The organism is Halomonas sp. H10-59 (genome assembly GCF_040070555.1).
GTDB lineage: Bacteria > Pseudomonadota > Gammaproteobacteria > Pseudomonadales > Halomonadaceae > Halomonas > Halomonas litopenaei.
The window spans coordinates 1-112,615 of record NZ_CP098828.1; the positions used below are offsets into that span (position 1 = coordinate 1).

Here is a 112,615-nt window from a genome sequence, read left to right on the forward strand (position 1 = left end):
GTGTCGCTCGCTCTCTGGCAACAGTGTCTACAAACCCTTCAGGATGAACTGAGCTCGCAGCAGTTCAACACCTGGATTCGCCCTCTGCAGGCGGAAGAAGGGGAGTCCAATCAGCTCAGGCTGCTGGCACCCAACCGCTTCGTGCGCGATTGGGTCAGTGACAAGTACGCCAAGCGTATCAGTGAACTGATGCGGGAGTTGGCGCCGGCCAAGCCGCCCAAGGTGATGCTGACGGTGGGCAGTCGTCGTGCTGCGCCGGCCCCACCCCAGACTCGCGAACTCGGCGATCCTGTCTCCGCCGCTCCGGCCCGCTCGGCGGCCGTGCACACCAGCTCCCGCGGCGATGTGGGGGATGAGCGCGAGGTCGACCGCCTGCGCGACGAAGGCGGTGAGGCGCCGGTCACGCGTCCACCCGGTGGTGAGCGTCAGGTTCAGGTCGAGGGCAGTCTCAAGCACTCCAGTGGCCTGAATCCCAACTTCACCTTCGAGACGTTTGTCGAGGGCAAGTCCAACCAGCTTGCCAGGGCGGCATCCCGCCAGGTGTCGGAGAACCCTGGGGGAGCCTACAACCCGCTGTTTCTGTATGGTGGCGTCGGCCTCGGTAAGACCCACCTGATGCATGCGGTGGGCAATGCCCTGGCGGGGCGTCGCGAGAACGCTCGGGTGGTGTATCTTCACTCGGAGCGCTTCGTCGCCGATATGGTCAAGGCCCTTCAGCTCAACGCCATCAATGACTTCAAGCGCTTCTATCGCAGCGTCGACGCGCTGTTGATCGATGACATCCAGTTCTTCGCCGGCAAGGAGCGCTCCCAGGAGGAGTTCTTCCACACCTTCAATGCCTTGCTTGAGGGTGGCCAGCAGATGATCCTGACCTCGGATCGCTACCCGAAGGAAATCAGCGGCGTCGAGGAGCGCCTCAAGTCCCGTTTTGGCTGGGGGCTGACGGTGGCGATAGAGCCGCCTGAGCTCGAGACTCGGGTGGCGATCCTGATGAAGAAGGCCGACCAGGCCAAGGTGGATCTACCCCATGATGCGGCTTTCTTCATTGCCCAGAAGATTCGCTCCAACGTGCGTGAACTGGAAGGGGCGCTGAAGAAGGTCATCGCCGATTCCCACTTCATGGGCAAGTCGATCACCCAGGACTTCATCCGCGAATCGCTCAAGGATCTGCTCGCTCTGCAGGACAAGCAGGTAGGCGTGGACAACATCCAGCGTACCGTGGCGGAGTACTACAAGATCAAGCTGGCGGACCTGCTGTCCAAGCGGCGTTCACGCTCCGTGGCGCGCCCGCGACAGGTCGCCATGGCCCTGGCCAAGGAACTGACCAATCACAGTCTTCCGGAAATCGGCGACGCCTTCGGCGGCCGAGACCACACCACCGTGCTACATGCCTGTCGCAAGGTGCAGGCGCTGCAGGAAGAAAGCGCCGATATTCGTGAAGACTACAAGAATCTGTTGCGGCTTTTGACCAGTTAACGTCTCTACGTCATCAACCGCGTGACCGTCTCACTCTCCCGGACAAGAAGTGGAGCCGACATGAAATTTTCCATCTCCCGCGAAGCGCTGCTGCGCCCGCTGACGCTGGTGGCCGGTGTGGTCGAGCGCCGTCAGACGTTACCGGTGCTCTCCAACGTGCTGATCCAGGTCGAACAGGACGAGGTCGCCTTGACCGGCACCGACCTGGAAGTCGAACTGGTCGGCCGCACCGTGGCCAGCCAGGTGGATGAGCCTGGCGCCATCACGGTGCCCGCGCGCAAGCTGATGGACATCTGCAAGTCCTTGCCAGACCAGTCCGAGCTGGAGCTGTCCATCGAGGACGGGCGGGCCGTGCTGCGCAGTGGCCGTTCACGCTTTACCCTGTCCACGCTTCCGGTCGCCGAGTTTCCGAATATTGAAGATGGTCAGAGCAGTGTCGAACTGGCGTTGCCGCGGGGGACCCTCAAGCAGCTGATCGACGCCACCTCGTTCGCCATGGCGCAGCAGGACGTTCGCTACTATCTGAATGGCCTGCTGCTGGAGTTCGCCCCGAACCTGGTCCGCACCGTGGCTACCGACGGCCACCGCCTGGCGGTCAGCTCTCGCCCCGTGGAGATCAACATTGAGTCGGCCCAGAAGCTGATCGTTCCGCGCAAGGGTGTACTCGAACTGGTACGGCTGCTCGACGATTCCGAAGAGCCTGTCAGCCTGACCCTGGGCTCTACCCATATCCGTGCTCACACCGGGGACTTCACCTTCACCTCCAAGCTGGTGGATGGCAAGTTCCCGGACTACGAGCGGGTCGTGCCCAAGGGCGGCGACAAGGTCTTCATCGCTGAACGTTCGGAGTTGCGTCAGGTGCTGTCGCGTACCGCCATCCTCTCCAACGAGAAGTACCGTGGGGTACGGCTGAATCTGGAAGAGGGCAACCTGAGGGTGATGGCCAACAACCCGGAGCAGGAAGAGGCCGAGGAAAACATCGCCATCGAATACAGCGGGCCGGCCATGGAGATCGGCTTCAACGTCGGCTATCTGATCGACGTGCTCAACGCCGTGGGTGAGGATCGCGTGCAGATGACGCTGGGCGATCCCAACAGCAGTGCGCTGATGGAAGAACCCGGTGGCGGCGATGCCCTCTATGTCGTGATGCCGATGCGCCTGTGACGGTATTCGTTGCCAGCAAGGCCTTTCCATGGCGCTAGACCGCTTGATGTTTCAAGGCCTGCGAAACTTGCAGGCCTTTGATATTTCACCATCTTCCGGGATCAACTTGATCACTGGAAGCAACGGCAGCGGCAAGACCAGCCTGCTCGAAGGTATCCACCTGCTGGGCATGGGGCGGTCCTTTCGGGCGCGTCGGCTGTCCCAGGTACTCCACCACGATGCTGACGCCCTTGTCCTGCATGGCCGCCTTGCCGGTGATCCCCCTGTATCGATCGGTTTGCGCCGCCTGCGTCAGGAGCGCGAATTGACGCTGCGCATTGGCGGTGAACGACTCGACAGGGTGTCTCGTCTGGTGGAGACCCTGCCCCTGCAGTTGATCAACCCCGACGCCTTCCGCCTGCTGGAGGGATCTCCCGCCGGCAGGAGGGAGTTCCTGGATTGGGGAGTGTTTCACGTGAAACATGACTTCCTGCAGGCTTGGCAGCGTTTCCGTCGCGCCCTGAAACATCGGAATGCCCTGCTCAGGCATGGTAGAATGGAGCCTCAATCCCTGTCAGTGTGGGAGCATGAGCTGGCGCTTTCGGGCGAGCGCATGGACATCCTGCGCAGGGAATGGATCGATACCTTTATCCCGGTATTCGAGGAAACGCTGGAAGGGCTGATTTCACTGCCATCACTGACGCTACGCTATAGCCGTGGCTGGGATCGACAGCGAGATCTGGCCGAGGTGCTCGAGCAGGGACGCGACACCGATCGTCAGATGGGATTTACCCAGCAGGGGCCCCAGCGAGCGGATCTGGCGATTCGACTCGGCAAACGACCAGCGGTCGAAGTGCTTTCACGAGGACAACAGAAACTCGTCGTGAGCGCACTGAAGCTTGCCCAGGGACGGTTACTCGAGAAGATGACAGGCAGGACCTGTCTCTACTTGATCGACGATCTGCCCGCCGAACTGGACCAGAACCACCGAAGGATCTTTTGCCAGTGGCTGGAGCGGATGCGCTGCCAGGCCTTCATCACCAGCGTGGATCACGAGGTACTGGCCGACCTGTGGCAACCCGATACGCCGATGGCAATGTTTCACGTGAAACAAGACGCTGACGGCTTCGGCCAGCTGCAGGCCATAGACAGACAGACTTCACGACGGAGTGGTCAATGAGCGAACATGCTTACGACTCATCGAGCATCAAGGTACTGAAAGGCCTGGATGCCGTACGCAAGCGGCCCGGGATGTACATCGGCGATACCGATGATGGTACCGGCCTGCATCACATGGTGTTCGAGCTGGTGGACAACTCCATCGACGAAGCGCTGGCCGGCCACTGTAGCGAGATCAGGGTGATCATCCATCCGGATGAGTCGATCACCGTCAGTGACAATGGCCGTGGCATTCCGACCGATATTCATGAAGAGGAAGGCGTATCGGCGGCCGAAGTGATCATGACGGTGTTGCACGCGGGCGGTAAGTTCGATGACAACTCCTACAAGGTATCTGGCGGCCTGCACGGCGTCGGTGTCTCGGTGGTCAATGCGCTGTCTGAAGAGCTCAAGCTGACCATCTGGCGTGCCGGCAAGGTCCACGAGCAGATCTATCGTCACGGTGTCCCCGAGTCGCCGCTGGCTGTGGTGGGGCAGACCGAGCAGACCGGTTCGCGGGTGCACTTCCGTCCGTCTCCCGAGACCTTCGCCAATATCGAGTTTCACTACGATATTCTGGCCAAGCGTCTGCGTGAGCTGTCGTTTCTGAATTCTGGTGTGGCTATCCGCCTGCTGGACGAGCGTAGCGGCAAGGAAGAGCTGTTTCACTATGAAGGTGGCCTGAAGGCCTTCGTCGACCACCTCAACACCAACAAGACCGTTCTCAACCCCGTCTTCCACTTCAACGTGGAGCGGGAAGATGGCGTGGCGGTCGAGGTGGCGATGCAGTGGAACGATACCTTCGCCGAGAACATCTTCTGCTACACCAACAACATCCCTCAGCGGGATGGTGGTACCCACCTGGCCGGTTTCCGCGCTTCACTGACTCGTACGCTCAATCACTATATTGAAGCGGAAGGGTTGCTGAAGAAGACCAAGGTGAACACCTCCGGTGACGACGCCCGTGAGGGCCTGACCGCGATCATCTCGGTCAAGGTGCCGGACCCGAAGTTTTCCTCCCAGACCAAGGACAAACTGGTCTCTTCCGAGGTAAAAACTGCGGTAGAACAGGAGCTTGGGCGGTCTTTCTCGGAGTATCTGGTAGAGAAGCCCAACGAAGCCAAGGCCATCGTCAACAAGATGCTGGACGCTGCCAGGGCCCGCGAGGCGGCGCGCAAGGCGCGCGATATGACCCGCCGCAAGGGCGCCCTGGACATCGCAGGGCTGCCCGGCAAGCTGGCCGACTGTCAGGAAAAGGACCCCGGTCTGTCCGAACTCTACCTGGTCGAGGGTGACTCGGCCGGGGGTAGTGCCAAGCAGGGGCGTGATCGGCGTACCCAGGCTATCCTGCCGCTCAAGGGCAAGATACTCAACGTCGAGAAGGCACGCTTCGACAAGATGCTGTCGTCTGCGGAAGTCGGGACGCTCATCACTGCCCTGGGCTGTGGCATTGGCCGTGAGGAGTTCAATCCGGACAAGCTGCGCTATCACTCGATCATCATCATGACCGATGCGGACGTGGACGGTTCGCATATTCGTACCCTGCTGTTGACGTTCTTCTTCCGTCAGATGGCGGAGTTGATCGAGCGCGGGCATGTGTTTATCGCCCAGCCGCCGCTGTACAAGATCAAGCGTGGCAAGCAGGAGCTCTACCTCAAGGATGAGCAGGCGATGATCGACTACCTGACCACCACCGCCCTGGACGGAGCGCGGTTGTGCGTCAGTGAAGATGCGCCAGGAATCAGCGGGGCTCAGCTTGAGACTCTGGTGAACCAGTACCGTGATGTAATGAAGCGCATCGATCGTCTGTCGCGGGTCTATCCCAGCGAGGTGCTGCGCAAGATCGTCCATGCGGCACATCTTGACGGCGAAAACAGCCTTCGTGATCGCGGCACCATGCAGAACTGGATCGAGTTCCTGCAGAAGGAAATGGACGATCTGGTGGCCTACGAGGGCGGACCGCGTTACACCTTCTCGTTGCAGGAAGACAATGAACGCGGGTTCTTCCTGCCGGCGGTAACCTTGATTGCCCATGGCGTGACCACCGACTACGTCTGGGGCCTGGACTTCTTCACCAGCGCCGACTATCGCGCCATCGCTGGCCTCGGTGAGACGCTGGATGGGCTGCTGGAAGAGAGCGCCTATATCGCCCGTGGTGAGCGCAAGAAGCCGGTCAAGACCTTCTATGAGGCGCTGGATTGGCTGATGAACGAGGCACAGCGTGGTCTGTCGATCCAGCGCTACAAGGGCCTGGGCGAGATGAACCCGGAGCAGTTGTGGGAAACCACCATGGATCCCAATACGCGGCGTATGCTGCGGGTTTCCATCGAAGATGCCGTTGCCGCCGACATGATGTTCAACACCCTGATGGGGGATGAAGTCGAACCGCGTCGTGACTTTATCGAGCGCAACGCTCTGGTGGCCAATCTGGACATCTAGTGCAGCAGGAAGTCCCAGGCCCATGGCCTCGATGTTTCACGTGAAACATCACGCGACAAAACCCCGATCTTCAGGATCGGGGTTTTTTCTGTTCTAGTATCAGTAGTTTGCCAGCGGCCGGATGGTTGGATGGCTGGGTGGCTGGTTTCTTGAAAGGCCCGCTATGAGAGGGCGGGGTGCACCAGGCTTCTATTGCCATCCGGCGAGGGTGTATCGCGAATGAGCAGATACACATCTGACCGCACGCCATGGGCTGCGGTCGTCCGATTCTGCTGGCGAACGCGGTGAGTGGGTGGTGAGTGGGCGCGGTGTGTCGGCAATGGAAGTCAGTGGACGTAGCTGGATGTCAGTAGAGGAAAGACGAAGGCGCGGTGTCACCATGGCGATCGTATGGTGGGCAGGAGCTTGAGGACATCGCGGCGCGGCCTGCACGTTTCACGTGAAACATCTGGCGATATAAGGTCAGCTGCTCAAGCCAGGACTTACGCCTCTTTGATATCAAATGTCTGGTCGATATCAGCATTCGTGCCGAGTACGGGGAGTACCCGAGCTTCAGGCAGATACTCGGAGGAAGGTATCCGGCTTGCGCGATGACATTGAAGTGGTCAAAAAGGCGGCGTATCGATACTGCTGGCGTCATCTCAAAGAAGGGGGATGGAAGGAGGGAATCAGAAAGGGAGGAATGGAGGTGTTGTTGGAAGGAGCTGTTGGAAGGGGGGGGGAAGGGATGGTCGGAAGGGGGGGGCAGACGAGAGCGTACGGCAAGCCATAATCGAGCTGCGTCCGTGGCCTCGCTCCTCCGCAACGTTTCACGTGAAACATCACGGCATCAGATCTGAGATTCCAAGGCTGGGACCGTGTCTGGCTATCCGCATCTTGCGATCCGCGTCTTGCCATCTGTGTCTTGCTGCCTGGATCTTGTTACCCGCGTCTTGTTATCCACGTCATGTTATTTGGGGCCTGATGAGTCTCACGCTTCAGACTGGGTGCCTTGGTTGTCCGCACTATATGGAACGTGCGGGAGCGTGTCCGGAGGGGGCTCTGTGATACCGGAGGGGGTTCGATACATTGCACACGCAGTCATCAGGGAAGTACCGAAAATTGAGCACCACGACCTCCCGGGCGGGTAAGTCGCAAGAGCTTTCCCGTGCTCTAACCTGTTGTTTGGACGTTGATATACGAAGAATGCGAGCCGCCATGTTTCACGTGAAACATGGGGCTTGGCAGTCGCAGATAGATGAAGGGATAACCACGTCGGCGGCCAGGCTTGGAGGCTCGCCGAGGGGTGGCGAGGGGTGGCGAGGGGTGGCGAGGGGTGGCGAGGGGTGACGAGGGGGCGAGCCTGATGCAGGGTCGTTTCAGGTATCCAGGTTTCCTTGCAGCAGTTGATCGACAAAACCAGCGAGATCGTCATAGACCTCTGCCTCGCTGTCTGTCCGGCCAAGTTCTGGATGCTTGGCTAGTGTGCGCTCGCCCTTGCCGGTACGCACCAATGCAAGGCGGCAGCCCATGGCAGCGCCTGCCTCGAGATCCCGGTAGCTGTCGCCCACCATCCAGGCGCCTTCCAGGCTGTCGAGTGCAAGCGCATCCTGTATCTGGCGGAGCAGACCGGGCAAGGGTTTGCGGCAATCACAGCGGTCCTCGCTAATGTGAGGGCAGTAGGCGATATGCTCGATCCGACCGCCCTCGGCCTCCACCAGGCTCAGCATCCTGGTGTGCATGGACTCCAGCGTCGCCTCATCGTAGTAGCCGCGCGCGATGCCTGACTGGTTGGTGGCAACAGCGACGGTCCAGCCCTGTTGGGACAAGCGGGCGATGGCGGTGATGGCGCTGGGGTAGGGGACCCACTCGGCGAGCGACTTGATGTAGTTGTCGGAGTCCTGATTGATCACTCCGTCACGGTCGAGAATGACGAGTCGTGGGGCCATGGGTCTACCTAGTCTATGCGATGGGTAAGGGTGGTTGCTGTCACGCAATCGGCCCAGTGTAGGGGCATGTTTCACGTGAAACAATCAGGTGCTGACGAGGCCGTGTCTGTGGCCCAGGTCGCAGTTTTTACCAACCCTGCGCTGTTGCTGCCTGTCTCACCCTTTGCCAGTGGAAGCTCGTGCTATTCCCCCCATGTCGAGGGCGTAACAAGGGTCTCATGCAAGGGGCTCATGCAAGGGTCTCATGCAAGCCCATTCCAGCGACAACCATCCCAGGCTCCTCCGTATTCAGTAAGCCACGGATCGCTGCGATCCCAGCCCCCTTAGCTGTCGCTGGCAACACCCTAGGGCTTGTCTGAAAAGTGCCTGCGCTCGGTAATACGGCGTTAAAAATCGGCTGGTGCGCCAGCCCGGTCAAAATGCTCATTTACACCCCGTAAACTGCGCTTTCTCACCGATTTTTGCCTTGTCTAACCTTCGATCGTCGACTTTTCGGACAGCGCCTAGTCCAAAAGTGGTGGCGACGTAGTGTCGGTGTCCAAGCCTGTCGCGCCGGCTGTCGCCAGTGCTGTGGGTATCGAGTCCTTCAGGTGATCGAGCAATGCTCGTACCCGCATTGGCGGATCCCGTCCTGGAAGCAGCGCATGGATGCTGATGTCTGGCAGCGACCAGTCCTCGAGCACGGGGAGCAACCTGCCGGCTTCCAGCGAGGCCCCGACGATGGAACGGGAGGTATGAAGGATGCCGATACCTGCCTCTGCCGCGATCACCAGTGCGTGCCCATAGTTCGCTCTGTAGCTTCCGCTGACCGGCACGTTGTGAACCTCGCCGCCACGGCGAAGTGGCCAGCGCTGAATACCCTGGAAACGTGTGTAGTGAAGGCAGTTGTGGTGCAGCAGGTCCAGTGGATGACGTGGTATGCCGTGGCGTTGAAGATAGACCCTCGACGCCACCAGCATGCGCTGATCTGCGGCCAAGGGATGGGCGACCAAGCGAGAGTCCTCGAGCACCCCGACTCGCACTGCCAGATCGTGCCCGGATGAGGCGATATCGACAAAGCGATCGTCGAAGTCGGCGTCCACTTCAATGTCTGGATGGCGTTCGAGAAATTCGGGGAGGAAGGGCGCAATATGGATTCGGCCGAAATTGACCGGTAGTGATAGGCGGATCAGTCCTCGCGGCCGGTCACTGATGTCCTGCAAGGTATCCGCCGCCTTGTCGAGTAACCGTAGAGCAGGGACAGCGCGTTCCAGGTAGGTGCGGCCCGCCAGGGTCAGGGAAACCTCACGGGTGGACCGGTGCAACAGCTTCGTCCCGAGCCGAGACTCCAGCGCATCGAGGCGACGGCTGACCGCGCCGCTGGTGAGGTTGAGTTGCTCGCCGGCCGCACGCAGTGAGCCATATCTTGCCACTTCAACCAGGGCAAGCAGTCCAGCGACCAGTGTGTCGTGATGGGATGGCATGGTGCACTCTCGTCCAGAGGCAGGGGTTGGTCATTGCACGAGCCGCCATGGGGCCAGGGTCGATGCAGTCGGTTTCGCCCAAGTCTTCCTGCCGACCTCACGCAAACAGAGGCACGTGTGGCGCCACGACGGGCGAACTCCTGGTGTGGATGACCACCTTTCAGAGACCATGACCTTGCTTAGGCGCGGTAAGGTCCAGGCGTCGGCTGGGTGTCGGGGCCTTATTGTTGAGTCTAGCGCAAGACAGTACTCGGTGAGCTTCGCTACTGCGCTGGTCTCGGACGGGCCAGGATAGGGGAAGACCAACGAGGAGGTTGTTCCCATGTTACTGGACGCTCGTCTACGCCCATTGGTATCGCTACGTCACTTTCGTCAATTCCGCTCTGACAGGGTGGGGCCTGAAGGAATCCATGAATACCAGGTAGCACGCCGTGACCTGGCCAGTGAAGAAGTGCGTGTCAGGGTCGCTGCGGTGGGGCTGAACTACCGCGACAGGGCGCTGCAGGACGGCAGCTATCTGCCGCAGATGCCACGCCCCTTCGTGCCGCTGTCTGAAGGCTCTGGGGTGGTGCTGGAAACGGGAAGGGATGTCGTTGATCTCGAGGTGGGACAACCGGTGCTGGGCCACTACACCATCGATTGGATTTCTGGAGCTTTCAAGGAGTCCTATCACGCCTCAAAGCTGGGCGGTCCTGGTGATGGCTGGTTGTCGGAGGAGGTCATCGTTCCCCGTCGTGCGCTGGTTGCCGTGCCATCTGGCTGGCGGCTCGAGGAAGCCGCTGCATTGGCGATCTCCGGCGTCACGGCCTGGAAGTCGCTTGGCGACCTGGATGAGCTGCAGGGCCGTTACCTGCTGTTGGCGGGAACCGGCAACGTGTCGCTGCAGGCCCTGCAGATGGCGGCTGCGGCCGGTGCTCGGCCTATCGTGGTGACGTCGCGACCCGCTCTGGCAGCACGGCTCAGGGATTTAGGCGCGGTAGCGGTGATCGGCCGGGAGGGCGGGGCGGCCGACGTGGTGTCCCAGGTGATGGCCATCACCGAGTCGGTGGGCGTAGGGCGTGCCATCGATGTGGTGGGCGGGCAGTTTCTGGTCGATGCCATTCTGCCGTCAATGGCTACCAATGGACATATCGCCCTGGTGGGCTTTCTCGAGAGTGGCCGTGTCGAGGGTGATCTGGTGGGACCGGCGATTCGCAAGCTGCTGCATCTGGAAGGGATCAGCGTCGGCAGCCGTGGCGACCTGGAGGCCATGCTCGGTTATATGGATCGCCACGGACTCAGGCCCGCTATCGGACGTCGTCTGAGAGCCGACGACTTGCCTGAGTGGCTCGCCAACGGTGCCGTTGGCAGTGGCTTGCGTTCGGGCACCATAGCCGACCGTCACCCGAGCGTGGGCCTGCCGGCAACTGACTCGCAGGACAATGATCTCGAACTGGGCAAGACGGTAGTGATCATGGATCAGCGGCTGGCGGAAAGTATCGCCGAGTAAAGCGGCAGAGTCGGGGCGCCAAGAAAAGCAGCGGGCGTGAGGCTCAGGGCGGGCGTCGGGGTACAAGCTCCAGGCGGCGTACTGGAGGTACATCAAGCGGGGTGGGTTTCACGTGAAACACGAGAGCCTGCCCTTGCTTGTACTCCTGTATGTTCCACGTGAAACATTGTCGCCGCCGGCGCTTTCTATCTGGGCAATGTTCCACGTGAAACGTCGGTGGCGAGTGCCACACTCTGCATCGCCAGGTTTGACTCTCCATGCGACATCCCATTGGCTCACTCCTGCGTTCGTAGCGGCTGTGGTATCCCCTATGAAGGGTTCAGAGGGTTTGGGGCCGTGGGGTGGCGTGCCGGGCGGGCTCAGCCTGTCGATACAAAAAAAGGCCGGCCCCTTGCGGGACCGGCCTCGTTGCCACCAGGGGCTGGATTACTGCTGCAGTTCGGCGATATCCGCTACTTCGAGGAACAGCGCCTGGAGGCTTGCCAGCAGGGCCAGACGATTGGCACGAACGGCTTCGTCTTCGGCCATGACCATCACCTGGTCAAAGAAGGCATCGACCGGTGCCCGAAGGCTTGCCAGCACGTCCAGAGCGTCGCTGTAGCGGGCTTGCTGGAACAGCGGAGCGACCTGCTCCTGGCAAGCTGCCACGGCGTTCTTGAGGGCCTTCTCGGCGTCCTCGGAGAGCAGGCTCTCGTCGACCTCGGTGCGTCCATCGTGATCCTGCTTGGACAGGATGTTGCCGACACGCTTGTTGGCGGCGGCCAGGGCGGCGGCTTCATCACGCGTGGCGAATTGCGCCACGGCGCGCAGGCGACGGGCGAAGTCCAGCGGGCGGGTCACCGGGCGTGCACGTACCGCCAGGTAAACCTCGGCACCGATCCCTTCGTCCTGGGCCCAGGCACGGAAGCGATCGAGCATGTAGCCAAGGACGTCATCGACCAGGCCGTCTGCCTTGGGCAGCGCCTCATGCTGGGCCACGGCCAGCTCGAGCAGCTCGCGCAGGTCCAGATCCAGCTCACCCTTGACCAGGATATTGAGCACGCCGATGGAAGCGCGGCGCAGGGCGAAGGGGTCCTTGGTACCGCTGGGGCGCTGGCCGATGCCGAAGATCCCGGTGATGGTATCCAGGCGATCGGCGATGGCCAGCGCCTGACCGGTCAGGGTCTGGGGGATGGCGTCGCTGGCAAACCGCGGCAGGTACTGTTCTTCCAGCGCGCGTGCGACCTCGGCGTCTTCGCCATCGTGCTCGGCGTAGTAGCGCCCCATGATGCCCTGAAGCTCCGGGAACTCGAGCACCATTTCGGTGACCAGATCACACTTGGCCAGGGCCGCAGCACGGCGAGCGCGGGACTCGTCACCGCCGGTCCGGCTGGCGATGTGTGCGGCCACGTTGGCACTGCGTCTGGCCTTGTCGGCGAGGGTCCCGAGCTGCTTCTGGAACACCACGCTCGAGAGGCCCTCGATGCGCTCGGCGAGCGGGCGCTTGCGGTCGGTCTCGTAGAAGAAGGCGGCATCGGCCAGACGAGGGCGAATCACCTTCTCGTTGCCGGCGATGACCTTGTCCGGCTCGCGGCTGTCGATATTGGACACGGTAATGAAGGCGGGCTTGAGCTTGCCGTCCGCATCCAGCAGGTGGAAGTACTTCTGGTTGGCCTTCATCGACGAGATCAGGCATTCCGCCGGCACCTCGAGGAAACGCTCGTCGAAGCTGCCGGTCAGCGCCACTGGCCACTCGACCAGGCCGCTGACTTCTTCCAGCAGGTCCTCGTCGATGACGGCGGTGGCTTCGAGCAGTTCTGCCTCGGCCAGTACCTGTTCGCGAATGCGCTCGCGACGCTTGCTGCGATCGGCCAGCACCCAGGCATCCTCCAGGGCACCGAGGTAGTCGTCGGCATGTTTCAGGGCGATGGCCTCGGGGGCGTGGAAGCGGTGTCCGCGGGTCTCGCGGCCGGCCTCAAGGCCCAGCACCGTGGCGGGTACGATCTGGTCGCCGTAGAGCGCCACCAGCCAGTGAACCGGGCGGGAGAACTCGATGCGGGAAGCGCCCCAGCGCATGTTCTTGGGCACCGGCAGGGCCGCCACGGCCTTGTCGATGATGGCGGGCAGCAGGGCGACGGTGGCCTCGCCCTGTTGCTGCTCGCGGTAGCCGAGCCAGGTGCCCTTGTCGGTCTCCAGATGGATCAGGTCGTCGACGCTGACGCCGCAGGAGCGAGCAAAGCCTTGGGCTGCCTTGGTTGGCTCGCCATCCTTGAAGGCTGCCGCCAGGGCAGGGCCGCGTTTTTCGACGTCGCGGTCGGGCTGCTTGTCGGCCAGTGCCTCGACCCGCACCGCCAGCCGGCGGGGGGAGGCGTAGGCGGTGACGCCCTGGAAGTCGACGCCGGCATCGGCGAGGCCGCGACGCACGCCCTCGGCGAAGGCGTCGGAGAGAGTGTCGATGGCTCCCGGCGGAAGTTCTTCCACGCCGAGTTCAAGCAAGAGGGTGTGGGCGGCCATGCTTATGCGTCTCCCTGTGCGGCAAGGGGTTCGTCGTCGAGAAGTTCACGTCGCAGCGCTTCGGGGGCCAGCGGGAAACCGGCCGCCTTGCGTGAGGCGTAGTAGGCGTGGGCCACGTCGCGGGCCATGGTGCGCACGCGCAGGATATAGCGCTGGCGTTCGGTGACCGAGATGGCGTGGCGGGCGTCGAGCATATTGAAGGTGTGGGAGGCCTTGAGTACCTGCTCGTAGGCCGGCAGCGGCAGGTTGGCGGCGAGCAGCTTCTGGCACTCGCTTTCCTGGTGGTCGAAGTTGCCGAACAGGGCGTCCACGTCGGCATGCTCGAAGTTGTAGGTGGACTGCTCGCGCTCGTTCTGCAGGTAGACGTCACCGTAGGTAACGCGGGAGCCGTCGGGTGCGATGGTCCATACCAGGTCGTAGACGCTGTCCACGTCCTGAAGGTACATGGCGATACGCTCGAGGCCGTAGGTCAGCTCACCGGTGACCGGGTAACACTCGATACCGCCGGCCTGCTGGAAGTAGGTGAACTGGGTCACCTCCATGCCGTTGAGCCAGACCTCCCAGCCGAGTCCCCAGGCACCCAGGGTCGGTGACTCCCAGTTGTCCTCGACGAAGCGGATGTCGTGGACCAGCGGGTCGATGCCGAGACGCTCAAGCGACCCCAGATACAGTTCCTGGAGGTTGGCCGGGGAGGGCTTCATGACCACCTGGAACTGGTAGTAGTGCTGCAGGCGATTGGGGTTTTCGCCGTAGCGGCCATCGGTGGGACGGCGAGACGGCTGAACGTACGCCGAGTTCCAGGTTTCGGGTCCGATGGAGCGCAGGAAGGTGGCCGGGTGAAAGGTGCCCGCACCGACTTCCATGTCCAGCGGCTGCATGATCACGCAGCCCTGTTCGGCCCAGTACTGTTGCAGGGCGAGGATCAGGCCCTGGAAGGTTGCCACGTCTGGCGTCGACTGTGTCATTGGGAAGCACCGTTGGCCATGAATTCACGAGCCGTCAAGTATACAATCACAGGCAATTCGGTTATAGGCACAGCGCCAACAGAGGTTTTCCCATGATCGTAGTGACAGGCGGAGCCGGCTTCATCGGTTCAAATCTGGTCAAGGCCCTCAATGACCGGGGGCGCACCGACATCCTGGTGGTGGATGACCTGCGGGACGGCACCAAGTTCGTCAACCTGGCGGACCTGACCCTCGGGGACTACATGGACAAGGACGAGTTCCTGTCCCGGGTGAAGGCCCACATGCGCGGCGAGCTGAACCAGCTTCCGCCCATCGAGGCGATCTTCCACGAAGGTGCCTGCTCGGACACCACCGAGTGGGATGGACGCTTCATGCTGGAGAACAACTTCACCTACTCCAAGGAGCTCTTGCACTTCTGCGAGCAGGAGGGCATTCCCTTCCTCTACGCCTCGTCGGCGGCCACCTACGGCGGCAGCGAGGTGTTCGTGGAGTCCCCCGAGCACGAGAAGCCGCTCAACGTCTACGGCTACTCCAAGCTGCTGTTCGACCAGTACGTGCGCTCGCGCCAGGCCGAACTCAAGACTCAGGTGGTGGGCTTTCGCTACTTCAACGTCTACGGCCCCCGCGAGCAGCACAAGGGCAAGATGTCCAGCGTGGCCTTCCATCACCACACCCAGATCAGCGCCGGCGAGAACCTGCGCCTGTTCGGCGCCTGGGACGGCTACGACGCGGGCATGCAGAGCCGTGACTTTGTCTATGTCGGCGACGTGGTCGACGTCAATCTGTGGTTTCTGGACAACCCCGAGGTGTCGGGAATCTACAACCTCGGTACCGGCCGCGCCGAGCCGTTCAAGACCATCGGCGAGACGGTCATCGACTTCTACGGCAAGGGCCGCATCGACTACATCGACTTCCCGGAAGAGCTCAAGGGGCGCTACCAGAGCTACACCCGTGCCGATATCTCGCGGCTGCGCGAGGCCGGCTACGACAAGGAATTCCACACCGTGGCCGAGGGCGTGACCCGCTATCTGGAGTGGTTGAATGGCTGAAGCTGCGCCGGTCATGGCGCAGCCGCGGCTGGCGGGCCAGCGGCTGCTGGTGGTCGGTCCCAGCTGGGTCGGTGACATGGTCATGGCCCAGGGGTTGTTCAAGGCGCTGAAGCAGCAGGGCGCCGCCGCCCTGGCGGTGGTGGCACCTGCCTGGTCGAGGCCGATCCTCGAGCGCATGGATGAGGTCGACGAGGTCGTCGAGCTGGCCGTCGGACACGGCGTCTTCGGCTTTTCCGCCCGACGACGGCTGGCCAGGTCGCTCAAGGGACGCTTCGATCATGCCATCGTGCTGCCGCGTTCCTGGAAGTCGGCACTGGTGCCTTTTCTGGCGCGGATACCCAGGCGAACCGGCTTCACCGGGGAGCACCGTTTTGGCCTGTTGAGCGAGCGCCGTGAGCTGCAGCGCGACGTGCTCGACCAGACCGTCAAGCGCTTCGTCTCGCTGGGGCTGCCGGCGGACGCTGCCGCTGCCGGCGACTTCGAGATTCCCCAGCCACGGCTGCGTCAGGATGCGATCAACCTGGCGCGGTTGCATGATGAACATCGACTCGGCGTGCGTCCTGCCATTGGCCTGATGCCAGGGGCGGAATATGGCCCCGCCAAGCAGTGGCCGCTGGCCTACTTCCATGGCCTGGCCGGGGAGCTGATCGCTCAAGGGTTCGAGGTGAGGGTGCTGGGTGGGCCCAAGGATCACGCGGCGGGCGAGGAGATCGTGACCGGTCTCGACCATGCCCACAACCTGTGTGGCGCGACCCGCCTGGAGGATGCCGTCGACCTGCTTGGCGACTGTCGTCAGGTGGTGACCAATGACTCCGGGTTGATGCATGTGGCCGCCGCGGTAGGGACGCGTATCCAGGCGATCTATGGCTCCTCGTCGCCGGCCTATACGCCGCCGCTGACCGACAACGCCCGGATTCACTATCTGGCTTTGTCCTGCTCGCCCTGCTTCGAGCGACATTGCCCGCTCGGGCATACCAACTGCCTCAAGCAGATCACTGTGGACAGCGTGCTGGAGGCGATCCTGACAGACGAGGCCCCGAACCGGATCGACGCCAGCAACGAGTGATCCGGGGCAAGGTGTCGTCTGTGAAGCCTTGTCCAGCCGTCCTGGTCGTCATCCAGGCGCCCTGTCGCCGCTACTCTTCATATGGGCGCCCAGGCAGGTAGACGCCAAGGTCAAGGCTGCTGGGGCGCCTCGGGCGGGCTGTCGGGCTGTCCGTCGTTGCGATACGCCGGGGCCAGGCCTTGCCACAGGCGTTGCTGCAGCGCGGTTTCTTCACGCATGTACCCGTTGAGCGCTTCCAGGCCGTAGCGTTCGGCCAGGGTCGGATCGTTCGAGAACAGCGAGACGCCCAGTCCGGCGCGGTGCCAGTCGATGGTGAAGCCCATCGCCTCCAGCAGCGTCGGCAGGGTGTCCATGGTGGTGGCAGTGGTCGAGATGCGTTGGGGCGTCAGCGCATTGCCCATCATCATCAGGGTGTTGGTGCGAGGCGTCTGAATCAGCTGATCCCAGGCCGAGACACGCATGGTCAGATGGTCACTGGCAATCACCACCAGGGTGTCCTCCAGCAGACCCTGGTCGCCAAGGCGCTGGATCAGCCGGCGGGTCAGCCAGGCCGAGCATTTCACCGCGTACAGGATATCCACACCATCGTGTTCGCCCTGATTGGCCTGGCAGGCCCTGGCCGGATAGCCCGCCGGGGCGTGGGCGGTCAGATTGAGCACGGTCAGGTTCCAGGGACCGTCCTGACGATCCAGGCGCTTTGCTTCCTCTTCCGCCATGGCGTAAAGACTGTCGTCGTAGAGGCCCCAGCTATTGAGGTAGTCCGGGTCGTCGAGGCGGCCAGCGAGCTGCTCGCGCCCCAGCACGCGGTCGTAGGCGTGGTCTTCGTAGAACAGCCCCTTGCCGGCGAATTCAGTGCTGGCGCCGCCCATGAAGGTCTGGCGGTAGCCAAGCCCCGCGAGCAGATCTCCCAGGCAGGCGACTCCGGGTACCACGTGGTGCAGTGGCTCGAACTGGCTGTCGTGGAGCAGGCCGGCGGGCATCAGCGGCGTGCCGCACTGGCTGGCGATCATGCCGGCCATGGTCCAGCCGGTGTTGTCGAGCTGGCGAACGTTGTCGAACACCACCGCATCCGCTTCCAATGCGGCCAGGTCGGCGTAGGCGTCGCCGAAGCGGGCCTCGTCGGCGTAGGTACGCTCGAGGCTCTCCAGGTAGATCAACAGCAGGTTGGGGGGCTGCGGCGGCGCCTTGAGGATCACCGGCTCGACGTAGCGACGCTCCAGCCAGGTGCCGGGATCGGTGACCACCGCCGCGCCGCGCTGGCCCATGGAGTAGAACATCGGATTGGCGACCAGCAGCACGAAGGCCAGCCAGTGGTCCCAGCGTTGCCAGCGGTAGTCGGCTCGCACCAGCCAGGTGTAGGCCGCCAGAATCAGCAACATGGCTGCGGTGTACAGTATCGCCGCCACGCTGCGCTCGCTGCCGCCGTGCTTGGCAATGCCCGCCTGCAGGTGGAAATAGACCGCGCCCATGTCCACCTGGCCGAAGCTGTTGGCCAGGTAGACGTAGATGCCCCAGAAGGCCAGTGGCGCCAGCGCCCAGGGGATCACCTGCACCCGCAGTCGTGGTGGAGGTGGTGCGCCCCAGCGTTTCCATCCGGCCAGGGCACACCACACCAGTGCCGGCAGCGGCAGGCACCAGCCGGGCAGCCGGGTGACCATGACCAGGGCATGGCCCACGGACAGGCCGAGAATCAGATGGACGGCCCAGCGAAGCCAGGTCGAGGTGGCGGGGCGGTGCAGGGGCATGATCGAGGCGCCAGGTGTCGTTCCGTGAAACCGATACGAATCAGCGATCGGCTCGCTCGTTCTCGTACAGTTCGTTCAGCTTTGCATACTTCATGTACGCATGGAATGCCGTCGTGATGGCGACGGTCATGCCATCCTGGCCCTGCAGCAGCCCGCCCTTGAGCACCAGCTTGCGCAGCATGGCTGTCATCGCGTGCAGCGTGGGACGAGTCGACGAGGGGGTGACACCACGTTCCTTCATCGCCCAGGCGTCGCGGGTCGACAGTTGATCGATGCGCTGCATCCAGTGGGACAGGTCACGGTAGGTGAAGTGACGCAGATGGGCGTCCACGTCGACCACCTCCGGTGCCTGGACCGAGGAGTGCGCCTTCTTGGGCAGATAGCCCGAGGTGGTGCGGTTGTACAGCCGGGTCACCGGGTCCGGGTAGAACCCCGCCGCGCGAATCCAGTGGCGGCCGGCGAAGTTGCGACGCTTGAAGCGGTAGGCCTTGCGCGGGTCGTCCAGCGACAGCTCGCGAATCGCCGCCACGGCGTCGTCGTCCAGGCGCTCGTCGGCATCCAGCGCCAGGATCCAGTCATGGGACGCCTGGGGGACGGCGAAGGCCTTCTGCGGGCCATCGCCCAGATAGGGCTGATGGATCACTCTAGCGCCGGCGGCCTCGGCCAGGGCAACGGTGTCATCGCTGCTGCCGGAATCGACCACGATCACCTCGTCGCACACCGGAGCCAGCGAAGCGATGGCCTCCTCGACGTTGTCCTGCTCGTTGAGGGTAATGATTATGCCGGTAATCGGGGTCATGGGGCCTGCCTATACGAAGGGCTTGATGGGGTGCTGGTGCCAACAACCGATACGCTGTGGCGAGTGGGATGCGCCGATACGCTGTTGCTATGCCGTCGTCCGATGGTGGTTGACCTTCCTCAGGCGCGCTGCAGTGGCGGCGGCGGCGGCCTCCAGGTCGATGGCCGACATGTCCTGGTGAGCTGCATCCGTCGGTGGATGAAACGCCAGTCGCCGATCGGCGTCGTTGCAGGTCTGCCAGCGCAGCGGGGTGGCCGAGCGATGGGACGGGTAGAAGCCGACGGTGATCAGGTTGAGACAGCCTGCCACGTGCAGCGGGCCGGTGGAACCCGCGATAAAGGCGTCGGCCGCCGCCAGACTGCGAGCGAAGTCGGCGAGCCCTGCGCAGGCCGGCTGTCGGTAAGCACTGAGCCCAGCCTCGTCCAGCGTCTTGACCAGGGCCTCGGCCACGGCTTCTTCGCCGGGGCCGGCGGTAAGTATCCAGTGGGGCGGACGCTCACCCGACTCGGCCAGGCGCCGATCGATACCCTGTGCAAGCCCGGCGTAGGCCTCGGGAGTCAGGTTGACCGCCGAGCCGCCGCTGCCCGGGTGCAGGAACACCCAAGGGCGCGTGTCGTCGAGCCCCAGCGACTGGCCCAGCGCGCTACGCTGAGCGTCACGTTGTTGCGGGGCCAGGGGCCAGTAGGGGGGCGCGGGGTGCTGTTGCGACGGCTGTCCTGACGAGAGTCCCAGCGCCTGAATCATGGCCTCGGCCAGTTCCAGGTTGTAGATGTATTCAGGCTTGGCCGAACGGGATCTGCGCTGGGTGACGCGACGGTTGTAGAATAGCTGGGCCCACTTGGTGGCTGGCGCCATGCGCAGGGGGATCCGCGAGCGAAGGCCGAGCCAGCCGATGCGGGTGGTGGAGTAGAGCGTCAGCATCGCCGTGAAACCGCCCTGGCGCAGCGTCGCCAGCAGGGCACGCTGGGCATCCTTCGGCGCCTGTTCACCCGGGTCGATGACGACGTCGTCGATCCACGGACAGAGCCTTGCCATCGGCGCCGTATAGGCGGGTACCAGCACGCTGACATGAGGGGCGGGCTTGGCCTTCTTGAGGGCGGCGAGTGCTGGCCAGGCGAGCATGAAATCGCCAAGCTTGTCGTTGCGTACCACCAGCAGTCGAGGGGCACGAGCGTCGGCCGAGGCCGTCGTTGCTGTCATTTGGGCTCCCGAGCCCCGCTATCGGAAAGGAGACCACCTTGAGTCACAAGGTCATGCACATCTGCCTGTCGGACGGCTGGGGCGGACTGGAAATGTATCCTTCGAGGATTATACCGGAGCTTGCCGCTCAGGGGTGGCAGGTGCATGCCCTGGCACTGGGCGACTCGCGGGTGGCCAGGAGCCTCGATGATGCCGGGGTGCCGACGCTGACTGCCCGCTCCAGAGGCTCGGCGCTTTTCGGTGTGCGCCGGTGGCTTGAGTACCTGGCCCGTCACGACATCCGCCTGTTGCACTGCCACAAGTCCAGCGACCTGCGCCTGGCAGCCCTGCTGGCGACCTTGCGGCCGCGGCTAAAGGTGGTGTTCACCGACCATATGGGGGTCACCCGGCCGAAGAAGGACCTGTATCACCGCTGGGCCTACGGACGGGTGTCGCGGCTGTTGTCCATCAGCGAGGCGACCCGGCGACGTAACGTCAAGGCCTTCGCCCTGCCGGCCGAGCGTATCCAGCGTCTGTATCTGGGGATCGACCCGGCGCCGCTGGCGCCGCGTCTGGACGCCGGCGAGCGGCGCGCCCTGCGCACAAGCCTCGGGCTGCCGGCGTCGGCCACCACCATCGGGGTGGCGGGGCGACTGACGCCTGGCAAGGGGCAGCGGGTGTTCGTCGAGGCCCTGGCGAGACTGATCGCCGAGCATCCGGCGCTCGATGTCCATGGGGTCATCATCGGTGGACTCAGCGCCGAGGAGGGCAGTCGTGAGGAGTACGTGGCCGAGCTCGAGGCGCTGGTCGCCGAGCAGGGACTGTCGCAGCGCATCACCTTTACCGGCTTTCGGCGTGACCTGGCGCGGTTGTTCGAGGTGCTCGACGTGGTCTGTGTGCCGTCGCGCAACGAGGCCTTCGGCCTGACCGTGATCGAGGCCATGGCCGCCGGCAAGGCGGTGATCGGTTCGCGTAGTGGCGCCATCCCCGAGTTGATCGACGCTCACAGTGGCCGCCTGGCAGACCCCGAATCCGCCACCGAGTGGGCCGCCGCCATGCTGGAGTTGGCGCAAGATGGCGAGCTCAGGCGACGTCTGGGCGAAGAGGCGCGACGTCGGGTCAAGCAGCACTTCCTGCTGTCGCAGCATGTTGAGGGGCTGACTCAGGTCTATGACGACGTGCTCGCTGGCCGGCCGGCCGTCTGACGAGTGACACCGCTTGCTCAGAGATGTGAGTAAGCGGTCGCTATCGATGTGGGTGGTGCTGTAAAGGTGTTTTGAAGCCGAGAATCGATCACAGGCAGCTATCGATCAAGGCAGCTATCGATCACAGGCTAGGCGTCGCTATAGCCGCGGCGGATCTCTTCGAGCGCCTGCTGGGCCGACCTCTCGTCGACGCAGAAGCGGGCCAGCGAACGTCCCAGTCGCGCCAGATTGCCCTCGCGCCATTTGCCAGGGGCGCGCAGGCGACAGCGGTCCAGGTCGATCAGCCAGACCCGGTCGCTGTCGTCGACCAGCAGGTTGCGGGCGTTGAGGTCGACATGGTCGAGGCCATGATCGTGGAAGCGTCGGATGACCTGGCCCACTTCATGGAGCAGGCCCGGGGCCAGATCACCGCTGCCGAGATGCTCTGCCAACGCTCGGGTGGCCGGCAGGCGCTCGGTGATCAGCGCGGCCTCGTAGCTTGGGCCATGGCGAACGACGCCTCCCAGCACCGGCCGCGGCACCGGCAGGCCGGCCTGGTAAAGCCGTGCCGTCAGACGCACTTCGCGAAAGGCGCGACTGCGTTCGAGCCCGGTCCACAGGTAACGGGAGGTCGATAGCCGGGCGACGAGACCGCCGCGGCGGTAGGGCCTCAGCACCCACTGACGATCGCCCACCTCGAGAAACAGACTCTGGCCGCGACCCGGCGCCTGTCCGGTCACCAGGCCTGCCTCGCGCCAGTATTCTGGCGCCAGCAGAGCGGGTCCGATTTGTGGCCGTGGTACAGCGTCACATAAACTGGTGGCATCGTATAAAATGCCCACCTTTCCTGACTGATACGTTGCCAACCGCATGAAGCATCCTCTGCCCGCTCGACCTGCCCACATCGGCGTGCTGCGTCTCTCTGCCCTGGGAGACGTGTGCAATCTGGTGCCCACGGTTCGAGCCCTGCAGCGCCAATGGCCCGAGGCGCGGATCACCTGGATCGTCGGCAAGGGCGAATACAGTCTACTGACCGGCCTGTCAGGGGTCGAGTTCGTCGTCTACGACAAGTCCACCGGCCTCAAGGGCATGCGGGCGCTGTGGCGCGAGCTGGCCGATACCCGCTTCGACGTGCTGCTGCACATGCAGCAGGCACTCAGAGCCAGCGTGCTGTCGCTGGGACTCAAGGCCAAGGTGCGGGTGGGCTTCGACCCGGCACGGGCCAAGGACCGTCAGTACTGGTTCACGCATCGTCAGCTGGCCCCGCGTGAGCGAGCCCACGTGCTGGAGTCGTTCATGGACTTCGCGCGCCTGCTGGGGGTCGAGGATACGTCGCTGGAGTGGCGACTGCCGGTGCCGGACAGCGCCTACGCCGAGGCCAGGGAGCTCACCGGCGACAGCGCCTATCTGTTGATCAGTCCTTGTGCCAATCCGCGCCTGCGCAACTTTCGCAACTGGTCGGCGGAAGGCTACGCCGCCGTGGTGGAGCACGCCTGGACCCAGTTTGGCCTGAAGACGGTGATGACCGGGGGCGGCAGTACCCAGGAGCGCGAGATGGGCTCGCGCATTCAGTCGCTGTGTCACCCCGAGGCGGTGATCGACGCCATCGGCGCCACCTCGCTCAAGGGTCTGCTGGCGCTGATCGATCGCGCCCGGGTGGTGATCGCCCCGGATTCCGGCCCGGTGCACATGGCCAACGCCCTGGCTACCCCGGTGGTGGGCCTGTTTGCCACCACCAACCCCGATCGCGCCGCGCCCTACCTGTGGCGCGACTACGTGGTCAATCGCTACCCTGACGCCGTCCGGGAGTTCCTCCAGGCGGATCCCGACACCATCACCTGGGGCCAGCGGGTCCGCCATCCCGATGCGATGTCGCTGATTCGCGCCGACGACGTGATCGAGCGACTCGATACCCTGCTCGCCGACACCGCCTCGCAACACCGCTCCGACCTCGATAGGGAGTCACCCGATGAAGCTTGATCTGACCGCGCTTGAGCGCTCCCGCGTGCTGGTGGTGGGCGACGTCATGTTGGACCGCTACTGGCACGGCGGCACCTCCCGGATATCGCCGGAGGCCCCGGTGCCGGTGGTGCGCGTGGAAGAGTGCGAGGATCGTCCGGGCGGCGCCGCCAACGTGGCGTTGAACATCGCCTCCCTGGGCGCCCACGCGGCGTTGGCCGGACTGGTCGGTGACGACGACAATGCCGACCGTCTGACCGCGCGCCTGGAGGAGGTCGGGGTGAGCACTCACTTTCACCGTACTCCCGGCATGCCCACGATTACCAAGCTCAGGGTGATGAGCCGTAACCAGCAGTTGATCCGGCTGGACTTCGAGGATGGACTCGACAAGATCGACACCTCGGAGCTGGCGCCCAGGCTGATCGAGGCCACCGACAACTTCGACCTGATCATCCTGTCCGACTACGGCAAGGGCACCCTGGCCAACGTCGAGATGGTGATCCCGGAAATGCGCCGGGCCGGCAAGCGGGTGCTGGTGGACCCCAAGGGCAGCGATTTCCGGCGCTATCGTGGTGCCAGCGTGATCACCCCCAACCTGGCCGAATTCGAGGCGGTGGTCGGACCCTGCCCCAGCGACGACATCCTGGCCACCAAGGGCGAGGCGCTGCGCGAGGAGCTCGAGCTCGAGGCGCTGTTGATCACCCGCAGCGAGAAGGGCATGACGCTGATTCGCGAAGGCCATGACCCCTTGCACCTGCCGACTCGGGCCCGTGAGGTCTACGACGTCACCGGCGCCGGCGACACCGTGATCGCGGTGCTGGGTCTAGCCCTGGCCGCCGGCCACGGCTTCGCCGAGGCCATGACCCTGTCCAATCTGGCGGCGGGTCTGGTGGTGGCCAAGCCCGGCACCGCGACGCTGTCCATCGCCGAGCTCTACACCGCGCTGCACGGCGACAAGCTGGCCGAATTCGGCGTCATCGAGGAATCACCGCTGGTGCTGGCGGTGCGCGCCGCCCAGGCCCGTGGCGAGCGGGTGGTGATGACCAATGGCTGCTTCGACATTCTTCATGCCGGCCACGTGGCCTACCTGGAGCACGCCCGCCAGCTCGGTGACCGGCTGATCGTGGCGGTCAACGACGACGCCTCGATCCGTCGGCTCAAGGGCCCCAAGCGGCCGATCAATCCGCTCAATCGCCGCATGCAGGTGCTGGCCGGACTCGGCGCGGTGGACTGGGTGGTGCCCTTCGCCGAGGATACGCCGGCTCGCTTGATCGAATCGGTGCTGCCGGACGTGCTGGTCAAGGGCGGGGACTACCGGCCCGAGGATATCGCCGGCGGCGAAGCGGTGCGCGACGCAGGGGGCGAGGTCAAGGTGCTCGGCTTCGAGGATGGCGTCTCCACCACCGCCATGATCTCGACCATCCTCGATCGCGAGAGCTGAGGGTGAGCTGGCCACGGCTCGCCTATTCAGGTGCCATCGGACTGCTGTCGCCGCTGATCTGGCGACGGGTCTGGCGCGAACAGCTGCCGGATCGCGCTCGTGGCGAGCGGATGGGCTGTCTGCGGCCCTTCGCCGACGAGCGTCCGCGGCTATGGCTGCACTGCGCCTCGGTGGGCGAGGTGGTGGCGGCACGACCGTTGATCCGTGCCCTGCGCCTGCGCCATCCCGATCACCGACTGGTGGTCAGCACCATGACCGCCACCGGCGCCGAACGAGTGCTCTCGCTGGTGGACGACGTTCCCGAGGCGGAGGCGGCCGCTCCCCTGAGCCATGTCTTCGTGGCGCTCGACTTTCCCGGCGCCGCGCGCCGCTTTGTCCAGCGTCTGGCCCCTCGCCAGGCGATCTTCTTCGAGACCGAGCTGTGGCCGAACTTGCTGAGGGTCTGCGCCAGGCGGGGTATCCCGGTGGCGGTGGTCAATGGCCGCCTGTCGCCCCGTGCCTTTCGTGGCTATCGGCGCCTGCGCCCGCTGATGGCCGAGTCGCTGGCCTGTGTCGACTGGCTGGCGGCCAAGTCCGGTGAGGATGCCGAGCGTTTCGTCGAACTGGGCATGGCGTCCGACCACATCCAAGTCGTCGGATCGATGAAGTTCGACATGGCCCTTGATGATGCATCTCTGAAGGTGAGTGAGCGCTTGCACGCAGCCATCGGGCATCGCCCGATCTGGGTCGCCGGGTCCACCCACCCCGGCGAAGATGAGCTGCTGCTCGGGGTCCAGCGCCGCCTTCAGGCACGCTTTCCCGATATCCTGCTGGTGCTGGTGCCGCGCCATCCGCAGCGCTTCGAGGAGGTTGCCAGGCTGTGCCAGGAGGCCGGCTTCGAGACCGTCAGGCGCTCCCGGGGACGCGTCCCCAGCGCCAGGGCAGAGGTCTATCTTGGCGACAGCATGGGTGAGCTGCAGGCGCTCTACGGCACCGCGGATCTGGCCTTCGTCGGCGGTAGTCTGGTGCCCATCGGCGGCCACAATCTGCTCGAACCCGCGCTGATGGGCGTGCCGGTGGTGACCGGCCCGCATCTCGACAATTTCGAGGACGTGGCCCAGCTGCTGAGAGACGCCGGCGCGCTGGTCGAGATCGCCGACGCCGACGAGCTGGTCGAGCGTGTCGCCGCGCTGCTCGAGGATGCAGAACAGCGCAAGCGGCTGAGCGAGGCCGGGCAAGGTGTCATCGACACCCACCGGGGTGCGCTGGAGGCCACCCTCGCTGGCCTGGACCGGCTGCTTGGCCACAGCCAAGGCAGGTGACCGGGCTCAGGCGGGTAGATGCCGGCTGATGCCGTCGGCGCCGCCGATCAGCAGGATATCCGCCGGACGAGCGGCGAACAGGCCGTTGGTCACCACTCCGACGATCGCGTTGATGCGGGTCTCCAGGGCGACGGGGTCATCGATGTCGAGGCCGTAGCAGTCGATGATCTGATTGCCGTTGTCGGTGACCACGCCCTCGCGGTAGACCGGATCGGCGCCAAGCTTGACCAGTTCCCGGGCGACGTAGGAACGGGCCATGGGAATCACCTCGATGGGCAGCGGGAAGTCGCCCAGGCGCTCGACCCGCTTGGAGGCGTCGGCGATGCAGATGAAGGTCTTGCAGCAGGCCGCCACGATCTTCTCGCGGGTCAGCGCGGCACCCCCACCCTTGATCATCTGTAGGTGAGCGTTCACTTCGTCGGCGCCGTCGACATAGACCGGCATGGTGCCGACTTCATTGAGCTCGTAGACGTCGATGCCGTGCCCCTTCAATCGTTGGGCGCTGGCCTCGCTGCTGGCCACCGCTCCGCGGAAGTCCCCGCGCAGCTCTGCCAGGCGGTCGATGAAGCAGTTGGCGGTGGAGCCGGTACCGACACCGATCACGATGTCACGGCCGAGCATCGGGCGGACCTCGTCGATGGCGGCGGCAGCGACGGCGTCCTTGAGTTCGTCCTGGGTCATGGAATACCTGCGATGGGGAGCGTGAGAAGAGGAAAGCTGCGGCCATTATAGGGCATCGCGAAACACGGAAGAAACGCTGTGTGGCGTGTCACTGTGGTGCCTGGGCTCCGCCCGTTTCTGCCTTCATCGCGGTTGCGTCAGCTCGGCACCGAGGCAAGCAATGTCTGCCTGGGGTGGCTGGCGCTGGACGTTGGGCGTGAGGCGATGCTAACAATAGGGGTTTTGCCCGCCTCCCTCACGCTGGATACCAGAATGCTCGAAGCTACCGTCAAGAAGATTCTCCAGGCCCGGGTCTACGAAGCCGCCCGAGAAACGCCGATCTCACCTGCGCCCATGCTGTCGCGACGGTTCAACAATCAGATTCTGATCAAGCGTGAAGACCTTCAGCCGGTGCACTCCTTCAAGGTGCGCGGTGCCTACAATCGCATGGCCCACCTGACCGATGAGCAGAAAGCCAAGGGTGTGATCGCAGCCTCCGCCGGGAACCATGCCCAGGGCCTGGCACTGGCGGCCAAGCAGATGGGCGTCAAGGCAGTGATCGTGATGCCGCGCATCACCCCGGAGATCAAGGTGGCTGCGGTACGTGGCTGGGGCGCCAAGGTCATCCTCAAGGGCGACGCCTTCGCCGCCGCCGCAGAGCACGCCCAGGAGCTGGTCGAGGCCCACGGCTACACCTATATCCCGCCGTTTGACGATATCGATGTGGTCGCCGGACAGGGCACCGTGGCCATGGAGATCCTGCGTCAGCACAGCGGCCCCATCGATGCGGTGTTTATTCCGGTGGGCGGTGGTGGCCTGATCGCCGGCATGGCGGCCTACATCAAGTACCTGCGCCCGGAGATCAAGGTGATCGGGGTGGAAGCCGAGGACAGCGCCTGCCTGAAGGCCGCGCTGGAGGCCGGTGAGAGGGTCATCCTTGAACAGGTCGGCGTGTTCGCCGAGGGCGTGGCGGTAGCGCAGATCGGCGAGATTCCCTTTTCCCTGATGCGTGACCTGGTGGACCAGGTGATCACCGTCAACACCGACGAGATGTGTGCGGCGGTGAAGGATATCTTCGAGGATACCCGGGCGGTGTCCGAGACCTCCGGCGCGCTGTCGCTGGCCGGTCTCAAGAAGTATATCCAGGAGACCGGGGCCGAGGGCCAGACCCTGATATGCATCAACTCCGGCGCCAACACCAACTTCGATCGGCTCCAGCACATCGCCGAGCGCACCGAACTTGGCGAACAGCGCGAGGCGATCCTGGCGGTGACCATTCCCGAGCGTCCAGGCAGTTTCAAGAAGTTCTGCCGCACCATCGGCAAGCGCATGGTCACCGAATTCAACTATCGCTACGCCGATGCCGACCAGGCCCACATCTTCGTCGGCATACAGGTCAAGCCGGGCGGCGAGGATCGCCAGGCGCTGATCGGCAAGCTGATCGAGGCGGGCTACCCGGTCGAGGATCTGACCGACAACGAACTGGCCAAGCTGCATATCCGTCATCTGGGCGGCGGCAGGCCCCGTACCGAGTTCACCGAGGAAGTCTATCGCTTCGAATTTCCCGAGCGCCCAGGCGCGCTGATGAACTTCCTGACCCACCTCCCCCAGGACTGGAATATCTCGCTGTTTCACTACCGCAACCACGGTGCTGCCTATGGTCGGGTGCTGGTCGGCATGCAGATTCCCAACGGGGATCGTTCCCACGTCGAGGAACATTTTGACGCCATTGGCTATCGCTATTGGAAGGAAAGTGACAATCCCGCCTACCAACTGTTTATGGCATAGCCATGGCGGGATGACGTCTTGGAAGTCGAGGCAAAGCGGCGTATCCTGCGCGCGCAAGCGCTGACTTACTTGCTGGGCATGATGACGCCTGGCTGACGGGCTTCATCGTGGAAGCGTGATGATTGCCATACATGGGTGATCACCCTATAGTCTGAGTCAGTCGCTTTGACCACAACATCAAGACAATACGGCAAGCGGCCGTATGAAGGGAGTCAGGAATGAAACGCAAGCCCGATCTGATCATGTCACTGGTGCTGGTGTTCGGCCTGGGAGTCGTGGCAACCGGCTACGCCCAGGCGCTGGTGGGAGGTTGAGGCACCAGGCACCATGGTCACGACATCGGCATAGATCCAACTCCGGCCGCCCTCAGGGGCGGCCGGAGGCGTTTCAGGCAGGGCGGATCACTCTGCGATCACTGACGATGGCGTTCAGCGGCACGTCCCAGGAGGCCACCGGCAGGCGTTCGACGCGCTGGACGTCATGGGCCAGGCCGATCAGGCGTGGCCTGGGGCCGCCCTGTCCGCTGTCGGGATGGGCGAAGGCCAGGGTGCGATCGTAGAAGCCTCCACCCATGCCCAGGCGCTGGCCGGCGTCGTCGAAGCCCACCAGCGGTAGAAGGATGGCGTCCAGCGCCCAGGGCGGCAGACGGCGCGACGGATGGGCGCCGTGACGGCTGCAGGGTTCGCTGATGCCGAAGCGATTGGCGACCATGGGGGTGTGCTCGTCGTAGCGGACGAACCACAGGCGATTGTCGCTCAGGGGGCGCAGCACCGGAAGATAGGCCTGGGCGCGCCGCTGGCGTAGCCAGTCGAGCAGGGGGCGAGGATCGATCTCCCCGTCATTGGGCAGGTAGAGCGCCACGCGACGGGCACTCAGCAGTTCAGGAAGGCGACGCAGGCGAGCCAATAGTGACTGGCTGGCGGCCTGCTGCTGGCGCGGGCTCAGGGCCCGGCGGCGGCGTCGCAGTTCGCGCCGCAGCTCGGTACGTGACAAGTGTCCGAGCGTCATCTGTGCGTCAATGGAAGAGCGCAGATCGTTCATTCGAGGTTCCCCAGAGTGCCGCTGTCGTTCTGGCCCTTGAACCCATAGGTTCAAGGTGGGTGGCCGCAGCCGAGCCGTCAGGCTTTCCGTCGCACGGACTTGCACACGGGCCCGGCTAGCATTTGGCCCCCTGGGTACTGCGCATAGGCTCGAGGGACTGTAACGACTGGCGCACACCCCAGGGAACTCCTCCATGCTACCAGACCGGGGCCTGGCGCCAAAGTGAAGATGCCTTCGAGTGCTTGGGGAGGCAGTGTCGACCAGGCGCGCTGGTCGCGAGACACCAGCAAGGAGGTGAGGTGCTGGCACGGCTCTCGCAGATGAGGCGGGGTGCGGACCACCGGGGCGGTACGGGACGTGATGCGGGCTCAGGTACCGAAAGCCCTGATCAGCCTTGATCAGACGTCGGAATCGCGACTCGGCGCCTTGGCGAGCGCCTGTTCCAGGCGGGTGTTCAGTTCGCTCAGACTGGCTTCGCCTGCACGCTTCTCGTCACGCAGGCCCAGCAGTTCGTGGGCCAGGTTGAGTGCAGCCATGATGGCGATCTTCTCCCGATCCACCACCTTGCCCTGGGCGTGGATCCCCTGCATGGCCTGGTCCAGATAGCGGGCAGCACGCTCCAGTCCCTCCTGCTCCTCGGGGGCACAGGCGATGGTGTAGGGGCGTTCTAGCAGCGTAATGTCGGTGGTATGCCGCTTGGTGTCATTCATGGGCCTGGCTCCGGGGCGGGCCTTGGCTAACGCAGCGCCGAACGGGCAGGATGCGTTACCATCGGGGATCGATTGCGAGTCACTATAAGAGAGCCTTCAGCGGGGGGTCAACGCGACACCTCAAGACGGGAGCACCGACGGCGCTTGCCGATGCCATGGGCAAGCGGCTTCTGGTCACCCCGGGGGCGCCGCGGTATTGCCACCCTGAACCTCTTCTTCAGCGGATATCATCATGTCTTTGATCAACGAACGCCAGGACTTCTCCACCATCGCCGACACCTTTTTGCTGCATGGCAGCATGCAGTCGCCGGCCTTTCTCGACGGGCGCCTGTGCGCGGCACTCGGCCTGCACGACCTCACCGCCGAGGCCTGGCTCGAGGAGGTCTGCCTGACCCTCGGGGTCGACCAGCCCAGAGACGAGCCCAGCGCTGAACGCCTGCTCGGCTGGCGCCGCCAGACCCTGGACGCCCTGGCCAGCACTGAGCTGAACTTCGAACCGCTGCTGCCTGACGAGATGTTCTCGCTGGCCGAGCGTGCCCAGGGCCTCAAGGAGTGGACCCTCGGCTTTCTCGAAGTGGTGGAGGAAGCAGGCGACGCGCCCAGAAAGAAGTGGTCCGAGCCGCTCAGGGAGGCCATCGAGGATCTCGCGGGTTTGGCCGCCATCGAGACCGATATCGACGACAGCGCCGAGAACGAAAACGACCTCTTTGCCCTGACCGAACACGCCCGCATGGCGGCGATGCTGCTCTATACCGAACAGCACCCTGGCACCCCGCAGGTCGAGCAGGTCGACGAGACGCCTCCCACCACCCACTGACGCTTGCCAAAGTCCCGAACGATGCCTGCAAAGTTCGGGATTTTTCCCTCCTTTTCCCGTCGCCAGAGCCTGCTATGCTGGATGGTGTGATCGATCCGGCAGCGCACTTCTAGGCTCGGGTCGCCGGCGAATCGGCCGCTTACCTGTCCTTGGCGATCATGCCTTTCTCGGCGATCACACCTTTCTCATCGGTGCGTGGCTCTGGTGTGTTGGACTCTTCTCGCCGCCGCCGCTGGTCGACGACCGGGTAGTCGAGGATCGGGTAGTCGTGGACCGGATGATCGTCGGATTACCGCGCACATGGGTGCGCCAATTTTCCAGAAGAGTGTCGTGTCACAGGTCCTGTAAGGGAGGGATGGTGGTGGTTGAGGTATAAATCAGGGTGCTGTTTCGCCAGAGCAGTTGGTGGTTTTATAGCCAACTAGCACGCTAATAAATGTTTGATTACGTAAAGTTATTACAGGAATACAGTAATGCCGCAAGACACCCCCGAGAGCACTGTGGAACCAACGGCAAGCCGCCTTTCAGCGAACGCCCCTCAGGCGTCTTGCCAGGAAGGTGGCCATGCGGTCGAGCGGGTCGACGTGGCGATCATCGGCGGGGGGCTGGTGGGGGCGAGCCTGGGGGCGGCCCTGGCGGAATTGATCGAACATTCCGGCCTCAAGGTCGCGGTGGTCGAGGCCGCACCGATGGCACCGCTCGCACCGTCGCCGCAGGAAGCAGCGCCTTCGGCGGGAGAAGACGACGCCTGGCAGCCAAGCTTCGACGCCCGCGCCAGCGCCATTGCGGCGGGGTCCGCCGCGCACTTTTCGCGCCTCGGGGTGTGGTCGGCCATGGCCGCGAAGGCCAGCGCGATCTCGCTGATCCATGTCAGTGAGAAGGGGCGCCTTGGTGCGACGCGCCTGCGTGCCGACGAAATGGGCGTCGAGGCGCTCGGCTACGTGGTACCCAACGCCTGGATGGGGCGGGTGCTGCACCGCCGCCTGGCCGAACTGCCGCTCGACTGGCACTGTCCGGCTCGGGTGGAGCGTATCGAACCCGTGGCCGCAGGCCATCGTCTGTGGTTGTCCAGCGGCAGCGTGCTGGAGGCCGGCCTGACCGTGCTGGCCGACGGCGGTCGCTCTGGCCTCAAGGAGGCGCTGGGGATCGAGAGCGATGCGGCCCCCTACGATCAGGTGGCAATGATCGCCAATGTCGCGGTCGGGCGCCCCCACCAGGGCGTCGCCTACGAGCGCTTCACACGGCAAGGCCCGATGGCGCTGCTGCCGCTGCCGGGACAGGCCATGGAGCTGGTGTGGACCCATGAAAAGGGCAGCGAACAGCGCCGTCTGGCATTGTCGGACCGCGCCTTTCTCGAAGAGCTGCAGGCCGCCTTTGGCGATCGAGCCGGCGCCTTCGTCAAGGTCGGCCAGCGTCACGTTTACCCGCTGTCGCTGGTCACCGCGCGGGAGACGACACGGCCGGGACTGGCGGTGCTGGGCAACGCCGCCCATGCCCTGCACCCGGTGGCGGGCCAGGGCTTCAACCTCGCGCTGCGAGGGGTGATCGACCTGGTCGAGGCCATCGAGCAAGGGCTCGAGGCCGGCCAGGCGCCTGGCAGCGCGGCGACCCTGGCCGCCTTCGAGCGACGCCGCGAAGCGGACCAGCGCAATGTGGTGCGCTTCAGCGACGGCCTGATTCGGCTGTTCGGCATCGACCAGCCACTGCTGTCCCACGCCCGTGCCGCGGGATTGATTGGCCTGAACCTCGCAGGGCCGCTGAGGCGGGGCCTCGCCAGGCGGGCCATGGGCAGCGAACGATAATTGGGTAGGGCAACCCTGGCCCGCGTGTCATCTGGCCTACAGGACCTTCCCGTGGCGTCAGGCAGCCTTCAGGCACTGACCCTGAAAGCCTGGCGGTCGAGCATAGGATTGTCCTTGGCGGTACACTGGGTGCGCTGCGTTGCCGCGACCCTGAGGGCGAATCCGCAAAGGACCCCTGAGGGCGAATCCGCAAAGGCACGTGGTGCAAGCGAGTCAGTGATCGTCAGGAAGACTGGGAGAGCGAGACGCCGATGAAGGAGCAGGCAGAGGGTTCAGCCGCCAAGGCAGCGCCGACGGGAGTCGATGTGGTGATCGCCGGTATCGGCATGGTAGGTGCCGTACTGGCCGTGCTGCTGGCACGGGAAGGCTGGACAGTCGCCATGGTGGACCCGCGTCCGGGCCCGCTGGACTCGGATGACCTGCCGGGCAGTGTGCCGGCGCCCCGCGTCAGCGCCCTGACCCCGGTGTCTCGACGGTTGCTGGAAGGCCTCGGTGCCTGGCCGCGCATCGACGCCTGGCGCGCCACGCCCTACACCGCCATGCAGGTGTGGGACGCCGAGGGCTCCGGCGAGGTCGGCTTTCGCGCCGATCAGGCCGGGGTGCCGGTGCTTGGCCATATCGTCGAGAACGATGTGATTCTGGCGGCGCTGGAAGCCGAACTGTCGAGGCTGCCTCAGGTGCAGCGCCTGCATGGTCGCAAGGTGGTGGCGCTGGACGACGGCGCCGTTCGTCGGCGGGTGACCCTGGATGATGGCAGCGTGCTGGCCGCCCCGCTGGTGGTCGGCGCCGACGGTGCACGTTCACCGCTGCGCGAACTGGCCGGGATAGCGGTGCGTGAGCAGGACACCGGGCAGTGCGCGCTGGTGACCACGGTGAAGACCGAGCGGCGTCACGGCGGTGTAGCCCGTCAGGCCTTTCTGGCCACCGGCCCCCTGGCCTTCCTGCCGCTGACGGTGGCGGGAGACAGCCACTACTGCTCGATCGTCTGGTCCACCACCCCGCAGGAAGCCGAACGTCTTGCGGCACTCTCGCCGGCGGCGCTGGGCCAGGCTATGGCCGAGGCGCTGGATCATCGCCTGGGGGCGGTAGAGGTGCTGGATGAGGCCAGGAGTTTTCCGCTCAGCCAGCGCCACGCAGAGCGCTACCACCTGCCGGGGCTTGCGCTGATCGGCGACGCCGCACATAGCATTCACCCCCTGGCCGGGCAGGGGGTGAATCTGGGCTTTCTCGATGCGGCGGTGCTGGCCGAAGAGTTGCTGAACGGGCGCCGTCGTGGTGTAGCACCTGGCGCCCCGAGCCTGCTGGCACGCTATGAGCGACGTCGGCGTGGCGATAACGCCATGATGCTGGTGCTGATGGAAGGCTTTCGGCGTCTGTTCGGCAGCCGCCACCCGGGCCTGACGCTGGCGCGCAACCTGGGGCTTTCCGGCGTCGACCGGTTGTCTCCGATCAAGCGCCTGATCATGCAGCAGGCCACCGGCTCACGCGGACGCCTGCCGCTTAGCTGTCGCTAGGGAGCAGGCCGAGCGCGGGCCGGGGCCTCGTCGCCCGGCCTAGCGCGTGTCGCGCTGACTGATCACGTTCAGCGCCTTCAGCAGATTCAGTGCCTCGCCCAGCTGGTAGTCGCCGTCCAGCCGATCGCTGCGGCTGCTGCCGGCGCGATCTCCACCATCGCCAAGATGTCCTTCCAGGTCAGACTCGCGAATGCGCAGGTTGCTGGTATCGGCGACCTCGAGCCGGCCGCGCACGACCTCGACGTCGGGCTCGATGCCCTGGGCCTGGATCGAGCGACCGTTAGGGGTGTAGTAGAGCGCGGTGGTCAGCTTGAGCCCTTCACCATTGCCCAGCGGCATGATCTGCTGCACCGAGCCCTTGCCGAAGCTTTCGGTGCCCATCACCACGCCTCGGCGCTGGTCCTGCAGGGCGCCGGCGACGATCTCTGCAGCGGAGGCGCTGCCGCCGTTGATCAACACCACCAGCGGCACGTCCGGCGCCGCGGTGCGTTGGGTTGCCGAAAAGCGCATGTCGCTATCGGACAGGCGCCCCTCGGTGTAGACGATCAGGCCACGGTCGAGGAAGGCGTCGGCCACGTCCACCGCCGACTGCAGTACGCCGCCGGGGTTGTTGCGCAGGTCCAGCACGATGCCTGACAGGGCCCCCTGGTCGCGCAATTCGGTCAGGGCATCCTCTACCTGCTCGCCGGTGCGGGCCTGAAACTGACTGACGCGCAGATAGCCGTAGCCGGGCTCGAGGATGTCGCTCCTCACGCTGTCGGTACGGATGATTTCCCGGGCCAGGGTGACCTCACGTGGAGCACCATCGCCGGCGCCGACCACGGTCAGGCGAATCTCGGTGCCTGGCTCGCCACGCATCATGTCCACCGCTTCCTGCAGGGATAGCCGATCGGTGGGGGTCTCGTCGATGCGCAGGATGGCGTCCTGAGCCTGTAGTCCCGCGCGCTCGGCCGGGGTGTCGTCGATCGGCGAGATCACCGTCAGCTGGCCGTCGTCGAGCCCGACCTCGATGCCGATCCCGCCAAACTCGCCTTCGGTGGTCTCCCGCAGGTTGCGATAGGCCTCGGCGTCGAGGTAACTGGAGTGGGGGTCTAGCTCCGAGAGCATGCCGCGCATGGCGTTCTTGAGCAGGGTCGCATCATCGACCTCTTCCACGTAGCCGCGCTTGATCCGCTCGAACACCTCGGAGAAGGCCTGGATCTCGCTGATCGGCAGATCATCGTCGGTCGCCTGGGCGCTGGCCAGCGAAGGCCAGGCCAGGGACGCGGCGAGGCACCACGCAAGGCAAGTCCCGGTCAGTGTCTTGAGGCGCGAGGGACGGTGGGCGGCTCGGGGTTCGGTCATGCGGTCTCCGCTCGACGTAGGGGCAAGGTTCAAGCATAGCCTTAGGCCGGATGGTTGAAAATGGCGTGTGCTCAGCGCCGCGCGATCCAGCCACCAGGATCGATGGGGTCACCGCCACGGCGTACCTCGAAATACAGCCCCGGAGCGTCGCGGCCTCCGCTGACGCCGACGCGGCCCAGTGTCTGGCCACGCTCCACACGGCTGCCGACCTCCGTCTCGAAGCGTTGCAGGTGGGCGTAGAGGGTCATCACCTGGTCGCCGTGGTCGACGATCAGCAGATTGCCGAAGCCGCGCATCCAGTCGGCGAACACCACCCGGCCGGGGTGAACCGCTTCGACCGAAGTCCCGGATGGCGCCTGAATCAGGATGCCGTTGCGGTGGACGCCGCGGGATTCGCGAAAGCGCGACAGCATCATGCCCTGCACCGGCCACGGCAGGTCGCCTCGGGTGCGCTCGATGGCGGTGGACGGCGGCGGGCGCTCGAGCCGTGCCATGGTTTCCTGCACTTCGCGCAGCACCCGCTCGGCGTGGGCCCGGTCCTGGTCCAGCGAGGCCAGCTTCGATGCCTCGGTGTCGTAGCGTTGGTCGAGCTGTGCCACCAGCGCCTGACGCTCGCGGCTCTGCCTGGCCAGGGCCTGGCTACGGGCCGCCACATCGGCCTCCAGGGAAGCCAGCTCCTCGCTGCGGTGTTCGAGCTCGCGGCGGTTGTCCTCCAGACGCTGGTCCAGTTCAGCGAGCAGATCGAGGCGCTCGTTGCGGGCGTCGGCAAGATGGTTGAGATAGGCCTGCAGGCGGTCCAGTCGTGCTGGGTCGTCCTGATTCAGCAGCAGCTTCAACTGTGGTGTCAGGCCCATGCGATAGAGCGCATCGAGTTGACGACCCAGGGCTGCCCGCTGCTCCCGGCGTTCGGCTTCCATCAGTTCTCGACGATGCGCAAGCTCGGCCATCTCCTGGTCGAGCCGGCGGCGTTCGGCCTGCAGCGTATCCAGGCGCTGATGGGTCTCGGCCAGTGCCGTTTCGACCTCGCGCAGGGCCTCGCTGGCCTGGTCGCGGGCGCTATCGGTGCTGGCCAGGCGCTGACTGGCCTCTTGAATACGCTCGCCGATGGCGTCGAGCCTTTGCCTGGCCTGCTGCTCGCTGGGACTGGCCTGAGCGAGCGGCAGGCCGGCCTGTGTCACAGGAGTGAGCGGCAGGCCTCCCAGCCACAGGACCGCTGCGCCCAGGGCGACAGCCGCGCGGACAAACCCACAACGCCGCCCCGGGCGGGGCGGCGTCGTACGTGGTGGTGGGCAGCTGCCGGGCTGGCGCCTCGATGGCGCGACTGGGGCTGCGGTGCGCAGAGGTCTCACGACAGCTCGATCAGTACCTCGCCGGTCATCTCCTCCGGCACCGACTCGCCCATCATCGTCAGCAGGGTCGGCGCCAGGTCGCACAGGCGACCGCCATCCTTTAGCCGGGCCTCGCGGCTGCCCACGTACACCAGCGGTACCGGGAAGGTGGTATGCGCAGTCTGGGGGTTGCCGGTCTCGGGGTGCACCATCTGCTCGGCGTTGCCGTGATCTGCGGTGATCAGGCAGGCACCGCCGGCGCGCTCGATCGCTTCGACCACCCGACCCACGCACTTGTCCACCGCCTCGATGGCGGCCTTGGCGGCGTTGAAGTCACCGGTATGGCCGACCATGTCGCCGTTGGCGTAGTTGCAGATGATCAGGTCAAAGCTGCCGCCGTCGATGGCGTCGACCAGGGTGTCGGTGAGCTCGAAGGCGCTCATCTCGGGCTTCTCGTCGTAGGTCTTGACGTCCTGGGGTGAAGGAATCAGCTCGCGCTTCTCGCCCTCGAATTCCTTCTCGCGGCCGCCGGAGAAGAAGAAGGTGACGTGGGCGTACTTCTCGGTCTCGGCGATGCGCAGCTGGGTCTTGCCGCGCTTCTCCATGACCTCGCCCAGGGTGTTGTTCAGGTCCGCAGGCGGGAAGGCCGAGGGCGCGGGAATATCCGCGGCGTACTGGGTCAGCATGACCAGGCCGTCGGCGGCCAGCGTCGGCTGTACTTGACGGTTGAAGCCGTCGAAGTCCTCGAGCACGAAGGCACGGGTCAGCTCGCGGGCGCGGTCGGCGCGGAAATTCAGGAACAGCACGGCATCACCGTCTTCGGCAGCGACCGGCTTGCCGTTCGGGCGCACGCTGGTGGCGGCGACGAATTCGTCGGTCTCGCCACGCTCATAAGCGGCGTCGAGGCCGGCTTCGGCGCTCTCGGCCTGGTGCTCGCCATGGCCCTCGGTGATCAGGCGATAGGCCTTCTCGACGCGGTCCCAGCGGTTGTCGCGGTCCATGGCGAAGTAGCGGCCGATGATCGAGGCGACGAAGCCATTGTCCTGACCCACCAGCTCGGCGAGCTTGGCGTTGGCGCGCTCGATGGAGGCCCTGGCGCTCTTGGGCGCGGTGTCGCGGCCGTCGAGGAAACCGTGCAGGTAGATGCGCTTGGCGCCACGCCGCGCGGCCATCTCGGCCACCGCCAGCAGGTGATCCTCGTGGCTGTGGACGCCACCGGGGGACAGCAGGCCGAGCAGGTGGACCGCCTTGTCCGCCTTCACCGCCGCGTCGATGGGCGCGGTCAGCACGGCATTGTCGTCGATCTCGCCGTCTTCGATGGCCTTGGTGATGCGGGTGAAGTCCTGGTAGACGATGCGCCCGGCGCCGAGGTTCATGTGACCGACCTCGGAGTTGCCCATCTGACCGTCCGGCAGGCCCACGTGGCGGCCATCGGTGTGGATCAGGGTGTGCGGGCGTTGCTGCCACAGGCGGTCCATGTTGGGGGTGTCGGCGGCGGCGACGGCGTTGGACGCGGCGTCTTCATTGTGTCCATAGCCGTCGAGGATGATCAGCGCCACCGGGCGCGGTGCGGTCGCAGTATCCGTCATGAGGAATTGCCTCTAGCTCAAGATGACCTCGCCCGGCATCCTTTTGTTGGCGCTCGACGCCTGGCGTCGTCGCCGGATGTCCTGGGGTGTCGTGGGTAAACGCTGGTGCCTGGCGATTCGGGAAGCGCGCCCGACAATGACATCGGCGCGTCTTCGTGAGTCTCGTGGCTTGCGGTTTCAGGCTCGCGACACGATCCTCCTTGCGGCATCATATCGCACGCTGGCAGCGGTCGTCATTGACCCGACGAGGCAGTGCCCGGAGGCAGGCGGCATCGCCCCCGAGTCGTGTATACTGGCCGCCCTGCGGCGGGTAGCGGTGATCGAGCGCGGGCAACGTACCTGCGTCTCGCGTCGTCCGGTCTGTAGACTGGACTCGCAACACCGGCCTTGAGACACAGGTCTTGTGACATAGATCTTGTAACAAAGGCTCTGGACGCCGATTTCGCCACCCAGGCCACCACCATTTTTGCATCCGACGAGAGTTAGCCGACCCCATGATCGATCAGCTGTTCGAATTTGTGCAGAATCACCCGTTGCTGGTGGCTGCCTTCCTGGCCGTGCTGACGGCCTGGCTGCTGTATGAGCTGCGCAACGCCAACGCCGGTGGCGTCACCACCAGCGAAGCGACCCAGATGGTCAACCGCGAAGACGCGGTAATTCTGGACGTTCGCGACAAGAACGACTTCAAGGCGGGACACATCGCCGGCGCTCGCAACATTCCCCAGAGCAGCCTCGATTCCCGTATCAACGAGCTCGACAAGGTCAAGGCCTCGCCCATCGTGGTGGTGTGCAAGCACGGCCAGAGCTCAGGTGCCGTGGCGGCCAAGCTCAAGAAGGCTGGCTTCGAGCGCGTGTTCAAGCTCAAGGGTGGCATGACCCAGTGGCAGACCGATAACCTGCCCATCGTCAAGAAGTGACCGTCCGCACGATTTCTGATTACCCGATTCAAGGATCTTTCTCATGGCAGACGACAACAACCAGAACGCTGGCGCCCAGGCCGCCGGTCAGCAGGATCAGGAAAAGCCGCAGGTGCAGTTCTCGCTGCAGCGCATCTACGTCAAGGACATCTCCTTCGAGGCGCCGAACTCACCTGGCGTCTTCGGTCAGCCGTTCAAGCCCAAGGTCGGCCTCGACCTGGACACCCGCAGCACCAAGGTCGCCGACGGCCTTTTCGAGGTGGTGATCAAGGTCACCGCCCAGGTCACCCACAGCGAGAGCGGCACCACCTGCTTCCTGGCCGAGATCGAACAGGCCGGCCTGTTCCGCATCACCGGCATCGAAGGTGACCAGCTCGACCACACCCTGGGTGCCTTCTGCCCCAACGTGCTGTTCCCGTACGCCCGCGAGTGTGTCGACAGCCTGGTCAATCGTGGCGGCTTCCCGCCGCTGATGCTGGCACCGGTCAACTTCGAGGCGCTCTACGCCCAGAAGAAGCGCCGTGAGGCCGAGCAGGGCGATGCTCAGGGCACTGCCCAGGGCGAGCAGGCGCCGACCGCCCACTGATGAGCGACGCCGCCTTCCAGGGCCCCCGCATCCACGTCGCCGCCGCGCTTGTCGCCGGCGGCGACGTCGTTCTGCCCGAAGGAGCCGCGCGACATGTGGGGCGCGTGCTGCGGCTCAAGCCCGGTGATTCCCTGGTGCTGTTCGACGGTCAGGGTCGCGAAGCCCGTGCCGACATCTCCGAGTCCGATCGCAAGAAAGTAAGCGTTCACATACTCGAAGTGCGCGATGGAAACGGCGAATCGCCCTTGTCCGTCCATCTCGGGCAGGCGATCTCCAAGGGTGATCGCATGGACTACGCCATCCAGAAGGCGGTGGAGCTCGGCGTCGCCGCGATCACTCCGCTGTACACCGAGCACGGCGATGTGCGCCTCAAGGGCGAGCGTGAGGCAAAGAAGCTGGCCCACTGGCAGGCGGTGGCGGTGAGCGCCTGCGAGCAGTGCGGCCGCGCCACGGTGCCCGAGGTCAGGGCCCCGCAGTCGCTGAGCGAGTGGCTGGGCCAGCGTGACGAGGCGCTCAGGCTGGTGCTCCACCCGGGTACGCCAGGCGTGCTCGAGCGCGCCGAGCGCGTCGCCAGCGCCTGCGTGCTGATCGGCCCCGAGGGTGGCCTGTCCCCGCGCGAGGTCGAGGCGGCGACGGCACAAGGGTTTGCGGCGCTGACCCTGGGACCACGGGTCCTGCGTACCGAAACCGCCCCGGTGGTGGCGCTGACGCTTCTTCAATCACGCTTCGGGGATATGTAAGTGCTTACTTTAGGCGGCCAGCGTCGTCCCGGCTGACCCGATCCGGCGTCCTGATCCGCGTGTTGAAAAAGGCCCGGCTCCTGTTTCGAGGAGTCGGGCCTTTTTTGCGCTGGTGGTAGAGATCCGTTCAGCCATCTCGCCTCAGTCTTGTTCGTCCATGCTGGGTTCTCGCCTCTTTCGCTCCATTCGCCCCTTTCGCCCCTTGTCGCCCAGGCCCCCGCGCTGACTGCCTGGCAAGCGCGATGCGCATCAGGCGCTGAAAGGTGGGGCAATCCAGGTGGCGGGGTGCGGTGCAGGTCATGGCATGGCGCAGGCCATCGCGGATCGCGCTCAATTGCTTGATGCGCCGGTCCAGGGCGTCCGCCTTGGCACCCAGTCTTTCGCGGTCGATGTCGGGTTTGCCTTCCGGGCCAAGCATGTCGCCTATCTCGGCCAGCGAAAACCCGGCCGCCTGTCCCAGGGCGATCAGCGACAGGCGTGACAGCACGTCCGGCGCAAAGACCCTCCGCAGCCCACTACGTCCGATCGAGCGGATCAGCCCGATCTCTTCGTAATAGCGCAGTTTCGACGCGGCAACGCCACTTTGCCGGGAGACCTCGGAGATGTCGAGCATGGCGCTTGACCTCAAGTTTACTTGAGGTCGTAAGCTACTTCGGCTTTGCCTGAATCTGCAAGAGAGCGCGCAACCTTGCCGTCTCTTGGCCCTCAGGATGCGTTTCTCTTCGATCGGCTCGGCAGCGGGCTCTCTTTGCTGAAGGAGTAGTGCAGTGGCAGAACTTCTGGTTGATGCCCTTTGGCTTGGCGTGGGGGCGACCGCCTTCATGGATGTCGTCGCGCTGGCGCAGCGCCGGGTACTCGGCATTCCCTCTCTGGACTACGCCCTGGTGGGGCGCTGGTTGGGTCACCTGGCGGGAGGCACTGTCGTCCATCGCCCCATCTCGGGAAGCGCGCCGATACGCGCAGAGGCGGCGCTGGGGTGGACGTTTCACTATCTTACGGGCGTGGTGTTCGCCCTGGTGTTTCTGGTACTTGCCGGATCGGATTGGCAGCAACGACCGGCGTTCGTGTCCGCGCTGGTGTTCGGTGTGGTGACGGTGCTTGCCCCGTTTCTGGTGCTGCAACCGGGGTTGGGCGCAGGCATCGCCGCCCGCAGGACCCCTCAGCCAAACATCGCCAGGCTTCGCAGCCTGACGGCGCACGCAAGCTTTGGTATCGGCCTTTGGGTAGCCGGGCTTGGGGGCATGCTCGCCTTCTAGGGCTTGTCTGAAAAGTGCCTGCGCTCGGTAATACGGCGTTAAAAATCGGCTGGTGCGCCAGCCCGGTCAAAATGCTCATTTACACCCCGTAAACTGCGCTTTCTCACCGATTTTTGCCTTGTCTAACCTTCGCTCGTCGACTTTTCGGACAGCGCCTAGGGCGCGTACGACGAGCGCCTGAGCTCTGCAATACCGGCGTGTAAATTCGTGCTAGTGAGCGCTTACATGCTGGCTGGGCGTGGTTGTCCAGCCTTTCCCCCGCAGGACGCCAATAGGCTCTCGTGAATAGCCCGGCTCATGTGAGCCGGGCTTATGTGAGCCGGGCTATCCAGGATGCCGGGACGAGGGACAATGCCCTGGTTCATTCGTCCCTGGCGCAGCATTGCGGTCAGCCTTGATGGCTCAAACGTCCAGGGTTCCTTTCAATGACGAATCCTCGATGGCGCTGCGAAGCTCTGCGACCACTTCGCCGGGAAGCGGGATGCCCTGATCGAGAAACTCGGTGCGACGCCTGAGCCCCGATTGGCCTGGCAGCCGCACAGGACGTTCGGGGTCAACGGGCTTGGCTTGCAGACAGGCTTCGACCAGGTGGTCGGTTTCGTCGAGGAAGTCGCTGCTCCCTGCAAATAGTGCCGGATCGATCACCATGACGGTCACCGAGGCCCCCCACCCACTTGGATCGTCCTTGCGTCCGAAGCCACCAAGGGCCGAGGTCAGTGCCTCGACCATCAATCCCATGGCAAAGCCCTTGTGGCCAAACTCGCGCCCACCAAGCGGGAGAATGCTGCCCTGAGGATCCGTGAAGTAGTCTTCAGGGTTGTCGCTGACGACCCCCTGGTTGCTGAGAATGACCGGATGATCGAGCCTTGAGCCCTCGGCCCTGGCCTTGGCCACGCTGCCGTTGGTGACGGTGGACATGCTGACGTCCAGCATGATCGGCTGGATTCGGCTCGGGATTCCCATGGCGATCGGGTTGGGTGTGTAGACCGGATCGAGCCCCCCATACGGCGCCACCGACTTTACCGCCGGGTCAGACGTCATGATGATCGGCATCAGCCCCTGGTCGACGAAGGGCTTCAGATAGGAGGCCAGGCAGGCAATGTGGTGGGATCGCTTGATGCTGACGATACCGATCCCCGACGTCCTGGCCGCATCAGCACTTTGCTCAAGCGCCTTCTGGACCAGGTAAGGGCCGAGGATATAGTGTCCGTCGTAGGCCGCCGCCACAGGGCTGATCTGGCGGGATTCGAGCAGCGACGCATCACCACGTGCATGGCCGGACTTCAAGTCCTTGAGGTAGCCGTTGGCCAGTTTTACCCCATGGGTATGGTGTCCCAGCAGGTCCCCCTCGATGAGGATGCTGCTGGTCGTCCGACTGACTTCTTCGGATGCGCCGGCTTCTCTGAAAAGTGTCACCAGGACATCTTCCAACCACGGTGTCGTATAGCGTCTCATGATAATTCCTGTGCCTTGTTGGAGTTGGCGTGCTTGAACTTCTTGTAGGCCATGGTCAGCAACGGCGATAGCCACAGCAGAATGACGAGGGCGCCCAGCCCTGCACTGATCGGGCGTGAAAAGAAGGCCAGCAGGTCGCCATTGCTCTTGAGCATGGAGCTCATGAAGTTGTTTTCCAGGGTAGTGCCCAACACCAGCCCCAGGATGGCGGGCGCCATCGGGAAATCGCACCTCGCCAGGATCGATGCCACCGCGCCGATAATAAGCATGATCCAGACATCGGTAATTGAATTGTTGATCGAAAATGCGCCAACGATGCAGAAGCAAAGGATAATCGGCATAAGTACCTTCCTTGGCGTCAGGATAAATACTTTTGCCGACCGTATTGCGGCATATCCAATGGGCAGCATCACCAGGTTAGCCAGGAAAAAGACGACAAAAAGCGCATAGATCAACCCACTGCCATCCATGAAGATGGTGGGGCCGGGGTTCATGCCCTTCATGTACAGCACCCCGATGACGATGGCCGTGATGGAGTCTCCCGGGATGCCGAACACCAAAGCCGGCACCCAGGCGCCGCTGATGCCAGAGTTGTTGGCGGAGCTGGCATCGACAATGCCTTCAATATGGCCCGTCCCGTATGCCTCCTTTTGCTTTGAGCGACCTTTGCCCACTGCGTAGGAAATCCAGGCGGCTATGTCGGCACCGGCGCCAGGGAGTGCCCCGATCAGGGTACCGATCGATCCTCCGCGAAACATGTTGGGCCAGTAGGCCTTCAGGTGTCCTGGAACTTGGCTGAAGACGCTATCCTTGGAAAGCGACGGCATTGCTCTACCATCGCCACGTGAACCATAGAAGAGCATCAACTCGTTGAGCGCGAACATGCCGATCATGACCGGTATGAAGTTGATCCCGGCCATGAGGTCCGGGATGCCGAAGGTAAAACGAGGAGCACCGCTCATCATGTCCAGCCCGACAGTGGACAAGAGAAGGCCGATCATCAATGACAGGAAGGCCTTTACCCTGGAGCCGATAGCGATAAAGATCGAGCAGCTCAAACCCAGCAAGGCCAGCCAGAAATACTCAAATGAACTGAACTGAAGAGCGACCTCCGCCAGTGACGGAGAAACGAAGACAAGAATAATGGTGCCGAAGATTCCACCAAATACCGAGCAAACCAGGTTGACGCCAAGGGTTTCCCGGGCCCGTCCGGACCGCGCCAGAAGGTGGGAGTCACCTACATAGGCAGCGGAGGATGGTGTGCCAGGAATGTTCAGATAGGTCGCAGGAATGTCGCCGGAGAATATCGCCATGGCAGATGTGGTCACGATCGCCGCGATAGCCGGAACCGGATCCATGTAAAAGGTGATCGGGACCAGCAAGGCCACCGCCATGGTAGCCGTAAGACCTGGTACAGCACCGACGAAAACACCAAAGACGGAGGCGGCTAGAATGACGAGCAATGTCTCGACATTGAAGACTAGCTGTAACCCTAGAAGAATGGTATCCATGACTTATCCCCAGAATCTCATCAACCCTTCGGGAAGGGGAATCATTAGGTAGGTGGAGAAAATAAAATATATGGTTAGCGATGCGAGTATGGATACAGCCAGGGATAGAAGAAGTGAAGCCTTACGGGAAAGCATAAGAACGAAAATACCAATGGCGAGGCTAACCGCTGCGCCCAGGAATTCACTGGTGAGGATATAGAAGATAATCATCACGCAGGGAAGAAGTGACGCCAGGAGCGACCGGATAGGAAGCGGCCGGTTATTGCCCGGAGTGTTACTGGCATACTGGGTCTTTAAAATGGGGACCTGCTTTACCGTTAGGAACAAACCACCTATAAGAAACCCTCCCCCAATGAGGGAGGGAAACAGAGATGGCCCAAATTGCAGGCTAGCCATCGTCGGGTACTGTTGGGCTACATAGATGACGATGCAGCCCGACAGCATGAAGGCTAGCCCCAAGATGAAATCTCTCATCTAGCAATCCTTACTTGCCCAGACCGACGTTCTCGATGATCTCACCGTAGACCGCGTCCATCTCGACCATCAGCTGGCCGAACTCTTCCGCGTTACGCCACTCGGTGCCGAACCCCTGCTGGGACATGAAGTCCTGATAGGTATCGCTGTTGTAAGCTGCTTCCAGTGCGGTCTCCAGCGTAGCGACGACCTCGGGATCCATTCCCTTTGGCCCAGCAATGCCGCGCCATTCGCCGACAAGATAGTCGCTGCCGATCGCCTCCTGGATAGTCGGAACGTCAGGGAAGCTCTCGATGCGCTCCGGTCCCATCACGCCCAGGCTCTTGGCACGTCCCGCTTCGATCATCGAACGTGCTTCAGGAACAGAGCTCGGAACGATCTCCAGGCCGCCAGCGGCAAGTTCGGTCATGGCCGGTGCGGCGCCCTGACTGGGAATCCAGGTGACGCGGTCAGCTTCCATACCCTGATCCATCAGGAAACCGGCGAAGGCCAGGTGCCAGACGCCCCCCAGACCGGTACCGGATGCCTGGAAGGTTCCCTTGGGTTCTTCCCGGATGGCTGCTACCAGGTCTTCCAGAGACTCATAGGGAGCATCTGCGCGGACCTGAATCCCCGGGTAGTCGAAGTTGATCTGCCCGATCGGGGTGTAGTCTTCGTAAGTCAGGTTGGTCAGCCCCTGCCAGTGCATCATGTTGAGCTCGCCAGTCACCAGGCCCAGCGTGTAGCCATCGGGGCGAGCCGTGGCCATGGCGCTATGACCGACGACGCCGCTGCCGCCTGTGCGGTTGACGACGTTGACCGTCTGGCCAAGCTCTTCTTCGAGTGCGGTGGCAATGGTCCGCGCGGTGGCGTCTGTGCCTCCACCGGCCGCCCAGGGGACGATGATGGTGATGGGCTTTTCCGGATAGGCAGCAAAGGCAGAACTGGAGGCTGCGAGCAACAGCGTTGCGGTGACGGTCTTGACGGTTTTTGTGTTGATTATGGCTTTCATTGGCATGCCTGGATCGTCTAATTATGGATTGTAGGGAGTAACGAATCTAGCACGCTGTGTTCATTGCGTACAATGAACGTTTTTTAGACTTTAGTTTAGTTCCCGGCCGAAAAATGGCTCTTTTGTGAGCCACGGATTCACGCGGAAGAAAAGGCGATAAGCGCTCGGGTCGGCCAAGCAAAAGATTCCCGTGGCGAGGCCGCAGAGAGGCAGAAAAGACTATAAAACCATTCAATAACAGATGGTTGCTAGCCGTCTCAATTGGCGGTGGACCATTGCTCTACCCTGGCCGACAGACACAATGGTGGACTCTTGTTGGCCACCAGCGGCTCAGATCGCCAGAAAGATGACGGCTATAAGGGAGGGTAGGCAAGAGTCATCGCCGTCTAGAAATTGGCTTTGTTAATGCAAATCCGGGATAAAAAGACGCCCCGATGCATGGCGAACCTGGTTGGAGAAGCATGGTGGTAGCAAGTCTACAAGGAGGTCCCCCAGGTGCGCGAGAGCCAGGCGCCGGTTGGGGCAGGGCACCTGGCATTGGTAGACTCTGCTTGACGAAGACAATTCGTCGTCGTCCAAGCCCCGATAGCAATGACTTCTCTATCCGCCGGGGCTGCGAAGATATTCCGGGATATCGACTTCCGGGTTATCGCGAAACTGCTCCAAACGATGCTGTACCTTGGACTCTGACGCCGTGAGATGCCTGAACAGGGAATGGCGAGCCTGAGTCGGCTTCCGCGAAAGCATCAAACTGAAAACTTCGCGATGCTCGTCAAAGAAGGGATCGCTCTGAGGAAAGTCGATCTTGCTCCCGAGAAGGTGCTTGCTTATCAAGAGTATGGGGCGGGTACGTTGAAGCATGGTAACGATTTCATCGTTACCCCCCGCTATCATGGCATGTTGATGCAGGTCGTTTTCCAGTTCGTCGAGAAGCTCTCCCCGGATGTTCGGGTATTGGTTTTCTGCGCTATCGAGCCGGTCAATGTAGCGTTTGATATCGGCACTGGGCAGTTTTTCGGTGGCTTGGGCGATCATGAAGGGCTCAAGCTGTTGTCGAGCCTCGTATAGCTGATGCAGTCTGTCATCATCCAGTGGTACCACTGTCCAGCTACTGTACTTGTTGTTTTCAACAACACCCAGGGACTGAAGGTGAAGGAGAATCTTTTGAGTCGTGGTTCGGCTAACATCGAGAAACTTTGCCAGTTTTAGTTCGTTTAGCTCCATACGACCTAGCATGGAGCAGAGAACGATATCGCGTTCGATTTCTTCGGCAAACTTTCGCCAGGAGTCGGTCCGGCGGACCGCCATCTTTCCGCTGGATTGTGCGAAGTCCTTTTCGGTGAGTTGGCGTCTGATAACGTCAGAAGGCTGACTCCCCACCAGGTAGCCCCTGCCATCAAAGCGGCTGATCTTTCCTTCGTTGTGAAGCCGTTCCAGCGTCTGACGCACAGGGGAACGACTAATCTTGAAAAGCTCGGAAATATTGCTTTCCAGCAGAACAAGCCCCGTTTCGAGGCTACCGCTTTCCATGCTCTCGGTTAATATGTGGTAGAGCTGATCCTTTAGCGTACCCATCTCGACTCTCCAATACCGTGTCGCAACAATTCTTTTTAGCTTTTGTTGTGGTGGTTTTCCGGCCTTGCGCTTGAAGCTTGCCATGATGAGATGGCGATAGTGTCAATGGAGGGGTCTACCCTTCAAGAAACCGTATTCGCTTGGCTCAGATCATTGTTCGTCGGCTTGCCTACCGCTAGCGCCAAAGGGCCTGAAGCCGAGCGCTGTAAGACTGATCGCCTGGCATCGGGCCTCGCAGGGGCGGTCTTTTCGTCGTCGGACAGACTGTCCTCGACCCATTTGGCCTTGGCCCCCCGGGGCCCGCAATACCCTGGCCGGCTAGCCCAAAGGACTGCATCGGCGAGACGTGCATCCCCTGCCTGCTGCGTACCGCCGTCACGCGCAGGGGGCACTCGCGGCAAGCTTTCGTTGCGCTGGTGTCCGTGACCCATGGCCGCTGCAGTCAAGGCGGCGGCCTAGGTCACGGCGCCGACCATCCACGGGACGAATTCATTGTTGCCATACCCCAGGGTTTCGCTAGCGCTGGATTCGCCCGATGCGACCGCGATGATCCGCTCGAAGATCATCTCGCCGACCTCTTCGACACTCGCCATGCCGTCAGCGATAACGCCACAGTTGATATCCATGTCTTCGGACATGCGTTCATACATGGCGGTATTTGTCGCGAGTTTGATGGACGGTGCTGGCTTGTAGCCTGATACCGAACCTCGCCCCGTCGTGAAGCACACCATATTGGAACCGGATGCGATCTGCCCTGTCACCGATACCGGGTCGTAGCCGGGGCTGTCCATGAAATTGAACCCCGGCTGCGTGCGCGGCTGGGCATACTCAAGTACGTCGTTGAGACTGGTCGATCCGCCCTTGGCGACGGCACCCAGCGATTTTTCCAGGATCGTCGACAGACCTCCGGCCTTGTTTCCCGGAGACGGGTTGTTATTCAGCTCGGCGCCATTGATCTCTGTGTAGTGCTTCCACCAGGCGATGCGATCCAGGAGCTTGCTTGCCACGTCCTTGCTGATGGCTCGATCCAGGAGAAGATGCTCGGCGCCATAGATTTCGGGAGTTTCGCTGAGGATCACGCTCCCACCATGCTTGACGATGAGGTCCGCAGCGTGCCCGAGGGCTGGGTTCGCGGTGATGCCCGAGTAGCCGTCTGAACCGCCGCACTGAAGCGCTACGGTAAGGTTGCTGAGAGGACTGGGTTGGCGCTCGGCTCTTGGATGGCTACGGGCCATATCGAGGATCTTCTCGCGCGCCAGTTCGATGCTTGCCCTGGTGCCGCCAACATCCTGGATGTTGAAGTAGTAGAGACGAGATGTATCGGTCAATCCCGATTTTTCCACTAATTGCTTGACCTGATTGGTCTCGCAGCCGAGACCAATGATCAATACGAAGGCGAAGTTCGGGTGTCTTGCATAGCCTGCGATGACGCGCTCCAGAAAGGCGAAGCCTTCTGTTTCGGTATTCATGGCACAGCCGGAGCCATGGGTTACCGGAACGACTCCGTCATAGCCCAGGGCTTCGACCTCTCCGGATGCATTGATCTGTTCTGCGGCCATTTTTGCGACCGTTGCCGAGCAGTTCACCGTGGAGAGGATGCCAATATAGTTTCTTGTTCCTGTCTGGCCGTCCGAGCGTAGATAACCATTGAAATGCCGCTCGCTCTCGTCGGCGTTGGTCATCGCTGCCGGCGAAAATCCTTCCAGAGAAGTGGTCCGCTCGAGCATCGAAACGTTGTGCGTATGCACATGCTCGCCCTGAGCAATGTCACTGCTGGCGTTGCCGATGACCTGGCCATATTTGGTGATGCTGTCGCCAGCAGCGATTGCCTTCAAGGCAACCTTGTGGCCCGCGTCAATATTCTGCAAGGACAGGTTCGAATCGTCGTCAATCGGCATACCTTTCGGCAGGGCACGAGTGGCGACCCCGACATTGTCCTGGGGATGCAAACGAATGACAGCAGGCGTGTTGTTAATTAGCTGCATGGACGGCCTCTGGAAGAGAAATCACAAACTGGCGGAAAGCCTATCAGCTTTGGCAATCGTGGCGATTAGACTATAGTCTCACAAAATGGTCATTGCGCGCAATGAGCATTTGCTTTAGCTTTGGCCCCGCATGCTGCCCGGTCGCCCTCACCAGGGCCGATAAAAAACAGCGACAACAGGTGACTCGATGAAACAAGCAAAAGCATTATTGACCGCTGCAACCTTTACGCTTTCAACAGGCGCCATGGTGTTTGCCGCTGGTACCGCTCACGCAGCGACCACGCTGCGACTTGGCCACACTTTCAATCCTGGTGAAGCTAGCTATGAATTGCTGGGTGAGCTGGGCGAACGGGTAGAAGAAAGGACCGATGGCGAGCTCAAGATTCAGGTCTTCCCGAGTGAGCAGCTAGGTTCCGAGGTACAGCTGCTCCAGCAGTCCAAGAACGGCTCCATCGACATTGTCGTGCCAGGGTACTCCGGTGCCAGTACGCTTCTCCCCGCCATGGAGATTTCAAACGCGCCTTTCATCTTCCAGAGCTGGGATGAAGCAAGACATATCCTCGAGGGGGAGGCCTATCAGCCGATCTTTGACGAGCTGAAGGAGCAGCATAACCTGGTACCTCTGGCAAAGACCTGGTACTGGGGCTGGCGCAACCTCACCTTCAACGGTGATGAGGTGCATAGCGTCGAGGATATGAAGGGCCTCAAGGTGCGCGTGCCCGAGTCGCCGGCGTGGGTAGAAATGGTAAAAGCCTTCGACGCCTCACCCACCCCGATTCCGTTCAGCGAGGTCTACCTGGCGCTCCAGCAGGGGACTGTCGATGGACAGGAGAATCCGATTCCCACCATCTATTCCCGCAAGTTCTATGAAGTTCAGGATCAACTGGTCATGAGCAGGCATATGCTGCAGAGCCAGGTTGTCCTGATGAACTCGCAGAAGTTCGAGTCACTGTCAGAAAGCCATCAGGAAATTCTCCAAGAGGTCGTTCAAGAGCTTGCCCAGGAGAACTACGAGCTGCAGACCGAGCGTGAAGGTTCCATGCTCGAAGAGCTTCGTGCGGGTGGCAACATCAACGTCATCGAAGATATCGACCGTGCCTCCTTCGAGGAAGCCGCAGTGCAAGCCAGGGAAAACCTGGTCGATCGCTGGGGTGAAGAAGACTATCGTCGCGTCATGACCGCGATTGAAAACTATCGCAACTAACTACTGCTACCTCCCGCCTTGCCTCGCCGAGTTGACGCGCAGGGCAAGGCGGCGATTGGTCAATGGTGATACATGACTAGTTTTCTCGTAAAAGTGAACAGCGGTCTGCTTGCGACCGAGAAGGTGTCCATCGGCGTGATCCTCGGTGTGATGGCACTGCTTCTCACACTGGGGGTGGCATTTCGATACATTCTTGGTGCTCCCTTTGTATGGAGCGAAAGTGTGTCGAAACTATTGATTGTCTGGCTGACATTTGTCGGAACCAGTGTGGCTTTTGCTGAAAAGCAGCATATCACCGTAGATTCAGTGGTAGCTGCGATGCCGAGAAGCATAAGAAGTGTGGTACATACCCTGGTGCTCGTCCTTTCTATCGTGATTCTTGGCGCCATGGCGTTCCTCGGATACGAGTACTGTCAGACGGTTGCCAGCAGTACCTCTCCTATTCTGGGTATCTCGCTTGCCTGGTTCGCCTATGCGATGCCGATATTCTTTGTGTTCAGTGTTTTTCATTTAATGGTGAACGCTGTGGTCGAATGCTCTTTCAATGCATTCGAAACCGACATGGAAAATGTATAGGTGTGAAATGCTGATTATTATACTCGCTATACTTTTTTCCCTGATCCTCCTTGGTATGCCGATCGCCCTGGCGATGCTCGGCGCCTCTGTCGTATCCATTATTTCTCTGGATATTCCGCTGAATGTTCTGGCTCAGCGGGTTTCTTCCGGGGTCGAATCCTTTCCACTGTTGGCAATACCGCTGTTCATGCTCGCCGGCGGCATCATGAACAAGAGTGGCATCAGCGAACGGCTTTTTGACTTTACACGGTCGCTGGTAGGCCACTTGAGAGGCGGGCTCGCCCACGTCAACGTTCTTTCCAGCGTCTTGATGGCGGGCATTTCCGGGTCTTCTCTTGCCGACTGTGCAGCCACCACGCGGGTCATGGTCCCGCAGATGGAGCGAAACGGCTACGATCGGGGGTTCTCGGTTGCGCTGACCGCCTCTTCTGCCACGCTGTCGCCGATCATTCCGCCTTCGATCCTGATGGTGGTGTACGGCTGGCAGGCCAATATCTCCATCGGCGATCTTTTCATTGCGGGCATCTTGCCAGGCCTTCTGATCGCCCTGCTGCTGACCCTTCTTATCACCGGTATCAGCGTCGTCAAGCAATACCCGAAGGATGAAGGCTTCCAACGTTCTCGCGTGGCCAGCTACTTCAAGAAGTCGGTATGGGCGCTACTGATGCCCGTGCTGATCATCGTCGGCTTTCGGATGGGGATCTTTACGGTTACCGAAGTTGCCGCTGTCGCTGTCGCGTATTCCTTCTTCGTCGGAAAGTTTGTCTACAAGACATTAAGCTGGAAGGATATGGGCGGGCTTCTTGTTTCAACATCTCGTGAAGCTGCTTCCATCCTGATTATTATCGCTGCCTCGGCCCCCTTGGCCTGGTCGCTGAGCATTCTGCAAGCGCCGCAGGAGGTGGTTACATGGATTACAGGGCTGACTGACGATCCGTTGATGGTGCTGTTGCTGCTTAACCTTGCATTGCTGGTTATCGGCATGTTCATGGAAACCATCGCCGTGATCATCGTCCTCGTTCCGATCTTGATTCCGCTGCTGAACGCTCTGGATATCAGTCTCGTCCATTTCGGCGTCATCATGCTCTTCAATCTCTTGATCGGGCAGATCACTCCGCCTCTCGGGGTGCTGATGTTCGTGAGCTGTAATATCGCCAGGCTGAACACCTTGCAATTCCTGAGGTCCTCGCTTCCCTTCTTCCTGGTGCTGCTGCTTGCGCTGCTGGTTATTACTTATATTCCTGGCTTGTCCCTTGCGTTTATTAATTAACAAGGTAGATATTCATGCATATTGTACAAGTGGTAAACGATAGTAATGAGGTCGTTGCGGCTATCGTCAACGGCGATGAGCTTGAACTGCTGGCACAGCCTCTCTACACCATTGCGCTTCATGCGGCGAACCAGGAGCGTAAGCTGGACGCTGTGCTGTCCGAATTTCGCACGGATGCCACCCTGTCCTACGACAAGGCCATCAGCGAGGGCCGTCTTCGCGCACCGATCACCCACCCCGAGCCTGCCAACCTGCTGTTGACCGGGACCGGTCTGACCCATCTTGGCAGCGCGGCTCCGCGTAGCCAGATGCATGAAGGCGAGAACGTCGAGGCGAAGACGGCACAGCCCACCGATACTCAGCGTATGTTTGACCTGGGTGTCGCCGGAGGGAAGCCCGCAGCAGGCGAGGTCGGTGCGCAGCCTGAATGGTTCTACAAGGGCACGGGTCATACGCTACGCGCCCCTTTTGCCGAGATCACGATGCCGGACTTCGCCCTGGATGGTGGGGAAGAAGCCGAGCTTGCCGGGATTTACATCGTCAATGACCAAGGCCGAATCTTCAGAGTCGGCTTCTCCCTGGCAAACGAGTTTTCCGATCATGTAACGGAAAAACAGAACTACCTGTATCTGGCGCATTCAAAACTGCGCGATTGCAGCATCGGTCCCGAGATTTTCGTTGGCGAACTCCCCGAGGAGATCAAGGGAAAAGTGTCATTGCATCGGGGTGGCGAACAGCTTTGGCATCGCCCCTTCATGAGCGGTGAAAAGCACATGTGTCATTCGGTGAGTAACCTTGAATACCACCACTTCAAGTATGCAACCTTTTGTCAGCCGAACCAGTTGCATGTTCACTTCTTTGGCGCCGCGGTACTGAGCTTCGGTGATGATATTGCCCTTGAAGATGGTGATGAAATGCGTATCGAGTGTGATATCACCACGCGCCCGTTGAGCAATGTGCTGAAGCGCGTGTCAGCTTCAAAGCCGGTAATCGATTCGCTTTAAGGCAAATTTTCAAGGAGTTTTTATGTATTCATTGGAAGGAAAGCAGCTGATCGGCAGCCAGGCCATCGAGGCCAAGGGCGAGCCCATCCACGCCGTCAATCCGGCCACCGGCGAGACCCTCGAGCCTGGCTACAAGGCAGGTTCCAAGGCTGAGGTCGAGCGCGCCTGCGAACTGGCCTGGGCGGCCTTCGATAGCTACCGCGAAACCGGCCTCGAGGCCCGTGCGACCTTTCTCGAGACCATTGCCGAGGAGATCGAGGCGCTCGGTGATGCCCTGATCGAGCGGGCCATGCAGGAGTCCGGCCTGCCCCAGGCACGTCTGCAGGGCGAGCGCGGCCGTACCTGCGGCCAGCTGCGCCTGTTCGCCTCGGTGGTGCGCGCCGGCGAATGGCTCGACGTGCGGCACGATCCGGCCCTGCCGGACCGTGAACCGATGCCGCGGGTCGACCTGCGCCAGCGCCACATCGCGCTGGGTCCGGTGGCGGTGTTCGGCGCCTCCAACTTCCCGCTGGCGTTCTCGGTGGCCGGCGGCGACACTGCCTCAGCTCTGGCCGCCGGCTGCCCGGTGGTGGTCAAGGCCCACTCGGCCCACCCCGGCACCTCGGAGCTGGTCGGCCGTGCGCTGCAGAAGGCGGTGGCTCGCTGCGAACTGCCGGAAGGCGTGTTCTCGCTGCTGTTCGGCTCTGGTCGCGAGGTCGGCCAGGGCCTGGTCAGCGACGCGCGGATCAAGGCGGTGGGCTTCACCGGCTCGCGCAGCGGTGGCACCGCCCTGATGAAGACAGCCCAGGCGCGTCCCGAGCCGATCCCGGTGTACGCCGAGATGAGCTCGATCAATCCGGTGTTCCTGCTGCCCGAGGCGCTCAAGGCCCGTGGCAAGGAACTGGGCGAGGCCTTCGTCGGCTCGCTGACCATGGGGGCCGGTCAGTTCTGCACCAACCCGGGGCTGGTGATCGCGGTCAAGGGCGAGGCGCTCGACGGCTTCGTCGAGGCCGCCGCCGAAGCGGTCAAGGGTGCCGGCGCACAGACCATGCTGACGCCGGGCATCCACGACGCCTACACCCAGGGCGTCAACACCCTGGGCGGCAGCGACAAGGCCCGTGAAGTGGCGCGCGGCCCCCAGGGCGACGGACCCAACCAGTGCCAGGCCGGCCTGTTCGTGGCCAAGGCCAGCGACTTCCTCAATGATGAGGCGCTGCAGGCCGAAGTGTTCGGTTCGACCTCGCTGGTGGTCGAGTGTGCCGACCTGGACGAGGTCAAGGCACTGGCCGAGGGTCTCGAGGGGCAGCTGACCGCGACCCTGCAGATGGACGACGGCGACATCGACGCGGCCCGTGGCCTGCTGCCGATCCTCGAGCGGCGTGCCGGTCGGGTGATGGCCAACGGCTGGCCCACCGGGGTCGAGGTGTGCCACGCCATGGTCCACGGTGGCCCCTATCCGGCCACCTCGGACTCGCGCACCACCTCGGTCGGCAGCGCCGCCATTTACCGCTTCCTGCGCCCGGTGTGCTATCAGAACCTGCCGGACGCCCTGCTGCCGCAGGCGCTCAAGGACGGCAATCCGCTGAACGTCAGCCGCCTGGTGGATGGCAAGCGCGAGAGCTGAGCCTTTCCCATCAGTCGCTGTCGATGAAGAAAATCACCGTCATTGAGGTGAGCGCCGGGCACGCAGATCGAGTAGCTTGTAAGGGATAGCGTCTACCCCACTACCCTGAAATGGGTATTCCTGCCCGCTGATGAAGGAGAAGGATGATGGCGAGACGTCGTGCAGCCTCCCCGATGGCTCAATGGGGTACGCCCCTTGGCTACTGGATGATGGGGATGAAGATGACCCAGATGCTGGTCGAGGCCCAGATGGTGATCGGCATGCGACTGATGGGGATGAAAGGGTTCTGGTCGGTGGCTCCCGGCGAGGACCTGCGCATGGTCACCGAGAAGATGACGGCCTTTACCCAGGCCGCCATGGCCGCCCAGCGGGCGGCGATCAGTGGCCGCAGCCCCGACCAGGTGCTGACGGCGGCGATCAAACCCTTGGGGCGCAAGACATCCTCCAACACCCGGCGGTTGAGCAAGCGAGGGCCGAGCTGGCCGACCTGAGCGTCGTTTCACCGGCGTTCGTCCCAAAGGCAGGGTACAGGCCGTCTGTGGACCTGACCTTGTGGGTGTGAGCTTGCGGGTGTGGGCTTGCATGCGTCAGCTTGCAGGCGTCAGCAAGGCAAGTGCCGCGGGCTATATCATATGCCCGCGGCAGTCGCCATAATGGGGCTGCACATTCTTGTGGAACCCCTCCCCATGTCAGATTCCCGCCGTCGTGGTACACCACCGCGCTCCAGCAATGACAAGCCGTCTTCGCATCGCTCTTCGAACAGCGCCTCGAACGACGCTGCGAACAGCCGTTCTCGAAGTGCTGCCGGCAAGTCCTCGCGGTCGACCTCGTCGGGACGATCTCGTCAGGGCCACGGCTCACCCAAGGTCGCCATGGGCGAGGTGGCGGATCTGCGGGTGGTGCAGGTCACCGACTTCGGCGCCTTTCTCGACTGGGGCCACGAGCGTGACCTGCTGCTGCCACTCAGCGAACAGCGCCTGACGCCGGCCGTGGGCCGGCGCGTACTGGTCAAGGTCAGCGAGGACCGCAGTGGACGGCCGGTGGCTTCCCAGCGTCTCGAGCGCTACATCACCGATCACAGCGATGATCATCGCGCCGGCGATGAGGTCGCCCTGGTCATCGCCGACACCACCGACCTGGGGGTCAAGGCGGTGGTCGATCACCGCTGCTGGGGGCTGATCTATCACGATGAGATCAGCCGCCCGCTGCGCCGCGGCCAGCGCCTGACCGGCTACGTCAAGCGGGTGCGCGAGGATGGCCGGCTGGACTTGTCGCTGCTGCCGCCGGGCTCGGCCCGTCTGGACGTGGTCGGCGAACAGGTGCTCAAGGCACTGCGCGACGCTGGCGGCTACCTGCCGCTGTCGGACAAGAGTCAGGCCGCCGAGATCAAGGCGCGCCTGGGCGTCAGCAAGAATGCCTACAAGCAGGCCATCGGTCGGCTCTACAAGCGACGCCTGATCATCATCGAGGACAGCGGGGTGCGCCTGGCGCCCAGGGACGCTGGCACCACCACGACCGATGACAGCGCTTGAGGTAGTGCGCTGGACGGCGGAAAGGCGCCTTGCAGGTTTAAGAGGAGTGTCGACAGCGACTGACCTTGGTGGTGCCTGGGGTGTCGGGCATACTTGACGGCATCAACCGCTAGCGGACGACCCCCGAATGACCAATCGCCCCCTTCGTGTCGGCGTGGTGATGGACCCCATCGACCAGCTGACCTACAAGAAAGACACCAGTCTCGCCATGCTGTGGTCCGCTCAGGATCGCGGCTGGTCGCTTTCCTACATGGAACAGGAAGACCTGTTCCTCAAGGAAGGCCGTGCCTATGCCCACCAGCGCCCGCTGCAGGTCCACCGCGACCCGCAGCACTGGTTCGACCTGGGCGAGGTCGAGTCGCGGCCGCTGGCGGAGCTCGACGTCATCCTGATGCGCAAGGACCCGCCGGTGGATGGCCACTTCCTCAACGCCGTGCATCTGCTGGCCTTCGCCGAGCGCGAGGGCGTGCTGGTGGTCAACCCGACCCGGCCGCTGTTCGAGTGCAACGAAAAGCTGTTCGCCCAGCAGTTCCCGCAGTGCTGCACACCGACCCTGGTGTCCTGTCGCGACAGCGAGATCCGCGCCTTCCAGGCCGAGCACGGCGACGTCATCTTGAAGCCGCTGGACGGCATGGGTGGCAGCGGCATCTTCCACATCGGCCCCGAGGGGCGGAACCTGGGGGCGGTGATCGAGACCCTGACCGAACGCGGCCGGCGCCAGATCATGGCTCAGCGCTTTCTGCCGGAGATCAAGGACGGCGACACCCGTATCCTGCTGGTGGACGGCGAGCCGGTGCCCTTTGGTCTGGCGCGGATCCCGTCCGCCGGCGAGACCCGCGGCAACCTGGCCGCCGGCGGTCGCGGCGTCAGCCGCGAGCTGACCGATCGCGACTACTGGCTGGTCGAGCAGGTCAAGCCGGTGATCAAGGAGAAGGGCCTGATGTTCGTCGGGCTCGACGTGATCGGTGACTACATCACCGAGATCAATGTCACCAGCCCGACCTGCGTGCGCGAGATCGATGACCAGCGCGGCACAGACATCGCAGGCCTGCTGATGGACGCCATCGAGCGTCGCCTGGCGGCGCGCGGCTAGACCGTCGATCACGTCGAGTTTTCCCCACAGTCACTGAGCGCCATGCCCCCGGATGGTACACTGGGGGCATCCTGCCGGGCCGTCGGGGCGACGACTCGCCCTGAGGCCTGGCCACGCATCTGGACGGCGCGCAAGACCGCCTGGGAGTCACATGCAAAGCTTGAAGAACCATTTCTTGATGGCCATGCCCCATCTGGAAGACCCGAACTTCGCCGGGACGCTCAGCTACCTGTGCGACCACGACGAGAACGGCACCATGGGCGTGATCGTCAACAAGCCCACCGATCTGACCCTCGACGCCCTGTTCGAACAGCTCGAGATCAGCGTGGAAGAAGCGGCCAACGCCCAGGCCCCGGTGTACTACGGTGGCCCGGTGCACAAGGATCGCGGCTTTATCCTGCACTCGGGCTCCGCCGAACCCTGGGATTCGAGCATCCAGGTCACCGACGATATCGCCCTGACCACCTCCATGGACATGCTCCAGGCGCTGGCCAAGGGCGAGGGCCCCGAGCGCTTTCTGGTGTGCCTGGGCTGCGCCGGCTGGGAGTCCGGTCAGCTCGAGAACGAGCTGATGGACAACGCTTGGCTGACCGTGGAAGGCCGCGCCAACGTGCTGTTCGAGACGCCGCCGGAGCAGCGCCTGTCGGCCAGCGCCGGGATCCTCGGCATCGACTTGAACCTGATGACCCGCGAGGCCGGGCACGGCTGATGGCCAGTCGTAAGCGTGAGCCGGGCGAGCGCTTGATCCTGGCCTTCGACTTCGGCACCCGGCGCATCGGCGTATCGGTGGGCAACGAGCTGTTGCGCAGCGCCAGGGAGCTCGAGCCGCTGCCGGCCCGGGATGGCATTCCCGATTGGCAACGGGTGAGCGCGCTGGTCGAGGAGTGGCAGCCCGACCGTTTTGTGGTCGGCCTGCCGCTCAACATGGACGGCAGCGAGAGCGAGATGAGCACCCGCGCGCGCAAATTCGGCAAGCGGCTGTTTGGCCGCTACGGGGTCGAGTGCGAGATGTTCGACGAGCGCGGCACCACCCGGGAGGCCAAGGCCATCGCCCGGGAGCAGGGACACGGGGGAAATTACCGCAAGGAAAGCGTCGATGGCATCGCCGCGGTGCTGATCCTGGAAGGCTTCTTTGCCCGGGAGGAAGGGTTGCCGAGCCGCTGAGGTTGCCACTGTTGCACCGAACTTGTGAAGCACCAAAAAAAGCCCGAGGCCATGGCCTCGGGCTTTTTTCGGGGCAATCGACCCAGGCAGGTTCAACCCTCCAGGCTTAGCTCCGGTGTCGCCTGGCGGAAGCCGCGGGTCAGCCAGGCCAGCCACGCCAGGCCGCAGGCCAGCCAGATCCCGCCCAGCATCAGTGCGGAGCGGTCCAGGCTGGCCATCAGCCACAGGATGGCCAGCAGACCGATGGTCGGCGCGACGAGGAAGTACAGGCTGTCGGCCAGGCCGCGTCGGCCCTGCTTGATGTAGTAGTGGGCGATTACCGACAGGTTGACCAGGGCGAAGGCCAGGAAGGCCCCGAAGTTGATGAAGGAAGCCGCCGAGAGCACGTCCATGGTCAACGCCAGCAGCGCCACCACGCCGCTGAGTATCAGGCCACCGGTAGGCGTGCCGAAGCGTCCCAGGCGCCCAAGCAGGCGGGTCGACAGGACGCCGTCGCGGCCCATGGCGTAAAGCAGTCGCGAGCCGCTGGCCTGGGCCGCGATGCCGGAGGCAAACTGGCCGACGACCAGGCCGATCAGAAAGATCGAGACGAAGACGTCTCCGCCGATATTGCGGGCGATCTCGTAGGCGGCGGCGTCGGCATTGGCGAACTCGTAGCCCGGCGCGGCGAGCTGCACGAAGTAGGACACCAGGATGAAGATCAGGCCGCCCAGCAGGGTGATCAGCAGGATGGCGCGGGGCAGGGTCCGCTCGGCGTCGCGGGTCTCCTCGGTCAGGGTGGTCACCGCGTCAAAGCCGAGAAAGGAGTAACAGGCGACGGCGGCGCCCGCCATCAGCAGTAGCATCTGGGGGCTGTCGGCGCTGCCGAGGAAGGGCGTCAGGCTCCACAGCGGCTGGCTGGGGTCGCCTAGCACGTAGTGCACCGCCAGGGCGACGAAGGCGGCGATCACCAGCACCTGAACCAGCATCAGCACGCTGTTGACCAGGCTTGCTAGTTTGAGGCCGATGATGTTGATGAAGGTGGTGACCGCGATAAAGGCGATCAGCCACACCGGCACTGGCACGGACGGAAAGGCCGAGTGCAGATAGGCGGCACCGATCAGCCAGATCACCATGGGCAAAAACAGGTAGTCCAGCAGGATGGCCCAGCCGGCCATGAAACCCAGTCGATCGTTGATGGCGTGGCGCACATAGGCGTAGGCGGAGCCGGCCACCGGGTAGGCGCTGGCCATGCGGCCATAGCTGTGGGCGGTGAACAGCATGGCGATCAGTGCCGCCGCGTAGGCGCCGGATACCGCGCCTTCGGAGACCACCGCCAGCACGCCGAAGGTGCCGAGGACGATGATCGGTGTCATGTAGGCAAGGCCGAATAGAACGACCTGCCACAGGCCGAGTTGGGGCTTGGAGTGAGACATCTTGGGGCTCGCGTTATGGTTGTTGGTGATGGACGGTCGGGTCAGGCAACCATGGTCAGGCAATCATGGTCAGGCAATCATGGTCAGGAAAGCCGGGTCAGATGAGGCGGAAGCCGGGGCCTCGTGAGTCGTCGTCGCGCTGAAGGTCCAGCGAGACGCGTCGATCGGCCAGGTAGTCATAGTCTCGCCGGGCACGATTCAATAGCTCGAGGTCGAGCGAGACCAGGTGTACCCCCGCGTCGCGATCGGCCTCGAACAGGGTCTCGCCAAGAGGCGAATACGCTGCGCTGTGGCCGGCGAAGGTCAGGCCGGCGCCCTCACCGCAGCGGTTGGCCATGGCGACAAAGCACTGGTTGTCCTGGGCGCGGGCCTGGGCGGCGCGGGCGTGTACCGGGCCGTAGGGGTCCATGTTGCCGTTGGTCACCAGCATCAGGTCGGTGCCCAGCGCGCCCAGGGCCCGTGCGGTCTCGGGGAATTCGATGTCGTAGCAGATCATCAGCCCCAGGGTCAGCCCGCGCCAGCGGGTGACACCGATGCGCTGGCCCAGGCCGACCAGCTCCCGCTCATCGGGCCACAGGTGGGTCTTGCGATAGGTGAGGGCGATGCCATCTTCCGGGGTGATCAGTAGCGTGGTGTTGTAGACACCATCGGCGGCCCGCTCGAGCAGGCCGATGGCCAGGGCGCAGTCGTGGTCACGGCTGGCCTGGATCAGACGAGCCACCTCCGGGCCATCGAGCGCCAGGGCACGATCGTCGACGTGGTCTTGTTCGGCAAAGCCGCTGAGATGCGTTTCGGGAAAGACCACCAGCGACACCTGGTCGCCGTGGCGTTCCAGGGTGCTCAGGGCGGCGTCCAGGTTGGCCTCGATGTTTCCCTCGATGCCGGGAAGTTGTGCCAGGGCTATCTGCATGGAAGACTCCACAGCCGTTGTTGTCGGTTGGCGTTTTATAGAATGTCAGTATCCTCTATTCACCGAGGCTGCCTATTCCATGGCAGGGTTACCCCCATAGGGTGAGGCGCCGACAGATGTCGCAGAACAGTGAGGAAGGAACCACGGGAATGCTCGAGGCGATGGGCTGGCATCGCGACTTCGCGCGCCTGCTGGCACGCCTGGAAAGTGAAGACTTCTGGGAGGCCGTCAGCCGCACCCTGGCGCGCCACATCGTCTACAACACCTGGGTGGCGCTGGTCTTCCACGCCGACCAGCCGCCGACGATCCTGGCCGAAAGCGACGAGGACGACGGCGCCGATGAAAGCCTGTTCGAGGACTACCAGCGCGGCCTGTATCTGCTGGATCCCTTCTACGTCGCCGCCCGCGACAATGGTCTCGATGGCCTGGTAACGCTGGATGACGTGGCCCCGGCACGGTTCATCGCGACCGAGTACTACCAGCGTTACTTCCGGCGCAATATCGTCAGTGACGAGGTGCAGATCAATCGGTCACTGGGCGCTGGTCGTACCCTGTGCCTGTCGCTGGGTTCCACCCGAACCTTCCTGCACAGCGAAATCGGCCTGCTGCATCTGGTCGAGCCCTGGCTCGGTGAGCTGATGCGACTGCGCATGCACTTCGAGCGCTGCGGCGAGACGCCCGGCCCCCATCCCTGGCATCCGCACCGAGGTGGCGTTGAAGAGACGGCGACCCGCTTCGGGCTGACCGATCGCGAGCGCGAGGTGAGCCAGTTGATGCTGGGCGGCGGGTCGACCAAGGAGATCGCCCGACGCCTGTCCATCTCGGTGGAGACCGTCAGGGTCCACAAGAAGCACCTGTACGCCAAGCTCGGGATCAACACCCAAGCCGAGCTGTTCTCGCGCTTCTGGCAGGAGCGCCCCTGAACCTGTGGCGCCGGTGCCAGGCTCCCGCCCGGCACCGACTCAGCTAGAACTTGGCGTCGTCGACACCGACGCTGCCCGGCACAAACCAGGGCACGTCGCGCAGGTCGCGTTCGATCAGGTGCTCGACCTTGAGCAGGGTGGCGAAGATCGCCATGCGCACCGGAATGCCGTTGTCGGTCTGGCGGAAGATCGCCAGGCGCGGGTCGCCGTTGAGGTCGACGTCCAGATCATTGGCCTCCGGACGGCTGTCCCGGGGCAGCGGGTGCATGATGATGGTGGACGGATTGCAGCGGCTGTCCATGAAGGCGCGGTGGACGGTGAAGTCCCGCGACAGGTTGAAGCCTTCGCTCATCTCGGCGGTGAAGCGCTCCTTCTGGATGCGGGTGGTGTAGACCACGTCGACGTCGGAGAAGTCCCCGGCCAGGCTCTCGCGTACCTCCACGTCCAGGCCCTGGCGGCTGACCCGCTCGATCAGGTGGTTGGGCATCTCGAGCCCCGGCGGCGCCACCAGGGTCACGCGCATGGGCGCGTAGAGCGCCAGCAGCTTGATCAACGAGTGCACCGTACGGCCGTACTTCAGATCGCCGGTCATCAGCACGTGGGCACCCTTGAGGGTCTTGCCCTGGCGGCTGAATTCCTTGTCGATGGTGTAGAAGTCCAGCAGCGCCTGGCTCGGGTGCTCGCCGGGGCCGTCTCCGGCGTTGATCACCGGCACATGGGTGGCGCTGGCGAACTCGGCCACCGAGCCCTGGTCCGGGTGGCGCATGACGATGGCATCGCAGTAGCCGGCCATCACGCGGCTGGTGTCGTAGAGCGATTCGCCCTTGGCCATCGACGAGAAGGTGAAGCCGGTGGTGTCGCAGACGCTGCCGCCGAGCCGCGAGAAGGCGGTGTGGAAGCTGACACGGGTACGGGTGCTGGCCTCGAAGAACAGGTTGCCGAGCACCGCGCCTTCCAGCACCCGGGTGACCTTGCGTCGCTGGGCGACGGGTTCCATGGCGGCCGCCACTCGCATCAGGTGATCGATATCGTCGCGGGACAGGGAGTCGATGGAGAGCAGGTGGGACATCACGGCGGCCTCGGCAGTGGGAACGGGCGCTAGTGTACCGCTGGTGCACACTGAGTTCAGCCTCGAAGAGCGCTTGCCGTGCCCCTCATCAGATTAGGGAGGCCGTAAAGGCGGTGACGGATGCTTGCCAACGCTCTAGCGTTGACTTTGCCGTAGAGGGGTTTGCTCGTTCGCGCGCTGGCAAGGTGGTCGCCGGGGCCTCTATGCTGGAAGGCGCCACCGGTGTCGGGCGCATGTAGCCTGGCCCTGGTCTACCAAGTCCAAGTGGAGCCGCCTATGCTGCCGTCCCTGACCCGCTACTACCTGCTCGATGTGTTCACCGACCAACCGTTCGCCGGGAATCCACTGGCGGTGTTTCTCGACGCCGACGGTATCGCGGGGGAGCGCATGCAGGCCATCGCCAACGAGCTGAACCTGGCCGAGACGGCCTTCGTCGGGCGGGCCCAGGCGAGCCGGCATTTTCCGGTACGTATCTTCACTCCTCACCGCGAGCTGCCGTTTGCCGGCCATCCGAGCATTGGCGTGGCCCATCTGATCGCCGCCCAGGGGCTGGTGCATGCTGGCGAGGTCAGCGCCGATAGCCCGGTCATCCTGGATCTGGCTGGCGGGCCGCTCAAGGTGACCTACGAGGGCGACCTGGCACGCTTCAAGATGGCGCGCGCGCCGGAGGTCGGCACCAGCACGCTGGGCCAGTCCAGCGCAGCGGAGCTGGCCGGGCTCGAGCTCGATGACGTCGCCGCGGACCCGGTCCAGGCCTCCTGCGGATTGCCGTTTCACCTGGTCGAACTGGTCAACGTCCAGGCGCTGGCGCGGCTGGCGCTCGATGGTGAAGCCTGGCAGCGGCATGTGTCACCCAGCGCCGTGGAGCAGGTCTACTTCTATGTGCGCGAGGCCAAGGAATCCGGCGAGATTCACGCTCGCATGTTCTCGCGCCACGCCGGCAGCTTTGTCGAGGACCCCGCCACCGGCAGCGCGGCGGCGGCGCTGGCGGGATTTCTGGGACAGCAGTCGAAGAGCCAGGGCAACAACTGGCGCATCCACCAGGGCGAGGCGATGCACCGCCCAAGCCAGATCCACGCCCGCGCCACCCGCGACGACAAGGACAAGGTCACCGTCGAGATCGCGGGGCAGGCGGTGCTGATGGGCGAGGGTGGTCTCTATCCTCGTGACTGAGGCATCGTCCTTGGTGATCGAGGCGTCACCGAAGCCCGTGCCTTTACCACCCTGTCACTGCACTTTCTGGAGTCTTGCATGACCCGTCATCTTGTTCTGGCCTTTGTCGCCGGCTTTCTCGCTGTATTGTGTTTCCACCAGCCGGTAGTGGGGCTGTTGCACGCCTACGGGGTGATCCCCTTTGCCCCCTATTCCACCTCACCCGCCGCCCCCCTGGGCGTGCCGGCCTGGTTTTCGGCGAGTTTCTGGGGCGGCGTCTGGGGGCTTGTGATGATGCTGGTGTTCGCGCTCAGGCGGATCGATCAGGGGGGCTGGTGGAAGGCAGGGTTGTTCGGCGGCATCGCCCTGACCCTGGTGGCCATGCTGGTGGTGTTCCCGCTCAAGGGGCGCGGCATCGACCCGGCGATCTTCCCCATCGGCTTTATGGTCAACGGCGCCTGGGGCCTCGGCACCTGGATGTTCGTGCGCGCCTGGCGTCAGTAGATGCGCCCTGCTGAAGCGACAGCGGCCCCGTCTGAAAACAGGTGGGGCCGCTGTCGTTAAGGTTCGCGGGTCCCGTAGCGCTTGGTCGTCAGGCCGACGCCGTCTGCGCTTCCAGGGCGCCCTTGTCGGTGACGATAAAGTGGTAGCAGATCAGCGCCAGCACGCCGGACAGGCCGATGGCGATGGCCATGCTGTGGGAGGTGCCGTCGTGGAACTGTCCGACCAGGGCACCGACACCGGCGGCGATGCTCATCTGGATAAAGCCGAACAGCGCCGAGGCCGAGCCGGCACAGTGGGGGTTGGGCGCCAGGGCGCCGCCCATGGTCTGCGGCATGATGATGCCGAAGCCGATCATGTAGGCCATGTGGGGGCCGATGACTGCCCAGGGAGTATGCACCCCGGCCAGCGCGAGCAGTGCCATGGCAGAGCCGCCGAGGGCGGCGATCAGGCTGGCGGCGACCAGCAGCTGGTGACGGCTGCGGCGACGGCTGAGCTTGGCGCTGGTCAGCGAGCCGATGAAGAAACCGAGCACGATGGCGGCGAACAGGTAGCCGTAGACGTCGGGGCTGACCCCCATATAGTCGATCAGCACGAACGACGAACCCGACAGAAAGGCGAACAGGCCGGAGAACGCAGCGGCGTTGGCCAGGGTATAACCGACGAAGTCGCGCTGGCCGAGCAGCGACCTGAAGGTGACGGCGAGAGCCGAGGGCTTGATCGACTGGCGTCGGTCCAGCGGCAGCGGCTCGGGCATCATCGCGATCAGCCCCAGCATGGCGGCGGCGTAGAGCGCCAGCAGCAGGAAGATGGCGTCCCAGCCGAACCACACCAGTAGCCCCGCACCGACCACCGGGGCCAGCGCCGGGGCCAGTGCCATGACGCTGGCCATGTAGGAGAGGATGCGGCTGGCCTCGAAGGGGCCGTGGATGTCGCGCACCGCGGCGCGGCCCAGCACCGGCCCCGCCGAGCCACCCAGGGCCTGGAAGAAGCGCGCCACCAGCAGCGTCTCGATATTCGGCGCGAAGGCGCAGACCAGGCTCGCCAGCAGAAACACCCCCATCCCGAGTGCCAGCACCGGCTTGCGACCGAAGCGATCGGACAGCGGACCGCACAGTAGCTGCGCCATGGCGAAGCCGATCAGATACAGCGACAGGGTCAGCTGGATCTGATCGGCTCCGGTGCCCAGCGCCTCGCGCATGGCTGGCATGGCCGGCAGGTACATGTCGGTGGCCAGCGGGCCCAGGGCGGTCAGCGCCGCCAGCAGGGCCACGGTGGCGCGGGAGGTCGGGTTCAGCACACGCAACTCCTTGGTGTCAGGTACGGTGACGGTCGGGTCAGGGAAAGCGAAGGGAGCGCTTTTCGCGCTCCCTTCGCGGTGTCGATGCTGCTGCTTGGAGGCAAACATCGTTCCGTCAGTGTTTCCTTAGTCGGCTTATTGTAGCCGATCTCATACAGCGTCTGGCTGAACACCCGGTGCCGCCTTGTCGAAGGCCGGCAGCGCTCGCGCTCGCTCCGATACCGCGCGCACTCGCGCAAAGGGCACGAGGTCGCACTCGAAGCGCTCGGCGTTGAACACCTGGGGTATCAGGCAGACGTCGGCCAGGGTCGGCTCATTGCCGACGCAGAAGTCGCCCATGGTGTGCTCAAGCATCGCCTCGACGGCGGTCAGCCCCGTTGCTACCCAGTGGCGGTACCAGGCGAGCCTGGCGTCATCCGATAGTCCGAGTTCGCCGGTCAGGTGCTTGAGCACCCGCAGATTGTTCAGCGGGTGGATCTCGCAGGCGACGGCCTGGGCCAGCGCCCGGATCTTCGCCCGATGCTCGGCGGAGCCGGGCAGCAGCGGCGGTTCGGGGTAGCGCTCGTCGAGGTATTCGCACAGCGCCAGGGATTGGGTCAGCGCCTGTCCCTGGTCGGTGACCAGGGTCGGCACCAGGCCCTGGGGATTGCGCGCCAGATTGTCGGCATCACGCTGCTCGCCCTTGACCAGATTGACCGGGTGATGGTCGAGGGTGATGCCCTTTAGATTGGCGACGATGCGCACGCGATAGGCCGCCGAAGAGCGAAAGTAACCGTAGAGTTGCATGGCAGGTTCCAGAAATTGGCGGGGGCGGGCGCGATGCTCGTGTGGCGGCCCGAGCGGTGGCGGGACGCCCGCCGGGGACGGCGGGCGTCGAGGGCCGAGGTGTCGACGGTGGTGGACGTCCGCCCCAGGACTTGAGGGGGCTGGCTCAGTCCTTGGGTTGGTACTTCACCACCCGCTGGTCGATGGCGCCGAAGATGCTCTGGCCGGCCTTGTCGAACATCTCGATGCGCACCCGGTCACCAAAGCGCAGGAAGGGCGTCTTGCTGTCGCCGTGCAGGATCTTCTCGACCATACGCACCTCAGCCAGGCAGCTGTAGCCGACGCCGCCGTCGGCCACCGGCTTTCCGGGGCCGCCATCCGGGTCCGGATTGGACACGGTGCCGGAGCCGACCACCGCGCCGGCGCCCAGGTAGCGGGTGCGGGCGGCGTGGGCCACCAGTTGCGGGAAGTTGAAGATCATGTCCGGGCCGGACTCGGGCTCGCCGAACTTGTCGCCGTTCAGATGGACCGTCAGCGGTAGGTGCACGCGGCCATCCTTCCACGCCTCGCCCAGCTCGTCCAGGGTGACGCAGATCGGCGAGAAGCTAGAGGCCGGCTTGGCCTGGAAGAAGCCGAAGCCCTTGGCCAGCTCCCCGGGGATCAGGCCGCGCAGACTGACGTCGTTGACCAGCATCAGCAGCTTGATGTGGCCGGCTGCCTGTTCGGGGCTCACCGCCATCGGCACGTCGTCGGTGATCACCGCGATCTCGCCCTCGAAGTCGATGCCGTGGTCTTCGCTGACCGCCTCGATATCGTCATAGGGACCGATGAAGCTGTCGCCGCCGCCCTGGTACATCAGCGGGTCGGTCCAGAAGGTCTCCGGCATCTCGGCGTTGCGCGCCTGGCGCACCAGTTGCACATGGTTGAGATAGGCCGAGCCGTCGGCCCAGTGATAGGTACGCGGCAGCGGCGAGTGCAGCGCTTGAAGATCGAGCTCGAAGGCCTCCTCGGCGGCGCCGTCGTTGAGGCGCTGGTAGATCTCTTCAAGGCGCGGGGCCAGCTCGTCCCAGTCTTCGACGAGCTGTTGCAGGGTGGTGGCAATCTGCGGCACGCGTACGGCGTGGGTCAGGTCGCGGGAGACGACGATCAGCTCGCCGTCGCGTCCGCTCTTGAGGGTGGCCAGTTTCATCAGAGGGTTCCTTGTGGTCAAAGCAGAGGTCGGTCAGGGCCGCGTCGGATCGAAGTGGGACTTGAGTCCCTTCCACACATCCACGTAGTCGCGCTGGCGGAAATCGGCGGCCAGCGCCTTTTCAGTAGGCTGGAAGACGTAGCGGCTCTCGAACATGAAGGCCAGGGTCGCCCCTTGATACTGAGGCTGGAGGCTGGCGTCGGAGGCCTTCTCGAAGGTCTCGGCGTCGGGGCCGTGGGGCGACATGCAGTTGTGCAGGCTGGCGCCGCCGGGCAGGAAACCTTCGGCCTTGGCGTCGTACTCGCCGTGGATCAGGCCCATGAATTCGCTCATCAGGTTGCGATGGAAGTAGGGCGGGCGGAAGGTGTTGTCGGCCACCATCCAGCGCGGCGGAAAGATCACGAAGTCGATGTTGGCCATGCCCTCGGTGTCCGACGCCGACGTCAGCACGGTGAAGATCGAAGGATCCGGATGGTCGAAGCTGACGGTATTGATGGTGTTGAAGTTGGCCAGGTCGTACTTGTAGGGCGCCACGTTGCCGTGCCAGGCGACCACGTCCAGCGGCGAGTGGTCCAGCCGGGTCGCCCACAGTGCCCCGGAGAACTTGGCCACCAGTTCGAAGTCGCCCTCGAGGTCCTCGTAGGCGGCCACCGGCGACTGGAAGTCGCGCGGGTTGGCCAGGCCGTTGGCGCCGATGGGGCCGAGCCCCGGCAGCTCCAGGGGACTGCCGTAGTTTTCGCAGACATAGCCCCGGGCCTGGTCGCCCTCACTGATGCGGACCTGGAACTTGACCCCGCGCGGGATCACCGCGATCTCGCCGTTGCCCACCTCGAGCGCGCCGAACTCTGTGCCCAGGCGCAGGGTGCCCAGCTGAGGCACGATCAACAGTTCGCCGTCGGCGTTGTAGAAGAAGCGTTCGGTCATGTCCTGGTTGCAGGCATAGACATGGACACCGCAGCCGGCCTGGGTGCCGGCGTCGCCATTGACCGCGATGGTGGCAAGACCATCGATGAAGTCGGTGGCCGCCTCAGGCAGGGGAGCCGGGTCCCAGCGCATCTGGTTGGGGTCCGCGGCGGGACGCGACAGCGGTGCGGTGGCGAGACCGCCGTGCTCCAGCGGGCGGTAGGCGCTCTGGGCCACCGAGGGGCGGATGCGGTAGAGCCAGCTTCTCAGGTTATGGCTGCGCGGCGCGGTGAAGGCCGAGCCGGTGAGCTGCTCGGCGTAGAGCCCGTAGGCGCAGCGCTGGGGCGAGTTCTGCCCCTGAGGCAGGGCGCCGGGCAGCGCTTCGCTGGCGAAGTGATTACGAAAACCGCTTTGATACGCAAGCGGTGTCTGGTCGAGACGTTGGGACATCGGGAAATCCTCCGCTCAGGATGATGAGGTGTCGTGTCGGGATGCTCGCCGCCCCACTGCATACTGAGTCCTGTGATAAAGCTCGGGTCGAGGCGGTCACATCATCGCTATGGCATGCCTGGAATATAGTTTCATTTGAAACTATATTCCAGGCCTTATCGCTAGAGAGACGGTGCCAACCCCACCGGCATCTGATTTATCCTTAAAAAACATGAGATTAATGGGATAAGACATACGTCTATAGCAATACCGTGGTGCGAAGCTTCACTTGGCGGTTGGGTGTGGTGTAGACACTATCCCCAAGGCGTCAGGCGACAGTATGAGCGCAGGGGAAAGGTCGCCTAGACTGCGCCCACCCACTTTGGGCAAGTGTGGATCGGCGTCGTGATAGCCAGCGGGGTGTGAAGGCCGCAATACGAGATGGGGGCTACTTCCCTGCAAGTGAAGTGGACTTCGAGAGAGCATGACAGACGCTGTGCCATTGCCGCGAAAAGCATAGAATTGGGCAGTGCTGCCACGAAAAGTAACGTTATCATCGTGTTATTGAGTTATCTTAAAGTCATATAAGCGTTTGTTTAAAAAATAATAAGACGCCGTCAACGTGAAGTGGACAAAAGTCCCTTCGATCTCGACATGACGAAGGTAGTGGGCATCGGTCATCAGACGTCGAGCCTATGCACAGGGAGAACAGCAAGTGTCGATGGCAAAGATGCCCCATCTGGTGCATTGGTTAACTGGACAGTTTCGTGAAACTGAGCGAGAAGCCTGGTATCGCCGCGCGATCAAGCCGAGGGTGCGCTGCGAGTCACGACTGGCCTGGATGCTTGCCGCATTGATATTCGGCATGTTCTCGATTTCCGATTACTTTTATGTCGGCCAGAGCCGCGAGCTCTACCTGTTGCTGGCCATGCGCGTGGTCGTCGTCGGTAGCTGTCTTTTTCTGGCTTGGGCGATTGGTCGATGGGGAAGCTATTCGCAGCGCCTCTGGCTGCATGCTTTGCCGTTGTGGGTTATGGCGACGGGCATCATCCTGATTGTTCCGCTGCGTCCAGACTCCCTTTCGACGCAGATGATGGCTGTCATCGTTGCTACCATGGCCTTTTATCTGCTGATTCCCAACCTGCTCACCGTGGTGGCGATGGCGAGCCTGTATCTGGGTATCGGTTTTCTGTGCGCCTCTGCCATCTTTGCCGACAGTTCGTCCGTCGATGTGTTGCGCATGGCGCTGTTGTTGATCATGGCCAATGCGGTCGGGTTCTGCACCTTGCTGCGGGTAGAGCGCCTGCAGCGCAAGCAGTTCGCGATATTGAGCGAAGAGCGCGACCAAAACCGACAATTGCTTCGTGAGATGGCGCATCGTCAGTCCCTTGAAGGTCAGTTGAGACGGCTGGCCGAGCGCGATGCCTTGACCGGTCTCGCCAATCGTCGGCACTTCATGAAGCGGGCCCAGAGCATGTTTAAGTCTGCCCGGGAAGCACAGGCGCCCTTCAGCCTGTTTATGCTGGATGTCGATCACTTCAAGGCTATCAATGACACCTGGGGCCACAGTCATGGAGACCGAGTGCTGATGGAGATCGCCCGAGTGTGTGCCGAGTCACTGCGTTCCCATGATCTGATCGCGCGTTTCGGCGGCGAAGAGTTCGTGGTCGCATTGCCTGATACCTCCTTGAGTGACGCTTTGCCGGTCGCACAACGTCTGCATCGAGCGGTCGCCGACCTGGCGCTACCGTTTGAGGGGGGTGAGAGGGGGGCGGCGGTCACCGTTACCATCGGCATTGTCGAAGCCCGGCCCGATGAGGACAATCTGGAAGTGCTGATTCATCGCGCCGACAAGGCGCTTTACGTCGGCAAGCGTGACGGCAGAGACCAGGTAGTAGCCTGTCGCGAGAGCCAGGCGTGAGTGCAAAAGCGATGCTGATGGTAAGGTCGCGAGCTACGTTGCCGGTTCTGGCGTTCCCGGTTATCGTCAGTGGCGGATGGTGGCGTGCCACGCTGGCGTGGCGCTGTCGCGATGGACGCTGACCACGGGGGCGAGGCCATGGGCTCGCGTAAGCGAGAAACACCGACCAGCAGCGGGGTACCGCATCTGGATCTTTTGCAGTTCCTTCCTTACCGGCTGAACAGTCTGGCGGACCGTTTGAGTCAGGCGCTTTCGCAGATGTACGCCGAACGTTACCAGTTGACCATTGCCCAGTGGCGAGTGCTGGCGTGGTTGTCGCACCTCGATGAGCTATCGGCCAAGCAGATCGCCCAAGCTACTCGCATGGATAAGGTGCGTATTTCTCGGGCCGTACAGGCCCTGGAGGAGCGCGGTCTGATCCGAAGAACGCCTTCGCCCAGTGACCAGCGTGTACAGCACCTGCGACTGACCGAGGCGGGCCAGGCCTTACTGGCCGACTTGATCCCCGATGCCTTGCAATGGGAGGCCGATGTGGTGGCCGCTCTCTCTCAGGGCGAGTGTCATCAACTGATAAGCGTGATCGGCAAGCTCGAACGCCAGCTCGATCGGCTGGAGCAGGGCAGTGGCCCCTGGTCACAGGACCGCTCCGGCGATCCCATGGAGACGCAGGGTTCTCCCGAGCTCGACCAGGATCGCTAGGGCCTGTTCGCGCACTGCTCCAGGCGCTCGGCCAGCCACACCTCGATGATCGATTGGCGAGTCACTCCCGGGCGGCTGGCTTCCTTGTCGAGAGACTCGATCATCCACACAGGAAAGTCGACGTTGACCCGTCCTTGTGTCTGATTGGGCGCCGAGTCCTGGACAGGCCGAGGGCTTCCGAGACGTCTTTGCCATCATCGAATTTTTGATCAAGCGTCCTGGCTTTCATGGAGCTCCACCTCTTTCTTCCGCGAACGCCGTAGAGAGATGATGCGTAGCCCGGTCGCGCGGCGTTACAACGGCAGAACAGTGCTTGCCTTCGATCGAGCCAATAACCAGCAATCCAGGTTCGTCGGGCGTCTTGGCGGGGATCTCGATAAGGAGAGGGTCAAACCAGCGTCGTTGTGCATCAAGGGCGCCAATCCCATGCTTGGCCTTGGGGCCGGGATCGAGGGCAGGTCCTCACTGCGGATAAGGGTCAAGTCGCCACTGCGACAGGCAGATTCGCCCCCTCACTCCCCGATCACCCACCAGCCATCGACCTCTTCCACCGGCACCGGGTCCAGTGCCTCGCCCTGGGCGGGGCCGGAGATGCCTTCGCCGCTGTCGAGGCGGAAGCAGGCCTGGTGGTGGGTACAGATCAACAGCTCGCCGTCGCGGCTGAGGATGTTGCTGCCGCGGCCGTCCAGCGGCAGGTACTGATGGGGGCAGGCGTTGACGTAGGCGTGCACCCGGCCATCGGCGTGGCGGGCGAGGATCAGCGGGAAGCGGCCGTTGTCGCTCTCGATATTGAGGCAGCGGCTCTCGCCCGGGGCCAGGCTGGTCGATTCCAGCACGGTGGTCCCGGGTGGCGGTGCGCTCTTGTACTTGCGCCAGGCGTCGGTCATCGGGGGATCTCTTGGGGGAGCCGGTGAGCCCGGGTGTCAGGGCTTGAAGTCCTCGGCGGCGGGAATGCGTCCGCCTAGCTGGGCGGTAATTTCTGCGGCGGTGGCGCGCACCAGCTCGCCGAGCTGGGACAGGCGTTCGTCGGGGATACGCGCCACCGGCCCGGAGACCGAGATGGCTGCGAGTGGCGTGCCCAGTTCATCGTGGATGCAGGCGGCCACGCAGTGCAGGCCGATGGCATGCTCTTCGCGGTCGCAGGCGTAGCCGCGTTCACGGATCTCGGCCATGGCGCGACGCAGCTCGGAGGGACTCGACAGGGTGTTGACGGTGACACGGTCCAGGCCGCGTTCGGCCAGCACCCGCTCCAGGTCGTCGTCGGGCAGCCAGGCCATCAGCGCCTTGCCCACGCCCGAGGCGTGCAGCGGGGCACGTGAGCCCAGACGGGTGATCATGCGCATCATCTGGGGCGATTCGCTCTGCGCCAGGAACACCGCCGTGGTGCCTTCACGTACGCCCAGATTGGCGGTCTCGCCGGTCTCACGGGTCAGTCGGCGCAGGTAAGGGCGGCTGGTGGCAACGAAGTCGCGTGCCTCGAGAAAGCTGTTGCCGATGCGAAAGGTCTTGACGTCGATGCGCCAGACGCCGAGTTCCTCGTCCTGGGTGATGAAGCCCTGGCTCAGCAGGGCCTGCAGCAGGCGATGGGTCGTGGACGGTGCCAGATCGGCCTGCTCGGCGATGTCGGACAGCGCCAGGCCGCCCGGGTGCATCGCCAGCAATTCCAGCAGGTTGAGTCCCCGCACCAGCGACTGGCTGTGGCCTCCGCTGGCCTTGCCGCTGGCCGGTCGGCCGGCCGTTCTGCGCTTGCTTTCCGTCACCTTGCATCTCCTGGGTCAACCGTTTGGCACAGTCCTTAGCATACCTGTTGGCGCGGCCGCTTGTCGCGTTTGCGGAAAAGGCTTCCACAGGCGGCTCTGCCTTGGCTGAGCCTGGTCCGGCGCTCAGCGATGGCGCCAGTGGGGGGCGCGCTTGGCGACGAAGGCGTCGATGCCTTCGGCTACGTCTTCGGCCATCATGTTGGCGGCCATCACCTCGCCTGCGTAGGCATAGGCCTGGCCCAGCGGCAGGGCTCGCTGGCGGGCCAGCATGGCCTTGCCGGTGAACAGCGCCACCTGGCTCTTGGCGCGCAGGCTGTCGAGCAGCACCTCGAGACTGTCGTCGAGGGCGTCGTCCTCGGCGACCCGGTTGACCAGGCCCCACTCCAGCGCCTGATCGGCGTCGATGAACTCGCCGGTAAACAGCATCTCGGCGGCCTGCTTGGGACCGATATTGCGGGTCAGCGCCACCGCCGGGGTGGAACAGAACAGCCCGACCTTGATGCCGGAGACGGCGAAGCGCGCCGAGCGAGCGGCCACCGCCATGTCACAGCTGGCTGCCAGCTGGCAGCCGGCGGCGGTGGCAAGCCCCTGAATTCGAGCGATCACCGGCACCGGACAGTCCTGCAGGCGCTGCATGACCCGGGAGCACTGGGCGAAGAGCTGTCGATAGGCGTCCTCGTCGCCGAGCTCGCGCATCTCCTTGAGGTCATGGCCGGCGCAGAAGGCGCGGCCCTCGGCAGCGATCACCACCGCCCGCAACGAAGGGTCAGGGTCGATTGCGGCAAAGGCATCATCCAGTGCGGTGAGCATGTCCCGGGACAGGGCATTGAAGCTTGCCGGGCGGTTGAGGGTCAGATGGACGACCCCACGATCATCGTGACGCACCACGGCGAGGTCACCGGTGTCAGGCTGGGCGGAAGGTGAGGCGGGCATCGTCATGGCTCCAACGAGGGAAAACTTCGCAAGCCTAGCGCGTGATGACGCCTTTTCGGGGCCTGCTTCGACCAAAGGGGAAGAGTGGCCTGGCCTCCCTGGTTGACGCCAGGGCGGCGCCAGAGCGGCGTCAGAGTAGCGCCAGGACGACGACAGGGGCGGCTTGCTGGCGGCCAGCGTCCGTGGTCATGGCCGTGGAGGATGGCGTACATTCGCACAAGCGATCCACGACGCGAGAGGCGCATGATGCAGGACGACAGGCTGAGGCCCAGGCCGATGCAGGGCGACGTGCTGGCCACGCCGCGTAGCCGGCTGCGCCCGTTCGAGCGCTATGATCTGCCTGGCTTGAGCCGACTGCTGGCCGATCCCCGGGTGATGCGTCACTCGCTCCACGGTGTGCAGGACATGGCGGGTAGCCGTCGCTTTCTCGATGCCTGTCGCGCGAGCTACGCCGACAAGGGCTTTGGCTACTGGGCGGTGGTGCACCCGGTATCGCGAGCGTTGATGGGCTTCTGCGGCTTCGATCACGAGATCCTCGACGGCGAGCGGGAGTTGGCCATCGGCTATCGTTACGCCGTGCATCATTGGGGTAGAGGGCTTGCCACCGAGGTGGCCCTGGCGGTGGTGGCCCACGCCTTTGCCATCACCGACTGCGAGTCGCTGGTGGCGGTGGTCGATCCCACCAATGTGCCGTCGAGCCGAGTGGCACAGAACGCGGGCTTCGTGTGGGAAGGCATGACCACGCTCGAGGGCCAGCGAGTGAAGGTCTACAGGCGTCACCGCTACCGTGAGGTCAGAAGCTGCTGAGCCTGGGCTGCGTCTCTGTCCTGGGGAAACGAAGCGGGCCCGCGTGGCGGGCCCGAAAGTGGCGTCATGGTGTCCTCGAGGGGACGGTGTGGCGTCTCAGACGCTGTCGCGGAAGACCCGATCGGCCTTGGGCAGCACCAGATTGAGCACGATGGCAAACAGCGCGCCGGGGATCAGCCCTGACTCGATGATGGCCTGGAGGTTGTCGCTCAGGTTGGCGTAGAGCCCTTCCTGGGCCGGCAGGCCCACCGCGGCGGACAGCGAGACCCCGATGATCACCATGTTGCGCTTGTTGAAGTCGATATGGGAAAGCATCTTGATCCCGGCGCTGGCGATCATGCCGAACATGATCAGTACCGCCCCGCCCAGCACCGAATTGGGGATGCTGGAAACGATGGCGCCCAGCTTGGGGATCAGGCCCGCCAGCAGCAGGAAGGCGCCGCCGATGGCCACCACATAGCGGCTGACCACACCGGTCAGCGCCACCATGCCCACGTTCTGGCTAAAGCTGATCTGGGGGAAGGCGTTGAAGATCGCGGCGAACACACTGGACAGGCCGTCGGCCATGACCCCACCGGAGAGCTCCTTGTGGGTCGGCTCGCGGTCCATGCCGCCGGCGGTGGTGCCGACGATGTCGCCGATGGACTCGGCGCAGGTGACCACCGCCAGCAGCACCACCGGCAGGATCGCCGCCAGATGGAATTCAAGCCCGATGGTCAGCGGCACCGGCAGTGACAGCCAGTCGGCGTCACCGATGGTGGAGAAGTCGATATAGCCGAACATGGTGGCCACCACGTAACCGGTGATCAGGCCGATCAGCGGCGCCGCTTCGGACCAGATACCGCGGCCGTACTGGTGCAGACCCAGGGTCACCACCAGTACCAGCGCCCCCAGCAGCAGGTGGTGGGTGGCGCCGAAGTCGGCGGCGCCGAAGCCACCGCCCCAGTAGGCGAAGCCTACCGGCATCAGCAGGGTGCCGAGCATGACCACGAAGGTGCCGGTGACCACCGGCGGGAACAGAAACCGGAACACCGGCAGAAACATGCCCACCAGGGCCATGGCGACCCCGCCACACAGGGCTGCGCCAAGGGCCGCCGGTAGCCCCATGCCCACGGCAATGGGAATCAGCACCGGAACGAAGCCGAAGCTGGTGCCCATGACGATGGGCAGGCGGGCGCCGATGGGGCCTATCCCCAGCGACTGCACCAGGGTGGCGACACCGGCCACGAACATCGCCGCCTGGATCATGAAGGCGGTCTGGTCCGCCGGCAGGTCGGCGGCGCCGGCGATGATGATCGGCACCGTGACGTTGCCGACGAACATCGCCAGCACGTGCTGCAGGCCCAGCGGAATGGCGCGCCCCAGAGGCGGCATGGCGTTGACGTCATGGGTCGAGCGCACAGATGCGCTTTCCAGGGTGTCCCCGGAGGAGTCGTGGGTGGGCATGGCAGGGTTTTCTCCTGTTGTCGTTGTAGCACCGGCGTCCTTGTCGGAGCGTCGGCGGCGAAACCCCGGAGACCGTGACAGGTGTCAGACCGTCTGTGCTGACTGCCGTGGCACGGCGACCGTTGTCAGGGGGCGGCAGCGTCGGCCCTGGCCCGTGGTGCCGCGCTGCGCTCGAGATCCGTTCGTCGTTCGCTGTTGTTGCCTTTTGTCTTCCCGTCGTCCTGTTCGAAGATGTGCGTCCAGGCTCGCCCCGAGCCTCCTAGACCGCGCGCCTTAGCCGCATCGCCGCCGCGTTGTGGCGAGCCATCAGCTCGCCCAGATCGACGTCGAGCGGCTGGCCGTCGGCCACCCGCCACTGGCCGGCCACCATCACTCGGTCGGCACGGTGGGCACCGCACAGCAGCAGCGCGGCCAGCGGGTTCTCGGCGCCCGAGAAGCGCGGCTCGTCCAGCCGGAACAGCGCCAGATCGGCCTGCTGGCCAACCTTCAGTCCGCCGATGTCGCTGCGCCCCAGACAACGCGCGGAGCCTTCGGTGGCCCAGCGGATGACGTCCTGGTGACGTACCTGGCTGGGTGAGTAGCGCAGGCGGCCGATCAGCATCGCCTGGCGCATCTCCTCGGCCAGGTTGGAGTGATCCGCCGAGGCCGAGCCGTCCACCGCCAGGCCTACCGGGCAACCTGCGGCCTCGAGTTCCAGGGTGCGGCACATGCCAGAGCCCAGCACCATGTTGGATGAGGGGCAGTGGGCGATGCCGGTGCCGGCTTGGCCGAGGCGGGCGACCTCGTCGTCGTTGAAGTGGATGCCGTGGGCCAGCCAGGTGCGATCGCTGAGCCAACCGGTGGCCTCGAGGTAGTCCAGCGGTCGCATCCCGAACAGCTTCTGACAGTACTGCGTCTCGTCCTCGGTTTCTGCCAGGTGGGTGTGCAGGCGCACGTCCTTCTGCTCGGCCAGGCGAGCGCTGTCGACCATCAGCTCACGGCTGACCGAGAAGGGCGAGCAGGGCGCCAGCGCCAGGGTCACCATGGCGCCCTCGCCGCGCTGATGGTAGGCGTCAATCAGACGGGTGCTCTCGTCGAGGATGGTCGCCTCATCCTGCACCACCGACTGGGGCGGCAGCCCGCCCTGCTCGCGCCCCACGCTCATCGAGCCGCGGGTCAGGGTGGCGCGCACGCCGAGCCGACGCGCGGTCTCCACCTGGACGTCGATGGCGTGCTCGAGCGCGCCGGAGAACACGTAGTGATGGTCGGCGACGGTGGTACAGCCGCTCATCAGCAGCTCCACCATGGCCAGCTCACTGGCCAGCGCCAGCTGGGCCTCGTCGAGGTTGGCCCAGACGTCGTAAAGGGTGGTGAGCCAGGGAAACAGCTCCTTGTTGAGCGCCGGCGAGTAGGCCCGGGTCAGGGTCTGGTAGAAGTGGTGGTGGGTGTTGACCAGGCCCGGCAGCAGCACGTGGCGGGAGGCATCGAAGGTCTGCTTGACGCGGGTTCGGGGCGTCTGGCCGGCGGCCACGGCTTCGATGATTCGGCCGTCCTGAACGACGACACCACCGGCCGCGTCAGGGTCGCTGGCGGCCAGTGGATGCTTGATCCAAGTGACGGGGGGATGTGAGCTCATGCAGTTCTCCTGGGTTGGCTTCGCCGAGCGAAGGGTTACCCAAGCATCGTGCCCTGCTCCCGACGCCGTCCCTTGGTCAAGGAGGGCGAGGGCTCGTCGCGTAGCGGATACCTGGTTCAGGTGCCTTCAGAAACAGCCGCCGAGGGCGGTGAGCGTCATCAGTTTCACGGTTCACGCTGCACCGATATCGAGCGGCCTGTGTACCATTGTGGTGCGCAATATATGACCGTTATTGTGTACAAAATGGCCATGACGTCAGGGCTTGTCAAGTGCCCCTCTGCTTCACGGCCTGGCGGCCTCGCGGGCGGCTCGGCGCCGGCTCAGTCGGTCCCCGAACAGGTAGGCACCCAGCGCCACCAGAATCAGTAGTGCGCCCAGCAGCATCGAAGGCGAAGGGGTTTCCTGATTGAGCAGCATGCCGAGGGTCAGCGCCAGCACCGGGGTGATCAGGGTCACCAGGGCTACGCTGGCGGCGTGCAGCCGAGACAGGATCAGGTAGTAGCAGAGGAAGCCGATCAGCGAGCCGAACAGCGCAAGGTAAAGCACCGCCCACAGCCCACGGGGGCTGAGGGGAATCATCAGCGGTTCACCGCTGGCGAGCCATAACACCAGAAAGCAGGGCATGGAGCCGGCCAGCGCCCCCACGGTCTGTTGCAAGGGGTCGAGCCCGGCGGCCACCCGCTGCACGGCGATGCCGCTGGCGCTGAACAGGGTCACCGCCGACAGCATCATGGCCAGTGCCAGCACCTGGGCGCCGCCGCCGAGCGTCAGGCTGTCGGCGAACACCACCGCCAGCCCCGCCACCCCCAGGCCGCAGCCGATCCAGTGCCAACGCCTGAGCCGGGTGCTGCCGGGCAGGGCCTGCAGGATGAAGCCGGAGATCAACGGCGCCATGCCGAACATCACCGACAGCAGGCCCGAGGGCAGAAACTGGGAGGCGTGGTAGCTCAGCGCCATGGCGCCGAACACCCCCGGCACCGCGGCGGCGTAGCTGGCAAGGGCGCGGCGATCGAGGCGGACGCCGCGTCTCAGCACCAGCAGGATCAGAGCGCCGGCGACCAGCGCCAGGCCCATGCGCAGCATCACGCTGCCGATGGGGGCGCCGGCCTCGGCGCTCCACTTGATGGCCAGCGGGGTGGAGGCCCACACCAGCACCACGATCAGATAGGCCAGTCCGGTTGGCATCGTGCATCCTTTGAAGAGGTCATCGGGAAGACGCTCAGGATAGGCGTTTTCTCGCTGAGCCACAGGCTTTTGGGTGTCGGCTTTTGAGGGGCGCGAACGGGGCGCGACCGTTAAGCGAGTAAAAAGGCCTGCGAGTAAAAAGGCGCCGCCCTCCCGAAGGAGAGCGGCGCCTCATCGTCATCCCGAGTGCGATAGCTGCCGCGCGGGATAGCTCGCCGCGAGCAGGCGCTACGTCCGCCGCTCAGTCGGCGTAGTTGGTCTCGGAGTACAGCACCCGGGTGCGCAGGGTGTGGTTCACCTCGCGCAGGGCTTCGAGCGCCTGGGGACCGTAGGCCTTGTCGACGTCGATGACCACGTAGCCGACCTTTTCGTTGGTCTGCAGGTACTGGCCGGAGATGTTGATGTCGTTTTCCGACAGCACCCGGTTGATCTCGGACATCACGCCGGGCACGTTCTCGTGGATGTGCAGCAGGCGGTGCTTGTCCGGGTGGGCCGGCAGTGCCACCTCGGGGAAGTTGACCGAGGTGATGCTGGTGCCGTTGTCGGAGAAGGTCACCAGCTTCTCGGACACCTCGACGCCGATGTTCTCCTGGGCTTCCAGGGTGGAACCGCCGATGTGCGGGGTGAGGATGACATTCTCGAGGCCACGCAGCGGGCTTTCGAACTCGTCGGCGTTGCCCTTGGGCTCCACCGGGAAGACGTCGATGGCGGCACCGTTGAGTCGGCCTTCCTTGATCGCCTCGGCCAGGGCCTCGATCACTACCACGCTGCCACGGGCGGCGTTGATCAGGATGGCGCCGGGCTTCATCAGGCTGATCTGCTCCTCGCCGATCATCCAGCGGGTGGACGGCAGGTCGGGCACGTGCAGGCTGACCACGTCGGAGCGGGCGAGCAGCTCCTCGAGGCTGGCGACCTGGCGCGAGTTGCCCATGGCCAGCTTGGTGATGACGTCGTAGTAGATGACGTCGAAGCCAAGCGCCTCGGCCAGCACCGACAATTGCGAGCCGATGCTGCCGTAGCCGACGATGCCGAGGGTCTTGCCGCGGGCCTCGTGGCTGTTCTTGGCGCTCTTCAGCCAGCCGCCCTGGTGGGCACGGGCGTTCTTCTCGGGAATCCCGCGCAGCAGCATGATGGCCTCGGCCAGCACCAGCTCCGCCACCGAGCGGGTGTTGGAGTAGGGGGCGTTGAACACCGGAATGCCGCGCACCAGCGCCGCCGTGAGATCGACCTGATTGGTACCGATGCAGAAGCAACCGACCGCCACCAGCTTCTCGGCCGCCGCGAACACCCGCTCGGTGAGCTGGGTGCGGGAGCGAATGCCGATGAAGTGAACATCACGGATCTTCTCGATCAGCGACTCTTCGTCGAGCGAGGTCGGCATATGCTCGATATTGGTGTATCCGGCGTTGAGAAAATTGTCCACTGCACTCTGGTGGACGCCCTCGAGCAGCAGGATCTTGATCTTGCTCTTGTCCAGGGACGTTTTGGCCATGGTCGAATCAACCTCTTGGAGTTGGCGGCAGCCAGCGGCTGTGTGGTGGGGCAGGCGAAAAATCAGGGTCCATAGAGTACCACAGGGCGGCATTTTCACGTTGAAAATCCTTGCACCGCAGCATGAGCCATCTGCATGTACCGCCGTCCTTTCGAGGGGCGCTTCGCGGGCCGCGGATAAGGGCCAGGGCAGACGACCCCGGGGGGAGAGCGTGTATACTGTCGCCCTTTGGGGAAAGGCCGGACGTCGTCAGCGAGCCTGCGTTTCCCGGGTGGCCCATCGTCGGCCGTGAACTCGCAATCTCGGGTCAGCCTTTGACCCGCCGCCTGGAGGGGCGCATGGCAACGCAGGACCGCCAGCCAACACAGAAAGATGACGAGTCGCTCGACTTCGCCTCGGCCATGACCCAGCTGGAGACACTGGTCGAGCGCCTGGAGTCCGGCGAGCTGACGCTGGAGGAGTCGCTCAAGGCCTTCGAGCAGGGCGTGGCCTTGACGCGAGATGCCCAGAAGCGGCTCGACGAGGCCGAACTCAAGGTGCGCAGCCTGACGGAGAACGCCGACGGTGGCATGCAGCTGTCGCCTTTTGATATCGGGGAGGAACCGGGTGAACGCTGACACCATGCTGGCCCGCTTGGCCGCAGACCGGGCGCGGGTAGACCGCTGCCTCGAGGGACTGTTCGAACAGCGCCACGTCGTCGAACCCCGGCTCGAGGCGGCGATGCGCCACGGCCTGCTGGTCGGAGGAAAGCGCCTGCGCCCCATCCTGGTCTACGCCGCAGGGCGTGCGCTGGGGGCCGACGACGACGAGCTGGATATCCCCGCCGCCGCGATCGAGCTGATCCACGCCTACTCGCTGGTCCACGATGATCTGCCGGCGATGGATGACGACGACCTGCGACGTGGCCAGCCCACGGTGCACAAGGCCTTCGATGAGGCCTCGGCGATTCTTGCCGGTGACGCCCTGCAGACGCTGGCATTCGAGCTGCTGGCGAGCTCTCGCTCGCCCCGCCTGGGTGCCCTGGTGGCGACCCTGGCCAAGGCGTCTGGTCGCGACGGCATGGCCGCCGGCCAGGCGCTGGATCTGGCGGTGGTGGGCGAACGTCCCGACCTGGCGATGCTGGAAACCATGCACCGCCACAAGACCGGTGCGCTGATTCGCGCCGCGGTTCGCCTCGGTGGGCTGGTGGCGGTGGCCGAGGACGATTCGCGTCTGGGGGCGTTGGACACCTATGCTGCGGCCATGGGCCTGGCGTTTCAGGTGCATGACGACGTGCTGGACGTCACCGGCGACACCGATACCCTCGGCAAGACCTCGGGGGCCGACGCGGCCCGCGACAAGCCGACCTATCCCGCCCTGCTCGGGCTTGACGGCGCCCGAGCCAAGGCCGGTGCGCTGATCGACGAGGCACTCGACGCCATCGCCCCGCTGGGCGAGGCGGCGGCGCCTCTGGCCGGGCTTGCCCGCTACATGATCGAGCGCGATCACTGACGACCACAGGGCTAACATGAAGCTGTTCGACACGATTCCCACCGAGCGGCCGGCGACACCGCTGCTCGATACTCTGGATACCCCGGCTGCGCTGCGTGCCATGAGCGCAGAGCAGCTCAAGCGCGTGGCCGATGAGCTGCGCGCCTACCTGCTGTATAGCGTCGGCGTTTCCGGCGGCCACTTCGGCGCCGGTCTTGGTGTGGTCGAGCTGACCGTGGCGCTGCACCACGCCTTCCGCACGCCCCACGATCGCCTGGTGTGGGACGTGGGCCACCAGGCCTATCCCCACAAGATTCTGACCGGCCGCCGCGAGGCCATGACCAGCATTCGTCGCTACGGCGGTCTGGCCGCCTTTCCCCGGCGTGCCGAGTCGGAGTACGACACCTTTGGCGTCGGCCATTCCAGCACCTCCATCTCGGCGGCTCTGGGCATGGCCCTGGCGGCGCGCACGCAGAAGCAGGAGCGCCGCGTCTGTGCCGTCATCGGCGACGGCGCCCTGACCGCGGGCATGGCCTTCGAGGCCCTGGCCCACGCCGGCCACGTCAACGCCAACCTGCTGGTCGTGCTCAACGACAACGAGATGTCGATCTCCGAGAACGTCGGGGGCGTGGCCAGCTACCTGGCACGGATTCTGGTCAGCAAGCCCTATCTGAGCATGCGTGAGAACGGCAAGCGGGTGCTGTCCCACCTGCCGGGTGCGCTGGAGCTGGCGCGGCGCACCGAGGAGCACGTCAAGGGCATGGTCAGTCCGGCCACCCTGTTCGAGGAGATGGGCTTCAATTATGTCGGGCCCATCGACGGCCACGATATCGACGCCCTGACCGATGCCCTTACCAGCATGCGTGAGCTGGACGGACCTCAGTTTCTGCACGTGAAGACGTGCAAGGGCCGGGGCTTCCTGCCGGCGGAGTCCGATCCCATCGGCTACCACGCCATCACCAAGCTGGAGACGCCGGAGGCCGCCAAGGCCAAGCCCCCGGCGACCGAGTCGAATGCGCCGCCGAAGAAGAAGTACTGCAGCGTGTTCGGCGACTGGATCTGTGACATGGCCGCCGCCGACGAACGTCTGATCGGTATTACCCCGGCCATGCGCGAGGGGTCGGATTTAATCCGTTTCTCCAGGGAGTACCCCGAGCGCTACTACGACGTGGCCATCGCCGAACAGCACTCGGTGACCCTGGCCGCCGGCATGGCCTGCGAGGCAATGAAGCCGGTGGTGGCGATCTACTCGACCTTCCTGCAACGCGGCTATGACCAGTTGATCCATGACGTGGCGGTGCAGGAGCTGGACGTGACCTTCGCCATCGATCGTGCCGGCCTGGTCGGTGAGGATGGCCCGACCCACCACGGCGCCCTGGATTTGACCTACCTGCGCTGCGTACCGGGCATGGTGGTGCTGGCACCGGCGGACGAGGCCGAGTGTCGCGCCATGCTCAGCGCCGCCTACCATCATCCGGGCCCAGCGGCGGTACGCTATCCCCGCGGTACCGGTCCCGGTGTGCCCATTCCCGCCGACCTCGAGCCGCTGCCCATCGGCGTGGCCGAGCCGCGGCGTCAGGGCAAGGGCGTGGCGCTGCTGGCCTTCGGTAGCCTCAATGACCCCGCCGGGGTGGTGGCCGAGCGGCTAGACGCCACCCACATCAATATGCGCAGCGTCAAACCGCTGGATCGTGACGCCGTGCTAGAGGCCGCCCGCAACCACGACCTGCTGGTCACACTGGAAGAAAACGTGGTGGCCGGAGGCGCCGGCAGTGGCGTCAACGAACTGCTGCTGGCCGAGGGTATCGCGGTGCCGGTGCTCAACCTGGGCCTGCCCGATGTCTTTGCCGAACACGGCAAGCCGGCGGAGCTGCTGCGCGACTGTGGCCTCGATGCCGACGGTATCGAGGCGGCGATTCGACGCCGTCTGGACAAGCACCGAAAGCGCTGAGCGAGGGCGCCTGCACGGCGCAAGTATGTCCGTCATGCCATCGGCCCCCGCTCCAGGGGGCCGATGGCGTCTGGGAGCAGGCTCAGCGATGGCTGGCGCTTTCGACCAGGCGCTCGATGACGGACCTGGCGGTGTCAGATGGCGGCGTGTCCACCCCCAGCAAACCCTGCCAGGGGAATACCGAAGCATTGGAGGCCAGGCTGACGCTGATGCTGGCGGAAGCGATGGCGCCGACGATGGCAAGGCGCGTGATCGAGAGTCGCATGGGAGTGTGAACCGAGCGGCTTGAAATGGCGTGCAGTGTCGCGCTTGCAGATGACCATTCGATGAAACAGCGAAGGCTGGACCTTCGCCGCCGGCTCGACGGCGATGGTATGCTGCCTGCTCATACCCCTTTGGCGGGACCTGGCATAGCCGCAACGGTTGGCCAGGGCCGAAACAGAAAAAGACGTGGCGCCGCCGCTTGGCGACGTAGCGCACAAGAGAGGATTTTATGCTGACCATCATCGTGATTGGCGCGGTAGTGGGCTTCCTGGCCGGTGGGCCGCTGGGCATGCTGATCGGCGGCGGTATCGGCTGGTGGCTGGGCGGGCGCCTGCGTGGCGGTCTGATGCTCAGCAAGGGCCTGGCCGAGATGCAGCGTCAGTTCATGGACTCCACCTTTGCGGTGATGGGGGCGGTGTGCCAGGCCGATGGTCAGGTCAGCGGCGAGGAACGTCAGGTGCTGGAGCAATTGCTGGTGCGTCTGCGTCTGCCGGAAAACACCCGTGCCAGCGCCCGCGCCGCCTTCGAGCGCGGGCGCGCCAGTGACTTCGACCTCGACGGCGAGATCGCACGGGTGGCCCGCCTGACGCGCGGGCGCAGCGCGCTGCGCCAGATCTTCCTGCAGGTGCAGCTTTCCGCCATCGCCGCCGATGGGGTGCTGCACCCGGCCGAGCACAGCATGCTGATGCGGGTGGCTCGCGGGCTTGGCTGCAGCGAGGCCGAGATCGCCCAGATCGAGGCTATGCTGCGGGGCGGCGCCTCCCACGGTGCTGGCGCGACCCAGGAGAGCCAGAGCCCGCTGGAAGATGCCTACAAGGTGCTCGGCGTCAGCGACGAGGCCAGTGACGCCGAGGTCAAGCGCGCCTACCGCAAGCTGATGAGCGAGAACCACCCGGACAAGCTGGCCAGTCGTGGCCTGCCCGACAGCATGCGCGAGGTCGCCGAGGCCCGCACCGTCGAGATCGGCAACGCCTACCAGCGTATTCGCCAGGCCCGCGGTCAGGCCTGACGACCCCAGGGCCAAGTGGCGCTGGCCTGGCGCCTGACGTCGTTGCCGGCGAGCGCTACACGGCACAGGGCATGAAGGGGGTGGAGGTGGAGACCCGGCGTCCTGACTGAGGCGAGGGCCGTCGGGACGTTGCCTGGTGTATCTCCAGAGAGGGTATCGGCTGTCGGTGTTGGGGAAGCGGGTCGCGGGGTGATGGAGGTATCTGTCGGTTCCGTCGCCCGATGTCCGAGGGGAATTTTCAGGGTGGTCAGCTAGCTGCAGGCCGGCGCTGGCTTGTACTTCTGGAACGGCGGTTGCGGGGATGTGACAGCGCGGTTGCCGTTTGTGCCGCAAGCGCCTAGGATGCCCCGCTGCCCGCACGACGCCGTCCGGCGTCATCCCCTCGGGCCAAGACCGACAAGAACCCAGGAGACTCCCGATGTCCTTCGGACTCTTATCCCTGTTGCCGCCGCTGCTGGCCATCCTGCTGGCATTGGCGACGCGCAACGTCATTCCCGCGCTGTTCTGCGGCGTCTGGCTCGGGGCGACCATGCTCGCCGGCTACAACCCTGCCGCCGGCCTCTACAACAGTTTTTCTGACTTTATCGTGCCGAGCATCGGCGACGAGTGGAACGCCACCGTGCTGATCTACTGTGGCCTGTTCGGGGTGCTGATCAGCGTGCTGCAGCGTACCGGTGGCGCCCACGCCATCGCCCGCGCCATCTCGCGCAAGGTCGCCAGCGCCCGTGGCGCCCAGGGCAGCACGCTTGGCCTTGGCATGCTGATCTTCTTCGAGGACTATTTCAACGCCCTCACCGTGGGCAGCGTGATGCGTCCGATCACCGATCGCATGAAGGTCTCCCGCGAGAAGCTCGCCTACATCGTCGATTCCACCTCGGCCCCCATGTGCCTGCTGGGCCCGGTGTCCACCTGGGTGGTCTTCGTCATGGGGCTGATCGGCACTCAGCTGGGCGAGATGGAGGTGAGCGGCTCGGAGTACCTGATCTACCTGTCCTCGATTCCGCTGAACTTCTACGCCTGGCTGGCGCTGGGGATGATCTTCTATATCGTCGTCACCCAGTGGGACTTCGGTCCCATGGCGCGGGCAGAACGTCGCGCCCGGGAGACCGGCAAGCTGATGGAAGACACCGCCAAGCCGCCTTCCGAGACCGACGCCATGGAGCTCAAGGCGCCGGAAGACACCGCTCGCAAGCGCAACATGCTGGTGCCGATCGGGGTGTTGCTGGCGATGATTCCGCCGCTGTTTCTGTGGACCGGCAACTTCCCGGAAAATGACCTGGTGACTGCGGTGGGCAACGCCGACGGCGGTCAGTCGATCCTGATCGCCACCCTGGTGGCGGTGATGACGGGGCTGGCCATGGGCATGAGTCAGCGGCTGTTCGACTTCCGCGAGGCCATGGATATCGTGGTCGAGGGCATCAAGAGCATGACCCTGGTCTACATCATCCTGGCGCTGGCCTGGTCCATCGGCAGCGTCACCTCCGAGCTTGGCACCGCCGACTACCTGGTCAGCCTGACCGAGGCCAGCATTCCGCCCAGCCTGGTACCGGTGCTGCTGTTCCTGATCGGCGCCGTGGTGGCCTTCACCACCGGCACCTCCTACGGCACCTTCGCCATCATGATTCCGATCGCCATGCCGGTGGCGGCGGCCATGGACCTGCCCATGGCGCTGGCCATCGCCTCGGTGCTGAGCGGCGGCATCTTCGGCGATCATTGCTCGCCGATTTCCGATACCACCATTCTGTCGTCGGCGGGGTCGAGCTGTGACCATATCGACCATGTGCGCACCCAGCTGCCCTACGCGGTGACAGCCGGTGTCGCAGGACTTGTGGCCTTCTTCGTGGCCGGTGTCACCGGTACCACCTGGATCGGAGCGATCAGCGGTGTCGCAGTGATGTTGACCATCGCGCTGGTGATGAAGGCGCTGTGGCAGCCACGGCAGGTCGATTCCGCGCCTCAGTCACGCTGACGCAGGCTCGACGGCCGGGTCGCCGGGTCGCCGGGTCGCCGGGTCGCTGAGTGCCTGGTCCCGCACCTGGCCCCGTGTCCGGTAGACCCTCCCCCAGGCCCAGCACAAAAAGGCCGAGCATAAAAAGACCCGGCACAAAGAGGCCGAGCACAAAAAGACCCGGCACATAAAAAGGCCCCGCCGACATCACGTCGGCGGGGCCTTTGCGTTGGTACCCGGGGTCTTTACCCGTGGGCACCCATCGGATCGGTGCGCTTAGCCGGTGGTGGCCTGACGGGCCAAGTCCAGGTCGTGCTCGCTCATGGCGAAGTCGGTGCGCTTGGCCTGAACCCGCAGCAGCTCCAGCCGGGCATTGGCCATGGCGTTGCTGCCGTTGTCGGCGATATGGGCGTTGCCGACCTGATGGGCGGCCTCCAGCGCGCTGGCGCTGACCTGAGCCAACGGCTCGGCGTTGAGCTCCTGGGCGCGGTCAGTGGCGCGGTCGGCCTGGGCGGTCAGCGGCAGGGCAGCGGCGAGCAGGGCAGTAGCGGCGATCTTGGTAGTGGCTTTCATGGTGTCTCTCCTGTAGGCCTGATGGGCTTCTGGGTGAGCCCTTGGCCATCGCGTATGTCGGTTTCAGCGGTCGTCTTGCAGTCTTTGTCGAAGGGCCTGTGTTGCTGGCCTTCGCGATCGTCTGTTGGAGATGACGCCGGGCGTCATTTGGACGTTGCCGGTCATCATCAAGTCAAACGGTCGTTTTAATCTGGTCGGCAAAAATTAGCCGGTGGTGGCCTGACGGGCCAGGTCCAGGTCATGCTCGCTCATGGCGAAGTCGGTACGCTTGGCCTGTTCGCGCAGCAGCTCCAGGCGGGCGTTGGCCATCGCATTGCTGCCGTTGTCGGCGATATGGGCGTTGCCGACCTGATGGGCGGCGTCGAGGGCGGCGACGCTGAGGCTGGACAGCGGCTCGGCGTTGAGCGCCTGGGCACGGTCACTGGCGCGGTCGGCCTGGGCGGTCAGCGGCAGGGCAGCGGCGAGCAGGGCAGTAGCGGCGATCTTGGTAGTGGCTTTCATGGTGTCTCTCCTATTGGGCCTCGTGGCCCTTGTCTCTCTTGAATTCGACCGATTCAAAATAAAACGGTCGTTTTAATTTTGGTGGCATTTTTTGGCCCCTCAGGGCCTGCCTTTTCTGCAGCTTGTCATCCTTGTCTGCCTGGACCTTGCTGACTCTGTCCGGCGTTCGAAGGATGTATCCAACGGGTACTGCATGAAAACTTGCGGCAATAATATTAACAGGCTAACGGAATGTCAAATGCCGATTCGACCTTGGTCTAAGTCGCCTTTACACGGCACAGCCTAGATGGTCACCGCGACACGTCGTCCGTCCTGCTGCAGAAAGCGAGCGGCCTGGGCCTGGTCGCGATGCAGTTGCAGCCTGGCGTTTGCCAGCGTCTTGCCATCATGGGTCGAGACGGCGGTGTTGCCGATACGTTGACCACCGATAGCCAGAGGCTCGACATCGGCGACTTGCTGCCCCAGCACGTCATCGGCCAACGGGGCCTGGTCGGTCAAGGGCGATTCGTTCAGGGCCAGGGCGTACTTGGGTGGTGCAGCCTGGGCCAGAGCGGGCAGAGAGGCGACGATCAGGGCAGCGAGGATCAAGGTGGGTTTCATGTCGAAGCTCCTTCCGGTATCAGCGGGTGGCGTCACCCGCTGTCGATGTGTGTATTTTGTTAGCGTTCTATCGAAAGCGCCAGGTAATCGCTTTTATGGCTTCGATAATGCGGCTCTATTAAAACGGTCGTATGTCTGTAGCGGTGCAAAAACAAAGGCATTTTTTTCTTGCTGTTACTTGGTGGCGGCGCGACCGAGGTCGAGATTGAGCATGAAGTCGGTCATTTCCACATGGCGAGACTGCAGCCGCAGGCGAGCCTTGCGCAGGGCTTCGGTGCTGTCGCTGGCGATGTGGGCGTTGATCACTTCATGGCCCTGCTGGGGCATGGCGTCGCGCATGGACAGGGGTTGGCTGTTCAGCGCGCGGGCCAGGTCGGTCGCGCGGGCGTCGGCCTGGGCCGTCAGCGGAAGTGTGGTCACGGCGGCAATGGCGGCAATCGAAAGCAGCTTGAGTTTCATGTCGGCACCTCGAAGGTCAAGATCAATGGAGCGTAATGTTGCGTTTGATCTTGAGTCGGGGGTGGGCCGGATTCCTTACGCGGCCTATGACTTTTTTTCGATATCCACGTCGTCAGCCTGGGTAAAGTCACCCAGCGCCATCATGTGACCGAGCTTGCCTGCCTTGGTGGACAGGTAGTGCTCGTTGTGGGGATTGAGCCCGGTGGTCAGGGCGACGCGTTCCACCACCTGAACGCCGGCCTGGGTCAGGGCGTCGACCTTGCGCGGGTTGTTGGTCATCAGCTTGAGCCCCTCGACACCCAGGTGTTCGAGCATCGGCACGCACAGGTCATAGCGGCGCAGGTCGGCGGCAAAGCCCAGGCGCTCGTTGGCCTCGACGGTGTCGGCCCCCTGGTCCTGCAGGTGGTAGGCGCGAATCTTGTTGAGCAGGCCGATGCCGCGGCCTTCCTGACGCAGGTAGAGGATGACACCGCGGCCTTCGCTGGCGATACGCTTGAGCGCTTCCTGAAGCTGATAGCCGCAGTCGCAGCGCATCGAGAACAGGGCGTCGCCGGTCAGGCATTCAGAGTGCACCCGTCCCAGCACAGGAGCGCCATCGTCGATCTCCCCCAGGGTCAGGGCGATATGATCCTTGCCCGTGGCCTCGTCTTCGAAGCCGTGCATGGTGAAGGTCGCCCAGGGGGTGGGCAGGCGAGAGGCGGCGATAAAGCGAATCGTCACGGGGTACCTCGGAGTCGAAACAACGGCAGCGCCGTCAAGGGGGCGCCCAGTTTATCAGGAAGTCGTGCAAGGCTCACGACACCTTGCCGACGACACAGGGTCGCAGGAGGCCACGCGTTCGGGAGTCATTGCGGTACAATGAGTCGCACATTTTCCCTGGATGACGCCTGCATGGAACTGAAGAACGATCGATTTCTGCGCGCTCTCGCGCGTCAACCGGTGGATCGCACTCCGGTCTGGATGATGCGCCAGGCCGGTCGCTACCTGCCGGAGTACAAGGAAGTGCGCGCCCAGGCGGGAAGCTTCATGGACCTGTGTCGTGATACCGCCCGCGCCTGTGAGGTCACCCTGCAGCCGCTGGAACGCTATCCGCTGGACGCCGCCATCCTGTTCTCCGATATTCTGACCATCCCCGATGCCATGGGGCTGGGCTTGTACTTCGAGACCGGCGAGGGTCCCAAGTTCCGCAAGCCGGTACGCAGCGCAGAAGACGTGGCCGCGCTGACGGCGCCCGACGCCGAACGCGACCTCGACTACGTGATGCGCGCGGTCTCGACCATCCGTCGCGAACTCAACGGTCGGGTGCCGCTGATCGGTTTCTCCGGCAGTCCCTGGACCCTGGCGACCTATATGGTCGAAGGCGCCTCCAGCAAGGACTTTCGCCACGTCAAGGGCATGCTCTACTCAAGCCCCGACGTGATGCATCAGCTGCTCGATACCCTGGCCACCGCGGTAACCGACTACCTCAATGCGCAGATCCGAGCTGGCGCACAGGCGGTACAGATCTTCGATACCTGGGGAGGGACGCTGTCCACGCCGGCCTATCGCGAGTTCTCGCTGCGCTACATGGAACAGATCGTGGCGGGGCTGATTCGCGAACAGGATGGGCGCCGCGTACCGGTGATCCTGTTCACCAAGAACGGCGGCCAGTGGCTCGAGGATCTGGCTGACACCGGCGCCGACGCCCTGGGGCTGGACTGGACCACTGAACTGTCCAGCGCGCGCAGCCGGGTGGGCCGCAAGGTGGCACTGCAGGGCAACATGGACCCCAATGTGCTGTTCGCCAACCCTTCGGCGATTCGTGCCGAGGTCGGCCGTATCCTCGACAGCTACGGTCACGGCCCGGGCCACATCTTCAATCTCGGCCACGGCATCAGCCAGTTCACCGACCCCGACAACGTCACCGCCTTCATGGAGGCGCTGCACGAGTTGAGCCCGGCCTATCATGCCCAGATCGCCTCAGGCTGAAGTCTCGGGCAGGCGGTCTGCATTCGTGCGGTGGTGGTGGGGGCTGGCCGCCGCCGCCGCACTGGTCATCGCCTGGGGCAGTCTGATGCCTGCCAGCGAATTGCCGGAAGACCTGCCCTGGGACAAGGCCAACCATCTGATCGCCTACGCCGGCCTGGCAACACTGCTGGCGTTGGCGAGCGGGCGCAGCGGGCTGTCCATGGCACTGGCGGTGGCCTACGGCGTCGCCATCGAGTTCGCCCAGATCCCGGTACCCGGGCGTCTTGGCGGCGATGTCTGGGACATCGTCGCCAATACCCTGGGTGCGGGGCTCGGTGTCGGGGCGGTCTGGCTGTGGCATCGAGGGCGGCAGCGCGCTCGCCGCTGAAGCTCTGTCCTGAAAAAGCTCTGTGCTGGAAGTCGGCTGACTTTCGGCTAGCTCCCTTGAGCCCCAATGACGCCTGGGAAACGCCCTGAAAGCGTCCAGGCGCACAATGTCGGCCATGCAGGGACACCGAGCCGCGGCGTCATCTCGGTTAAGGCGTCGACCGCGTCAGAGACTTGGCTCCTGGCGACTCGGCTTCTGGACCCTTTGTGATTCGGGCTCGCCGGTAGACGAACGGTTCAGGTCGAGGCCGGGCTCGCGATGTCCGCGTTTGCTCAGCGGTTCGGCCTTGCGCGTCACCCGAGCATCGCCGACCACCGCGTCGTCGTCCTCCAGCGGCCGGGCCTGGGAGGTCCAGGCCTTGTCGTCATCATGCACCGCCGGACGACGATCGTAGGAGCGGGTGACCACCGCGCCGGGGGCGAAGCCGGGCCGTTGACTGCCCAGGTGATGGGGCAGCAACCACAGCTCGGCCAGCAGGCGTAGTGCGACCATGGTCAGCAGGGTGAGGCCGGCGCCCAGCGCCAGGGGAGGCCAGCTCTCACTCCAGGTGGTCATGGCGACCCAGGGGGTGCGGGGGATCAGCCACCACAGACCGGCGGCGAGAACGCCGAGCTGTGCAATGAAATGACAGCTCAGCAGGGTGCGCCGGGCCAGTGGGGCGCGGGGAAAGAAGAACTGGCGCATGGTTGAGGTCCTCCAGCAGGGGAACTCGCAGGGCGCCAGGATGGGCGGCCCGCGAGTATCAGCGGTGCGGCGCAGGCAAAGGCGATAACCGGACAGGGCCGCAGGCCGCCGGGGCGTGTAACAGATGCCTGCATGCTACCCCAAAGGAGGCAGGGCTCGTCAGTGTCCGTGGAGGGCGACGCCGGTGTCGCCAATAACCACCAGTTGACGCTGCCGGGGTCCGTTGCCATGGTGACTTTGTACCGGTCATTGTGCCGGGAAGTCTGAACACAGGGAGGCGAGGACCGACCATGACGACGACTTATATCGTGGTAGCCGATGCGTCGCGTGCGCGAATCTTCACTCGGACAGGACGCAAGCTGAATGAAGTCGAGAGCCTGGTGCACGCCGAAGGGCGGCTCCACGAAGGCGATCTGGTGACCGACAAGGGCGGTGACGTACATGAATCCAGTGCTACCGCCTCGCGTCAGGCTGGCGGCGAGGAGGTGGCGACCCAGCACCATGAAGTCATCTTTGCCCGAGAGGTAGCCGATCGACTGTATCGTGCCCGTGTCGACAACAGCATGGAAAAGCTGATCATGGTGGCGCCGCCGCGCTTTCTTGGCCACCTGCGCGACAAGCTCGATGCTCCCACCGCCAAACTGGTCATCCACTCCCTCTCCAAGGATCTGACCAAGGCCGACTGCGACAAGATCACCGACGCCGTCGACGATCTGCGCTGATCTGTGCCGCCCGCCGTCCGCGGCGGGCTCTCTCCTGCATAGCGCTAGTCGTTTCCGTTCAGGGCACCTGCGGCAGATCGATCTCGTCGCTGCGCTGGATCCCCTCCGTCATCTGCCGGCACTGGCGTAGAAATTCGCGCATGCCTGCGGTGAGGTACTTGTGACGGTGCCAGATAAAGGTGAACTGTCGACTCAGGTCCAGTTCCGGCGTGGGCAGTGGGGTCAGGCTGCCACGCCGAAAGGCGTCGCGCAGCGCCAGACGTGAGACACAGCCGATTCCCAGCCCCGACTCCACCGCACGCTTGATGCCCTCGGTATGCTCCAGTTCGAGCAGGATATTGAAGCGACCACGCCGATGGCGGGCTGCCTGTTCGAGGGTCAGGCGCGTGCCTGAGCCCTCCTCTCGCATGATCCAGTCTTCACGCAGCAGGCGGTCGAGCTCCACCGGCCCGCGGTTGGCCAGCGGGTGACGGGGCGAACAGAACACCACCAGGTCGTCTTCGACCCAGGGCTGGGTGATGACCTCGTCCTCCTCGCACTGCCCCTCGATCAGCCCCAGGTCGAGCTGGTGATGGCGAACCGCATCGATGATCGAGCGAGTGTTGCGGACCTGCAGCCTTACCCGGCTGCCGGGGTGGCGCTGCATGAAGTCGCTGATCAACAGCGTCGCCAGATAGTTGCCGATGGTCAGGGTGGCGCCGACATCCAGATTGCCGATGCCTTGCTGGCCTCTGAGCAGTTCTTCCACTTCTTCGGCCCGATCGAGCAGGGCGACCGCCTTGGGCAGCAGCTGGAAGCCCAGTGCATTGAGCTTGAGGCGCTTGCCGATGCGATCGAGCAGCTGGCAGTCGAACTGGCGCTCGAGTTCGGACAGCGCGGTACTGGCCGCCGACTGCGACAGGGCCAGGGCGCGCGCCGCCTTGGACACGCTCTCGTGCTGGGCGACCGCAACAAAGACTTCCAGCTGTCGAAGGGTGTAGCGCATGGCACGGGCTCTCCGGCGCGATAGGGGTAAAGACGTCGGCGATGGACATCTATATCAATGAATTGGATAAGCGTTATCCATACAATCCATTTAACAGATAATATGGCCGGTCTTAGAATTATCCGCAAGACTTGATATCGGGCTTTATTCACTTCAGGAATAAGCCCAAGCATTTTAAGGAGTTGGCATGAGCAAGTTTGCCCTGGAAGAAGTGCTGAGCGTTCATCACTGGAACGACTCCCTGTTCACCTTCCGCACGACCCGTGAGCGTAGCCTGCGTTTCAAGAACGGCCAGTTCGTGATGATCGGTCTCGAGGTCAACGGCAAGCCGCTGATGCGTGCCTACTCCGTGGCCAGCCCCAACTACGAGGACCACCTCGAGTTCTTCAGCATCAAGGTACCCGATGGTCCCCTGACCTCTCGCCTGCAGCACCTGCAAGTAGGCGATCAGATCATGGTCAGCCGCAAGCCTACCGGTACCCTGGTATGTGACGACCTGCTGCCTGGGCGCAATCTCTACATGCTGTCCACCGGCACCGGTCTGGCGCCCTTCCTCAGCCTGATCCAGGACCCCGAGGTTTACGAGCGCTTCGAAAAGGTAGTGCTGGTGCACGGCGTGCGCCACGTCAACGAGCTGGCCTACGCCGACTTCATCACCAAGGAGTTGCCGGCGCACGAGTACCTGGGCGAGGAGATCAGCGAGAAGCTGGTCTACTACCCCACCGTGACCCGTGAAGACTTCCACACCATGGGCCGCCTGACCGATCACATCCGCACCGGCAAGCTGACCGACGACAAGGGGCTTCCGCCCATCGATCCCAAGCAGGACCGGGCCATGATCTGCGGCAGCCCGGCCATGCTCGACGACACCAGCGCACTGCTCGACGAGCTCGGCTTCAATATTTCCCCGCGCATGGGCGAGCCCGGCGACTACGTCATCGAGCGTGCCTTCGTGGAGAAGTAAGACCCCACGACAGAACGCCGCAAACGACGACGCCGATGGCCACTTGCCATCGGCGTCGTCGTTGCTGCTGGCGGATTGAATCGCCTGGCCGGTGTGGCGGTGGTCAGTCGCCGAGAGCCTCGGCGATCTCGCGTTCGCCGTCCAGGAGTACCGTCTCGTGATTACGGATCTTTCGTTGCCCCAATAGATAGACCAGGGCCTGGGCCACGTTGGCTCGGGATATCTGGTTGTTGCCCCCGGTCTCGTCCAGCGACGTGGCTACGCGGCCGGTGGCGTCGTCGTCGGTGAGCCGGCCTGGCTTGACGATGACATGGTCCACCTTGCTGCTGCGCAGGTAGGCATCGGCAGCGAACTTGGCGGCCATGTAGGGCCTGAGCTTCTCCGGCGCCTGCAGCGGCTGCTCGGCGCGCATGGCGCTGACCATCAGCATGCGATCCAGCCCCTGGCGGCTGGCCTCGTCCGCCACCCGCGTAGCGGCGTAGAGGTCGATCAACAGTGTCTTGTCGGGCCCGGTGTTCGGGCCGGAGCCGGCGGTGAACAGCACCTGATCGCAACCTTCGAAGGCGGAGGCGAAGTCGTCCTCCAGGTCGGCGACGACCGTCTCGATACCTTGTTGCTCGAACCAGTCGCGTTGCTCGGCGCTACGGATCATGGCGCGAATCGGATGTCCCTGGCGGTGGGCGATGGCGCAGACCTGGCGGCCGATCTGGCCGTTGGCACCTATCACGAGTGTGGTCATGTCGGCCTCCTTGTCGATACCTGGAAATAACCATGGCGTCGATGGGGAAGACTTTCAACGGGGAGACTTTCAATGGGGAGGCGAATCGATGGCGACGCCGCCCGCAGGCCAGTACCCTGTGCGTCTTTCCCTCACCCACCCGCTCAGGAGCAGCGATGAATCCTCAGGACCTGGAACGCCTGGTTACCTTGCCGATGCCTTTCGGCAAGCATCAAGGTACCTTGATCGCCGATCTGCCCGGGCCTTACCTGGCGTGGTTTGCCCGGGTCGGGTTTCCCCCCGGAGAGATCGGACGCCTGCTGGCGCTGATGCACGAGATCGACCACAACGGCCTGAGCGACCTGCTGGAGCCGTTGCGACGCCGCGGCTGAGCGGCGCCACCTGGCGGGGAGAACCGGTCGCCGTCGTCAGACCGCACCCTTGTCGGTCTAGCTTAAACCGCGTCCTTGTCGGTCGAGGTCAGACAGCATCCTTGTCGGTCTCGCCGGTACGGATACGAATGACCTGCTCGAGGGGGGTGGCTGAAGACAGCTGCCATCACCGGTCAGCCCGCGCCCTTGTCGGTCTAGCTCAGACAGCGTCCTTGTCGGTCGAGGTCAGACAGCATCCTTGTCGGTCTCGCCGGTACGGATACGAATGACTTGTTCAAGGGGAGTGACGAAGATCTTGCCATCACCGATCTTGCCGGTGTTGGCGACCTGGACGATGGCTTCGATGACCTGCTCGGTCATACCGTCGTCGACCGCCACCTCAAGCTTCACCTTGGGCAGAAAGTCGACCACGTACTCGGCTCCCCGGTACAGCTCGGTGTGGCCCTTCTGACGGCCAAAGCCCTTCACTTCAGTGACGGTGATGCCCTGAACACCGATCTCGGAGAGCGACTCGCGGACGTCGTCGAGCTTGAATGGCTTGATAATCGCGGTCACCAGTTTCATGGCGGGTTCCTCATCCTGTCCGTGTGGGGGCGGCGTCGGTCGTGCCTGGCGCCAACCCGTTGGCGGCGCGCCGTTGCGCCTGTCCTGACTAGTGTGACAAAGCATACCCCTGGCGAACAGCAATAAAAAAGGCCCCCGAAGGGGCCAGGAGGAGCACGCCAGCTCACTGGTGTCGCGGGTAAGCTCAGGCTTACTTCTTGGCGACGTTAAACTCGGGGTAGGCTTCGAGACCACATTCGGCCAGGTCGACGCCTTCGTATTCTTCTTCTTCGCTGACACGCACACCCATGATTGCCTTGATGATCAGCCACACGACCAGGCTAGCGGTGAAGACCCAGGCGAAGATGCCGATGATGCCGAGCATCTGTGCGCCGAAGGTGGCGTCGGCGTTGTTCAGCGGGACCGCCAGGACACCCCAGATACCGGCCACACCGTGGGCGGAGATGGCACCGACCGGATCGTCCAGGCGCAGCTTGTCGAGGACCACGATGGCGACCACCACCAGGACACCGCCGACTGCACCGATCAGGGTGGCGCCGAGGGCCGTGGAGGACAGCGGGTCGGCGGTGATGGAGACCAGGCCAGCGATGGCGCCGTTCAGGGCCATGGTCAGGTCAGCCTTGCGGAACCAGATCTTGGCCAGGATCAGCGCGGCGATGACACCCCCGGCGGCGGCAGCGTTGGTGTTTACCAGCACCTGGGCCATGTTGTTGGCGGAAGACACGTCGGAGAGCTTGAGCTCGGAGCCGCCGTTGAAGCCGAACCAGCCCAGCCACAGGACGAAGGTACCCAGGGTCGCCAGCGGCATGTTGGCACCGGGGATGGCGTAGATGGCGCCGTTCTTGCCGTACTTGCCCTTGCGCGGACCGAGCACCAGCACACCGGCCAGGGCTGCAGCGGCACCCGCCATGTGGACAATGCCGGAACCTGCGTAGTCGGAGAAGCCTGCTTCGGACAACCAGCCGCCGCCCCAGGTCCAGTAGCCGGAGACCGGATAGATCACGGCGGTCATGACCACGGCGAAGGCCAGGAAGGCCCACAGCTTCATGCGCTCGGCGACAGCGCCGGAGACGATCGACATGGCGGTGGCCACGAACACGACCTGGAAGAAGAAGTCGGCGCGGGCCGAGTAGTAGGGTGCGTCTTCACCACCTGCCAGCACCGCATCGACGCTGTTTTCGGCGCCGATCAAGAAGCCGAGGTTGGGGATGAAGCCGCCGGCGTCGGAGGAGTACATCAGGGCGTAGCCCACCAGCAGATACATGGTGCAGGCGACCGCGAACAGCACGATGTTCTTGGTCAGAATCTCGGCGGTGTTCTTGGCTCGGACCAGGCCGGCCTCGAGCATGGCAAAGCCGGCGGCCATCCACATGACCAGGGCGCCGCAGATAAGGAAGTAGAAGGTGTCCAGCGCGTAGCTGAGTTCACTGATATCGACCATGGAAGTGTCTCGCTATATTTTTATCGGAAGTCGGGTCAGGGGACGGGGATCAGACCGCGTCGGAGCCGCGCTCGCCGGTGCGAATGCGGATGACGTCTTCCAGCGGCGTGACGAACACCTTGCCGTCACCGATCTTGCCGCTGTTGGCCGCGTTGCAGATGGCTTCCAGCACGCTGTCCAGTCGGGCCTCGTCGATCGCAACCTCGACCTTCACCTTGGGCAGAAAGTCGACGACATACTCGGCGCCGCGGTATAGCTCGGTGTGGCCCTTCTGGCGGCCGAAGCCCTTGACCTCGGTCACGGTGATGCCCTGGACGCCGTTGTCGGCCAGCGCCTCGCGGACGTCGTCCAGCTTGAAGGGCTTGATGATGGCGGTGATCAGTTTCATGGCATGGCTCCCTACGTGCATAAGGTGGCGGCTTGTTTCCGCTCGGTGCATGGATATCTATGCATAGCGATATACGTGCCATAAATTTGGCAAAAGCTTTGTTTACAATGGCTTGTGGTTATTTTGGAAAGCGAGAGACGAAAAACACCCGCGAGTTTGCGGCACTGCATCAAAGTTAATGCACTGTTTTGGTGCTGGCGCGTATTAGTGGTGCGTCATTGGCGAGCATGTTGTGCTGGGTGGAGCAATGGGTCGCGTGCTGAGCCGCGTGCCGGGTGGCGTGTCGGTATCCGGAAGTCGCCAATGCGCCGGGCGTCGCTGGGCAAGGGCCACGAAGCATGCGTTGGGCGCCCGGCTTGCGTATCCTGTCGGCAACGGAGTTCCCATCGACGTTTCAAGGAGAGCCATCATGGTCAGTCAGGATCGCATCAGCCGTTTGGCACAGCAGATCGGCGAGCGCTTGCAGGGCGCCTCCCAGGCCCCGGAAGACATCCAGAAGGGGGTCCAGCAGGTGGTGCGTGGCGCCTTCGATCGTCTCGAACTGGTGTCACGCGAGGATTTCGACATCCTCATGGACGTGTTGCAGCGCACCCGCTCCCGGGTCGAGGCGCTGGAAAAGCAGGTAGCGGCGCTGGAGAGCCTGGTCGAGGAACGTGCAGCGCCCGCTGGCGAAGCGACCGCGGCGCCTGCCGTGGCCGAGGAAGCCGCCGAGGTACCGGTGCCGCCGGTGCCGGAACAGGGCAAGCAGGACGAGGCATCGAGCGGTTCAGCCGACAAGCCCTCCGCCTGAGGCTTCAGACGCAGAACGTCACAAGATATGCCGGCCCGCCCTGGCGGGGGGCCGGCATGGGGCGCCGGTGAGGTGGGCGTGCTCTACTGGTCATGAGCCTTCCGTCAGGCAGGGAGCCCATGACGCTTGCCATCATTGCCACCCGTGCGGGACTGGGGCTGGACGCCCCCGAGGTACAGGTCGAGGTACACCTGGCCAACGGCCTGCCGGGCATGACCCTGGTCGGCCTGCCCGAGACCGCAGTGCGCGAAAGCCGCGAACGGGTGCGCAGCGCCCTTGCCACCTGCGGCCTCGACTACCCGCTACGCCGTATTACCCTGAATCTTGCTCCCGCCGATCTGCCCAAGGAGGGGGGACGCTTCGATTTGCCCATCGCGCTGGGTCTGCTGGTGGCTTCCGGCCAGTTGCCCGCCGCCGCACTGGAGGGTGTCGAGTGTGCCGGCGAACTGGCCCTCGATGGTCGGTTGCGGCCGGTAGCCGGCATGCTGCCCTTCGCCATGGCCACCCGTCAGGCCGGGCGGCGCCTGATCCTGCCCGAGGCCAACGCCGATGAGGCGGCCCTGGTCAATGGACTGGAGGTGCTGCCGGCGGCGCACCTGCTCGACGTCGTCGCCCATCTGGTCGGGCGCATTCCCCTTGTGGCTCACCCACCCGCCGCACCGCCGAAAGACGGGCCTGCGGCGCTGGATCTGTGCGATGTGCGTGGCCAGTATCAGGCCCGGCGAGCGCTGGAGGTAGCGGCGGCGGGTGGGCACAACCTGCTGTTTGCCGGGCCGCCCGGTACCGGCAAGACGTTGCTGGCCAGCCGACTGCCCGGGCTCTTGCCGCCGCTTGGCGATGACGAGGCGCTGGAGGTGGCGGCGATTCGCTCGGTGTGCGCGCTTCCCCTGTCCGATGGCTTTGGCCGTCGTCCGTTTCGTTCGCCTCATCACACCGCCAGCGCGGTCTCGCTGGTCGGTGGCGGCTCGCGCCCACGGCCCGGCGAGATCTCGCTGGCCCATCGCGGCGTGCTGTTTCTCGACGAGTTGCCGGAGTTCAGTCGCCAGGTGCTGGAGGTATTGCGCGAGCCGCTGGAAAGCGGCGAGATCCATATTGCCAGGGCCAGCCACGAACGACGATTTCCTGCTCGTTTTCAACTCGTTGCAGCAATGAATCCTTGCCCCTGCGGCCATCTGGGTGATCCGCGTCAGGACTGTGTATGCACCGCGTCCCAGATCCAGCGCTATCAGGCGCGCCTGTCCGGCCCCCTGCTAGATCGCATCGACCTGCAGGTGGAGGTGCCGGCGCTGCCGGTGGAACAGTTGACGTCGCATCAGCCGGGGGAAAGCACCGAGATGGTGCGCCGACGCGTGATGGCGGCGCGTCAGCGTCAGCAGCAGAGGGGAGTGCTCAACGCCCAGCTCGCCGGGGCCGCGCTGGAGCGAGCCTGCGCCCTGGAGGTGGCCGAGCGCACCTGGCTGGCGCAGTCGCTTGAGCGCCTGCGGCTGTCCGCCCGGGCCTACCACCGGGTGCTGCGGGTGGCGCTGACCCTGGCCGACCTGGCCGGGCGCGAACGTCCGTGCCGTGATGACCTGATCGAGGCCATCGGCTATCGCCAGCTGGATCGGCTGTTGCGCAAGGGCTGACGGGCGCCGCACGGTCGTTCCATGCACCCGTTATCTCCAGGCATAGTCCCTGCCCGGGTCCAGGCTTCGCCCGAGAAGTCGACGAGCGCAGGCACTTTTCAGCAAGCCCTAGAGCGCGTCGGCGTCGAAGGCGCCGCTGATGACCGTGGACCACAGCGCGGCACCGTCGCCGGGGCGGCGCAGGCGGAGTTCGAAGCGGTAGGGCAAAAGCTCGCGGTCAGACAGCGTCAGGCGTGGGCCATCGGCGATCAGTCGGCTATCGACCAGCCATTGATTGGTATCGGCGGCGGGGGTATCACCGGGCTGCCAGTCCAGCACCTGGGGGCCGTCGTCGATCGCCAGCAGGCCACGGGTCAGGCTCTCCTGGACGCGGCCGACGCCAAGCTCCAGCCTTTCGTCGACCTTGGGCGGGGACAGCAGCAGCACCTGATCGGCCAGGGTTTCCCCTGCCAGGGCCGGCGCCTCGGCGACCCGCTCGGCCGCCTGTTGGCCAAGGCCCAGCAGCGCCTGGCGCAGCGTCTCGGGGCGCTCGGGGGCGCTGGCACAGCCGGCCAGCCAGACCAGCAGCACCAGCGCCAGCCAGGGCAGCAAGGAGGAGTGGCTGCCGGCGCGGTGTACCGTCTGTCGGGTCAAGCGTCTGGGCATTGAGATGACATCCTTTTCGGTAGAGGCCCTTCACTGAGCTGTTGTTCCAGAAATTGGCGCACTTCGGCGAAAAGGTCCAGGCGGATGGCCTCGGCCTCGTTGACCAGATGGTGGCGGGCTTGCGGGTGACAGCAGATGTGCGCGCCGGGAAACTTCTTGCCGAGTACCGCCAGATTCCAGGGCCCGTCCACCGTCAGGTCCTTCTCGCCTTGCAGGATCAGGGTCGGTAGCTGGCATGGGGGTAGCTGCATCAGGCGGGGCATCCAGCGGCGCATGGCGCTGACCCAGCCGGTGGGCAGGCGCACGGGCTGAAGCGGGTCCTGTTCACGCAGAAAGGTGGCGAAGTCGTCATCATTGGTGTTCGCCCTAAACTTGCGCGGCACGCTGGAGACAAAGGGGCTGACCAGGCGATGGACCCAGGCTGCTCGGGTCCAGCCCCAGGGTCTGACCAGGGGCGCCAGCAGCACCAGCGCCGACCAGTGGCCGTCATCGCCCCGGCTCAGGGCATCGGTGGCCAGGATGGCGCCGCCGGTGCTCTGGCCGACGCCGACCCAAGGTCCCTGGGCCAGGCCGGCTTCGCTCAGGTGCTGCTGAAGCGTACGCAGGCAGTCGCCGTAGTCGGCAAAGTCGTCGATGTCGGCACGATCCCCACTGGACAGCCCGTGTCCCGGCAGATCCCACAGCACCACTGTGAGCTCGAGTTCCAGCAGCAGCTCGAGCAGGTGGCGGTACAGGCCCAGGTGGTCGTAGTAGCCGTGAACCACCACCGCGGTGCCCCGCGGGTGGGGCGGGCGCCATACCTGAGTCCACAGGCGGAAGCGTGGCGTCTCGATATTACCCGCGTGCAGCGTTACCCCTTCGGTGAGCAGGACATCGAGCCGATAGTGCGCCAGATAGCGTTCAAGGGTCGTTGCCATGGCCGGGGCGGCTGTCGCCACCAAGCCTTCGCCTTGTCTTGCCACCGGGGTCAGCCGTTCGATGGTCTCAAGGGGCGTGTAGTCGGTCATAGCGTCCTCCGCTGGGAAGGGGCGGTGGCGTGCGTTGCTCGGCACTCGGTTGTGCTGGGACGGCCAGATGGCGTGGAGGGTAGCGTCATCACCCTGCGCCTGGTTGCACCCTGACCAATCGTTGGCCACCTGCTTCTTCTGACACCGTCCGGAGGCCGTCGTTGCTCACCTGTGCCATGGAGGTATGGCCTTCGGCGTCAGATGAGGGAGTCGCCAGCACACGTCAACACCTTCCTGTCTGGGCTTCCTTGCCTGTTCCATGCTAGCGACCCAGCGAGTTCGGCACCACTGTTTCCCAATCGACAAGGCCTTCGATAGCTCATCATTTGGTCTAGCCTTGAGCGGTAGAGCGGGGTTTTCGGTTTACAAATGGAATGATTTTCCACAAAATCATTCTGGAGCAGTCACCTTTTCCCCTGTCCGGCTGGAAGGTGCCAGGGGGGCACCCAAGGCCCAACGAGGAGCTAGACCCAATGACGCAACGCATTTCTCGCCATCGCCTGCAGGTGGCCGCCGAGCTGGACCAGTTCATCACCGAACAGGCGCTGCCTGGCACGGGGATCGATGCCGATGCCTTCTGGAAGGGCGTCGATGCCATCTTCCACGACCTGACGCCGACCAACCAGGCCCTGCTGGCCGAGCGCGACGCGCTGCAGCAGAAACTCTCGGCCTGGCACAGTGAGCACCCGGGGCCGGTCAACGACATGGCCGCTTACCAGGCCTTCCTCAAGGAAATCGGCTATCTGGTCGATCCGCCGGCCAAGGTCGAGGTGACCACCGAAAACGTGGATCGCGAGATCGCTTCCCAGGCGGGCCCCCAGCTGGTGGTGCCGGTGAACAACGCACGCTACTCGCTGAACGCCGCCAACGCGCGTTGGGGTAGCCTCTACGACGCGCTGTACGGCACCGACGTGATCAGCGAAGAGGATGGCTGCGAGAAGGGCTCGAGCTTCAACCCCAAGCGCGGCGAGAAGGTCGTGGCCTACGCCCGCAATGTGCTGGACCAGGCGGCACCGCTGGCGACCGGCTCCCACCGTGACGCGGTCAAGTACTTCCTGCGCGATGGCCACCTGGTGGTGTCTCTGGACGGCGGCCGCGAGACCGGCCTGAAGGAGCCGGGCAAGCTGGTGGGCTACCAGGGCGACGCCTCCGCGCCGAGTGCCGTGCTGCTGTCCCACCATGGCCTGCATCTGGAAATCCAGGTCGATGACAGCCACCCCATCGGCAAGACCGACCCGGCCCACGTCAAGGACGTGGTGGTGGAAGCCGCGTTGACCTCCATCATGGACTGCGAAGACTCCGTGGCGGCGGTGGATGCCGAGGACAAGGTGGGCGTCTACGCCAGCTGGCTGGGCCTGATGAAGGGTGACCTCACCGCCGAGGTGGCCAAGGGCGGCAGTTCCTTCACCCGTCGCCTGAATCCGGATCGCGACTACGTCACGCCGGATGGTTCCGAGCTGACCCTGCCGGGACGCTCGCTGCTGTTCGTGCGCAACGTGGGTCACCTGATGACCAACCCGGCGGTGCTCGACGCCGACGGCAACGAAATGCCCGAGGGCATTCTCGACGCCATCATGACGTCGCTGATCGCCCTGCATGACCTCAACAAGGGTGACGATCAGCCGCGCAACTCGCGCACCGGCTCCGTCTATATCGTCAAGCCGAAGATGCACGGTCCCAAGGAAGTGGCCTTCGCCAACACCCTGTTCGGGCGTGTCGAAGACCTGCTGGGCATGGCCCGCAATACCCTCAAGATGGGCATCATGGACGAGGAGCGCCGCACCTCGGTCAACCTCAAGGCCTGCATCAACGAGGCCACCAGCCGGGTGGTGTTCATCAACACCGGCTTCCTCGATCGCACCGGTGACGAGATGCACACCGCCATGGAGGCGGGCCCCATGCTGCGCAAGGGCGACATGAAGGGCGCCGACTGGATTCAGGCCTACGAGCGCAGCAACGTGCTGGTCGGACTGGCCTGCGGCCTGCGCGGACGCGCCCAGATCGGCAAGGGCATGTGGGCCATGCCGGACCTGATGGCGGCGATGATCGAGCAGAAGATCGGCCACCCCAAGTCGGGCGCCAACACCGCCTGGGTGCCGTCTCCCACCGCTGCAGCGCTGCATGCCCTGCACTACCACCAGGTCGACGTGGCCCAGGTCCAGCGCGAACTCGAGGAACTGGACGAAAGCGAGCAGCGCGACGATCTGCTCAAGGCGCTGCTGACCGTGCCGGTGGTCGCCTCCGCCGACTGGAGCGACGACGAGATCCAGCAGGAGCTCGACAACAACTGTCAGGGCATCCTCGGCTACGTGGTGCGCTGGGTCGAGCAGGGCGTCGGCGCCTCCAAGGTGCCTGACATCCACGACGTGGGCCTGATGGAAGACCGCGCTACCCTGCGGATCTCCAGCCAGCACATTGCCAACTGGCTGTACCACGGCGTAGTCGACGCGGCGCGTGTGGAAGAGACCCTCAAGCGCATGGCCAAGGTGGTGGACGGTCAGAACGAAGGCGACCCGGCCTACACCCCGATGAGCCCTGACTTCGACAAGTCCACCGCCTTCCAGGCGGCCAGCGACCTGATCTTCAAGGGGCGTGAGCAGCCGGCCGGCTACACCGAACCGCTGCTGCACCACTGGCGTCAGGTCCACAAGGCGAAGTAACACACTCGGGACGCCACCGAGTACGCCAAGCAAACGCCGCGATCCAGGCGGCGTTTCCCTGGACACACCCCCGGGACTCCCCGGGGGTGTGTCGTTGTGTCGAGGGTAAAGCCCACAGCAGCGAGGGCGTTGAGGCGTCGTATCCGGGCTTGAGTTATGGTGAAGCTATCACGAGCCGGATTGCCTTCAGGGAGAGAACCATGACCGTGATGACCGCCGCCGCCATCGAGGATTTTCTGGACGACGTCTTTCCCCAGCGCATGGGCACCATCGAAGCCGTCTCGGAGATGCGGGCCACCATGAGCCTGGCCATCGAGGATGAACACTTGCGGCCCGGCGCCAGCGTCTCCGGCCCGACCATGATGGGACTGGCGGACGTCTGCCTGTACGTGGCCATCCTGGCCCAGATCGGGCCGGAGCCCATGGCGGTCACCAGCAACCTCAACTGCCACTTTCTACGGCGCGCCCGGGGTGATCGCGATCTGATCGCCAACGCCCGCTTGATCAAGCTGGGACGCCGCCTGGCGGTGGGTGAGGTGGAGCTGTTCTCTGACGGAGACGAGGCGCCGGTGGCGCACGTGACGGCGACCTACGTACTGCCCGATAACGACTGAGAGGCTATCTCACACGCGGGCTCGCCATAGTCCCCAGGCTAGCGCCAGCCAGCCAAGCAGCAACAGCACGCCGCCGAGCGGCGTGATCACTCCCAGCGGCCCGAGTCCGACGCCGTAGAGCCCGGCCAGGGCCATGGCGTACAGCGAACCCGAGAACAGCAGGATACCTGCCGACCACAGCCTCAGTGCCGTCAGCTGGGCGGCCAGCGGCTGCTGGGCCCGCCAGGCCAGCAGCGCCAGGCCTGCCAGGGTGTGCCAGGCCTGGTAGCGCACCCCGGTGGTAAAGGCGGCGGTCAGACGCTCAGGCAGGCGACCGTCGAGGCCATGGGCGGCGAAGGCGCCGAGCGCCACCACCAGGGCGCCGGACAGGGCGAGGGTGATCCACCAGTGACGATCCGGCATCGAGGCTCCTTGACGACGAGAGAGAGGAATCTGCCCTCAACCGTACCCCGCGGCGTCCCGAGCCGCTACAATGTTGCCCCCGCGACATCTTGATAATGAGGTGACCATGCAGATTCAGCTAAATGGTGAGCCCCACGCCCTCGACCGCGAGCAGACCGTGGCGGAGTTGATCGACGCCCTGGGTCTGGGCGGGCGCCGCATCGCCGTCGAGCTCAACGAGGACATCCTTCCGCGCAGCCAGCACGGCGAGACCCGCCTGGCGGATGGCGATCGCATCGAGATCGTCCATGCCATCGGCGGCGGCTGAGGCGAACCACCCGCCAGCAGATACCGACGACTTTAGAGGTGCCGCTCGATGGCGGCCTGGTTCCGTTTCGTGAGAAGGACTTGAGCATGACCGACATCTTTCAGGACAGCCCGCTGCGGGTCGCCGACCACGCCTTTTCCTCGCGACTCTTGGTGGGCACCGGCAAGTACAAGGACTTCGACGAGACCGGCGAGGCGATCGCCGCCAGTGGCGCCGATGTCGTGACCTTCGCGGTGCGTCGCACCAACCTGGGTCAGGAGGCCGGTGAGCCCAACCTGCTCGACGTGGTGCCGCCGGAGCGCTATACCCTGCTGCCCAATACCGCCGGTTGCTACAACGCCAAGGATGCCGTGCGCACTTGTCGGCTGGCGCGGGAACTGCTCGACGGCCACAAGCTGGTCAAGCTCGAGGTGCTGGGGGACGACAACACCCTCTATCCCAATGTGGTGGAGACCCTCAAGGCCGCCGAGACGCTGGTCGCCGATGGCTTCGACGTGATGGTCTACACCAGTGACGATCCCATCGTCGCCAGGGAGCTCGAGGCCATCGGCTGCTGCGCGGTGATGCCGCTGGGCTCGCTGATCGGCTCCGGCCACGGCATCCAGAATCCGCACAATGTGCGCCTGATCATCGAGCAGGCCAAGGTCCCGGTGCTGATCGATGCCGGGATCGGCACCGCCTCCGAGGCAGCCCTGGCCATGGAACTCGGCTGTGACGGCGTGCTGATGAACTCCGCCATCGCCCACGCGCGCCAGCCGGTGCTGATGGCCGAGGCCATGAAGCATGCCGTGCAGGCGGGACGCCAGGCGTTTCTCGCCGGTCGCATGCCGCGTCGCGGCGCCGAGGCGTCATCGCCGTTCGCCGGCCGCATCAACGCCTGAAGCCCGCAGGAGCGGCAAGGCCCAGCCTGCCGCTCCTGCTCAGTTTCCTCGCCCTGACACTTTCACCACGCCCCCAGACATCATCATGACCGACCAAGATCGCCCCGACGAGGGCAAGACCACCGGCCCGGAAGGACCGGACGCACCGCTGCATCGCCGTGGTATCAAGAGCTATGTGCTGCGGGCCGGGCGCATGACCCAGGCGCAGACCCGTGGGCTTGAGGAAGTCTGGCCGCGGCTGGGACTGACCCTCGCCCAGGGGCGCCAGGACCTCGATGCGCTGTTCGGCCGCCAGGCGCCCAGGGTGGTCGAGATCGGCTTCGGCATGGGAGCGTCGCTGATCGAGCAGGCCGAGACCCACCCGGACACCGACTTCATCGGGATCGAGGTACACGCCCCGGGCGTCGGCAAGTTGCTCGACGAAGCCGACAAGCGTGGGCTGACCAACCTGCGGGTCTACCGCGAGGATGCCCTGGCGGTGCTGGAGCAGTGCCTGCCCGAGGGCAGTCTGACCACCCTGCAGCTGTTCTTCCCCGACCCCTGGCCGAAGAAGAAGCATCACAAGCGGCGCATCGTCCAGCCGGCGTTCGTCGAGCTGGTGCGGACTCGCCTGGCCAGCGGTGGAACCCTGCACATGGCCACCGACTGGGAAGCCTACGCCGAATGGATGGCCGAGGTGATGGAGGCAGCCCCGGGCTACCTCAATACCGCGACCCCGGAGACGGCGCCCTATGTGCCGCGTCCCGACTTTCGTCCGCTGACCAAGTTCGAGGCGCGGGGCGAACGGCTCGGTCACGGTGTCTGGGACCTGATCTTCCGCCGCGTCGACTGACGCCGGCATCGGCGGCGCGGCCCTGGCCGCGTCGCCCGGCCGCCAGCGCCCACAGGGCGCCACCCAGCGACAGCACCAGCCCCGCCAGGCCCAGCCCGTCCGGGCGCTCGCCGAACAACGAAAGCGTCATCAACAGCGTCACCGCCGGGGTCAGCGCGATCAGCGCCGAGGTCGGGGTCACCCCGAAGCGCCCCAGGCACGCCACGAAGAAGCCGTAGCCACCGAAGGTGGCCAGCACCACCAGCCAGCCAATGGTCAGCCAGGCGTCCAGCGTCGCCGGAGGCAGCGCCGGCAGGCCTGGTTCGAGCATCACCGCCGCCAGCATGAACACCAGCGTTGCCGCGCTCAGCTGCAGCGCCAGGCGGGTGATCAGTGACAGCGGCACCACACCGCCATTCTCCTCGCCGGGCCTGGCGGTCGCCGGCGGCGTCAGGATGCTGCCGATCGATACCGCGGCGACCGCGACCAGCGGCAGCAGGTAGGCCCACCAGGGGGCGCCGCCGACGCTGCGCATGTCGCCAGCGATCATCGCCATAGCGCCGAGCGTCGCTACCCCCATGCCCCACCATTGTGCGCTGTCGCTGCGCTCCTTGAGCAGGTGCCGTGCCAGTAGCGCCGCCGCCAGCGGCTGCAGCGCGCCGATCAGCGCCGCCACCGAGGCGCTCACACCTTCGGCCACCGCCACCAGCATCGTCAGCAGGTAGACGCCCACCGTCAGACCACCGGTGAGCAACTCGTGGCCTGCCTGGCGCCAGCTCGGGCGATGCCCCGGATGGCCCAGACGACAGACCACCAGCGCCCAGGCCAGCAGGGTCGCCAGGGCAAAGCGCCAGGCGTAGAGCCCCATCACCGGCACGTCCAGGTCCACCGCCATGCGACTGCCGACGAAACCGCTGCTCCAGCAGACCACGAAGCCCGTGGCGACCATCAGGGCACCCGAGTGCTTGCCCAGCTGCCGGGGAAGCTGGTGGAGCAGGGGGATCAGGCGGGGTAGCAGCGTCTGCATGGGGCCTCCTTGAGCACGGGTGGATGACGGCAGCGCTGGATAGAGGAAGCGCTGGATGAGCAGTCTGCCGTGGTGCTAGCCTTTCGAGTAGCGAAACGTTTTTCACGCTGACTTAAATAATATTGAAGTCTTCGGGTAGGGTGGTCTGGCGCCATAGGGGGGAGCAACGATGACCGAGAACACGGGAGCGGCGCTGGATCTGGAGGCGCTGCGCAGCTTTGTGACGGTGGCCCAGCAGGGCAGTCTGGCGGCGGCGGCGGAGTTGCGACACCGCACCGTTAGTGCCTTGAGCATGCAGATCAAGCGCCTCGAGCAGCGTCTCGACGCGCGCCTGCTGATCCGTGGGCCACGCGGAGTGTCGCCGTCGCCGGCCGGCGAGGCCTTGCTGCAGGAGGCGCGTGAGCTGCTGCGCCAGCACGACGGCCTGGTGGCGCGACTGACCGGACAGGGACTCAGCGGGCGGGTGCGCTTCGGCATGCCGGAGGGCTACGCCCCGCATCTGGTCGAGCAGGTGCTGCCTGACTTTCTGGCCAGCCACCCCAATGTGCTGCTGGAGGCGGTCACGGCGCCCAGTGGAGAGCTGGCCCGGCGCCTGGAGCGCGGTGAGCTGTCGCTGGCGGTAGCGCTGGACCGTCCGCATCAGTTGACCAATGGCGAAACGCTGTGGCAGACCTCGCCGGTGTGGGCGGCGTCTCGTGAGTTTCGCATCGCCGACGAGGCGCCGTTGCCGCTGGCGCTGCATCCGCTGGACTGCCCATTCCGATCGCTCGGGGTCGAGGCCCTGGAGAGTCAGGGGCGCGACTGGTACGCGGTCTTCACCAGTACCAGCATCCATGCGGTGGAAAAGGCTGTGGAAGTCGGCCTGGCCGTGAGCATCCTCGATCGCCAGCGGCTGACGCCGCGCATGCGCGTGCTGGATGAGGCCGAGGGGCTGCCCCACCTGGGTACCAGCGACGCCTGCCTGTACTTCAGCCGGCGCATCGCCGCAGCCTCATGGCCGGCGGTGGAAGCCCTGGCTGGGCTCTTGCGCCAGCGTCTGAGCGGTGCAGGCCCCTGGGCTGCGAATAGCCGCGAGGCCAGGCCGCTGGCACTGGGGTGAGATGAACGAGAGCGGTGAGACGCAGGGAGAGGTGCGACGAACAGGAGCCAAGGCCCTGGGGCGAGGCTGACCAGAAGCCTCGATGGCCAGAAAAAAGAAAACCGCTCCCGGGGGAGCGGTGAAAGGACCGTGACTAGCAATGAGGAGGAGAAACCAGATAGCGACTGGCAATGTCTGGTATCTGGCGCCGGCGGCTCATCAACGCCGACAACCTCAGCGTAAATCATTCTCATTTTCTTCGTCAAGCGTAACGAGAATATTTTTTATTAAGGGGGTGTGTCCGCTCACCCTCGCTGGCTTTCTGCCAAGGGGAACGCATGCGAGGGGCGGCGCCAAGACAGCAGGCGAAACCGGGCAGAGGCTCGGGATGGCGGAATCAAGCGGTGGCAGGACGTCGTGGGCAACGAGGCGAAGGAGCGCTGGCCACGGGACCGAACCAGGCGGCCATGAAAAAGCCGCTTCCAGAGGGAAGCGGCGAAAGGACCGTGACTAGCAATGAGGAGGAGAAACCAGATAGCGACTGGCAATGTCTGGTATCTGGCGCCGGCGACTCATCAAC

Annotated in this window: 103 protein-coding genes, 1 other RNA gene and 1 pseudogene; 53 read left to right on the forward strand and 52 right to left on the reverse strand. The window is 64.2% G+C overall.

The window, feature by feature from the left end:
* From dnaA to gyrB, 4 genes are read left to right on the forward strand one after another with little or no spacing between them, the layout of a single operon-like run.
* Entirely contained in the window at positions 1-1,476 is a 1,476-nt protein-coding gene (dnaA, locus tag NFG57_RS00005; protein ID WP_045995088.1) for a chromosomal replication initiator protein DnaA, read from the forward strand.
* 60 nt (positions 1,477-1,536) lie between these two features.
* Entirely contained in the window at positions 1,537-2,640 is a 1,104-nt protein-coding gene (dnaN, locus tag NFG57_RS00010; protein ID WP_045995089.1) for a DNA polymerase III subunit beta, read from the forward strand.
* Positions 2,641-2,668: 28 nt separating this feature from the next.
* The gene (gene recF, locus NFG57_RS00015; RefSeq protein WP_045995090.1) at positions 2,669-3,799 is read left to right on the forward strand and encodes a DNA replication/repair protein RecF; all 1,131 of its coding nucleotides are present in this window, start codon (positions 2,669-2,671) and stop codon (positions 3,797-3,799) included.
* The gene (gene gyrB / locus NFG57_RS00020) at positions 3,796-6,216 is read left to right on the forward strand and encodes a DNA topoisomerase (ATP-hydrolyzing) subunit B (protein WP_045995091.1); all 2,421 of its coding nucleotides are present in this window, start codon (positions 3,796-3,798) and stop codon (positions 6,214-6,216) included. Before recF ends, gyrB begins: the two co-directional genes overlap by 4 nt.
* 1,358 nt (positions 6,217-7,574) lie before the next feature.
* Here the strand turns inward: gyrB and gmhB are convergent.
* Positions 7,575-8,144 carry a D-glycero-beta-D-manno-heptose 1,7-bisphosphate 7-phosphatase gene (gmhB, locus tag NFG57_RS00025; RefSeq protein WP_124804525.1) on the reverse strand — a complete coding sequence of 190 codons (570 nt, stop codon included), beginning with the start codon at positions 8,142-8,144 and terminating at the stop codon, positions 7,575-7,577.
* Between the two features lie 503 nt (positions 8,145-8,647).
* Positions 8,648-9,607 carry a LysR family transcriptional regulator gene (locus tag NFG57_RS00030; RefSeq protein WP_124804523.1) on the reverse strand — a complete coding sequence of 320 codons (960 nt, stop codon included), beginning with the start codon at positions 9,605-9,607 and terminating at the stop codon, positions 8,648-8,650.
* Positions 9,608-9,929: 322 nt separating this feature from the next.
* On the opposite strand from NFG57_RS00030, the gene NFG57_RS00035 reads away from it, so the two are divergent.
* Positions 9,930-11,096, forward strand: coding sequence for a zinc-binding dehydrogenase (locus tag NFG57_RS00035; RefSeq protein ID WP_348815111.1), 1,167 nt, complete (start codon positions 9,930-9,932; stop codon positions 11,094-11,096).
* Positions 11,097-11,522: 426 nt separating this feature from the next.
* Here NFG57_RS00035 and glyS read toward each other — a convergent pair whose 3' ends face one another.
* Together glyS and glyQ are read right to left on the reverse strand one after the other, a co-directional pair.
* The gene (gene glyS, locus NFG57_RS00040; protein WP_348815112.1) at positions 11,523-13,589 is read right to left on the reverse strand and encodes a glycine--tRNA ligase subunit beta; all 2,067 of its coding nucleotides are present in this window, start codon (positions 13,587-13,589) and stop codon (positions 11,523-11,525) included.
* Positions 13,590-13,591: 2 nt separating this feature from the next.
* Positions 13,592-14,554 carry a glycine--tRNA ligase subunit alpha gene (gene glyQ / locus NFG57_RS00045; protein ID WP_348815113.1) on the reverse strand — a complete coding sequence of 321 codons (963 nt, stop codon included), beginning with the start codon at positions 14,552-14,554 and terminating at the stop codon, positions 13,592-13,594.
* Between the two features lie 92 nt (positions 14,555-14,646).
* Here glyQ and rfaD point away from each other — a divergent pair, with 92 nt between their 5' ends.
* Both rfaD and waaF read left to right on the forward strand, forming a co-directional pair.
* The gene (rfaD, locus tag NFG57_RS00050) at positions 14,647-15,603 is read left to right on the forward strand and encodes an ADP-glyceromanno-heptose 6-epimerase (protein WP_108131940.1); all 957 of its coding nucleotides are present in this window, start codon (positions 14,647-14,649) and stop codon (positions 15,601-15,603) included.
* 13 nt (positions 15,604-15,616) lie between these two features.
* Positions 15,617-16,669: a lipopolysaccharide heptosyltransferase II gene (gene waaF, locus NFG57_RS00055; RefSeq protein WP_348816209.1), complete on the forward strand. Its 1,053-nt coding sequence runs from the start codon at positions 15,617-15,619 to the stop codon at positions 16,667-16,669.
* Positions 16,670-16,779: 110 nt separating this feature from the next.
* On the opposite strand, the gene NFG57_RS00060 is transcribed toward waaF, so the two are convergent.
* The 3 genes from NFG57_RS00060 to NFG57_RS00070 all read right to left on the reverse strand — a co-directional run bounded on the left by NFG57_RS00060 (position 16,780) and on the right by NFG57_RS00070 (position 20,413).
* Positions 16,780-18,414: a sulfatase-like hydrolase/transferase gene (locus NFG57_RS00060; protein WP_108131939.1), complete on the reverse strand. Its 1,635-nt coding sequence runs from the start codon at positions 18,412-18,414 to the stop codon at positions 16,780-16,782.
* 40 nt (positions 18,415-18,454) lie between these two features.
* Positions 18,455-19,213: a glycosyltransferase family 2 protein gene (locus NFG57_RS00065; RefSeq protein ID WP_045990973.1), complete on the reverse strand. Its 759-nt coding sequence runs from the start codon at positions 19,211-19,213 to the stop codon at positions 18,455-18,457.
* 87 nt (positions 19,214-19,300) lie between these two features.
* Positions 19,301-20,413 carry a glycosyltransferase family 9 protein gene (locus NFG57_RS00070; protein ID WP_348815114.1) on the reverse strand — a complete coding sequence of 371 codons (1,113 nt, stop codon included), beginning with the start codon at positions 20,411-20,413 and terminating at the stop codon, positions 19,301-19,303.
* 38 nt (positions 20,414-20,451) lie between these two features.
* Here NFG57_RS00070 and NFG57_RS00075 point away from each other — a divergent pair, with 38 nt between their 5' ends.
* The gene (locus NFG57_RS00075; protein WP_306169394.1) at positions 20,452-21,597 is read left to right on the forward strand and encodes a glycosyltransferase family 4 protein; all 1,146 of its coding nucleotides are present in this window, start codon (positions 20,452-20,454) and stop codon (positions 21,595-21,597) included.
* A gap of 128 nt (positions 21,598-21,725) precedes the next feature.
* On the opposite strand, the gene NFG57_RS00080 is transcribed toward NFG57_RS00075, so the two are convergent.
* Positions 21,726-22,448 carry a 3-deoxy-D-manno-octulosonic acid kinase gene (locus NFG57_RS00080; RefSeq protein ID WP_045990975.1) on the reverse strand — a complete coding sequence of 241 codons (723 nt, stop codon included), beginning with the start codon at positions 22,446-22,448 and terminating at the stop codon, positions 21,726-21,728.
* Here NFG57_RS00080 and NFG57_RS00085 point away from each other — a divergent pair.
* Genes NFG57_RS00085 through waaA form a run of 3 tightly spaced genes read left to right on the forward strand, consistent with a single transcriptional unit; the run spans position 22,447 to position 26,277 of the window.
* Positions 22,447-23,556, forward strand: a complete 1,110-nt coding sequence (locus NFG57_RS00085; protein WP_108131936.1) for a glycosyltransferase family 9 protein — start codon at positions 22,447-22,449, stop codon at positions 23,554-23,556. The genes NFG57_RS00080 and NFG57_RS00085 overlap by 2 nt on opposite strands.
* Positions 23,546-24,976: a bifunctional D-glycero-beta-D-manno-heptose-7-phosphate kinase/D-glycero-beta-D-manno-heptose 1-phosphate adenylyltransferase HldE gene (hldE, locus tag NFG57_RS00090; RefSeq protein WP_045990977.1), complete on the forward strand. Its 1,431-nt coding sequence runs from the start codon at positions 23,546-23,548 to the stop codon at positions 24,974-24,976. Before NFG57_RS00085 ends, hldE begins: the two co-directional genes overlap by 11 nt.
* Positions 24,977-24,978: 2 nt before the next feature.
* Complete coding sequence (waaA, locus tag NFG57_RS00095; protein ID WP_222516253.1) at positions 24,979-26,277, forward strand: lipid IV(A) 3-deoxy-D-manno-octulosonic acid transferase; 1,299 nt, start codon at positions 24,979-24,981, stop codon at positions 26,275-26,277.
* A gap of 6 nt (positions 26,278-26,283) precedes the next feature.
* Here waaA and rpiA read toward each other — a convergent pair whose 3' ends face one another.
* Complete coding sequence (gene rpiA, locus NFG57_RS00100) at positions 26,284-26,958, reverse strand: ribose-5-phosphate isomerase RpiA (RefSeq protein ID WP_045990979.1); 675 nt, start codon at positions 26,956-26,958, stop codon at positions 26,284-26,286.
* A 204-nt stretch (positions 26,959-27,162) separates the two neighbouring features.
* On the opposite strand from rpiA, the gene ilvA reads away from it, so the two are divergent.
* Positions 27,163-28,725: a threonine ammonia-lyase, biosynthetic gene (gene ilvA / locus NFG57_RS00105; protein WP_260425355.1), complete on the forward strand. Its 1,563-nt coding sequence runs from the start codon at positions 27,163-27,165 to the stop codon at positions 28,723-28,725.
* Between the two features lie 387 nt (positions 28,726-29,112).
* On the opposite strand, the gene NFG57_RS00110 is transcribed toward ilvA, so the two are convergent.
* From NFG57_RS00110 to NFG57_RS00120, 3 genes are all read right to left on the reverse strand, one after another.
* Positions 29,113-29,766, reverse strand: a complete 654-nt coding sequence (locus tag NFG57_RS00110; RefSeq protein WP_124804520.1) for a 5-formyltetrahydrofolate cyclo-ligase — start codon at positions 29,764-29,766, stop codon at positions 29,113-29,115.
* A gap of 3 nt (positions 29,767-29,769) precedes the next feature.
* Positions 29,770-29,954, reverse strand: a non-coding RNA gene (gene ssrS, locus NFG57_RS00115) — 6S RNA.
* A 210-nt stretch (positions 29,955-30,164) separates the two neighbouring features.
* The gene (locus tag NFG57_RS00120) at positions 30,165-30,476 is read right to left on the reverse strand and encodes a cell division protein ZapA (RefSeq protein ID WP_045990982.1); all 312 of its coding nucleotides are present in this window, start codon (positions 30,474-30,476) and stop codon (positions 30,165-30,167) included.
* Positions 30,477-30,708: 232 nt separating this feature from the next.
* Here NFG57_RS00120 and NFG57_RS00125 point away from each other — a divergent pair, with 232 nt between their 5' ends.
* The 3 genes from NFG57_RS00125 to NFG57_RS00135 all read left to right on the forward strand — a co-directional run bounded on the left by NFG57_RS00125 (position 30,709) and on the right by NFG57_RS00135 (position 34,609).
* Positions 30,709-31,293 carry a YecA family protein gene (locus tag NFG57_RS00125; protein ID WP_348815115.1) on the forward strand — a complete coding sequence of 195 codons (585 nt, stop codon included), beginning with the start codon at positions 30,709-30,711 and terminating at the stop codon, positions 31,291-31,293.
* A gap of 473 nt (positions 31,294-31,766) precedes the next feature.
* Positions 31,767-33,095 carry a 2-octaprenyl-6-methoxyphenyl hydroxylase gene (gene ubiH, locus NFG57_RS00130; protein ID WP_348815116.1) on the forward strand — a complete coding sequence of 443 codons (1,329 nt, stop codon included), beginning with the start codon at positions 31,767-31,769 and terminating at the stop codon, positions 33,093-33,095.
* Positions 33,096-33,346: 251 nt separating this feature from the next.
* Positions 33,347-34,609 carry a UbiH/UbiF/VisC/COQ6 family ubiquinone biosynthesis hydroxylase gene (locus NFG57_RS00135; RefSeq protein ID WP_348815117.1) on the forward strand — a complete coding sequence of 421 codons (1,263 nt, stop codon included), beginning with the start codon at positions 33,347-33,349 and terminating at the stop codon, positions 34,607-34,609.
* A 39-nt stretch (positions 34,610-34,648) separates the two neighbouring features.
* Here the strand turns inward: NFG57_RS00135 and NFG57_RS00140 are convergent, their stop codons facing one another.
* From NFG57_RS00140 to gpmI, 3 genes are all read right to left on the reverse strand, one after another.
* The gene (locus NFG57_RS00140) at positions 34,649-35,953 is read right to left on the reverse strand and encodes a S41 family peptidase (protein ID WP_348815118.1); all 1,305 of its coding nucleotides are present in this window, start codon (positions 35,951-35,953) and stop codon (positions 34,649-34,651) included.
* 71 nt (positions 35,954-36,024) lie between these two features.
* Positions 36,025-37,131 (reverse strand): peptidoglycan DD-metalloendopeptidase family protein, encoded by a 1,107-nt coding sequence (locus tag NFG57_RS00145; protein WP_253554826.1) that lies wholly within the window; start codon positions 37,129-37,131, stop codon positions 36,025-36,027.
* 167 nt (positions 37,132-37,298) lie between these two features.
* Positions 37,299-38,870: a 2,3-bisphosphoglycerate-independent phosphoglycerate mutase gene (gene gpmI, locus NFG57_RS00150; RefSeq protein ID WP_108449612.1), complete on the reverse strand. Its 1,572-nt coding sequence runs from the start codon at positions 38,868-38,870 to the stop codon at positions 37,299-37,301.
* A 494-nt stretch (positions 38,871-39,364) separates the two neighbouring features.
* On the opposite strand from gpmI, the gene NFG57_RS00155 reads away from it, so the two are divergent.
* The 3 genes from NFG57_RS00155 to NFG57_RS00165 are packed head-to-tail and all read left to right on the forward strand — an operon-like array spanning position 39,365 to position 41,113.
* Positions 39,365-39,787: a rhodanese-like domain-containing protein gene (locus NFG57_RS00155; protein WP_045990988.1), complete on the forward strand. Its 423-nt coding sequence runs from the start codon at positions 39,365-39,367 to the stop codon at positions 39,785-39,787.
* Between the two features lie 43 nt (positions 39,788-39,830).
* On the forward strand, positions 39,831-40,373 hold the full coding sequence (gene secB / locus NFG57_RS00160; protein WP_045990989.1) for a protein-export chaperone SecB: 543 nt from the start codon (positions 39,831-39,833) through the stop codon (positions 40,371-40,373).
* A complete protein-coding gene (locus NFG57_RS00165; RefSeq protein WP_348815119.1) occupies positions 40,373-41,113 on the forward strand; it encodes a 16S rRNA (uracil(1498)-N(3))-methyltransferase in 741 nt (246 codons plus the stop codon). Before secB ends, NFG57_RS00165 begins: the two co-directional genes overlap by 1 nt.
* Positions 41,114-41,240: 127 nt before the next feature.
* On the opposite strand, the gene NFG57_RS00170 is transcribed toward NFG57_RS00165, so the two are convergent.
* Positions 41,241-41,726 (reverse strand): helix-turn-helix domain-containing protein, encoded by a 486-nt coding sequence (locus NFG57_RS00170; protein ID WP_287163653.1) that lies wholly within the window; start codon positions 41,724-41,726, stop codon positions 41,241-41,243.
* Positions 41,727-41,880: 154 nt separating this feature from the next.
* Between NFG57_RS00170 and NFG57_RS00175 the strand changes: the two genes are divergently transcribed.
* A complete protein-coding gene (locus NFG57_RS00175) occupies positions 41,881-42,369 on the forward strand; it encodes a DUF2938 domain-containing protein (protein ID WP_287163652.1) in 489 nt (162 codons plus the stop codon).
* Positions 42,370-42,771: 402 nt separating this feature from the next.
* Here the strand turns inward: NFG57_RS00175 and NFG57_RS00180 are convergent, their stop codons facing one another.
* The 6 genes from NFG57_RS00180 to NFG57_RS00205 form a co-directional block, all read right to left on the reverse strand.
* Entirely contained in the window at positions 42,772-43,824 is a 1,053-nt protein-coding gene (locus tag NFG57_RS00180; RefSeq protein ID WP_253029205.1) for an Ldh family oxidoreductase, read from the reverse strand.
* Complete coding sequence (locus tag NFG57_RS00185; RefSeq protein ID WP_045995208.1) at positions 43,821-45,335, reverse strand: tripartite tricarboxylate transporter permease; 1,515 nt, start codon at positions 45,333-45,335, stop codon at positions 43,821-43,823. Before NFG57_RS00185 ends, NFG57_RS00180 begins: the two co-directional genes overlap by 4 nt.
* Positions 45,336-45,338: 3 nt before the next feature.
* Positions 45,339-45,809, reverse strand: a complete 471-nt coding sequence (locus tag NFG57_RS00190; protein WP_348815120.1) for a tripartite tricarboxylate transporter TctB family protein — start codon at positions 45,807-45,809, stop codon at positions 45,339-45,341.
* 10 nt (positions 45,810-45,819) lie between these two features.
* Positions 45,820-46,800 (reverse strand): tripartite tricarboxylate transporter substrate binding protein, encoded by a 981-nt coding sequence (locus NFG57_RS00195; protein ID WP_045995210.1) that lies wholly within the window; start codon positions 46,798-46,800, stop codon positions 45,820-45,822.
* Between the two features lie 600 nt (positions 46,801-47,400).
* On the reverse strand, positions 47,401-48,459 hold the full coding sequence (locus NFG57_RS00200) for a GntR family transcriptional regulator (RefSeq protein ID WP_239452634.1): 1,059 nt from the start codon (positions 48,457-48,459) through the stop codon (positions 47,401-47,403).
* A 371-nt stretch (positions 48,460-48,830) separates the two neighbouring features.
* Entirely contained in the window at positions 48,831-50,360 is a 1,530-nt protein-coding gene (locus tag NFG57_RS00205) for an altronate dehydratase family protein (protein ID WP_348815121.1), read from the reverse strand.
* A 187-nt stretch (positions 50,361-50,547) separates the two neighbouring features.
* Between NFG57_RS00205 and NFG57_RS00210 the strand changes: the two genes are divergently transcribed.
* The 10 genes from NFG57_RS00210 to ruvX all read left to right on the forward strand — a co-directional run bounded on the left by NFG57_RS00210 (position 50,548) and on the right by ruvX (position 59,806).
* Entirely contained in the window at positions 50,548-51,564 is a 1,017-nt protein-coding gene (locus NFG57_RS00210) for a TRAP transporter substrate-binding protein (RefSeq protein WP_083970693.1), read from the forward strand.
* A 72-nt stretch (positions 51,565-51,636) separates the two neighbouring features.
* Positions 51,637-52,140, forward strand: a complete 504-nt coding sequence (locus tag NFG57_RS00215) for a TRAP transporter small permease (RefSeq protein WP_045995214.1) — start codon at positions 51,637-51,639, stop codon at positions 52,138-52,140.
* Positions 52,141-52,147: 7 nt separating this feature from the next.
* Positions 52,148-53,410: a TRAP transporter large permease gene (locus tag NFG57_RS00220; RefSeq protein WP_052704569.1), complete on the forward strand. Its 1,263-nt coding sequence runs from the start codon at positions 52,148-52,150 to the stop codon at positions 53,408-53,410.
* Between the two features lie 14 nt (positions 53,411-53,424).
* Positions 53,425-54,414, forward strand: a complete 990-nt coding sequence (gene araD1, locus NFG57_RS00225; RefSeq protein ID WP_348815122.1) for an AraD1 family protein — start codon at positions 53,425-53,427, stop codon at positions 54,412-54,414.
* 22 nt (positions 54,415-54,436) lie between these two features.
* Positions 54,437-56,017 carry an aldehyde dehydrogenase (NADP(+)) gene (locus NFG57_RS00230; protein WP_124804517.1) on the forward strand — a complete coding sequence of 527 codons (1,581 nt, stop codon included), beginning with the start codon at positions 54,437-54,439 and terminating at the stop codon, positions 56,015-56,017.
* A gap of 146 nt (positions 56,018-56,163) precedes the next feature.
* Complete coding sequence (locus NFG57_RS00235; RefSeq protein ID WP_083970522.1) at positions 56,164-56,508, forward strand: hypothetical protein; 345 nt, start codon at positions 56,164-56,166, stop codon at positions 56,506-56,508.
* A 381-nt stretch (positions 56,509-56,889) separates the two neighbouring features.
* The gene (locus NFG57_RS00240; RefSeq protein WP_045993845.1) at positions 56,890-57,549 is read left to right on the forward strand and encodes a S1-like domain-containing RNA-binding protein; all 660 of its coding nucleotides are present in this window, start codon (positions 56,890-56,892) and stop codon (positions 57,547-57,549) included.
* 127 nt (positions 57,550-57,676) lie between these two features.
* Positions 57,677-58,642 carry a glutathione synthase gene (gshB, locus tag NFG57_RS00245; RefSeq protein WP_045993846.1) on the forward strand — a complete coding sequence of 322 codons (966 nt, stop codon included), beginning with the start codon at positions 57,677-57,679 and terminating at the stop codon, positions 58,640-58,642.
* A gap of 151 nt (positions 58,643-58,793) precedes the next feature.
* Complete coding sequence (locus tag NFG57_RS00250; protein WP_045993847.1) at positions 58,794-59,351, forward strand: YqgE/AlgH family protein; 558 nt, start codon at positions 58,794-58,796, stop codon at positions 59,349-59,351.
* Positions 59,351-59,806 carry a Holliday junction resolvase RuvX gene (gene ruvX, locus NFG57_RS00255; protein ID WP_045993848.1) on the forward strand — a complete coding sequence of 152 codons (456 nt, stop codon included), beginning with the start codon at positions 59,351-59,353 and terminating at the stop codon, positions 59,804-59,806. Before NFG57_RS00250 ends, ruvX begins: the two co-directional genes overlap by 1 nt.
* Before the next feature lie 92 nt (positions 59,807-59,898).
* On the opposite strand, the gene NFG57_RS00260 is transcribed toward ruvX, so the two are convergent.
* Positions 59,899-61,221, reverse strand: a complete 1,323-nt coding sequence (locus NFG57_RS00260) for an APC family permease (protein ID WP_348815123.1) — start codon at positions 61,219-61,221, stop codon at positions 59,899-59,901.
* Between the two features lie 97 nt (positions 61,222-61,318).
* Positions 61,319-62,131 (reverse strand): carbon-nitrogen hydrolase family protein, encoded by an 813-nt coding sequence (locus NFG57_RS00265; protein WP_045993850.1) that lies wholly within the window; start codon positions 62,129-62,131, stop codon positions 61,319-61,321.
* Between the two features lie 116 nt (positions 62,132-62,247).
* Between NFG57_RS00265 and NFG57_RS00270 the strand changes: the two genes are divergently transcribed.
* A complete protein-coding gene (locus tag NFG57_RS00270) occupies positions 62,248-63,054 on the forward strand; it encodes a helix-turn-helix transcriptional regulator (protein ID WP_348815124.1) in 807 nt (268 codons plus the stop codon).
* Between the two features lie 43 nt (positions 63,055-63,097).
* Here NFG57_RS00270 and pyrB read toward each other — a convergent pair whose 3' ends face one another.
* Entirely contained in the window at positions 63,098-64,126 is a 1,029-nt protein-coding gene (gene pyrB / locus NFG57_RS00275) for an aspartate carbamoyltransferase (protein ID WP_124804516.1), read from the reverse strand.
* Positions 64,127-64,399: 273 nt separating this feature from the next.
* Between pyrB and NFG57_RS00280 the strand changes: the two genes are divergently transcribed.
* Positions 64,400-65,296, forward strand: a complete 897-nt coding sequence (locus NFG57_RS00280; protein ID WP_205254706.1) for a PhzF family phenazine biosynthesis protein — start codon at positions 64,400-64,402, stop codon at positions 65,294-65,296.
* Between the two features lie 78 nt (positions 65,297-65,374).
* Positions 65,375-65,779 carry a hypothetical protein gene (locus NFG57_RS00285; protein WP_045993854.1) on the forward strand — a complete coding sequence of 135 codons (405 nt, stop codon included), beginning with the start codon at positions 65,375-65,377 and terminating at the stop codon, positions 65,777-65,779.
* A gap of 88 nt (positions 65,780-65,867) precedes the next feature.
* Here the strand turns inward: NFG57_RS00285 and NFG57_RS00290 are convergent, their stop codons facing one another.
* From NFG57_RS00290 to hmgA, 4 genes are all read right to left on the reverse strand, one after another.
* On the reverse strand, positions 65,868-67,076 hold the full coding sequence (locus NFG57_RS00290) for a multidrug effflux MFS transporter (protein WP_108131897.1): 1,209 nt from the start codon (positions 67,074-67,076) through the stop codon (positions 65,868-65,870).
* Positions 67,077-67,226: 150 nt separating this feature from the next.
* Positions 67,227-67,862 (reverse strand): maleylacetoacetate isomerase, encoded by a 636-nt coding sequence (gene maiA / locus NFG57_RS00295; RefSeq protein WP_045993880.1) that lies wholly within the window; start codon positions 67,860-67,862, stop codon positions 67,227-67,229.
* Positions 67,863-68,007: 145 nt separating this feature from the next.
* On the reverse strand, positions 68,008-69,030 hold the full coding sequence (locus NFG57_RS00300; protein WP_222568032.1) for a fumarylacetoacetate hydrolase family protein: 1,023 nt from the start codon (positions 69,028-69,030) through the stop codon (positions 68,008-68,010).
* 33 nt (positions 69,031-69,063) lie between these two features.
* Positions 69,064-70,383 (reverse strand): homogentisate 1,2-dioxygenase, encoded by a 1,320-nt coding sequence (gene hmgA / locus NFG57_RS00305; RefSeq protein WP_222568033.1) that lies wholly within the window; start codon positions 70,381-70,383, stop codon positions 69,064-69,066.
* Positions 70,384-71,083: 700 nt separating this feature from the next.
* Between hmgA and NFG57_RS00310 the strand changes: the two genes are divergently transcribed.
* The gene (locus tag NFG57_RS00310; RefSeq protein WP_348815125.1) at positions 71,084-72,283 is read left to right on the forward strand and encodes a GGDEF domain-containing protein; all 1,200 of its coding nucleotides are present in this window, start codon (positions 71,084-71,086) and stop codon (positions 72,281-72,283) included.
* A gap of 111 nt (positions 72,284-72,394) precedes the next feature.
* Positions 72,395-72,982 carry a MarR family winged helix-turn-helix transcriptional regulator gene (locus NFG57_RS00315; RefSeq protein WP_348815126.1) on the forward strand — a complete coding sequence of 196 codons (588 nt, stop codon included), beginning with the start codon at positions 72,395-72,397 and terminating at the stop codon, positions 72,980-72,982.
* A gap of 512 nt (positions 72,983-73,494) precedes the next feature.
* On the opposite strand, the gene NFG57_RS00320 is transcribed toward NFG57_RS00315, so the two are convergent.
* From NFG57_RS00320 to NFG57_RS00330, 3 genes are all read right to left on the reverse strand, one after another.
* A complete protein-coding gene (locus tag NFG57_RS00320) occupies positions 73,495-73,869 on the reverse strand; it encodes a Rieske 2Fe-2S domain-containing protein (RefSeq protein ID WP_253029290.1) in 375 nt (124 codons plus the stop codon).
* Between the two features lie 36 nt (positions 73,870-73,905).
* The gene (locus NFG57_RS00325; RefSeq protein ID WP_108131892.1) at positions 73,906-74,742 is read right to left on the reverse strand and encodes an IclR family transcriptional regulator; all 837 of its coding nucleotides are present in this window, start codon (positions 74,740-74,742) and stop codon (positions 73,906-73,908) included.
* A gap of 123 nt (positions 74,743-74,865) precedes the next feature.
* On the reverse strand, positions 74,866-75,675 hold the full coding sequence (locus NFG57_RS00330) for an enoyl-CoA hydratase (RefSeq protein ID WP_045993886.1): 810 nt from the start codon (positions 75,673-75,675) through the stop codon (positions 74,866-74,868).
* Between the two features lie 243 nt (positions 75,676-75,918).
* Here NFG57_RS00330 and NFG57_RS00335 point away from each other — a divergent pair, with 243 nt between their 5' ends.
* Positions 75,919-76,482 carry a GNAT family N-acetyltransferase gene (locus NFG57_RS00335; protein WP_222516230.1) on the forward strand — a complete coding sequence of 188 codons (564 nt, stop codon included), beginning with the start codon at positions 75,919-75,921 and terminating at the stop codon, positions 76,480-76,482.
* A gap of 96 nt (positions 76,483-76,578) precedes the next feature.
* Here NFG57_RS00335 and NFG57_RS00340 read toward each other — a convergent pair whose 3' ends face one another.
* The 4 genes from NFG57_RS00340 to serA form a co-directional block, all read right to left on the reverse strand.
* The gene (locus NFG57_RS00340) at positions 76,579-77,928 is read right to left on the reverse strand and encodes a nucleobase:cation symporter-2 family protein (RefSeq protein ID WP_052704445.1); all 1,350 of its coding nucleotides are present in this window, start codon (positions 77,926-77,928) and stop codon (positions 76,579-76,581) included.
* A 259-nt stretch (positions 77,929-78,187) separates the two neighbouring features.
* Positions 78,188-79,543 (reverse strand): 8-oxoguanine deaminase, encoded by a 1,356-nt coding sequence (locus NFG57_RS00345; RefSeq protein ID WP_348815127.1) that lies wholly within the window; start codon positions 79,541-79,543, stop codon positions 78,188-78,190.
* A gap of 282 nt (positions 79,544-79,825) precedes the next feature.
* Positions 79,826-80,728, reverse strand: coding sequence for a DMT family transporter (locus NFG57_RS00350; RefSeq protein WP_108131888.1), 903 nt, complete (start codon positions 80,726-80,728; stop codon positions 79,826-79,828).
* 241 nt (positions 80,729-80,969) lie between these two features.
* Positions 80,970-82,220, reverse strand: coding sequence for a phosphoglycerate dehydrogenase (serA, locus tag NFG57_RS00355; RefSeq protein WP_045993890.1), 1,251 nt, complete (start codon positions 82,218-82,220; stop codon positions 80,970-80,972).
* Between the two features lie 338 nt (positions 82,221-82,558).
* Here serA and NFG57_RS00360 point away from each other — a divergent pair, with 338 nt between their 5' ends.
* The 3 genes from NFG57_RS00360 to dxs are packed head-to-tail and all read left to right on the forward strand — an operon-like array spanning position 82,559 to position 85,641.
* The gene (locus tag NFG57_RS00360) at positions 82,559-82,837 is read left to right on the forward strand and encodes an exodeoxyribonuclease VII small subunit (RefSeq protein ID WP_045993891.1); all 279 of its coding nucleotides are present in this window, start codon (positions 82,559-82,561) and stop codon (positions 82,835-82,837) included.
* A 4-nt stretch (positions 82,838-82,841) separates the two neighbouring features.
* Entirely contained in the window at positions 82,842-83,711 is an 870-nt protein-coding gene (ispA, locus tag NFG57_RS00365; protein ID WP_045993952.1) for a (2E,6E)-farnesyl diphosphate synthase, read from the forward strand.
* A gap of 16 nt (positions 83,712-83,727) precedes the next feature.
* The gene (gene dxs / locus NFG57_RS00370) at positions 83,728-85,641 is read left to right on the forward strand and encodes a 1-deoxy-D-xylulose-5-phosphate synthase (RefSeq protein WP_348815128.1); all 1,914 of its coding nucleotides are present in this window, start codon (positions 83,728-83,730) and stop codon (positions 85,639-85,641) included.
* An 82-nt stretch (positions 85,642-85,723) separates the two neighbouring features.
* Here dxs and NFG57_RS00375 read toward each other — a convergent pair whose 3' ends face one another.
* Positions 85,724-85,906 (reverse strand): hypothetical protein, encoded by a 183-nt coding sequence (locus tag NFG57_RS00375; RefSeq protein ID WP_108131886.1) that lies wholly within the window; start codon positions 85,904-85,906, stop codon positions 85,724-85,726.
* 228 nt (positions 85,907-86,134) lie between these two features.
* Between NFG57_RS00375 and djlA the strand changes: the two genes are divergently transcribed.
* Positions 86,135-86,914 (forward strand): co-chaperone DjlA, encoded by a 780-nt coding sequence (gene djlA, locus NFG57_RS00380; protein ID WP_108131885.1) that lies wholly within the window; start codon positions 86,135-86,137, stop codon positions 86,912-86,914.
* A 418-nt stretch (positions 86,915-87,332) separates the two neighbouring features.
* A complete protein-coding gene (locus tag NFG57_RS00385; RefSeq protein ID WP_045993895.1) occupies positions 87,333-88,883 on the forward strand; it encodes a Na+/H+ antiporter NhaC family protein in 1,551 nt (516 codons plus the stop codon).
* 255 nt (positions 88,884-89,138) lie between these two features.
* On the opposite strand, the gene NFG57_RS00390 is transcribed toward NFG57_RS00385, so the two are convergent.
* From NFG57_RS00390 to ribA, 5 genes are all read right to left on the reverse strand, one after another.
* Complete coding sequence (locus tag NFG57_RS00390) at positions 89,139-89,435, reverse strand: hypothetical protein (RefSeq protein WP_222516226.1); 297 nt, start codon at positions 89,433-89,435, stop codon at positions 89,139-89,141.
* Positions 89,436-89,639: 204 nt separating this feature from the next.
* Positions 89,640-89,936, reverse strand: a complete 297-nt coding sequence (locus tag NFG57_RS00395; protein ID WP_108131883.1) for a hypothetical protein — start codon at positions 89,934-89,936, stop codon at positions 89,640-89,642.
* A gap of 282 nt (positions 89,937-90,218) precedes the next feature.
* Positions 90,219-90,536, reverse strand: a complete 318-nt coding sequence (locus NFG57_RS00400) for a hypothetical protein (RefSeq protein ID WP_222516225.1) — start codon at positions 90,534-90,536, stop codon at positions 90,219-90,221.
* A 174-nt stretch (positions 90,537-90,710) separates the two neighbouring features.
* The gene (locus NFG57_RS00405; RefSeq protein WP_045993899.1) at positions 90,711-90,995 is read right to left on the reverse strand and encodes a hypothetical protein; all 285 of its coding nucleotides are present in this window, start codon (positions 90,993-90,995) and stop codon (positions 90,711-90,713) included.
* Positions 90,996-91,079: 84 nt separating this feature from the next.
* Positions 91,080-91,715: a GTP cyclohydrolase II gene (gene ribA, locus NFG57_RS00410; RefSeq protein WP_045993900.1), complete on the reverse strand. Its 636-nt coding sequence runs from the start codon at positions 91,713-91,715 to the stop codon at positions 91,080-91,082.
* Positions 91,716-91,886: 171 nt separating this feature from the next.
* On the opposite strand from ribA, the gene hemE reads away from it, so the two are divergent.
* Both hemE and NFG57_RS00420 read left to right on the forward strand, forming a co-directional pair.
* On the forward strand, positions 91,887-92,963 hold the full coding sequence (gene hemE / locus NFG57_RS00415) for a uroporphyrinogen decarboxylase (RefSeq protein ID WP_108131917.1): 1,077 nt from the start codon (positions 91,887-91,889) through the stop codon (positions 92,961-92,963).
* 25 nt (positions 92,964-92,988) lie between these two features.
* Positions 92,989-93,330, forward strand: a complete 342-nt coding sequence (locus tag NFG57_RS00420) for a VanZ family protein (protein ID WP_348815129.1) — start codon at positions 92,989-92,991, stop codon at positions 93,328-93,330.
* Positions 93,331-93,495: 165 nt separating this feature from the next.
* On the opposite strand, the gene NFG57_RS00425 is transcribed toward NFG57_RS00420, so the two are convergent.
* Entirely contained in the window at positions 93,496-94,014 is a 519-nt protein-coding gene (locus NFG57_RS00425; protein ID WP_045993901.1) for a hypothetical protein, read from the reverse strand.
* Positions 94,015-94,304: 290 nt separating this feature from the next.
* On the opposite strand from NFG57_RS00425, the gene NFG57_RS00430 reads away from it, so the two are divergent.
* Complete coding sequence (locus tag NFG57_RS00430) at positions 94,305-94,736, forward strand: host attachment protein (RefSeq protein WP_045993902.1); 432 nt, start codon at positions 94,305-94,307, stop codon at positions 94,734-94,736.
* A gap of 58 nt (positions 94,737-94,794) precedes the next feature.
* Here NFG57_RS00430 and NFG57_RS00435 read toward each other — a convergent pair whose 3' ends face one another.
* A complete protein-coding gene (locus NFG57_RS00435; RefSeq protein ID WP_045993903.1) occupies positions 94,795-95,721 on the reverse strand; it encodes a LysR family transcriptional regulator in 927 nt (308 codons plus the stop codon).
* 187 nt (positions 95,722-95,908) lie between these two features.
* Here NFG57_RS00435 and NFG57_RS00440 point away from each other — a divergent pair, with 187 nt between their 5' ends.
* On the forward strand, positions 95,909-96,685 hold the full coding sequence (locus NFG57_RS00440) for a ferredoxin--NADP reductase (RefSeq protein WP_045993904.1): 777 nt from the start codon (positions 95,909-95,911) through the stop codon (positions 96,683-96,685).
* A 103-nt stretch (positions 96,686-96,788) separates the two neighbouring features.
* Here the strand turns inward: NFG57_RS00440 and NFG57_RS00445 are convergent, their stop codons facing one another.
* On the reverse strand, positions 96,789-97,424 hold the full coding sequence (locus tag NFG57_RS00445) for an SDR family oxidoreductase (protein ID WP_045993905.1): 636 nt from the start codon (positions 97,422-97,424) through the stop codon (positions 96,789-96,791).
* Positions 97,425-97,579: 155 nt separating this feature from the next.
* On the opposite strand from NFG57_RS00445, the gene NFG57_RS00450 reads away from it, so the two are divergent.
* Positions 97,580-97,795: a DUF3820 family protein gene (locus NFG57_RS00450; protein ID WP_045993906.1), complete on the forward strand. Its 216-nt coding sequence runs from the start codon at positions 97,580-97,582 to the stop codon at positions 97,793-97,795.
* 225 nt (positions 97,796-98,020) lie between these two features.
* Here the strand turns inward: NFG57_RS00450 and glnK are convergent, their stop codons facing one another.
* The 3 genes from glnK to NFG57_RS00465 form a co-directional block, all read right to left on the reverse strand.
* Positions 98,021-98,359, reverse strand: coding sequence for a P-II family nitrogen regulator (gene glnK / locus NFG57_RS00455; RefSeq protein ID WP_045993907.1), 339 nt, complete (start codon positions 98,357-98,359; stop codon positions 98,021-98,023).
* Positions 98,360-98,549: 190 nt separating this feature from the next.
* Entirely contained in the window at positions 98,550-99,800 is a 1,251-nt protein-coding gene (locus tag NFG57_RS00460; protein ID WP_108131880.1) for an ammonium transporter, read from the reverse strand.
* 49 nt (positions 99,801-99,849) lie between these two features.
* Complete coding sequence (locus NFG57_RS00465) at positions 99,850-100,188, reverse strand: P-II family nitrogen regulator (protein WP_045993909.1); 339 nt, start codon at positions 100,186-100,188, stop codon at positions 99,850-99,852.
* Between the two features lie 409 nt (positions 100,189-100,597).
* Here NFG57_RS00465 and NFG57_RS00470 point away from each other — a divergent pair, with 409 nt between their 5' ends.
* Together NFG57_RS00470 and NFG57_RS00475 are read left to right on the forward strand one after the other, a co-directional pair.
* Positions 100,598-100,978 carry an accessory factor UbiK family protein gene (locus tag NFG57_RS00470; RefSeq protein WP_045993910.1) on the forward strand — a complete coding sequence of 127 codons (381 nt, stop codon included), beginning with the start codon at positions 100,598-100,600 and terminating at the stop codon, positions 100,976-100,978.
* Between the two features lie 119 nt (positions 100,979-101,097).
* The gene (locus tag NFG57_RS00475; RefSeq protein WP_222568040.1) at positions 101,098-102,603 is read left to right on the forward strand and encodes a YifB family Mg chelatase-like AAA ATPase; all 1,506 of its coding nucleotides are present in this window, start codon (positions 101,098-101,100) and stop codon (positions 102,601-102,603) included.
* A 108-nt stretch (positions 102,604-102,711) separates the two neighbouring features.
* Here the strand turns inward: NFG57_RS00475 and NFG57_RS00480 are convergent, their stop codons facing one another.
* Together NFG57_RS00480 and NFG57_RS00485 are read right to left on the reverse strand one after the other, a co-directional pair.
* A complete protein-coding gene (locus tag NFG57_RS00480) occupies positions 102,712-103,248 on the reverse strand; it encodes a hypothetical protein (RefSeq protein WP_348815130.1) in 537 nt (178 codons plus the stop codon).
* Entirely contained in the window at positions 103,233-104,255 is a 1,023-nt protein-coding gene (locus tag NFG57_RS00485) for an alpha/beta hydrolase (RefSeq protein WP_108449478.1), read from the reverse strand. The genes NFG57_RS00480 and NFG57_RS00485 overlap by 16 nt, the downstream gene beginning before the upstream one ends.
* A 473-nt stretch (positions 104,256-104,728) precedes the next feature.
* On the opposite strand from NFG57_RS00485, the gene NFG57_RS00490 reads away from it, so the two are divergent.
* Complete coding sequence (locus NFG57_RS00490; RefSeq protein ID WP_108131878.1) at positions 104,729-106,915, forward strand: malate synthase G; 2,187 nt, start codon at positions 104,729-104,731, stop codon at positions 106,913-106,915.
* 200 nt (positions 106,916-107,115) lie between these two features.
* Complete coding sequence (locus tag NFG57_RS00495) at positions 107,116-107,529, forward strand: PaaI family thioesterase (RefSeq protein WP_045993913.1); 414 nt, start codon at positions 107,116-107,118, stop codon at positions 107,527-107,529.
* A 9-nt stretch (positions 107,530-107,538) separates the two neighbouring features.
* Here NFG57_RS00495 and NFG57_RS00500 read toward each other — a convergent pair whose 3' ends face one another.
* Positions 107,539-107,931, reverse strand: a complete 393-nt coding sequence (locus NFG57_RS00500) for a DUF423 domain-containing protein (protein ID WP_348815131.1) — start codon at positions 107,929-107,931, stop codon at positions 107,539-107,541.
* A gap of 106 nt (positions 107,932-108,037) precedes the next feature.
* Between NFG57_RS00500 and thiS the strand changes: the two genes are divergently transcribed.
* The 3 genes from thiS to trmB all read left to right on the forward strand — a co-directional run bounded on the left by thiS (position 108,038) and on the right by trmB (position 109,951).
* On the forward strand, positions 108,038-108,238 hold the full coding sequence (thiS, locus tag NFG57_RS00505) for a sulfur carrier protein ThiS (RefSeq protein WP_181248714.1): 201 nt from the start codon (positions 108,038-108,040) through the stop codon (positions 108,236-108,238).
* Between the two features lie 86 nt (positions 108,239-108,324).
* On the forward strand, positions 108,325-109,119 hold the full coding sequence (locus tag NFG57_RS00510; protein WP_045993915.1) for a thiazole synthase: 795 nt from the start codon (positions 108,325-108,327) through the stop codon (positions 109,117-109,119).
* Positions 109,120-109,204: 85 nt separating this feature from the next.
* A complete protein-coding gene (trmB, locus tag NFG57_RS00515; RefSeq protein WP_045993958.1) occupies positions 109,205-109,951 on the forward strand; it encodes a tRNA (guanosine(46)-N7)-methyltransferase TrmB in 747 nt (248 codons plus the stop codon).
* A 58-nt stretch (positions 109,952-110,009) separates the two neighbouring features.
* On the opposite strand, the pseudogene NFG57_RS00520 reads toward trmB, so the two are convergent.
* Positions 110,010-110,957 (reverse strand): annotated as a pseudogene (locus tag NFG57_RS00520) (DMT family transporter); the annotation flags it as partial.
* 169 nt (positions 110,958-111,126) lie between these two features.
* Here NFG57_RS00520 and NFG57_RS00525 point away from each other — a divergent pair.
* Positions 111,127-112,056 carry a LysR substrate-binding domain-containing protein gene (locus tag NFG57_RS00525; protein WP_222516218.1) on the forward strand — a complete coding sequence of 310 codons (930 nt, stop codon included), beginning with the start codon at positions 111,127-111,129 and terminating at the stop codon, positions 112,054-112,056.
* Positions 112,057-112,615: the final 559 nt, after the last annotated feature.

Bases quoted from the DNA above. Each gene is read 5' to 3' on its own strand.
- dnaN (WP_045995089.1), top strand. From the start codon at position 1,537: ATGAAATTTTCCATCTCCCGCGAAGCGCTGCTGCGCCCGCTGACGCTG.
- recF (WP_045995090.1), top strand. From the start codon at position 2,669: ATGGCGCTAGACCGCTTGATGTTTCAAGGCCTGCGAAACTTGCAGGCC.
- gyrB (WP_045995091.1), top strand. From the start codon at position 3,796: ATGAGCGAACATGCTTACGACTCATCGAGCATCAAGGTACTGAAAGGC.
- gmhB (WP_124804525.1), bottom strand. From the start codon at position 8,144: ATGGCCCCACGACTCGTCATTCTCGACCGTGACGGAGTGATCAATCAG.
- NFG57_RS00030 (WP_124804523.1), bottom strand. From the start codon at position 9,607: ATGCCATCCCATCACGACACACTGGTCGCTGGACTGCTTGCCCTGGTT.
- NFG57_RS00035 (WP_348815111.1), top strand. From the start codon at position 9,930: ATGTTACTGGACGCTCGTCTACGCCCATTGGTATCGCTACGTCACTTT.
- glyS (WP_348815112.1), bottom strand. From the start codon at position 13,589: ATGGCCGCCCACACCCTCTTGCTTGAACTCGGCGTGGAAGAACTTCCG.
- glyQ (WP_348815113.1), bottom strand. From the start codon at position 14,554: ATGACACAGTCGACGCCAGACGTGGCAACCTTCCAGGGCCTGATCCTC.
- rfaD (WP_108131940.1), top strand. From the start codon at position 14,647: ATGATCGTAGTGACAGGCGGAGCCGGCTTCATCGGTTCAAATCTGGTC.
- waaF (WP_348816209.1), top strand. From the start codon at position 15,617: ATGGCGCAGCCGCGGCTGGCGGGCCAGCGGCTGCTGGTGGTCGGTCCC.
- NFG57_RS00060 (WP_108131939.1), bottom strand. From the start codon at position 18,414: ATGCCCCTGCACCGCCCCGCCACCTCGACCTGGCTTCGCTGGGCCGTC.
- NFG57_RS00065 (WP_045990973.1), bottom strand. From the start codon at position 19,213: ATGACCCCGATTACCGGCATAATCATTACCCTCAACGAGCAGGACAAC.
- NFG57_RS00070 (WP_348815114.1), bottom strand. From the start codon at position 20,413: ATGACAGCAACGACGGCCTCGGCCGACGCTCGTGCCCCTCGACTGCTG.
- NFG57_RS00085 (WP_108131936.1), top strand. From the start codon at position 22,447: ATGAAGCATCCTCTGCCCGCTCGACCTGCCCACATCGGCGTGCTGCGT.
- NFG57_RS00080 (WP_045990975.1), bottom strand. From the start codon at position 22,448: ATGCGGTTGGCAACGTATCAGTCAGGAAAGGTGGGCATTTTATACGAT.
- hldE (WP_045990977.1), top strand. From the start codon at position 23,546: ATGAAGCTTGATCTGACCGCGCTTGAGCGCTCCCGCGTGCTGGTGGTG.
- rpiA (WP_045990979.1), bottom strand. From the start codon at position 26,958: ATGACCCAGGACGAACTCAAGGACGCCGTCGCTGCCGCCGCCATCGAC.
- ilvA (WP_260425355.1), top strand. From the start codon at position 27,163: ATGCTAACAATAGGGGTTTTGCCCGCCTCCCTCACGCTGGATACCAGA.
- NFG57_RS00110 (WP_124804520.1), bottom strand. From the start codon at position 29,766: ATGAACGATCTGCGCTCTTCCATTGACGCACAGATGACGCTCGGACAC.
- NFG57_RS00120 (WP_045990982.1), bottom strand. From the start codon at position 30,476: ATGAATGACACCAAGCGGCATACCACCGACATTACGCTGCTAGAACGC.
- NFG57_RS00125 (WP_348815115.1), top strand. From the start codon at position 30,709: ATGTCTTTGATCAACGAACGCCAGGACTTCTCCACCATCGCCGACACC.
- ubiH (WP_348815116.1), top strand. From the start codon at position 31,767: ATGCCGCAAGACACCCCCGAGAGCACTGTGGAACCAACGGCAAGCCGC.
- NFG57_RS00135 (WP_348815117.1), top strand. From the start codon at position 33,347: ATGAAGGAGCAGGCAGAGGGTTCAGCCGCCAAGGCAGCGCCGACGGGA.
- NFG57_RS00140 (WP_348815118.1), bottom strand. From the start codon at position 35,953: ATGACCGAACCCCGAGCCGCCCACCGTCCCTCGCGCCTCAAGACACTG.
- gpmI (WP_108449612.1), bottom strand. From the start codon at position 38,870: ATGACGGATACTGCGACCGCACCGCGCCCGGTGGCGCTGATCATCCTC.
- NFG57_RS00155 (WP_045990988.1), top strand. From the start codon at position 39,365: ATGATCGATCAGCTGTTCGAATTTGTGCAGAATCACCCGTTGCTGGTG.
- secB (WP_045990989.1), top strand. From the start codon at position 39,831: ATGGCAGACGACAACAACCAGAACGCTGGCGCCCAGGCCGCCGGTCAG.
- NFG57_RS00165 (WP_348815119.1), top strand. From the start codon at position 40,373: ATGAGCGACGCCGCCTTCCAGGGCCCCCGCATCCACGTCGCCGCCGCG.
- NFG57_RS00170 (WP_287163653.1), bottom strand. From the start codon at position 41,726: ATGCTCGACATCTCCGAGGTCTCCCGGCAAAGTGGCGTTGCCGCGTCG.
- NFG57_RS00180 (WP_253029205.1), bottom strand. From the start codon at position 43,824: ATGAGACGCTATACGACACCGTGGTTGGAAGATGTCCTGGTGACACTT.
- NFG57_RS00185 (WP_045995208.1), bottom strand. From the start codon at position 45,335: ATGGATACCATTCTTCTAGGGTTACAGCTAGTCTTCAATGTCGAGACA.
- NFG57_RS00190 (WP_348815120.1), bottom strand. From the start codon at position 45,809: ATGAGAGATTTCATCTTGGGGCTAGCCTTCATGCTGTCGGGCTGCATC.
- NFG57_RS00195 (WP_045995210.1), bottom strand. From the start codon at position 46,800: ATGAAAGCCATAATCAACACAAAAACCGTCAAGACCGTCACCGCAACG.
- NFG57_RS00200 (WP_239452634.1), bottom strand. From the start codon at position 48,459: ATGGCAAGCTTCAAGCGCAAGGCCGGAAAACCACCACAACAAAAGCTA.
- NFG57_RS00205 (WP_348815121.1), bottom strand. From the start codon at position 50,360: ATGCAGCTAATTAACAACACGCCTGCTGTCATTCGTTTGCATCCCCAG.
- NFG57_RS00210 (WP_083970693.1), top strand. From the start codon at position 50,548: ATGAAACAAGCAAAAGCATTATTGACCGCTGCAACCTTTACGCTTTCA.
- NFG57_RS00215 (WP_045995214.1), top strand. From the start codon at position 51,637: ATGACTAGTTTTCTCGTAAAAGTGAACAGCGGTCTGCTTGCGACCGAG.
- NFG57_RS00220 (WP_052704569.1), top strand. From the start codon at position 52,148: ATGCTGATTATTATACTCGCTATACTTTTTTCCCTGATCCTCCTTGGT.
- araD1 (WP_348815122.1), top strand. From the start codon at position 53,425: ATGCATATTGTACAAGTGGTAAACGATAGTAATGAGGTCGTTGCGGCT.
- NFG57_RS00230 (WP_124804517.1), top strand. From the start codon at position 54,437: ATGTATTCATTGGAAGGAAAGCAGCTGATCGGCAGCCAGGCCATCGAG.
- NFG57_RS00235 (WP_083970522.1), top strand. From the start codon at position 56,164: ATGGCGAGACGTCGTGCAGCCTCCCCGATGGCTCAATGGGGTACGCCC.
- NFG57_RS00240 (WP_045993845.1), top strand. From the start codon at position 56,890: ATGGGCGAGGTGGCGGATCTGCGGGTGGTGCAGGTCACCGACTTCGGC.
- gshB (WP_045993846.1), top strand. From the start codon at position 57,677: ATGACCAATCGCCCCCTTCGTGTCGGCGTGGTGATGGACCCCATCGAC.
- NFG57_RS00250 (WP_045993847.1), top strand. From the start codon at position 58,794: ATGCAAAGCTTGAAGAACCATTTCTTGATGGCCATGCCCCATCTGGAA.
- ruvX (WP_045993848.1), top strand. From the start codon at position 59,351: ATGGCCAGTCGTAAGCGTGAGCCGGGCGAGCGCTTGATCCTGGCCTTC.
- NFG57_RS00260 (WP_348815123.1), bottom strand. From the start codon at position 61,221: ATGTCTCACTCCAAGCCCCAACTCGGCCTGTGGCAGGTCGTTCTATTC.
- NFG57_RS00265 (WP_045993850.1), bottom strand. From the start codon at position 62,131: ATGCAGATAGCCCTGGCACAACTTCCCGGCATCGAGGGAAACATCGAG.
- NFG57_RS00270 (WP_348815124.1), top strand. From the start codon at position 62,248: ATGTCGCAGAACAGTGAGGAAGGAACCACGGGAATGCTCGAGGCGATG.
- NFG57_RS00280 (WP_205254706.1), top strand. From the start codon at position 64,400: ATGCTGCCGTCCCTGACCCGCTACTACCTGCTCGATGTGTTCACCGAC.
- NFG57_RS00285 (WP_045993854.1), top strand. From the start codon at position 65,375: ATGACCCGTCATCTTGTTCTGGCCTTTGTCGCCGGCTTTCTCGCTGTA.
- maiA (WP_045993880.1), bottom strand. From the start codon at position 67,862: ATGCAACTCTACGGTTACTTTCGCTCTTCGGCGGCCTATCGCGTGCGC.
- NFG57_RS00300 (WP_222568032.1), bottom strand. From the start codon at position 69,030: ATGAAACTGGCCACCCTCAAGAGCGGACGCGACGGCGAGCTGATCGTC.
- hmgA (WP_222568033.1), bottom strand. From the start codon at position 70,383: ATGTCCCAACGTCTCGACCAGACACCGCTTGCGTATCAAAGCGGTTTT.
- NFG57_RS00310 (WP_348815125.1), top strand. From the start codon at position 71,084: ATGGCAAAGATGCCCCATCTGGTGCATTGGTTAACTGGACAGTTTCGT.
- NFG57_RS00315 (WP_348815126.1), top strand. From the start codon at position 72,395: ATGGACGCTGACCACGGGGGCGAGGCCATGGGCTCGCGTAAGCGAGAA.
- NFG57_RS00320 (WP_253029290.1), bottom strand. From the start codon at position 73,869: ATGACCGACGCCTGGCGCAAGTACAAGAGCGCACCGCCACCCGGGACC.
- NFG57_RS00330 (WP_045993886.1), bottom strand. From the start codon at position 75,675: ATGCCCGCCTCACCTTCCGCCCAGCCTGACACCGGTGACCTCGCCGTG.
- NFG57_RS00335 (WP_222516230.1), top strand. From the start codon at position 75,919: ATGATGCAGGACGACAGGCTGAGGCCCAGGCCGATGCAGGGCGACGTG.
- NFG57_RS00340 (WP_052704445.1), bottom strand. From the start codon at position 77,928: ATGCCCACCCACGACTCCTCCGGGGACACCCTGGAAAGCGCATCTGTG.
- NFG57_RS00345 (WP_348815127.1), bottom strand. From the start codon at position 79,543: ATGAGCTCACATCCCCCCGTCACTTGGATCAAGCATCCACTGGCCGCC.
- NFG57_RS00350 (WP_108131888.1), bottom strand. From the start codon at position 80,728: ATGCCAACCGGACTGGCCTATCTGATCGTGGTGCTGGTGTGGGCCTCC.
- serA (WP_045993890.1), bottom strand. From the start codon at position 82,220: ATGGCCAAAACGTCCCTGGACAAGAGCAAGATCAAGATCCTGCTGCTC.
- NFG57_RS00360 (WP_045993891.1), top strand. From the start codon at position 82,559: ATGGCAACGCAGGACCGCCAGCCAACACAGAAAGATGACGAGTCGCTC.
- ispA (WP_045993952.1), top strand. From the start codon at position 82,842: ATGCTGGCCCGCTTGGCCGCAGACCGGGCGCGGGTAGACCGCTGCCTC.
- dxs (WP_348815128.1), top strand. From the start codon at position 83,728: ATGAAGCTGTTCGACACGATTCCCACCGAGCGGCCGGCGACACCGCTG.
- NFG57_RS00375 (WP_108131886.1), bottom strand. From the start codon at position 85,906: ATGCGACTCTCGATCACGCGCCTTGCCATCGTCGGCGCCATCGCTTCC.
- djlA (WP_108131885.1), top strand. From the start codon at position 86,135: ATGCTGACCATCATCGTGATTGGCGCGGTAGTGGGCTTCCTGGCCGGT.
- NFG57_RS00385 (WP_045993895.1), top strand. From the start codon at position 87,333: ATGTCCTTCGGACTCTTATCCCTGTTGCCGCCGCTGCTGGCCATCCTG.
- NFG57_RS00390 (WP_222516226.1), bottom strand. From the start codon at position 89,435: ATGAAAGCCACTACCAAGATCGCCGCTACTGCCCTGCTCGCCGCTGCC.
- NFG57_RS00395 (WP_108131883.1), bottom strand. From the start codon at position 89,936: ATGAAAGCCACTACCAAGATCGCCGCTACTGCCCTGCTCGCCGCTGCC.
- NFG57_RS00400 (WP_222516225.1), bottom strand. From the start codon at position 90,536: ATGAAACCCACCTTGATCCTCGCTGCCCTGATCGTCGCCTCTCTGCCC.
- NFG57_RS00405 (WP_045993899.1), bottom strand. From the start codon at position 90,995: ATGAAACTCAAGCTGCTTTCGATTGCCGCCATTGCCGCCGTGACCACA.
- hemE (WP_108131917.1), top strand. From the start codon at position 91,887: ATGGAACTGAAGAACGATCGATTTCTGCGCGCTCTCGCGCGTCAACCG.
- NFG57_RS00425 (WP_045993901.1), bottom strand. From the start codon at position 94,014: ATGCGCCAGTTCTTCTTTCCCCGCGCCCCACTGGCCCGGCGCACCCTG.
- NFG57_RS00430 (WP_045993902.1), top strand. From the start codon at position 94,305: ATGACGACGACTTATATCGTGGTAGCCGATGCGTCGCGTGCGCGAATC.
- NFG57_RS00435 (WP_045993903.1), bottom strand. From the start codon at position 95,721: ATGCGCTACACCCTTCGACAGCTGGAAGTCTTTGTTGCGGTCGCCCAG.
- NFG57_RS00440 (WP_045993904.1), top strand. From the start codon at position 95,909: ATGAGCAAGTTTGCCCTGGAAGAAGTGCTGAGCGTTCATCACTGGAAC.
- NFG57_RS00445 (WP_045993905.1), bottom strand. From the start codon at position 97,424: ATGACCACACTCGTGATAGGTGCCAACGGCCAGATCGGCCGCCAGGTC.
- NFG57_RS00450 (WP_045993906.1), top strand. From the start codon at position 97,580: ATGAATCCTCAGGACCTGGAACGCCTGGTTACCTTGCCGATGCCTTTC.
- glnK (WP_045993907.1), bottom strand. From the start codon at position 98,359: ATGAAACTGGTGACCGCGATTATCAAGCCATTCAAGCTCGACGACGTC.
- NFG57_RS00460 (WP_108131880.1), bottom strand. From the start codon at position 99,800: ATGGTCGATATCAGTGAACTCAGCTACGCGCTGGACACCTTCTACTTC.
- NFG57_RS00465 (WP_045993909.1), bottom strand. From the start codon at position 100,188: ATGAAACTGATCACCGCCATCATCAAGCCCTTCAAGCTGGACGACGTC.
- NFG57_RS00470 (WP_045993910.1), top strand. From the start codon at position 100,598: ATGGTCAGTCAGGATCGCATCAGCCGTTTGGCACAGCAGATCGGCGAG.
- NFG57_RS00475 (WP_222568040.1), top strand. From the start codon at position 101,098: ATGACGCTTGCCATCATTGCCACCCGTGCGGGACTGGGGCTGGACGCC.
- NFG57_RS00480 (WP_348815130.1), bottom strand. From the start codon at position 103,248: ATGCCCAGACGCTTGACCCGACAGACGGTACACCGCGCCGGCAGCCAC.
- NFG57_RS00485 (WP_108449478.1), bottom strand. From the start codon at position 104,255: ATGACCGACTACACGCCCCTTGAGACCATCGAACGGCTGACCCCGGTG.
- NFG57_RS00490 (WP_108131878.1), top strand. From the start codon at position 104,729: ATGACGCAACGCATTTCTCGCCATCGCCTGCAGGTGGCCGCCGAGCTG.
- NFG57_RS00495 (WP_045993913.1), top strand. From the start codon at position 107,116: ATGACCGTGATGACCGCCGCCGCCATCGAGGATTTTCTGGACGACGTC.
- NFG57_RS00500 (WP_348815131.1), bottom strand. From the start codon at position 107,931: ATGCCGGATCGTCACTGGTGGATCACCCTCGCCCTGTCCGGCGCCCTG.
- thiS (WP_181248714.1), top strand. From the start codon at position 108,038: ATGCAGATTCAGCTAAATGGTGAGCCCCACGCCCTCGACCGCGAGCAG.
- NFG57_RS00510 (WP_045993915.1), top strand. From the start codon at position 108,325: ATGACCGACATCTTTCAGGACAGCCCGCTGCGGGTCGCCGACCACGCC.
- trmB (WP_045993958.1), top strand. From the start codon at position 109,205: ATGACCGACCAAGATCGCCCCGACGAGGGCAAGACCACCGGCCCGGAA.
- NFG57_RS00525 (WP_222516218.1), top strand. From the start codon at position 111,127: ATGACCGAGAACACGGGAGCGGCGCTGGATCTGGAGGCGCTGCGCAGC.